At 63.1% G+C, this 111,968-nt stretch carries 97 protein-coding genes, 10 pseudogenes and 1 other annotated feature (2 of these 108 cut by a window edge); of the genes and pseudogenes, 46 read left to right on the forward strand and 61 right to left on the reverse strand.

Translation table 11 applies throughout. The annotated features are described in order from the left end of the window. Positions 1–24: the 3' portion of a sorbosone dehydrogenase family protein gene (locus tag N5C18_RS06925; RefSeq protein WP_279944138.1), read on the forward strand. Its footprint begins 1,287 nt before the window's first position; 24 of the gene's 1,311 nt are visible here — the last part of the coding sequence; its start codon lies beyond the left edge, outside the window; the stop codon is at positions 22–24. Positions 25–162: 138 nt separating this feature from the next. Here N5C18_RS06925 and N5C18_RS06930 read toward each other — a convergent pair whose 3' ends face one another. Beyond that, positions 163–825 (reverse strand): exopolysaccharide biosynthesis protein, encoded by a 663-nt coding sequence (locus N5C18_RS06930; protein WP_164087597.1) that lies wholly within the window; start codon positions 823–825, stop codon positions 163–165. A 149-nt stretch (positions 826–974) separates the two neighbouring features. Here N5C18_RS06930 and yidA point away from each other — a divergent pair, with 149 nt between their 5' ends. Next, the gene (yidA, locus tag N5C18_RS06935; RefSeq protein WP_279944139.1) at positions 975–1,808 is read left to right on the forward strand and encodes a sugar-phosphatase; all 834 of its coding nucleotides are present in this window, start codon (positions 975–977) and stop codon (positions 1,806–1,808) included. Between the two features lie 336 nt (positions 1,809–2,144). Then, positions 2,145–4,463: a TonB-dependent receptor gene (locus N5C18_RS06940; RefSeq protein ID WP_279944140.1), complete on the forward strand. Its 2,319-nt coding sequence runs from the start codon at positions 2,145–2,147 to the stop codon at positions 4,461–4,463. A gap of 268 nt (positions 4,464–4,731) precedes the next feature. Here the strand turns inward: N5C18_RS06940 and N5C18_RS06945 are convergent. Continuing rightward, positions 4,732–5,328: pseudogene (locus tag N5C18_RS06945) on the reverse strand (ATP-binding protein); the annotation flags it as partial. A 40-nt stretch (positions 5,329–5,368) separates the two neighbouring features. Between N5C18_RS06945 and N5C18_RS06950 the strand changes: the two are divergent. The 3 genes from N5C18_RS06950 to N5C18_RS06960 are packed head-to-tail and all read left to right on the forward strand — an operon-like array spanning position 5,369 to position 9,914. Beyond that, the gene (locus tag N5C18_RS06950) at positions 5,369–6,490 is read left to right on the forward strand and encodes a tyrosine-type recombinase/integrase (protein ID WP_053451501.1); all 1,122 of its coding nucleotides are present in this window, start codon (positions 5,369–5,371) and stop codon (positions 6,488–6,490) included. Next, positions 6,487–8,109, forward strand: coding sequence for a hypothetical protein (locus N5C18_RS06955; RefSeq protein WP_053451502.1), 1,623 nt, complete (start codon positions 6,487–6,489; stop codon positions 8,107–8,109). Before N5C18_RS06950 ends, N5C18_RS06955 begins: the two co-directional genes overlap by 4 nt. Positions 8,110–8,111: 2 nt before the next feature. After that, entirely contained in the window at positions 8,112–9,914 is a 1,803-nt protein-coding gene (locus N5C18_RS06960) for a hypothetical protein (RefSeq protein ID WP_032964222.1), read from the forward strand. A 1,216-nt stretch (positions 9,915–11,130) separates the two neighbouring features. Here the strand turns inward: N5C18_RS06960 and N5C18_RS06965 are convergent. Together N5C18_RS06965 and N5C18_RS06970 are read right to left on the reverse strand one after the other, a co-directional pair. Beyond that, positions 11,131–12,465 (reverse strand): amidohydrolase family protein, encoded by a 1,335-nt coding sequence (locus N5C18_RS06965; RefSeq protein WP_279944142.1) that lies wholly within the window; start codon positions 12,463–12,465, stop codon positions 11,131–11,133. Between the two features lie 275 nt (positions 12,466–12,740). After that, positions 12,741–13,205 carry a carbohydrate porin gene (locus tag N5C18_RS06970; RefSeq protein WP_345782059.1) on the reverse strand — a complete coding sequence of 155 codons (465 nt, stop codon included), beginning with the start codon at positions 13,203–13,205 and terminating at the stop codon, positions 12,741–12,743. 306 nt (positions 13,206–13,511) lie between these two features. Here N5C18_RS06970 and N5C18_RS06975 point away from each other — a divergent pair, with 306 nt between their 5' ends. After that, on the forward strand, positions 13,512–13,796 hold the full coding sequence (locus N5C18_RS06975) for a helix-turn-helix transcriptional regulator (RefSeq protein WP_077684463.1): 285 nt from the start codon (positions 13,512–13,514) through the stop codon (positions 13,794–13,796). Between the two features lie 307 nt (positions 13,797–14,103). On the opposite strand, the gene N5C18_RS06980 is transcribed toward N5C18_RS06975, so the two are convergent. Continuing rightward, positions 14,104–14,610 carry an NIF family HAD-type phosphatase gene (locus tag N5C18_RS06980; RefSeq protein WP_194434212.1) on the reverse strand — a complete coding sequence of 169 codons (507 nt, stop codon included), beginning with the start codon at positions 14,608–14,610 and terminating at the stop codon, positions 14,104–14,106. Positions 14,611–15,009: 399 nt separating this feature from the next. Between N5C18_RS06980 and N5C18_RS06985 the strand changes: the two genes are divergently transcribed. Further along, complete coding sequence (locus N5C18_RS06985; RefSeq protein ID WP_053451504.1) at positions 15,010–16,038, forward strand: hypothetical protein; 1,029 nt, start codon at positions 15,010–15,012, stop codon at positions 16,036–16,038. A 114-nt stretch (positions 16,039–16,152) separates the two neighbouring features. Here N5C18_RS06985 and N5C18_RS06990 read toward each other — a convergent pair whose 3' ends face one another. The 4 genes and pseudogenes from N5C18_RS06990 to N5C18_RS07005 form a co-directional block, all read right to left on the reverse strand. Further along, on the reverse strand, positions 16,153–18,321 hold the full coding sequence (locus N5C18_RS06990) for an AAA family ATPase (protein WP_279944144.1): 2,169 nt from the start codon (positions 18,319–18,321) through the stop codon (positions 16,153–16,155). Between the two features lie 803 nt (positions 18,322–19,124). Further along, positions 19,125–19,853, reverse strand: a complete 729-nt coding sequence (locus N5C18_RS06995) for a hypothetical protein (RefSeq protein ID WP_279944145.1) — start codon at positions 19,851–19,853, stop codon at positions 19,125–19,127. A 196-nt stretch (positions 19,854–20,049) separates the two neighbouring features. Next, complete coding sequence (locus tag N5C18_RS07000; protein WP_257471807.1) at positions 20,050–20,829, reverse strand: hypothetical protein; 780 nt, start codon at positions 20,827–20,829, stop codon at positions 20,050–20,052. A 385-nt stretch (positions 20,830–21,214) separates the two neighbouring features. Further along, positions 21,215–21,331: pseudogene (locus N5C18_RS07005) on the reverse strand (antibiotic biosynthesis monooxygenase); the annotation flags it as partial. A 21-nt stretch (positions 21,332–21,352) separates the two neighbouring features. On the opposite strand from N5C18_RS07005, the gene N5C18_RS07010 reads away from it, so the two are divergent. Together N5C18_RS07010 and N5C18_RS07015 are read left to right on the forward strand one after the other, a co-directional pair. Continuing rightward, positions 21,353–21,889 (forward strand): substrate binding domain-containing protein, encoded by a 537-nt coding sequence (locus N5C18_RS07010; RefSeq protein WP_231910988.1) that lies wholly within the window; start codon positions 21,353–21,355, stop codon positions 21,887–21,889. A gap of 130 nt (positions 21,890–22,019) precedes the next feature. Next, a pseudogene (locus N5C18_RS07015) lies at positions 22,020–23,182 on the forward strand (IS3 family transposase). Further along, positions 22,247–22,363 (forward strand) — a sequence feature (AL1L pseudoknot). Its footprint overlaps the pseudogene before it by 117 nt. Positions 23,183–23,437: 255 nt before the next feature. On the opposite strand, the gene N5C18_RS07020 reads toward N5C18_RS07015, so the two are convergent. Beyond that, positions 23,438–23,740, reverse strand: a complete 303-nt coding sequence (locus N5C18_RS07020) for an antibiotic biosynthesis monooxygenase (RefSeq protein WP_024957965.1) — start codon at positions 23,738–23,740, stop codon at positions 23,438–23,440. Between the two features lie 114 nt (positions 23,741–23,854). On the opposite strand from N5C18_RS07020, the gene N5C18_RS07025 reads away from it, so the two are divergent. The 3 genes and pseudogenes from N5C18_RS07025 to N5C18_RS07035 form a co-directional block, all read left to right on the forward strand. Further along, positions 23,855–24,817, forward strand: coding sequence for a helix-turn-helix domain-containing protein (locus N5C18_RS07025; RefSeq protein ID WP_049460453.1), 963 nt, complete (start codon positions 23,855–23,857; stop codon positions 24,815–24,817). A gap of 210 nt (positions 24,818–25,027) precedes the next feature. Next, positions 25,028–26,092: an alkene reductase gene (locus N5C18_RS07030; RefSeq protein ID WP_024957963.1), complete on the forward strand. Its 1,065-nt coding sequence runs from the start codon at positions 25,028–25,030 to the stop codon at positions 26,090–26,092. 199 nt (positions 26,093–26,291) lie between these two features. Continuing rightward, positions 26,292–26,893: pseudogene (locus N5C18_RS07035) on the forward strand (DNA-binding domain-containing protein); the annotation flags it as partial. Positions 26,894–26,973: 80 nt separating this feature from the next. Here the strand turns inward: N5C18_RS07035 and N5C18_RS07040 are convergent. The 10 genes and pseudogenes from N5C18_RS07040 to N5C18_RS07085 all read right to left on the reverse strand — a co-directional run bounded on the left by N5C18_RS07040 (position 26,974) and on the right by N5C18_RS07085 (position 37,476). Beyond that, on the reverse strand, positions 26,974–29,625 hold the full coding sequence (locus N5C18_RS07040; RefSeq protein ID WP_024957962.1) for an excinuclease ABC subunit UvrA: 2,652 nt from the start codon (positions 29,623–29,625) through the stop codon (positions 26,974–26,976). Positions 29,626–29,650: 25 nt separating this feature from the next. Continuing rightward, complete coding sequence (gene nhaA / locus N5C18_RS07045; protein ID WP_321187947.1) at positions 29,651–31,603, reverse strand: Na+/H+ antiporter NhaA; 1,953 nt, start codon at positions 31,601–31,603, stop codon at positions 29,651–29,653. Next, positions 31,572–32,884: pseudogene (locus tag N5C18_RS22780) on the reverse strand (replication-associated recombination protein A). The gene nhaA and the pseudogene N5C18_RS22780 overlap by 32 nt, the downstream one beginning before the upstream one ends. A 161-nt stretch (positions 32,885–33,045) precedes the next feature. Further along, a pseudogene (locus N5C18_RS07055) lies at positions 33,046–33,570 on the reverse strand (DUF3422 family protein); the annotation flags it as partial. A gap of 181 nt (positions 33,571–33,751) precedes the next feature. Next, positions 33,752–34,150, reverse strand: a complete 399-nt coding sequence (locus N5C18_RS07060; protein WP_024957960.1) for a VOC family protein — start codon at positions 34,148–34,150, stop codon at positions 33,752–33,754. 43 nt (positions 34,151–34,193) lie between these two features. Then, positions 34,194–35,303: an S-(hydroxymethyl)glutathione dehydrogenase/class III alcohol dehydrogenase gene (locus N5C18_RS07065; RefSeq protein WP_024957959.1), complete on the reverse strand. Its 1,110-nt coding sequence runs from the start codon at positions 35,301–35,303 to the stop codon at positions 34,194–34,196. 59 nt (positions 35,304–35,362) lie between these two features. Next, positions 35,363–35,635 (reverse strand): metal-sensing transcriptional repressor, encoded by a 273-nt coding sequence (locus tag N5C18_RS07070; protein ID WP_050426966.1) that lies wholly within the window; start codon positions 35,633–35,635, stop codon positions 35,363–35,365. Then, on the reverse strand, positions 35,572–36,462 hold the full coding sequence (locus N5C18_RS07075) for a carbon-nitrogen hydrolase family protein (RefSeq protein ID WP_024957958.1): 891 nt from the start codon (positions 36,460–36,462) through the stop codon (positions 35,572–35,574). The genes N5C18_RS07070 and N5C18_RS07075 overlap by 64 nt, the downstream gene beginning before the upstream one ends. Beyond that, entirely contained in the window at positions 36,459–37,067 is a 609-nt protein-coding gene (locus N5C18_RS07080) for a GNAT family N-acetyltransferase (protein ID WP_024957957.1), read from the reverse strand. The genes N5C18_RS07075 and N5C18_RS07080 overlap by 4 nt, the downstream gene beginning before the upstream one ends. A gap of 1 nt (position 37,068) precedes the next feature. Then, on the reverse strand, positions 37,069–37,476 hold the full coding sequence (locus N5C18_RS07085) for a ketosteroid isomerase-related protein (protein WP_024957956.1): 408 nt from the start codon (positions 37,474–37,476) through the stop codon (positions 37,069–37,071). Positions 37,477–37,630: 154 nt separating this feature from the next. Between N5C18_RS07085 and N5C18_RS07090 the strand changes: the two genes are divergently transcribed. Next, on the forward strand, positions 37,631–38,536 hold the full coding sequence (locus N5C18_RS07090; RefSeq protein WP_024957955.1) for a LysR family transcriptional regulator: 906 nt from the start codon (positions 37,631–37,633) through the stop codon (positions 38,534–38,536). A gap of 96 nt (positions 38,537–38,632) precedes the next feature. Here the strand turns inward: N5C18_RS07090 and N5C18_RS07095 are convergent, their stop codons facing one another. After that, the gene (locus N5C18_RS07095) at positions 38,633–39,262 is read right to left on the reverse strand and encodes an IS30 family transposase (protein WP_024957954.1); all 630 of its coding nucleotides are present in this window, start codon (positions 39,260–39,262) and stop codon (positions 38,633–38,635) included. Positions 39,263–39,430: 168 nt separating this feature from the next. Here N5C18_RS07095 and N5C18_RS07100 point away from each other — a divergent pair, with 168 nt between their 5' ends. Beyond that, a complete protein-coding gene (locus N5C18_RS07100) occupies positions 39,431–40,174 on the forward strand; it encodes an SDR family oxidoreductase (RefSeq protein ID WP_033835953.1) in 744 nt (247 codons plus the stop codon). Between the two features lie 160 nt (positions 40,175–40,334). Here N5C18_RS07100 and N5C18_RS07105 read toward each other — a convergent pair. Next, positions 40,335–40,499: pseudogene (locus N5C18_RS07105) on the reverse strand (LysR family transcriptional regulator); the annotation flags it as partial. A 144-nt stretch (positions 40,500–40,643) separates the two neighbouring features. Here N5C18_RS07105 and N5C18_RS07110 point away from each other — a divergent pair. The 3 genes from N5C18_RS07110 (at position 40,644) to N5C18_RS07120 (ending at position 44,174) form a co-directional block, all read left to right on the forward strand. After that, positions 40,644–41,633 carry a zinc-dependent alcohol dehydrogenase family protein gene (locus N5C18_RS07110; RefSeq protein WP_279944146.1) on the forward strand — a complete coding sequence of 330 codons (990 nt, stop codon included), beginning with the start codon at positions 40,644–40,646 and terminating at the stop codon, positions 41,631–41,633. A gap of 417 nt (positions 41,634–42,050) precedes the next feature. Next, positions 42,051–43,529 carry a SulP family inorganic anion transporter gene (locus N5C18_RS07115; protein WP_257470757.1) on the forward strand — a complete coding sequence of 493 codons (1,479 nt, stop codon included), beginning with the start codon at positions 42,051–42,053 and terminating at the stop codon, positions 43,527–43,529. Positions 43,530–43,640: 111 nt separating this feature from the next. Further along, positions 43,641–44,174, forward strand: coding sequence for an arsenate reductase ArsC (locus N5C18_RS07120; protein WP_072167338.1), 534 nt, complete (start codon positions 43,641–43,643; stop codon positions 44,172–44,174). On the opposite strand, the gene N5C18_RS07125 is transcribed toward N5C18_RS07120, so the two are convergent. Genes N5C18_RS07125 through N5C18_RS07140 form a run of 4 tightly spaced genes read right to left on the reverse strand, consistent with a single transcriptional unit; the run spans position 44,135 to position 47,164 of the window. After that, complete coding sequence (locus tag N5C18_RS07125; protein ID WP_033834879.1) at positions 44,135–45,220, reverse strand: ArsO family NAD(P)H-dependent flavin-containing monooxygenase; 1,086 nt, start codon at positions 45,218–45,220, stop codon at positions 44,135–44,137. The two genes, N5C18_RS07120 and N5C18_RS07125, sit on opposite strands and share 40 nt — an antisense overlap. A gap of 33 nt (positions 45,221–45,253) precedes the next feature. Continuing rightward, the gene (gene arsB, locus N5C18_RS07130; RefSeq protein WP_033834878.1) at positions 45,254–46,312 is read right to left on the reverse strand and encodes an ACR3 family arsenite efflux transporter; all 1,059 of its coding nucleotides are present in this window, start codon (positions 46,310–46,312) and stop codon (positions 45,254–45,256) included. Between the two features lie 20 nt (positions 46,313–46,332). Then, the gene (locus tag N5C18_RS07135; protein ID WP_279944147.1) at positions 46,333–46,824 is read right to left on the reverse strand and encodes an arsenate reductase ArsC; all 492 of its coding nucleotides are present in this window, start codon (positions 46,822–46,824) and stop codon (positions 46,333–46,335) included. A 25-nt stretch (positions 46,825–46,849) separates the two neighbouring features. Then, positions 46,850–47,164: a metalloregulator ArsR/SmtB family transcription factor gene (locus tag N5C18_RS07140; RefSeq protein WP_024957946.1), complete on the reverse strand. Its 315-nt coding sequence runs from the start codon at positions 47,162–47,164 to the stop codon at positions 46,850–46,852. Between the two features lie 39 nt (positions 47,165–47,203). Between N5C18_RS07140 and arsH the strand changes: the two genes are divergently transcribed. From arsH to chrA, 3 genes and pseudogenes are all read left to right on the forward strand, one after another. Next, entirely contained in the window at positions 47,204–47,944 is a 741-nt protein-coding gene (gene arsH / locus N5C18_RS07145) for an arsenical resistance protein ArsH (protein WP_024957945.1), read from the forward strand. After that, positions 47,941–48,358 (forward strand): annotated as a pseudogene (arsC, locus tag N5C18_RS07150) (arsenate reductase (glutaredoxin)). Before arsH ends, arsC begins: the two are co-directional and overlap by 4 nt. A gap of 54 nt (positions 48,359–48,412) precedes the next feature. Further along, complete coding sequence (chrA, locus tag N5C18_RS07155; protein ID WP_024957944.1) at positions 48,413–49,615, forward strand: chromate efflux transporter; 1,203 nt, start codon at positions 48,413–48,415, stop codon at positions 49,613–49,615. 118 nt (positions 49,616–49,733) lie between these two features. Here chrA and N5C18_RS07160 read toward each other — a convergent pair whose 3' ends face one another. From N5C18_RS07160 to N5C18_RS07170, 3 genes are all read right to left on the reverse strand, one after another. Next, positions 49,734–50,906, reverse strand: coding sequence for a serine hydrolase domain-containing protein (locus N5C18_RS07160; RefSeq protein ID WP_257470758.1), 1,173 nt, complete (start codon positions 50,904–50,906; stop codon positions 49,734–49,736). Positions 50,907–51,075: 169 nt separating this feature from the next. Beyond that, positions 51,076–52,191, reverse strand: coding sequence for a serine hydrolase domain-containing protein (locus N5C18_RS07165; RefSeq protein ID WP_050426964.1), 1,116 nt, complete (start codon positions 52,189–52,191; stop codon positions 51,076–51,078). 513 nt (positions 52,192–52,704) lie between these two features. Continuing rightward, positions 52,705–53,073 carry an H-NS histone family protein gene (locus tag N5C18_RS07170; protein WP_049461414.1) on the reverse strand — a complete coding sequence of 123 codons (369 nt, stop codon included), beginning with the start codon at positions 53,071–53,073 and terminating at the stop codon, positions 52,705–52,707. 298 nt (positions 53,074–53,371) lie between these two features. Here N5C18_RS07170 and N5C18_RS07175 point away from each other — a divergent pair, with 298 nt between their 5' ends. From N5C18_RS07175 to N5C18_RS07185, 3 genes are all read left to right on the forward strand, one after another. Then, positions 53,372–54,469, forward strand: a complete 1,098-nt coding sequence (locus N5C18_RS07175) for a hypothetical protein (protein WP_033834877.1) — start codon at positions 53,372–53,374, stop codon at positions 54,467–54,469. 51 nt (positions 54,470–54,520) lie between these two features. Beyond that, positions 54,521–56,500, forward strand: coding sequence for a choline BCCT transporter BetT (gene betT / locus N5C18_RS07180; RefSeq protein ID WP_033834876.1), 1,980 nt, complete (start codon positions 54,521–54,523; stop codon positions 56,498–56,500). Between the two features lie 122 nt (positions 56,501–56,622). Further along, positions 56,623–57,894, forward strand: a complete 1,272-nt coding sequence (locus N5C18_RS07185) for a DUF2254 domain-containing protein (protein WP_024957939.1) — start codon at positions 56,623–56,625, stop codon at positions 57,892–57,894. A 39-nt stretch (positions 57,895–57,933) separates the two neighbouring features. Here N5C18_RS07185 and N5C18_RS07190 read toward each other — a convergent pair whose 3' ends face one another. The 5 genes from N5C18_RS07190 to N5C18_RS07210 are packed head-to-tail and all read right to left on the reverse strand — an operon-like array spanning position 57,934 to position 60,987. Then, a complete protein-coding gene (locus tag N5C18_RS07190; RefSeq protein WP_257470766.1) occupies positions 57,934–58,728 on the reverse strand; it encodes a sulfite exporter TauE/SafE family protein in 795 nt (264 codons plus the stop codon). 18 nt (positions 58,729–58,746) lie between these two features. After that, complete coding sequence (locus N5C18_RS07195) at positions 58,747–59,184, reverse strand: TIGR01244 family sulfur transferase (protein ID WP_033834874.1); 438 nt, start codon at positions 59,182–59,184, stop codon at positions 58,747–58,749. Further along, positions 59,181–59,612 carry a DUF6691 family protein gene (locus N5C18_RS07200; protein WP_033834873.1) on the reverse strand — a complete coding sequence of 144 codons (432 nt, stop codon included), beginning with the start codon at positions 59,610–59,612 and terminating at the stop codon, positions 59,181–59,183. Before N5C18_RS07200 ends, N5C18_RS07195 begins: the two co-directional genes overlap by 4 nt. Then, entirely contained in the window at positions 59,609–60,049 is a 441-nt protein-coding gene (locus tag N5C18_RS07205; RefSeq protein WP_033834872.1) for a membrane protein, read from the reverse strand. Before N5C18_RS07205 ends, N5C18_RS07200 begins: the two co-directional genes overlap by 4 nt. Continuing rightward, complete coding sequence (locus N5C18_RS07210; protein ID WP_223224754.1) at positions 60,046–60,987, reverse strand: MBL fold metallo-hydrolase; 942 nt, start codon at positions 60,985–60,987, stop codon at positions 60,046–60,048. The genes N5C18_RS07205 and N5C18_RS07210 overlap by 4 nt, the downstream gene beginning before the upstream one ends. Positions 60,988–61,159: 172 nt before the next feature. On the opposite strand from N5C18_RS07210, the gene N5C18_RS07215 reads away from it, so the two are divergent. Next, on the forward strand, positions 61,160–61,453 hold the full coding sequence (locus N5C18_RS07215) for a metalloregulator ArsR/SmtB family transcription factor (protein ID WP_024957933.1): 294 nt from the start codon (positions 61,160–61,162) through the stop codon (positions 61,451–61,453). A gap of 263 nt (positions 61,454–61,716) precedes the next feature. Here the strand turns inward: N5C18_RS07215 and N5C18_RS07220 are convergent. After that, a pseudogene (locus tag N5C18_RS07220) lies at positions 61,717–62,622 on the reverse strand (YifB family Mg chelatase-like AAA ATPase); the annotation flags it as partial. Between the two features lie 271 nt (positions 62,623–62,893). Here N5C18_RS07220 and N5C18_RS07225 point away from each other — a divergent pair. Beyond that, positions 62,894–64,105: a substrate-binding domain-containing protein gene (locus N5C18_RS07225; protein WP_279944516.1), complete on the forward strand. Its 1,212-nt coding sequence runs from the start codon at positions 62,894–62,896 to the stop codon at positions 64,103–64,105. Between the two features lie 121 nt (positions 64,106–64,226). Here N5C18_RS07225 and N5C18_RS07230 read toward each other — a convergent pair whose 3' ends face one another. The 6 genes from N5C18_RS07230 to N5C18_RS07255 all read right to left on the reverse strand — a co-directional run bounded on the left by N5C18_RS07230 (position 64,227) and on the right by N5C18_RS07255 (position 70,851). Continuing rightward, complete coding sequence (locus N5C18_RS07230) at positions 64,227–64,583, reverse strand: hypothetical protein (RefSeq protein WP_049456475.1); 357 nt, start codon at positions 64,581–64,583, stop codon at positions 64,227–64,229. 472 nt (positions 64,584–65,055) lie between these two features. Further along, positions 65,056–65,916, reverse strand: a complete 861-nt coding sequence (locus N5C18_RS07235) for an OST-HTH/LOTUS domain-containing protein (protein WP_180878868.1) — start codon at positions 65,914–65,916, stop codon at positions 65,056–65,058. A gap of 278 nt (positions 65,917–66,194) precedes the next feature. Next, positions 66,195–68,345 (reverse strand): peptidase domain-containing ABC transporter, encoded by a 2,151-nt coding sequence (locus tag N5C18_RS07240; RefSeq protein ID WP_279944150.1) that lies wholly within the window; start codon positions 68,343–68,345, stop codon positions 66,195–66,197. 2 nt (positions 68,346–68,347) lie between these two features. Further along, positions 68,348–69,598: an HlyD family efflux transporter periplasmic adaptor subunit gene (locus N5C18_RS07245; RefSeq protein WP_180878870.1), complete on the reverse strand. Its 1,251-nt coding sequence runs from the start codon at positions 69,596–69,598 to the stop codon at positions 68,348–68,350. Positions 69,599–69,667: 69 nt separating this feature from the next. Continuing rightward, complete coding sequence (locus N5C18_RS07250; RefSeq protein ID WP_279944151.1) at positions 69,668–70,156, reverse strand: hypothetical protein; 489 nt, start codon at positions 70,154–70,156, stop codon at positions 69,668–69,670. Positions 70,157–70,185: 29 nt separating this feature from the next. Then, positions 70,186–70,851, reverse strand: a complete 666-nt coding sequence (locus N5C18_RS07255) for a hypothetical protein (RefSeq protein WP_180878872.1) — start codon at positions 70,849–70,851, stop codon at positions 70,186–70,188. Positions 70,852–71,489: 638 nt separating this feature from the next. On the opposite strand from N5C18_RS07255, the gene N5C18_RS07260 reads away from it, so the two are divergent. Beyond that, positions 71,490–71,846 carry a CPCC family cysteine-rich protein gene (locus tag N5C18_RS07260; protein WP_279944152.1) on the forward strand — a complete coding sequence of 119 codons (357 nt, stop codon included), beginning with the start codon at positions 71,490–71,492 and terminating at the stop codon, positions 71,844–71,846. A 120-nt stretch (positions 71,847–71,966) separates the two neighbouring features. On the opposite strand, the gene arr is transcribed toward N5C18_RS07260, so the two are convergent. Beyond that, positions 71,967–72,401 (reverse strand): NAD(+)--rifampin ADP-ribosyltransferase, encoded by a 435-nt coding sequence (gene arr, locus N5C18_RS07265; protein ID WP_279944153.1) that lies wholly within the window; start codon positions 72,399–72,401, stop codon positions 71,967–71,969. A 126-nt stretch (positions 72,402–72,527) separates the two neighbouring features. After that, positions 72,528–72,779 carry an accessory factor UbiK family protein gene (locus N5C18_RS07270; protein ID WP_053451027.1) on the reverse strand — a complete coding sequence of 84 codons (252 nt, stop codon included), beginning with the start codon at positions 72,777–72,779 and terminating at the stop codon, positions 72,528–72,530. A 153-nt stretch (positions 72,780–72,932) separates the two neighbouring features. Here N5C18_RS07270 and N5C18_RS07275 point away from each other — a divergent pair, with 153 nt between their 5' ends. Beyond that, entirely contained in the window at positions 72,933–73,271 is a 339-nt protein-coding gene (locus N5C18_RS07275; protein ID WP_005411374.1) for a P-II family nitrogen regulator, read from the forward strand. Between the two features lie 145 nt (positions 73,272–73,416). On the opposite strand, the gene N5C18_RS07280 is transcribed toward N5C18_RS07275, so the two are convergent. Next, positions 73,417–74,076 carry an RIO1 family regulatory kinase/ATPase gene (locus N5C18_RS07280; RefSeq protein WP_164242815.1) on the reverse strand — a complete coding sequence of 220 codons (660 nt, stop codon included), beginning with the start codon at positions 74,074–74,076 and terminating at the stop codon, positions 73,417–73,419. A gap of 435 nt (positions 74,077–74,511) precedes the next feature. Here N5C18_RS07280 and N5C18_RS07285 point away from each other — a divergent pair, with 435 nt between their 5' ends. Continuing rightward, positions 74,512–75,417 carry an aspartyl/asparaginyl beta-hydroxylase domain-containing protein gene (locus N5C18_RS07285; RefSeq protein ID WP_040009311.1) on the forward strand — a complete coding sequence of 302 codons (906 nt, stop codon included), beginning with the start codon at positions 74,512–74,514 and terminating at the stop codon, positions 75,415–75,417. 123 nt (positions 75,418–75,540) lie between these two features. On the opposite strand, the gene speE is transcribed toward N5C18_RS07285, so the two are convergent. Next, the gene (gene speE / locus N5C18_RS07290; RefSeq protein WP_053511749.1) at positions 75,541–76,395 is read right to left on the reverse strand and encodes a polyamine aminopropyltransferase; all 855 of its coding nucleotides are present in this window, start codon (positions 76,393–76,395) and stop codon (positions 75,541–75,543) included. Between the two features lie 191 nt (positions 76,396–76,586). Here speE and speA point away from each other — a divergent pair, with 191 nt between their 5' ends. Together speA and N5C18_RS07300 are read left to right on the forward strand one after the other, a co-directional pair. Then, positions 76,587–78,476, forward strand: a complete 1,890-nt coding sequence (speA, locus tag N5C18_RS07295) for an arginine decarboxylase (RefSeq protein WP_133935788.1) — start codon at positions 76,587–76,589, stop codon at positions 78,474–78,476. A gap of 43 nt (positions 78,477–78,519) precedes the next feature. Beyond that, the gene (locus N5C18_RS07300) at positions 78,520–78,840 is read left to right on the forward strand and encodes a DUF6122 family protein (RefSeq protein WP_006474656.1); all 321 of its coding nucleotides are present in this window, start codon (positions 78,520–78,522) and stop codon (positions 78,838–78,840) included. A 59-nt stretch (positions 78,841–78,899) separates the two neighbouring features. On the opposite strand, the gene N5C18_RS07305 is transcribed toward N5C18_RS07300, so the two are convergent. From N5C18_RS07305 to N5C18_RS07315, 3 genes are read right to left on the reverse strand one after another with little or no spacing between them, the layout of a single operon-like run. Beyond that, positions 78,900–80,228 (reverse strand): ATP-binding protein, encoded by a 1,329-nt coding sequence (locus N5C18_RS07305; protein WP_279944155.1) that lies wholly within the window; start codon positions 80,226–80,228, stop codon positions 78,900–78,902. Beyond that, entirely contained in the window at positions 80,225–80,884 is a 660-nt protein-coding gene (locus tag N5C18_RS07310; protein ID WP_053451024.1) for a response regulator transcription factor, read from the reverse strand. Before N5C18_RS07310 ends, N5C18_RS07305 begins: the two co-directional genes overlap by 4 nt. Beyond that, positions 80,884–81,174: a PepSY domain-containing protein gene (locus N5C18_RS07315; protein ID WP_008267113.1), complete on the reverse strand. Its 291-nt coding sequence runs from the start codon at positions 81,172–81,174 to the stop codon at positions 80,884–80,886. Before N5C18_RS07315 ends, N5C18_RS07310 begins: the two co-directional genes overlap by 1 nt. 143 nt (positions 81,175–81,317) lie before the next feature. Here N5C18_RS07315 and N5C18_RS07320 point away from each other — a divergent pair, with 143 nt between their 5' ends. Continuing rightward, positions 81,318–81,752 carry a PepSY domain-containing protein gene (locus N5C18_RS07320; RefSeq protein ID WP_274511267.1) on the forward strand — a complete coding sequence of 145 codons (435 nt, stop codon included), beginning with the start codon at positions 81,318–81,320 and terminating at the stop codon, positions 81,750–81,752. Positions 81,753–81,879: 127 nt separating this feature from the next. Here N5C18_RS07320 and N5C18_RS07325 read toward each other — a convergent pair whose 3' ends face one another. The 3 genes from N5C18_RS07325 to N5C18_RS07335 all read right to left on the reverse strand — a co-directional run bounded on the left by N5C18_RS07325 (position 81,880) and on the right by N5C18_RS07335 (position 84,280). Next, positions 81,880–82,359 carry a hypothetical protein gene (locus tag N5C18_RS07325; protein WP_053451023.1) on the reverse strand — a complete coding sequence of 160 codons (480 nt, stop codon included), beginning with the start codon at positions 82,357–82,359 and terminating at the stop codon, positions 81,880–81,882. 202 nt (positions 82,360–82,561) lie between these two features. Continuing rightward, positions 82,562–83,773: an FAD-dependent oxidoreductase gene (locus N5C18_RS07330; RefSeq protein ID WP_279944156.1), complete on the reverse strand. Its 1,212-nt coding sequence runs from the start codon at positions 83,771–83,773 to the stop codon at positions 82,562–82,564. 12 nt (positions 83,774–83,785) lie between these two features. Then, complete coding sequence (locus tag N5C18_RS07335) at positions 83,786–84,280, reverse strand: lipocalin family protein (RefSeq protein WP_049457567.1); 495 nt, start codon at positions 84,278–84,280, stop codon at positions 83,786–83,788. Positions 84,281–84,462: 182 nt separating this feature from the next. Here N5C18_RS07335 and N5C18_RS07340 point away from each other — a divergent pair, with 182 nt between their 5' ends. Further along, the gene (locus tag N5C18_RS07340; protein WP_006474562.1) at positions 84,463–84,711 is read left to right on the forward strand and encodes a hypothetical protein; all 249 of its coding nucleotides are present in this window, start codon (positions 84,463–84,465) and stop codon (positions 84,709–84,711) included. 307 nt (positions 84,712–85,018) lie between these two features. Next, positions 85,019–87,448, forward strand: coding sequence for a DUF3772 domain-containing protein (locus N5C18_RS07345; RefSeq protein ID WP_279944157.1), 2,430 nt, complete (start codon positions 85,019–85,021; stop codon positions 87,446–87,448). 521 nt (positions 87,449–87,969) lie between these two features. Here the strand turns inward: N5C18_RS07345 and N5C18_RS07350 are convergent. Then, on the reverse strand, positions 87,970–90,075 hold the full coding sequence (locus N5C18_RS07350; RefSeq protein ID WP_279944158.1) for a phosphoglycerol transferase I: 2,106 nt from the start codon (positions 90,073–90,075) through the stop codon (positions 87,970–87,972). Between the two features lie 244 nt (positions 90,076–90,319). Continuing rightward, positions 90,320–91,975 (reverse strand): annotated as a pseudogene (locus N5C18_RS07355) (AarF/UbiB family protein); the annotation flags it as partial. Positions 91,976–92,173: 198 nt separating this feature from the next. Here N5C18_RS07355 and N5C18_RS07360 point away from each other — a divergent pair. Beyond that, positions 92,174–93,100, forward strand: a complete 927-nt coding sequence (locus N5C18_RS07360; RefSeq protein WP_279944159.1) for a DUF808 domain-containing protein — start codon at positions 92,174–92,176, stop codon at positions 93,098–93,100. Between the two features lie 105 nt (positions 93,101–93,205). Here N5C18_RS07360 and N5C18_RS07365 read toward each other — a convergent pair whose 3' ends face one another. Beyond that, positions 93,206–94,744: a GGDEF domain-containing protein gene (locus tag N5C18_RS07365; protein ID WP_053511997.1), complete on the reverse strand. Its 1,539-nt coding sequence runs from the start codon at positions 94,742–94,744 to the stop codon at positions 93,206–93,208. 105 nt (positions 94,745–94,849) lie between these two features. Between N5C18_RS07365 and N5C18_RS07370 the strand changes: the two genes are divergently transcribed. The 3 genes from N5C18_RS07370 (at position 94,850) to N5C18_RS07380 (ending at position 96,928) form a co-directional block, all read left to right on the forward strand. Beyond that, positions 94,850–95,485 carry an NAD-dependent dehydratase gene (locus tag N5C18_RS07370; RefSeq protein WP_164241300.1) on the forward strand — a complete coding sequence of 212 codons (636 nt, stop codon included), beginning with the start codon at positions 94,850–94,852 and terminating at the stop codon, positions 95,483–95,485. Continuing rightward, on the forward strand, positions 95,485–96,192 hold the full coding sequence (locus tag N5C18_RS07375) for a YafY family protein (protein ID WP_053511995.1): 708 nt from the start codon (positions 95,485–95,487) through the stop codon (positions 96,190–96,192). Before N5C18_RS07370 ends, N5C18_RS07375 begins: the two co-directional genes overlap by 1 nt. Before the next feature lie 349 nt (positions 96,193–96,541). Further along, complete coding sequence (locus tag N5C18_RS07380; RefSeq protein WP_279944160.1) at positions 96,542–96,928, forward strand: VOC family protein; 387 nt, start codon at positions 96,542–96,544, stop codon at positions 96,926–96,928. Between the two features lie 122 nt (positions 96,929–97,050). Here N5C18_RS07380 and N5C18_RS07385 read toward each other — a convergent pair whose 3' ends face one another. Genes N5C18_RS07385 through pdhA form a run of 4 tightly spaced genes read right to left on the reverse strand, consistent with a single transcriptional unit; the run spans position 97,051 to position 100,933 of the window. Next, complete coding sequence (locus tag N5C18_RS07385; RefSeq protein ID WP_053451013.1) at positions 97,051–98,439, reverse strand: dihydrolipoamide acetyltransferase family protein; 1,389 nt, start codon at positions 98,437–98,439, stop codon at positions 97,051–97,053. Beyond that, on the reverse strand, positions 98,436–98,789 hold the full coding sequence (locus N5C18_RS07390) for an SH3 domain-containing protein (RefSeq protein ID WP_279944161.1): 354 nt from the start codon (positions 98,787–98,789) through the stop codon (positions 98,436–98,438). Before N5C18_RS07390 ends, N5C18_RS07385 begins: the two co-directional genes overlap by 4 nt. A 1-nt stretch (position 98,790) precedes the next feature. Further along, the gene (locus N5C18_RS07395) at positions 98,791–99,858 is read right to left on the reverse strand and encodes an alpha-ketoacid dehydrogenase subunit beta (RefSeq protein WP_006474353.1); all 1,068 of its coding nucleotides are present in this window, start codon (positions 99,856–99,858) and stop codon (positions 98,791–98,793) included. Next, the gene (gene pdhA / locus N5C18_RS07400) at positions 99,851–100,933 is read right to left on the reverse strand and encodes a pyruvate dehydrogenase (acetyl-transferring) E1 component subunit alpha (RefSeq protein WP_180878892.1); all 1,083 of its coding nucleotides are present in this window, start codon (positions 100,931–100,933) and stop codon (positions 99,851–99,853) included. The genes N5C18_RS07395 and pdhA overlap by 8 nt, the downstream gene beginning before the upstream one ends. A gap of 335 nt (positions 100,934–101,268) precedes the next feature. Here pdhA and N5C18_RS07405 point away from each other — a divergent pair, with 335 nt between their 5' ends. The 4 genes from N5C18_RS07405 (at position 101,269) to N5C18_RS07420 (ending at position 105,750) form a co-directional block, all read left to right on the forward strand. Further along, on the forward strand, positions 101,269–102,144 hold the full coding sequence (locus N5C18_RS07405; RefSeq protein WP_008265566.1) for a tryptophan 2,3-dioxygenase family protein: 876 nt from the start codon (positions 101,269–101,271) through the stop codon (positions 102,142–102,144). Between the two features lie 180 nt (positions 102,145–102,324). Continuing rightward, positions 102,325–103,824 carry a peptide MFS transporter gene (locus N5C18_RS07410; protein ID WP_164241295.1) on the forward strand — a complete coding sequence of 500 codons (1,500 nt, stop codon included), beginning with the start codon at positions 102,325–102,327 and terminating at the stop codon, positions 103,822–103,824. Positions 103,825–103,843: 19 nt separating this feature from the next. Further along, the gene (locus tag N5C18_RS07415) at positions 103,844–104,443 is read left to right on the forward strand and encodes a thioredoxin family protein (protein ID WP_279944162.1); all 600 of its coding nucleotides are present in this window, start codon (positions 103,844–103,846) and stop codon (positions 104,441–104,443) included. 167 nt (positions 104,444–104,610) lie between these two features. Beyond that, a complete protein-coding gene (locus tag N5C18_RS07420; RefSeq protein WP_279944163.1) occupies positions 104,611–105,750 on the forward strand; it encodes a hypothetical protein in 1,140 nt (379 codons plus the stop codon). Positions 105,751–105,759: 9 nt separating this feature from the next. On the opposite strand, the gene N5C18_RS07425 is transcribed toward N5C18_RS07420, so the two are convergent. Both N5C18_RS07425 and N5C18_RS07430 read right to left on the reverse strand, forming a co-directional pair. Next, positions 105,760–106,815, reverse strand: coding sequence for a PDDEXK nuclease domain-containing protein (locus tag N5C18_RS07425; RefSeq protein ID WP_279944164.1), 1,056 nt, complete (start codon positions 106,813–106,815; stop codon positions 105,760–105,762). 377 nt (positions 106,816–107,192) lie between these two features. Then, positions 107,193–107,684 (reverse strand): MarR family winged helix-turn-helix transcriptional regulator, encoded by a 492-nt coding sequence (locus N5C18_RS07430; RefSeq protein ID WP_053451008.1) that lies wholly within the window; start codon positions 107,682–107,684, stop codon positions 107,193–107,195. A 129-nt stretch (positions 107,685–107,813) separates the two neighbouring features. Here N5C18_RS07430 and hppD point away from each other — a divergent pair, with 129 nt between their 5' ends. Both hppD and hmgA read left to right on the forward strand, forming a co-directional pair. Next, positions 107,814–108,926, forward strand: coding sequence for a 4-hydroxyphenylpyruvate dioxygenase (gene hppD / locus N5C18_RS07435; protein WP_008264994.1), 1,113 nt, complete (start codon positions 107,814–107,816; stop codon positions 108,924–108,926). 85 nt (positions 108,927–109,011) lie between these two features. Further along, entirely contained in the window at positions 109,012–110,319 is a 1,308-nt protein-coding gene (hmgA, locus tag N5C18_RS07440; RefSeq protein ID WP_274511257.1) for a homogentisate 1,2-dioxygenase, read from the forward strand. Positions 110,320–110,399: 80 nt separating this feature from the next. On the opposite strand, the gene N5C18_RS07445 is transcribed toward hmgA, so the two are convergent. Next, positions 110,400–110,960, reverse strand: coding sequence for a hypothetical protein (locus N5C18_RS07445; protein ID WP_053451006.1), 561 nt, complete (start codon positions 110,958–110,960; stop codon positions 110,400–110,402). Positions 110,961–111,085: 125 nt separating this feature from the next. Between N5C18_RS07445 and N5C18_RS07450 the strand changes: the two genes are divergently transcribed. Together N5C18_RS07450 and N5C18_RS07455 are read left to right on the forward strand one after the other, a co-directional pair. After that, positions 111,086–111,742, forward strand: coding sequence for a hypothetical protein (locus tag N5C18_RS07450; protein ID WP_053451005.1), 657 nt, complete (start codon positions 111,086–111,088; stop codon positions 111,740–111,742). 73 nt (positions 111,743–111,815) lie between these two features. Then, positions 111,816–111,968, forward strand: partial view of a sodium:calcium antiporter gene (locus N5C18_RS07455; RefSeq protein WP_279944165.1) — the start only. Its footprint extends 807 nt past the window's final position; 153 of the gene's 960 nt are visible here — the first part of the coding sequence; it begins with the start codon at positions 111,816–111,818; its stop codon lies beyond the right edge, outside the window.

Consider the following 111,968-nt stretch of genomic DNA (forward strand, 5'->3'; position numbering starts at 1 on the left):
GTGTGGCGGGTGTCAGCCAAGTAGCCTTGTAGAGTCGAGCTTGCTCGACTGCTTTGGATCTGGCCCTTGTAGAGTCGAGCTTGCTCGACTGCTGTTGGAAGGTGCAGTCGAGCATGGCTCGACTCTACAAAAAGCCGGAATCAGCCGAGCATGGGCTCGGCTCTACAGTTCCGACGGCCCGCTGCGCAACCCGCTGAACACCGATTCGGCAGCAAACCCCACGCCACCCAGCAGCACGCCGAAGTACACCACCGTGGCCACCACGAAGGCGTAGCCGGCCGCCACCGCCGCGCCATCACGCTGGATGAAGCCGATCGCAAACGACATCAGCGCCAGCGCCGGCAGCGTGTTGCTGAACGGAATCGGCCCGGCCGGCGCCATCAGCAGCAGGGTCGCGAACACCAGCATCAGGTTGTTCAGGCGCATCATCTTCTTCGAGCGCACCATCACCGCCAGCCGCATCGGCCGCGACAACCGCTCCATGCGGTGCACCCACTTCAGCGCTCGGCCCAGGTTGGCCTTCAGCTTGTCGGTGGCGATCTCGCGGCGCGCCAGCTTCTGCGGCACCCACAATGGGCGGTTGCGCACCCGGCTCAGGCCGATCAGCAGGATCGAGGCACCGAACACCGTGCTCAGACCGGGAATCGACACTGGAATGATGAAGATGGCCGAGAGCAGGATCACGATCAGCAGCAGGCCCTCATCGCCCAGCGCGCTGAGCAGGGTGCCGACGCTGACCTGTTCGCCGGGCAGCTCGTCGATCATCTGCTCGATCTGCTGGGCCAGCGGCGCGCTGTCGTTGGTTTCGGGGGCACGGTAGGTCATGCGTCGCAAGGTTCTCCAGGGAAGGGCGGTCAATGGGCCGTCCTGCGGTGGGGGACGCACAGGGTCCTGCAGTATCCCGGCCAACGTGGGCAAAGAGGTGAACCGGGCATGAGGGGGTAAACTGGCGTGCCCCGCACGAGTTGAACGCAATGGACATGGGCCGCCGGCAATCGACCATCGAACTGGTCGCCATCGACATGGATGGCACCCTGCTGGACCCCGTCCACACGCTTACCGCGCGGGCCAGGCAGGCCATCGCGCAGGCGCGCGCGCTGGGCGTGCACATCGTGCTGACCAGTGGCCGCCCGGTTCCCGGCCTGGCACCGTTCCTGCACGAGCTGGGCATCACCGGTGACGACGACTACTGCATCGCCTGCAACGGCGGCCTGGTGCAGCGCATCGGCACGCGCGAAACCGTGGTCGAGTATCCGCTCAGCTTCGACGACTTCCTGTTCTGCGAGCAGGTGGCCCGCGACCTGGGCGTGCACTTCCAGGCCCTGGACAGCCAGCGCATGTACACGCCCAACCAGGACATCAGCTACTACACCGTGGCCGACTCGCATCTTTCGCGGATGCCGCTGTCGTATCGCCGCGTGCAGGACATGGACCCGTCGATGTCCTTCATCAAGCTGATGATGATCGACGCGCCGGACGTGCTGGATGCCGCCATCGCACGCCTGCCTGCCGAACTGACCGAGCGCTTCGCGGTGCTGAAGAGCGCGCCGTTCTTCCTGGAGGTGTTCGACCATCGCGCCGGCAAGGGGCCAAGCCTGCAGAAGCTGGCCGAGCACCTGGGCATCGACCGCGCCAACGTGATGGCCATAGGTGACCAGGAGAACGACCTGACCATGCTGCAGTACGCCGGCACCAGCGTGGCGATGGGCAACGCCATCGATGCGGTGAAGGCCGTGGCGCGGTTTGAAACCACCAGCAACGCCGACGAAGGCGTCGCGCGCGCGATCGAGCATTTCGTACTGCAGTAACCGCGCGGCCATCCGCCCTGGTAGGTGCCAACCTTGGTTGGCACACATGAAGGGCACGCACCGACCTATACCCACGTATAACCCACCCATCCCCACCGCCATTGCCGCTGTACCACGGCGCAATGGCGGATGCGGCAGTGCGATGCAAGAATTTCGCACGTCGAAATCACCCCACCGAATCCCGCGGCAGATGATCGCTTTCGTCTGCTGACCGGCGCGCACCGCGCGGTCATCCCCTCAACGCAATCGCATCGCCAGCCAGGGCACCGACACACCGGTGCTGCAACGCGCTGGGCGTGCGCCTGCGCCGCTCTCTCCCTGCACCTGGATCTGCCCATGAACACCCCACCCACGACGCACCTCGCCCTGGCCATCATCGCGGCCATCACCGCACCTGCGTATGCCGCCGAATCGGCCGACACCGCGCACGACACGCCCACCACCTTGAACGCCCTGCAGGTCATCGCCACGCCGCGCGGTGCGGCCGTTGCGCCCACCCAGGTGGTCGGCCCCAACCGCTACATCATCAAGGCCGAAGACCTCGACGCCATGGTCACCGGCAACAACGGCCTGGCCATGCTGAAGCAGGTACCCGGCGCCAGCTACACCGCCACCGACGGCCTGGGCCTGGACATCTCGGCCACCAGCCTGTTCGTGCGCGGCTTCCGCATGAATGAAATGGGCATCACCTTCGAAGGCGTGCCGCTGAACGACAACGGCTTCCTCTCGCTCACCGGCACCAGCGTGGTGAATGTGGGCGTGCCCGATGGCATCGGCGCGATCACGGTCAGCCCCGGTGGCGCACCGGTCAGTGTGTTCTCCAGCAGCGTCAATGGCGGCAGCCTGGAATACCGCCTGCGCGAGCTGCAGGAAACACCCAGCCTGCGTGTGAAGCAGGGCGTGGGCAGCAACAGCACAGTGGTCACCACTGTGTCCGGGCAGAGCGGCCAGCTCGGCGAGCACGGCCCGAAAGTGTTGGTCGACCTGCAACGCGTGTCGGCCGACAAGTACCAGGGCGAGGGCACCCAGAACTTCCTGCGCGGCGATCTGAAGCTGCGGCAGGACGTGGCCTGGGGTGACTTCACCGTGTTCCTGTCCGACAGCAAGGCCAAGGTCTGGGGCTACAACAACATCTCCTTCGACATGATCCGCAAGCTGGGCTGGAAGGCCGATATCTTCTATCCAGATTATGCGTGGGCGTGGTACGTGGCTTCGCCGGAAAACGCAGACAAATCCTGTGGCGCCTACACCTGCGGTGAGCTGTCCGAACTGATCCCGTACGACACCGGCCAGACCACCCGCGACCGCGTGTCCTCGATCAACCACCGGTTCCAGATCACCCCGGCGCTGAGTGGCAACGTGCAGCTGTACAACGCCAACAGCCATACCCAGGCCACGCTCACCGACCCGACCGTGCCATCGCCCAACGGTGCACCGTTCTCCGAGCAGGTGCAGACGCCGCGCGTGAATCGGCTGGGCGGCATGCTCAACCTGCAGTTCGAGACCGGCGCGCATACCTTCACCGCCGGCGTCTGGCAGGAGAAGAGCAAGGCCGCGGCCAAGACCGAGTGGTACCAGCAGCCGCTGCTGGGCGAGGGCCCGCCGCTGAAGGCCACCGGTCCGTTCGATGTGTATGGCCCGGCGTTCAAGACCGACAACGCATCGAGCTGGGTAACCCGCTCGCGCCAGTTTTACCTGCAGGACGACATCGTGTTGAACGACACGCTGAAGCTGGGTGTCGGCTTCAAGGCCGTGGACTTCCGCACCAGCGGTGGCGGCCTGGGTGATGCCAAGGACCGGCCGGTGAACGGCACGCTGCGCGCGAAGAGCAACTTCCTGCCGCATGTCTCGCTGTTCTGGAGCCCGACCGAATCCACCGATGCCTTCATCGATCTGGCCAACACCATGAACGGCTACCGCGTGGCCCAGCGCGGCAACATCGGCTACACCGCCTCGGCGTGGACGATCACCGACCAGGAAGAGTTCGACCGCGTAGCGGGCACGCTGCGCCCGGAGAAGAACTGGAACCTGACCCTCGGTGCCTCGCATCGTTTCGACCGGCTGACGATTACCGGCGATGTGTTCTACAACGACATCCGCAACCGCCTGCTGTCGGCCGCCATCGGCACCCAGTTCGCGCAGATCAACACCGTGCGGCTGATGCCGAAGATGCACGTGATCGGCGCCGACCTCGGCATCACCGCCGACCTGACCGACCACCTGCAGTTCTACCAAGGCGTGGCCGTGGCCCGTTCGTACTACGACAGCGATTTCGTGGTGGGCGACACGGTGTACCCGATCAAGGGCAACGCGCAGCCGGGCTACCCACAGATTTCGCTGGTCAGCGACCTGTCCGCGCACTTCGGCGACTGGCGCTTCGGTGCCACCAGCACCTCGTACCTGCGCCAGCCCTTCACCTACGAGAACGACATCCGCGTGCCGACGTTCTGGCAGGTCAACACCTATGCCGCCTACCGCTTCGGTGCGGACAGCGCCGTGCCCGGCCTGGAGCTGCGGCTGGACGTGAGCAACCTGTTCAACCGCCACAACATCGGCACCGCCACCATCGCCGGCTCATCGTTCTCGGGGGATTACCAGACCCTGCAGCGCAGCGCGCCCCGGCAGCTGATGTTCAGTACCTCGATGACGTTCTGAGGCAACAAGGAGTTTCGGGGTCAGATCCCTTTGCACCGCAAAGGGCTCTGACCCCCAAAATCCGCCGGACTACCATGAACCTCTTGGCGCCCTCGCACCCTTCGCTGCCATGACCTGCTCTGGCATTGATCTATCCGCTGCCATGACCCGCTCTTGGTAGAGTCGACTGCTAGTCGACTGCTCTTCGCATCTGCCTCGCAGGAGACCGCGCTTCGCGCGCGAGTCGACTAACAGTCGACTCTACCAACGACCACTCCGAACGGTGCTTCTAGGGCTTTCCCCGGTCCAACTGCCGGTACCCGATCGCTTCAGAAAGATGCGCGGTCTGGATCGCTTCACAACCCGCCAGATCCGCAATCGTGCGCGCCACCCGCAGGATTCGATGCATCGCCCGTGCCGAAAGCTGCAGGCGCTCGATGGCCTGCTCCAGCACATCCTGATCGGCTTCGCTCAGTCTCGTGCACGCCCGCAGTGCCGCCGGTGGCAGATGGGCATTCAGCCCGCCACGCGCCTGTTGCCGGGCATGCGCGGCTTCCACCCGCTCACGCACCGATGCGCTGGGTTCCCCCAGCGGCGTGCTCTCCCGCAGCTCTACAGCGTCCATCCTGGCCACACTGATATGCAGGTCGATGCGGTCCAGCAGCGGCCCTGACACCCGCGCGCGATAGCGGGTGATGCGCTCATCCGTGCACAGGCAGCGGTTGCTGCGGTCACCGGCCCAGCCACACGGGCAGGGGTTCATCGCGGCCACCAGCTGAAAGCGCGCCGGATACTGCACGCTACGCGCCGCGCGCGCGATACGGATATGCCCGGATTCCAACGGCTCACGTAGCGTCTCCAGTGCGCTGCGGTTCCATTCCGGCATTAGGGTAGCATGGTACATGTAAACCCCCGAGGAGTGCTCAATGCATCTGCTGCGGACTTCAGAGATCCCGCTTACCGAGCTGAACAAGCTCATTCCGGCTTCTGCGGCGCTTGAAGAGACTCCCCTCCCGAGACTCGAGCCCCGCTTCCCCCTTCTGGTTTCTGAAGAAGGGCAGCTTCATTGGGGGGCCTTTGCGTTTCTCCTGGACACATTTCGAATCGACTCCACCCGTAGCAGGGAGAAGACGCTCTCCACTTACGCCGAAGGGCTGAAGAGCTGGCTGGAATTCGTCGAATGCAACGGAGGCGACTGGACGAGGCCGACTGCATTGCTGCTCAGCGAGTACCGTCGCTTCTTGTCCACGGCACCGAATCGAAAGAGAAGACTAGCTAGCGAAACGATCAACCTACGGACGACCACCGTTCGAGAGTTCTACAAGTTTCTGGAGCATTGGGACGGTGAGGGCCTGGCAGACTCAGGCGGGTCCTGGGAGACGGAGCCGATCAAACAGTTCCTCGCTCGAACTAGTCGGCTGCGGCGGGCAAAGGCTTACAAGAGAAAAGTGCGTGCCATGAGTCCGGAGGAGACTTCGCTCATGGCGGCAACCCTGAAAATGCCTTACTCACTGATGTTCCTTTGGACTCTCGGGACGGGCGCTCGTCGCACCACCGTTGCAGATCTCGATCTCACACAGCTTCCAAAGAACGCACTGAATGTCAACTACATCGAGACTCGGACGAAGGGCGGAAAAGTCATCAATCTGGTGGTGACCTCCCGCTTGGCACAACGAACACTCGATTACTGCCAGACAAGTAGGAACAAGGCAGCTGCGAACTCCACTGAGAAAACAAGCCGGGTCTTTCTGAACTCGAGAGGCAGGCCGGTCACATCGAAGTCCTACTACCAAGCCTTCAGGCGAGCTGCGAAAGTGCTTGGCCTGAACGTGACACCGCACATGTCGCGACATACCTTCGCCGCGCATATGAAGAGTCGTCTCGAGGAGATGGAGAGGCGAGGTGCAAACATCAACTCGATCAAGGTCATTCAGCATCTTCTTGCGCACAACAGTGCAGAGACAACCGAGCTTTACTTGGCCTCCGTCAGCTCCATAGATTCAGGCACGCTTAGGGCAATCCTTGAGACAGAGGAGGCATTGGGATGAGTGGCGTCTCGGAGGCCGTCTTCGCCGGCGATGCGCCTGGCGACCCAGTCAACATCTATGACTTCTCCCGGCTAGGCCTTCCCCGCAAGCCCACTCACGCGTTGCTGAATGCCTTCACCGGCGTGACCTCTACTTACAGGGTGCAGAGTCGAAAGCAAGCATGGGGCTCAATCCGAAAGTTCGCAAACTTTCTGACCGAGCTGGACGGCGACCCGTGGAAGAATATGAGGTCCTCTACGATCTCGCAGAGATACGCGGAGTGGCTTAAGGCGAAGCTCTTGCTAAAGACTGGGGGAAGCCATTTTAACCTGCTTCGACAGATATATGCTTGGCTCGCCACTAACGACACCGAGAACTCGGTGACATGGATGAACATATACTTCCCCCGAGGTCAGTTCCAGAGGGAAGAGGAGTGTTCTCGAGAAAACATCCTTTCCGAAGAGGAGATGCGTGGCATTCTCATCGCTTCAAAGAAGGGGATCGATGAGGTAAGGGCGCGTACAAGGGTGATGGCGTCATTGGCAAATGGAGCTGATGTGCAATGCCTTACAGCCAAGGATAGAGCTGACCTAGATGGCATGCGTCGAGGGATGGCCCAAGGCGTACTCGGAAAGATAAATCTCTGTGCGGCGGGCTTTACGCCATACAGCGTAAAGTACCGGCCTCTAAAGAGGTACCTATTTCTAGAGATCTGCGACTACATCCCATACCTGCTGTACATAGCAATCGAAACGGGCGGGAATCCTGGGGGTTTGATGGCCTTATGCGTTGATTGCATCAGTGATCATGCCGTCGACCCATTAAAGAAAGAATTCACCTGGGATAAATTCAGGGCGACTGAGCAGAGCTCGGCTTCAGTCAGTACCGAAGGTGCGTACGCCATCCCAAAATTGATCGGCGAGGTAGTCGAATTCACTTCGGTACTTCGTATCGCTGCGGGTGCTCGTGCGGACACGGTCTTCCTTAGTTTGTGTCGTGGCAGCATAGGTCGCGTGTCGATTCAGTCATGGCACAACGAACTGGCGCTGTTCATAGACCGGCATGGCCTACCCGACTTCAATTTTGTTGACTTGAGGTTGTCCGGCGCGAGGCTCCTTGGGAATCGAGGCGAGAAGATTGAGCGAGTCCAATCCGAGCTTCAGCACAAGAATTCCAAGACCACCGGCCTCTATATTAGGTCGCCTGAGCGCAAGGGGGCCGCACAAGCGAAATTGTTGGGATTTATGGGGAAGGTAGTCCAGTCCGCAAAAGCGGTGGGCTTGCATCCAAGAAACTACGAGACTACCCAGGGTTACGACTGCACCGACGCGCTCTCAGGTGAAGCGCCCGCATCCAAGAAGGGTCAGAAGTGCCTGGATTTCCTTTACTGCGCCTTCTGCCCCAATAGCGTAGCTGTGCTGGATAGTCCGCGGCACGTTGCACGCATGATTGCTGCTCAACGGGAACTTGACGAAATCAAGAGACTGGCGGTGACCTCTCGTGACGTGGCTGCCAGGTACAAGCACGCGTACGAGAATTCGCACGAAATCCTGTCTGCGTTGCTTGGCAGGGTTACGAAAGTGGTTCTTCGTGAAGCAGAGAAGCTCTCCGTATCTGTCCCTGTTATTGGTCTGGAGTAGCCATGAAATCCTTGCGCCAAGCCACGCCGCCGGTCAGCGAATTGTCTCTCGACGGTCTCGGTATCAACTTCGAGGATGATGAGTGGTTCCTCAGACGAAACGTTATCGACGGGATTGTGGAGACGCGAAGGCTCGATTTCTCGTGCATCCCTGATGGCTGGAAAGTGCCGATAAAGATCTATTTGGCACTTGCTATGCTTGGTAGGCTGGAACGATCGACACGCTATGCTCTTGTCCTCTACGAACGATTTATCGTCCTTAGAAGCTTTGCCGTTTGGTGTTATGAGGAAGGCGTGGATTCGCCAAGCGATCTGAGTCCCGAGCTCATTTGCCCATGGACCGATGCTAGTCGCGCAGTCGGCCGTGTGGAGGCGGGTGCTACTCGGATGCGGGCCAAATTCATCTGTGTCGAGGATTTTCTACTCAACGTGGGAGATGTGTCTGCAGTAGTGCGCGCAGAGATGGTCCGCGTAGGAAAAAGGATGTCGAAGGAGGCATCAGTTGCAGCTAAGAAAAGAAAGGTGGATGACGACCTGAGTGAGCAGGAATGTCTCATGCTCTTGGCAGATGCAATCAAGCTAATAGAGGAAGATGGGCCCACAATAGAAGCCTTCATGGGTGAGGTAATGGCGATAGAGGCTGGGAGGCTGTGCTCAGCAGGCCGAAGGATGAACTCCTTCTACATCGCTAAGCGATCTTTGCCCTTCAATGGTTTCAGGTCAAAAGCTCTAGCTAAGTTGGATCCAAGAGTTGGCTATGGCGAGCAAATAATGCTGAAGATCGCTGAGGGAGCGGCGATCTTCATTATATCTTTGCTCAGTTCCATGAGGCCATCCGAATCTCGTCGGCTCACGACTGCAAGCGTAAAGCCATCCAATGCGCTCGGTATGCCGGCGGGTGCAGAGACCTCCGATTTGATCGAAGGGGTTCTGAGCAAATCTGGTAGGCCGCATGAATGGGTCGCAGCGCCAGCAGTCTCTGACGCAATTGCATTCTTGGAGCGATTGGGGCGCCCGATTCGTGATCATGTCGGGACCGCCGCGCTCTTCGTGCTGAATATGTATAGAGGACGCGGACCGGCTGAAGCTCGAGATGATCAGCGTGGTGCTAGAGTCGATGGCTATGTTGCACTCCGCAGGAGCATGAGAGCATTCGCTGAGGCTAGTATTCCTGGGCTTGATTCTGAGAAATTGAACTTTCGACCATTACGCCGATTCATGGCGCGCTTCATTGCGCGGCGCGACCGCTCGAGTTTGGGTGCTCTGGCATATCAGTACGGACACTTGGAAGCCAGGATCACTGACACCTACTATGTTGGTCTGGATCGTGATCTCTCAACTTTGCTTGAGGAGGAGAACGCAAATGAGGTAGTGAGCGCTATGGATGATTTGATTAGTGCTGAGCACGTCTATACGAACTTGCCTACACCTGTTATCGCGGAAAGCATTTCACGGATGAACGGGGTCTTGGAGCGAGCATCGACAAATCTTGAAGTGATGAGGATGCTGGGTGCCGGTGTGGTACTCGGTCCTTGCGACTGGGGCTATTGCTTCTATCGCGAGGCGCGAAGTCGCTGTGACGGCGATGCGAATGGCCCAAATCCCGGCAAGCGCACTCCTTCCACATGTGCTGGTTGTCTCAACTTTACGGCTACAGCCAAGCACGCCCCTTGGTGGGAGTTGCGAAGGCAAGATCTGATCAGTTTCCTCAAGCTGAGGGGAATTCCCGAGCAGTCTCGTCGCATTGCTGAAGAGCGCCTGGCTTCGACGGAGCTGATCCTGAAGAAAATAGGGAGTAGCCTCTGATGCGCCAGATAGTTCTAGCCGAGACTGAGGCGCAGATTGCTCGCTGGAGGGCGGGTGGCCCTAAGCCTACGGTGGTCTCCATCGCTTCCGCATGCGGTATCAGTAGACAAGCTTTCTATAAATCACACAGAGTGGCCTTGGGCAAGCTCAATGATGCGGTATCTGCGCAGGATGCTCCGAGCGCCCGGGCGGCTGATGCTCTGAAGCTGGAGATGTTGAGAGTCAGATATGAATCTGAGAAGGCGAAAGTGAAGGTACTTACAACGCTGTGTGGGGAGCTGGCCTGCGAGCTGACAGATGTTCGCGAGAAGCTCGCGCAGGAGCGTGCGCGTAGTGACAGGCTCAAGCGGCGTACCGACAAAGGACCGAAGCTAGTTCGATAGTTGGATCCTCATCGGTAGTCGTGTCGCTAACGTCACGACCCCGCGTGCTAGCGCCAACTTGCTGGCGTGACTGGTTGGCCCATCAAAGGCCAGCTGATGTAAGTAAGGACGAAGCCGGCACATCCAGAGCCGTTGCAATCCGGATGATCGTGGAGAGCCGGCAGTCCTTCTTGCCTTGCTCGATATGGCCAAGCTGCGTCCGATGCATACCGAGTTGAGCTGCAAACTCTTCCTGGGAGACGCCCAGCGCCAGCCTGCCCTCCTTAATGGCAGTCCCTAGAGCTTGCTGGGGCGGTGGCGCTTTCACGCCCTAAGCTTTCGTCGTGCAGTACTTTTGGTCTACAGTACTTACGGTAGCGTCCGGCCGGCACTGGTGATCGAGGCCTTGGCGCTGGTGACTGTCCCGTAACCTGCTGGGGTGCTGAAATGAGCTTCTTCTTGGTGGATTCAGACTCAGAGTTCACGTTGGAGCTCTCCCTAACCAAAGAGTCGGAGCTCGACCTACGTCGTCAGCTCGAGAAGCTCCAGCAGGGAGGCCATTCAGGTGCGATCTCGAGGCAACTGGCTGCCGAATTCTCGCGCCTGGTGCCGGAGCTATTGGACTGGGACATAAAGCGGCCAACCAAAGCCCAGATCGCCTATGCAAGATCAATCTGCTATCGATTGAGAATCGAGCTGCCATTGGAGGCCATGGAGTCAAGGCAGGCCATGCACCTATTCATTTCCTCTCGCGGGGCGTGTTCCCACCAATCTCTCGAGCCCTCTATTGGGGATAGCACTTAGCACTACTAGCTGGGACGTGGATGTCCTCGAAGGCTATCAATCGCGTTCCGCTACCCTTGACGTAAGAGCACGCGCAGATCCTTCCGCATCCTGGGTCGATCTACATCGACCAAGTCGCCATCGATCTTGACTACCCGTCCGCCGATTATCACTGTGTCAACGTCGCTTGGGTGTGACGAGTGGACCAGCAAGGCTGAAGGGTCTCCGCCGCCAAAGCCTGCGAGATTCAACGAGTCCAAGCGGATGATCTGCAGGTCAGCGCGCTTACCCACGGACAGTGTGCCAATTTCGCTTGCCATACCGACGACCTCTGCGCCGCCTATCGTTGCCAATTCAAGCAAGGACCGCGCATCCGGTGCCGTTTCGCTACGTGCCCCGCCACTCCAAGTAAGGGATGCAAGTCTCATGGTGGCGAACATCTCCGCGCTGCCAGCTAGCGAATTACCATCGATGCCGAGCCCTTGCTTACTGACGAGTGCGAACTGATCAAAGCGGGTTAACCCGTATCCAACGCGCTGTTCGCTGATAGGCGTCACGGCCAGGCTGCTGCCAGCTGCCTCTAGAACTCTGAGTTGTTCCGCGCTGGCATCCGGGGCATGAACCACGGTCAGGTTTGGATATAGGTACTCACGCTCAATGAGTGCATCAAGCATTGGGCCAGGTTCGCCACTCACATGCACCTGGATAGGCAGTCCCAGCTCATTTGCTGTATCGAACTCTTGCTGACGCATGGCCCAGTTGCGAGCATCGGTACGATTACGTGGTAGCCGCCACGCCAAGCCGACGCCCACTTGGGCACTCTTGTCCAGCCTAGAGGCAATAGAGCGAAGTTGATCGAGATTCATCGGGTGCTTCGTGGTCTTATCTGGTCCCCCGTAGTACAGCGTCCCACGAATTCCAGATCGCTGAAGTGCGCGCAATCCCGCCTCCCCATGCGCGGGGCCAATAACGTTGTCGAAAAAGTCTGCCGTGGTGGTGATTCCGCTGCTGATCAGCTCCAGTGCACCAAGATGCATTGCGGTTTCGACATCATGTGGTGTCATTGATCCTGCAAGCTTCGAGCTCACAGGAAAGAACTGACCTTCCTTGTTCCGGAACTGACCACGCATTGTCGTGACGTAAAGATGGGAGTGGGTGTCAACGAATCCCGGCAACACGATCGCACCCTTTGCTTGGATGCGCCTAGCGGTGCCCGCCTTGAGGCCTCTGCCGATGGCAACAATGCGTCCTCCCTTTATCAGAACGTCAGTCTGTTCTAGATCGCCGACGCCGGGATCCATCGTCATCACATATCCGCCTTCCACCAGAATGTCCTCGGCGTATGACGTCGAAACGGCAGTCAGAAAGACGGAGCTGGCAAGAATGGTCGCGCTAGTAAGCCGCATGCGTACGTCCTCAGGAAGTCGTGGATGACTAGATTGGCTGCGGTCGCTTTTTGAGCATTATTGCCATAAGGAATCTCATGCCAGCTCACACGAGCTTCATATGGGAGGCTCTGTCGCCGCCCAAATGAAGTAGAGAACTTGAGGGGGAACTAGCAAGCGATACGGGCACTACCGTCAGACACGTTTTTGGTTCTGAAGTAAGCTACTTACGCCGAAAGGCGTGCAGAACCGATGGCGCGCAAGCGGATGATCACCTACCTACGCTTCTAGCGGCCTCAGAACGATACGGACGTACGGGCACCGATGATGACGACATCTCCACGGTCTCCGTTGCCGCCGGGCCTTTTGATCCACTGGAGATCTGGGCTGAATGACAGGTGCAGCCCGAGTTTCACTCGGTAGTAGAACTCCGCCGCGAACTCATCGTTGCCTGGCCGGACGCCAGATCCGTAGACTTCCCGCAAGCGGCGGTCTGCTGAAACCCGGCTGTTCAGATGGCTGGTTGCGATGGATAGGCCTAGCTCGTCATCCGGCCGTGTGACGAAGCCTGAGAGCGACGCGCCAATAGCAATCGTGCGGTCAACGGTGCTCGTTCTCCGGTCAACCACTGTGCCATTGAGGTACAGGCTCAACCGTCTCTGATAGCCCTCATGGGATAGGTGGACGTCGTGCACCGCGCTGAGGCGCCCGGAAGCTGTGCTATCGATGATCTTAGACGCCTCAGAAATAGCGTCCAGCACTAAATGGCACGTAGCCCGACCTCCTCAGGAGCACCGGCTCCGAGGCGCTAGCGCTAGAGAAGAACTCGGCCGCCGCATGGTCATGGCGGCCGCCCGCTTGCCCTCGGGAGGACATGATGGTCGCTACAGTGCGAGCATTAGTCGGAACCGCTAAGCTGGCTGCCCTTATCCGAGTGTAACAATGGGGCGCTGCCTTGCTTTCATTGCCATTTTTACGGGGCACGGAGAGGCTGGGATTGCGCAGCATTCCGCGCACAACCTGTGAAGAGAGGCCCTAATGAGCACTTTTGCGCGCAAATGAGTCACATGCCAGTCCAGTCTCCTGAAGAGATTGCGGAAGCCCTGGGAAAGCGGTTGAGGGCGCGTCGCCTTCTCTCCAACGTGTCCCAGGCAGCGTTGGCCGATAAAGCCGGGATCTCTCGCAGAGCATTGGTGCAGCTTGAGAGTGGGCAAGGATCAACGGTTCACACGCTGATCTCTGTCCTCAAGGCATTGGGATTAGAACAGCACCTGACCACGCTAGTACCAGTGCCCACCGTTAGTCCAATGGCCATGCTGAAGGCTAAGCGATTGCGCAGCCGGGCGAGCTAGAGGTTGGAGCGGCCTTGGGTCGGCGCCTGCGCTGCACGAGTAACAATTCCCCGACATTGGCTGATTACTTGAGGCTCGAACCAGTTGCAAGGTCCTTGTGGTCATAGCGCTCCAGGTGGTCGATAGCACACCGAACTTCGGCCGACCTGGCGCTTCATTCAGTACGCGATTTCGGCGACAGAAAGAGCCGTAGTGTATGGAAGGACATGCCGGGACGGCTTGCGCCCAGTATAGCGTCGGCCGTTCATAGGGTTGAGGGCCGAACGCCGCCATGGCGGTCGCGGATAGCTGCAGGGCCGACGCATGTTCAATGCGGCTCTGTTCGGCGAGTTTCGTTGCTCGCGCTGATAAGCTCGCTGATTCGTGCGCGAATAAGGCGCGAGGCTACCTCTAGTCCGTCATCGTCTGGCGGATAAGGAGACCCGAAGAGTGGAATCTCAACCCAGAGATGTTCTTGTCCGGGATGGACGTACGGACCATGGTCATCGAGTAGCAGCGCATTGCCAAGGTATGGGGAGACGTAGCGCAGGTCCTTGGTTTTTCCCGACCAATCAATGTATTGAAGCCCAGAGAACCAAGCAGGGACGCTGCCTTCTTTCGCTAAGAGAGTTCCAATTGCTTGCGCACGATCTTTCGGCACGGTGGTAAAAAGGACAAGACTGTCAAAATTTGAACGCATTTCGTCCAGAAAGCTACGCAAACCTGGTCGGGGGATCTGGCTGATGGCATTGGATATGAGAGTTCCCTCAAGATCCAATGCGAGTATGGTCGGCCGCACGGGAAGTTCCGTCTTACAAATGGTCACAGCGCACATTGCGCGCATCGAGCGGCCTTGTCCACATCGTGAGCCTCCTGGTACGCCCGGCAGAATGGCGCGTGAGCGCACGGGCACGCGTAAGTGTCCAATTGCCTCTAGATGCCGAGTCTATTGGCCAGTTCAGATGCATCCGCGCAATGCCAAGCTAGTGCGCCGAATGGATTCAAGGCCGTCGGATGACCGCTTGGCGCGAGGGGGGCACACCCCCAGTTCCCGTATGACCTGCTGCTTGCGGCCCTTCGTCAACTCCCCAGTGAGCAGGAGGAAGCAACTCGAGTCTGAGTGGAGCGCTCGCCTGCCTAGGTAGCAGGGTAAATCATGCACGGGATTGTAACGGACAGATTAGATCGTAACCGCTCTGTGATACTGTCAGATTACTTTGTTACATACGGTTGTATGAACGACCTCCAGGCTGCTGCCCACTACCTCCAGAACTTACTACCCGACATGGTCGCGGAGTTCGAGCCCAGGCCTAGTTCCAAGGCGCGCTTCTTGCCCCACTCTCTCAACAGCATGTTCCGCCTAGCCGAGATTGATCTGCTGGGCCTGCGGGTGCTGCTGGCCAAGGTCCCGACACAGGCGGAACCCACGCCACCTTCTCGGCTGATCGCACAGGTGCACCTGCTGGCTGAAAAGGCCGGCTTGAGGGTCGTTCTCGTGCTCTCGGGCGTGTCGCCATACACTCGCTCCAGGCTCATCGAGTCTCGTGTGGATTTCGTTGTGCCTGGCAGCCAGCTGTTCGCTCCGAGTTTCCTGATGAGCCTGCGCGAGCGCGATTCGTCTCCACCGGTGCCCCTATCCGTTGGGAAGCACCTGAGCCACCCAGCGCAAGCAGTTCTGATCGCCGCTCTACTGCGGCCCGATTTTGAGGAGCGCGGCATCCCTGGGAGCGTCCCGTGGGTGCCGCTCGAACTTGCGCGCGAGGCAGGCTATTCGCGAATGACCGCCTCGCGGGTAGCCCGCGAACTGGTGGCGGCTAACTTGGTCAGCGCCCGGCGCAAGGGACGGGAGACGAGCCTGCGGTTCCTGCAAACGCGACGGTCCTTGTGGGAGGCGGCGCTGCGGCGGCTGCGCTCGCCGGTGCTGCGCACAACCGGCATCGGCAAGGGTGGCTTGGCCATGCTGCCGGCCGATGATTGTCGTGCTGCAGGGGAAACCGGTCTGTCCGTGTTCACCGAACTGGCAGCGCCAGCGCGGCCGGTCGCGGCGATTCCGCGAGACTACTTCCGTGGGCATCCGGAACCAGAATGGTTCCCCGTGGCCGGCGAGGGCTACGCAGATGTGCAGCATTGGGCCTATTCCACCCGCTTGGGCGGCGCGGGCGCCGCCGTGGACCGGTTGTCGCTGTACTTGTCCCTGCAGGGACAGGGCGACCCGAGACTGGACGGCGCGCTGCGGGACCTGCTCGATGAGGTCTTCGCTTGATCGCCGGCGCGCCGGAGTTTGGCCAGTGGTTTGCGAAACTCCGGGACTAGTTCGTGGTCATCGGCGGCGGTGCGCTGGTCGCCGTAATGCAGGAAGCACAGCTGTCCTCCGCCGCTAGACCAATGCGGCGACTTCCGTGTAGACGCGGCGAAGATGCTGATCGGACATGTCCAAGATTGGCTCATACATGAAAGAGTTCAGATGAATGTTCTCCGGCGTCATCAGTAGGACGCGCTGAATGACGCCAATGTTGGGAAGTTCGGCAGGAAAGTCGTTCCGATAGCGCTTCAGTAGCGCCTGAGTCTGGTTGGTTGTGATCGCAGCCAGCCAAGCTGAATCGTTGATCCTCCCCGCCATGAATCGCTCTGCTTGCAGGCGCGTAGCAATCGCCAGCACAACCTTATTCTCGAAGTTGATTCCATCCGGGGCCTGCAGACAAGTAGCGACTTCAACGCCTAGAATATCGATGAGTCGCTCTCCAGGGTTGCCAGACTGTCCGTTGATGCCAAAGAGCCTGGAGTAGATGCCATCAAGATCCGCCACGGTGATCTGATCTGTACCGGCCTTCCAGTGAAGCAGGGACGTGAGGAGAAGATAGTCTGGATCTTGTTCGTCCTTCATGTACTCAATCAGGTTGCGCATGAAGGGAATACAGCAGATTTTCTTGCGGTTATCGGTGAAAAATGCGGGTTTCCACACATTGATGAAGACGTTACGCACGCCCTGGGCAGCCTCCAGACTTATCCCAGTGGCTGTCTTTGACACCATGAAGCAGTTCTTCCGATGAACGAGACGACGGCTCTCGATGGTCCGATAGAAATCAAAGTTGTGGGTCAAGATGAGCAGTTTGAAATTCTGGCCTTCAGCCAAGTCGGAAAGGTACTGGATGATGGCGTACTTGTTCTTGTAGTCAAAAGAGTCGGCGATGTCGTCAACAACTAGGAGTGTCTGCTTGCCTGCCGAGCCGCGTACCTCAATGTCAAACAACATAGTCAATACGTGAAACGCTCTTCTTTCTCCAGTACTTAACGTCTGTAGAAGCGTGTCTCGTTCGACTTGTGCTTGATCACCCCCCTCCTTGAAGACAAAGCCCAGGCGCGGTGCTGTCTCCGTTCCCAAAACAACTTGAACCTTGTTGGCCACCTCGAGATGGAACGGGACGATGAAGCGGCTATTGAAGATATCAATCACACCCTGCCATTGTGTGTGCTCTTGGCCGGCCTGCGCCTCAATCTTGGCTGAGCGAACCGCAGCGTTCTCGATCTTGTTGATGAGGTCAGTGTATAGATCGTGATTCGCCTTCAGATAGGACAGCCAGAGCTTCTTGTTCAGGGCCGCTGGATCGGCCAGCTCGGGCAGCAGTTCCTCGTGCCCCTGCATGTACGCCTCAAACTCGCGAACCTGCGCGTTCTTCTGGATCTGCTTTTCAAGCTCTTCGTACTTCCTCCGAAGAGCAGCATCCTCAGAGATTTTGGCGCGCTCTGCATCAACAAGAGCTTGGAGCTCTGTCTCGGATTTGATCTCCTTCTCTTCGTCTCCGCTGAGTCGAACGGTATGATTTGCCTTAAAGAAGCCACTGATCTTCAGCTCCTTGGCGACGTTGGTAGCCGCGTAATAGTTGAAGCCTCCCTTCTTGAAGTACTTCGACGCGGCGAGCAACTCGTTGTACTTCTTCGTGTACTCGTTGATCGCCGTGCGGAAATCACCTTGGCCCAAGAATGCCACGACTTTCTCATCGTTTAGCACGTCGTAGGGGACATCCTTGAAGTCTGGCTTCAAGTCCTTTGACAGCTCATCCTTAAGCTCAACCAAAGCAGTGTTGAAATCTCCGTCTGCAGGCGCAAACGTTGACAGAATCTCGCGCTCCACAGAGCGCCTGGTTTTCGAGGTGGTCTTGATCGCCATGACAAGTGCTGCTCGCGCAGCGGTGATTCCAGTGTGCAGCGCTTCATACTCCTCACGAAGTGTGGCATTCACCAAGAGCGTAGCGGTGGCGTTTCCATTGCTGGCGAAATCCTCAAATGGCCTAAGCACGAGTACATCGCTAGCAACGAGGTCGGCATTGTTCTCATCGCTGACCACGCGGACCGTCGCGCGGTTCGGGAAAATTCTGTCGCGCGATGGGTTTCCATTGGCGATGTCCTGAAGGGTGCATGCCAAAGAGCTCTTCATCGAGCCGTTTGGTGCGTAGATGGCGATAGCTGCCGTGCCGGCGAAGTCCAGCACGACGTCCAACTTGCGGATTCCGTAGCAGTTCTCCAGTTGGAGCTTGAGCTTTTCCATTCTCTCTCTCTCCTAATTTTTAGTTCGAGCTTCCTAGGTCATTCTTTGCGGTTCGAAGCCAGATTTCCCCGAGTCAGAGTGGCAAGATCCAAGACGTCGGCCGGGGGATATTGTGGAACATCAGTTTGGCCTAGATGCCAGCGTATCCTGTAATTTGGCAGTGCAGCTCGGCGTGGGGCTGCACCGCCAGTCGGGTTCGGCCAGATCGGCTAGAGCCAACTGAGACCGATCAGCTGTCACATTGCACGGGCCGTACGGATGGCTCGGAAAGCTGATGCGGTCACTTAGGCCTGGACTTCCGGCCGGGGGGGCCTCTGAGAGGTCGCCACCCTTCGCCGATGGAATCTCGCTGATGGACCTCAATCTATAGTAGGCGTAGAGGTGCACCAAGCGGCGGAGACCCGCGACAGGTGCCGGTAGAGACTTGTAGCACCGTCGCTATCAGCCCTGCCTTAAGCTAGGTGCGGGTAGCAGGAGCACGCGAGTAACCCGGTACCGATCACCGCGCCAGCCAATCGTGTTGTAGGGATCGGGAAGCCACCGTTGCTTGGCACCGAAGGTAGTTTCCTTCGTGAAGGACGCCTACACCCGCCTATGTTGCTGATCGAAGAGGATTGTCACTGCTAGATGGAGAGCTGAGTCCCCGGAAAAATCTGCTTAGATTCTACTGCAGAGTGTCGAGAACACCTCAATTTGTGCACCTTTGGATAGTCGAGGTCCAGTCTTGGCCGGAAGCGGACACTGCGCCAGTGGTCGATTTCCTGCCACCAGAAAGATGACGTTGCGGATGAACTCTCACGGGTCTAGATCCGCATATTTAGTCCCATCGGATACAACGTGGAAGTCTTGATCAGTTGCCTTTCGATCATTTTGGCTGAGGCCTCAGGGATCCCATAAGCCGAGATGTCGTGCACACAGATCACGTTCTGGCCCTGCATCCCCCGCATAGCCTCGTGAAAGCGGCGGTTCGAGTTCTTTTCCAGCGCTTCTTCAACGTGCTCCATGTATCTTTGCTGCCACGAGCGCCGAGATCGGCCGACATAGCTCATGCCTTTGATCGTCTCGTAGCCGATACGGCTTTTGGTGAAAACAAACGCCTTAACTTGCTCTTCTGCGGTTCCACTCCTTTTAATTCTCTCAAGCTCTTCTTGAGTGAACAGTGGCCGTTTGTAGGTATGCCGATAGACGATGTGATCACCGGTAGGTGTGTACTCCGTCGAGCAGTAAAGCAGGGGCACGCACACCAGTGTGCTGCCTCCGAACAAGCGATGTTTGCTTTCAGCGAAAAAACTTACCCCGCTCATATGACCGGGCTCCAGCATCAAAGTAAAAATCGAAGACCCGGTGTCCACGTCGTGATGGCCGACAAGCCGGATACCCGTGTGCGGGACACCTGTGGTCGCTGAATCACGAAGTTCGCCTTTGAGGACATTCACGCCTTGGTACCGCATGACCGCGTCCATGGCGACATCCACGTCGAAATGGGGGGCGAAGAAGAGCCGCAGAGCGTCAGGGTTGAGAAAGCTCGACATGTGCGAGTGAGAAGGTTACTGAGGTGAATCAAGTATGCCTGTTGCCAAATAGTATCTGTAGTATGCCTTGTCGAAAATACGTGCCTCCGAACCGAGACACTCTGAAGTGCTCAATTAACGTCCAATCATGTGACGTCACATGAATCGGAATGCGTACGAAGCGGATCCCGCCTCAGCGAACCATGGAAGCAAGGTTCTATTCGGAGTGCGGCGGATGACTCCTTGTCGTATGCACGCCAGAAGCCTTTTGTGTCGATTCCGCAACTTCCGGTAGCGCGGGCAACCAGTCTCTGTACTGATCGAACGCTTCCTTGAAATTTGCCCTGTTCTCTTCTGCCTCGATTCCGTAGATGCTGAAGAGTGCAATGGTTCCTACTGGAACACCCTTGGGAGCTCGGCCGGCTTTACGCATGTTCTCTTCGTGGAGCACGGCACGCAGCGACTCTTTGTGATCAGTCCGCAGGTAGTTCGCCAAGTTCGAGATCTCTTGGTAGACCTTGCCTGCGTAATCGAATGCTTCGCCTGTCGTTGGAATCTCGCCTTTGTGGAGCGCCGCGTACCGGGCAGTAGCCAGTTTCTTGTCGAACTCGTAGGGCTTTCCGGTCGCAGCAAGATAGAGAAACAAGAAAGCACCGAACTGCCGCTCAGACTGCGAGGCCGCCTCCTTCCACGAAGCCTCGAAGTTGCCCGGATCAACACCGCTGGACCGGGCGAAGACACGGATCGCAAGCTCGAAAAGTCGCTCGCGCGACGCAGCCAGGCATGCGACAGCTTGAAGCGTCTGATCATGGATCAATGCGTCTGCGGCAGCGGTCAGCAGCGTTTCGAACTTTGGGTTCTGGACGATGGAGAATGCTGCGTGGCCGAGCGGACATGTGGCCTCGACCGTGTGTCCATCGTAGTAGTCGCCTACAAACAGGTACGGTTGGACGCTGCCCGACTTGGTGCACTCAACGCACTGCAACAACGATTTCATCCAGGAATCTACCTCGTAGCAGAACTGATCGACACTAATTTGGGTGATCGAATCGCGTGAGCGTGCTTAGTCCAGTACACCGGCCCGGCCGATCTCGATCAGCTCGTCCGCGTCCGCTCAGTCGGCATGATGATGCCATACGATTGCTTGGAGTTCCCCCTAGAGTCTGCTTCTGGCGGAAAGCGGACATGGGCCCAGACCGACCGTAAGGGAAGGTGGCAATGTCCGCTACCGACCCAAAGCGGACGATGTGTCGTGCGCCTCTGCAATTCTGTCGAGCCGCCCATCGAAGGGGTGGTTTTATTTGCACTGGCCCCTGTTTTCGAGCCAGCAGCCATTGAAACCGCCCGAAGGCGGTTTCGGCTGTCTACGCCTGCCGAGTCGCCTAGCCGGGCAGCTTTGCCGCAAGCACCTCTACCTTCTCGATGGTCGGCGGCTCGGAGAATAATTCCCCGGCCTTTGCCATCAAGGCCGCCGCAACCTTGCCGGAGAGATGGGCTTTGCCAAACGTCTTCCCGACATCATGTTGGATGTGCGCTTGTCTGATCGCATCAGCAATGCGGTCGACGACAAGATCGATGTCGGGGTCAGGGTCGGGTTCATGCGCGACAGTCGTTTCGTCGCGCGCAAGGCTGCCGATATGCGCCTTACAATCGTTGCAGCTCCGCGTCTGACCAAGAAGGTGGGAACACCGGATGGAGTCGATGAACTGGCCGGTTCTCCGGTGACAGCGGCCATCGACATCAATACCGGGCGACCGTGGTCCTGGCACTTCAGTGCAGGACGCCAGTGGACGCCTGTGTCGCCAGCCTTCATCGCGGACAACGCCGACATGGAAATGGGCGCCGCATTGGCCGGAATTGCGTTTGCTCAATTGGCGGACTACATGGCGGCCCCCTATATCGCCAGTGGAAAACTGGTGCGGGTTCTGCAGAAGGAAGAGCCCCCGGCTTGGGGCTTGTATGTCTATCGGCCTCAGCGCGCCCCTGTGCCAGCGAGAGTCCGGGTCGTGTTCGATGAATTGCAGACAGCTATTGGGTCGTTGCCGGCTTTGCCTTAGGGAAGGTCTGAACAAGTCACTCGTTTGACTGTATGAATCGCCCCGGCTTCCCCGGAGGCTCCATCACTTGAGAGGATGGAGCCATGAGAAAGTCGAAGTTTCCCCCGAGGTACAGGAGCGGGCCGTCCGGATGGTGCTGGAGCACCAGAAGGACCACGACTCGCAGTGGGCCGCGATCGGTTCGATCAGCGGCAAGATCGGCTGCACGGCCGAGACCCTTCGTCGTTGGGTTCGGCAGGCCGAGCGTGACCAAGGCATGCGTGCCGGGCCGACGACGTCGGATCTGGAGCGATTGAAGCAGCTCGAACGCGAGAACCGCGAACTGCGCCAGGCGAACGAGATCCTGCGCAAGGCGTCGGCGTATTTTGCCCAGGCGGAGCTCGACCGCCGCACCAAGTGATGCGCTCGTTCGTCGACGAGCACCGCGACGTCTACGGAGTCGAGCCGATCTGCCGCGTTCTGCAGATCGCTCCGTCGTCGTACCGGGAGCATGCTGCGCGGCGCCGGGACACGCTCCGGGCGTCGCCGCGCGTCCGGCGTGACCTTGCGCTCATGCCGGAGATTCAGCGTGTCTGGACGAAGAACCACGAGGTCTACGGGGCCGACAAGGCGTGGCGCCAGATGAACCGCGAGGCGATTGAGGTGGCGCGATGCACGGTCGAACGCTTGATGCGAAAACTCGGGATTGCCGGGGTTGTGCGCGGAAAGTCGGTTCGGACGACGCATCCGGATCCGGCCCGACCCTGTCCGCTGGACCTGGTGCATCGCACGTTCAAAGCGGACCGTCCGGACCAACTGTGGGTCAGCGACTACACCTTTGTTTCGACTTGGCAGGGATTCGCCTACGTCGCCTTCATCATCGACGTCTACGCACGGCGAATCGTCGGCTGGAAGCTGTCGTCGAGCCAACAGACCCAATTCGTGCTCGATGCGCTCGAACAGGCGCTTCACGCGCGGCGTCCGGGCGACGCGCTGGTGCATCACAGCGACCGCGGATCGCAATATGTGTCGATTCGCTACACCGAGCGCCTGGCCGAAGCCGGCATCGAGCCGTCTGTCGGAAGCGTCGGAGACAGCTACGACAACGCGCTGGCCGAAACGATCAATGGGTTGTAAAAGGCCGAGGTCGTGCATCGTCGTTCCTGGCGCAGTCGCGAAGAGCTGGAACTGGCCACGCTGCGCTGGGTGGATTGGTACAACCACCGGCGACTACTCGGATCGATCGGCTACATCCTACCCGCCGAAGCCGAAGCGAACTACTATCAACAGCGACAGCACGTCACGGAGACGTGACTCACGCCAACGAGCCTCCGGGAATCCCGGGGCGATTCAGGCTTACGCTACACCGGGTCCAAGGAACTGCGGTCAAGACAGGAGGGCCTCCGCGCTGGGAAGAACTCCCAGGCGTATCGTGCGCACAGCTACCATACGAAAGTCCCACCCGAGGCTATTGAGAAACTCATTCGTCATCACACGAGTGAGGGGTCGCACGTAGGGCTGTGTGACCCCCATCCTGCAGCGTGAGCTGATTGGGTCAAGGCCGAGTTGTCATGCAGGCAGTTTGGCTGCAAGCAGTTCGACCTTCTCGATATTGGGCGGAGAACTGAGCAAGGTCACGGCGTTGGCCATCAAGGCCGCGGCGATCTGGCCGTTCAGATGCGCCTGGCGACCTGCCTCATCGGCAAAGGCATCGAACACACCAAACGTCGAAGGGCCAAACTTCAATGCGAACCAGGCCGTGGTGCCGGACTCGGCGTTGGCGAGCGGCAGTGCGCTGGCCAGGAAGTCGGCAAGCGCAGCCTCCTGGCCGGGTTTGGCTTCGAGGCGAACAAACAGAGCGAGCTTGGTCATGATGTATTCCTTTGGGTAAATGGGTTAGGTGAATGGATCAACGAGCCTGCAATCTAAATCCTCATAACAACCATCTCTATAGGCAATAATGACAACTTTGATATCATTGTTGCCATGAAACTCCACATCCTTGTTTGTGATGGCGTGTTTGATCTGGGGCTTGCGGCGCTCACTGACACAGTGGGCTTGGCCAATGCGATGGCGGGCTCGCTGCCACAGGCTCCCGCGCACATAGAGCTCACGCTGGTGGGCGTGCGGCGTCGCATCCGAACTGCGCAAGGCTTGACGGTCCCCGTGGTCACTGCGCGTGGTATGCCGGAACCAGACGTCGTGCTTGTGCCCGCGTTTGGTGACAAGATGCCTGACACGCTCTCGGCTCGGCTCACACGCCCCGACGTGCCCGACGCGGTCGCGGCGCTACAGCAGTGGTCCACCGCTGGCGCGCACCTAGGTGCCGCTTGCTCCGGTAGTTTCTTGCTTGCAGAGAGTGGCCTGCTTGATGGGCATCGTGCGACGACGTCATGGTGGCTGGGGCCGATGTTTCGGCAGCGCTATCCGAACGTCACGCTGGACGAGTCACGCATGATCGTGAACTCGACACGCTTCACCACCGCGGGTGCCGCTTTGGCCCACGTCGACCTGGCCTTGCGCATCATCCGGGAGCGCAGTCCGGCGCTGGCGGCCCTGGTGGCACGCTATCTGCTGGTCGAGACACGCAGTTCGCAAGCCGAGTTCGTGATACCCGACCACCTTGCGCATGCCGACCCGATGGTGGAGCGCTTCGAGTGCTGGGCCAGACGTCGGCTCGCGAAGGGGTTCTCGCTCGCCGAGGCGGCCAGCGCCGCGGGCACAAGCGAGCGTACCTTGGCGCGGCGGCTGCAAAGCGTTTTGGGCAAGACACCGCTGTCGTATTTCCAGGACCTGCGCGTGGAACATGCCGTGCATCTCCTGCGCACCGGAAACGCGAGCGTCGACCAGGTCGCCGCACAGGTCGGGTACTCGGATGGGGTGACCCTGCGGGCCCTGTTGCGCCGTAAGCTGGGCCGGGGTGTCAGGGAGTTGCGACGCGGTGGATGACCAGAGGCGTTTGGTGTATGTACGGCTGGAGACCGCCGGGAAACTGTCCGAAGCAAAGGCCTACCCACTTGCGTCTACTACATCGTGCGTTGGGTGCGAAAGCACCAGCCGTGCCAAAATAGTTTTCAGTGACCTTTCAAAGGTCAGAGTATTGGGAATACTGTTAGCTTTACCACTGTTTTCTGTTCACTAATCTGGGTTTTCATCCACATGCTATTCAATCCACTTCAAGTAGGTTCTCTCAACCTGCCCAACCGCATCCTTCTGGCACCACTGACACGCGCCCGTGCCGACGCTGGCCACATGCCCAACGCGCTGATGGCCGAGTACTACAGCCAGCGAGCCACCGGCGGCCTGCTGATTTCCGAATGCACCATGGTGGCGCCCGGTACATCGGCCTTCGTCAATGAGCCTGGCATCTACAACGACGCGCAGATTGCAGCCTGGAGGCAGGTGACCGACGCGGTGCACGCCAAGGGCGGACGCATCTTCATGCAGATCTGGCACGCTGGCCGCGCAGCCTACCCTGGCGCTGCCGATGGCGCCCCCATTGTCTCCAGCAGCGCCACCGCTATTGAGGGTGAGATCCACACGCCCCAAGGCAAGGTGCCGCACGCGGTGCCCCGCCCCCTGGCCGTCGAAGAGATTCCCGGCATCGTGGCTGCGTTTGCTCAAGGCGCACGCAACGCCATTTCCGCCGGCTTTGATGGTGTGGAAGTACACGGCGCCAACGGCTACCTGATTGACCAGTTTCTGCGCGACACGCCCAACCAGCGCACCGATGCTTACGGCGGATCGCCGGAAAACCGTGCACGTTTGCTGTTCGAGGTACTCACTGCCGTGACCCAGGCGATCGGTTCCGAACGTGTGGGTCTGCGCCTGTCGCCCCTCAACAGCTTCAACAGCATGAAAGACAGCGACCCGCTGGCCTTCATCGGCTTCGTGGCCGATAGGCTCAATGCCTTCAAGCTAGCCTACCTGCACGTGATGCGCGCCGATTTCTTCGGCGTGCAGAAGGCCGATGTCATGCCCGTAGCGCGTGAAAAGTACAAGGGTGTGTTGGTGGGCAATATGGGTTACAGCGCTGATGAGGCAGAGGCAGCTATTGCCGAAGGTAAGCTTGACGCTGTGGCCTTTGGCACCGCCTTCCTGGCTAACCCGGACCTGCCCGCACGCATCAGGGCCAAGGCACCGCTGAACGCGCCTGACTCCAACACGTTCTACGCAGGTGGCGCCAAGGGCTATACAGACTATCCGACACTGCAGGTCGCGTAAGTCACCGCCCCAGAAGACCGAAGAAACGAGCCACTTTATACCCAAGGCTCTGCCCTTCGATCTTGCGAAGCTGTGAATCGATGGCGTCTACCGAGTGTTGTGCGCCATCACGATCTTTAATTGATAAGTTGCCTCGGTTTGCTTCGCCGCCCGCCGAACTCGTACATCGTCTCCGGCTCAGGTAGTGCCGAGGCCGATTTGGGAGGGCGACAGCACCACCATCGTTTCACCGCCCGCAGCCCAGCCCGTGCCCGACGTCATGGAGGATTTGCTCGCGATGGTGGGCTTGGGTGATTCGGCCGGCGTTGGCCAGGATGCCGAGGAGTTCCTCCACACCCCCGCGCCAGCAACAGCCGCGACGTCCATTCCATCGCCTGCACCCGCGCCTACGCCTGGGCCATCGGCAACGAAGCCATCCGGGGAACAGTTCATGGTTTGGCTGAAGCAGGGAATCGCCTCACGACGGTTCATCATCAACGACGCGAAGGTACTCGTGCATACGGTGAATGACACGGCCTGCCTGGTCAGCCCGGGTGTGTTCCACACGCTATGCGCAGGAGCATCCCGAAGTGGCCGCACTCGCCAAGCAGGAGAATCAACAGGATTGGCAGTGGGTGCAGAAGAGCTTCGAGAAGCTGCAGCTACATCGAAAGCAGCCCAGGACTGAACACTTGGACCTGTGAAGTCACGGGCCCGAGGAAGTCCCGCCGACTGCATGGCTACCTCCTCGAAGATGGGTCCTTGGCACTCGCCGAAATACCGCCCAACAACCCCCATCTTGCTCTGACTCAGGAAGGATGACGCGATTCGGGCATTGATCGCCACCGTCGTGTGGCGACGATCAAGTCCCCGCGAAAATTGGCAACATTTGGCGAACTGAGCTACTCGGCCCGCGCCAACTCCTGTGCAAGGAACGGAGCGGTTCTGCTGCCAGACGTTCGGGCCACCTGCTGAAGGGAGCCCGCCACCACGATGCTGCCGCCGGCAGCGCCTGCACCAGGCCCCACGTCGATCACCCAATCGGCCTGGGCCACCGCGCGCATATCGTGTTCGATCATCACTACGGTATTGCCGGCATCGACCAGGCGCTGCAACTGTACCAGCAGCCGGTCGGCGTCCGACGCATGCAGCCCGGTAGTCGGCTCGTCGAGCACGTACAGGCTTCGGCCGCGCTGGCTGCGCTGAAGCTCGGTCGCCAGCTTGATACGCTGCGCCTCGCCACCGGAAAGCTCGGTGGCCGGTTGCCCCAGGCGCAGGTAGCCCAGTCCGATATCGCGCAGCAGTTGCAGTGGCCTTGCCACAGCGTCTTCACCCGCGAAGAATTCGCTGGCTTCGTCCACGGTCATCTGCAGCACCTCGGCGATGTTGCGCCCGTTCCATTGCACCTTCAGCGTGGCCTCGTTGTAGCGTGCGCCATGGCACGTCGGGCACGGCGCGTACACGCTGGGCATGAACAGCAGTTCCACGCTGACGAAGCCCTCGCCCTCGCAGGTCTCGCAGCGCCCCTTGGCGACGTTGAACGAGAAGCGCCCGGCGTCATAGCGGCGGCGTCGCGCATCGGGCGTGGCAGCGAACAGCTTGCGCACATGGTCGAACAGGCCGGTGTAGGTGGCCAGGTTCGACCGCGGCGTGCGCCCGATCGGTTTCTGGTCCACCTGCACCATTCGCTGTATGGCGTCCACGTCGCCTGCCAGACGACCGCCAGTCGCTTCGATCACTGTCGGCCCTTCGCTGGTGGCGGTTTCGGCCGCATCGTCTTCCGGCTCGTGGCCCAGGTGCAGCAGCACCAGCTCCGGCAGGGCCTGCGCGACGAGGCTGGACTTGCCCGAGCCGGAGATGCCGGTGACGGCCGTCAGCACGCCCAGCGGAATGCGCGCATTCACGCCATGCAGGTTGTGGCGGTGAATGTCCTGCAGCTCCAGCCAGCCGGTCGCTTCGCGTGCCCGGCTTCCCGGCGCGGGGATCTCATCGAACAGGTAGCGTGCAGTACGCGATTCGGCAATCTTGCGCAGGCCATCCGGCTCGCCGCTGTAGAGCACGCGGCCGCCACGCTCGCCGGCATCCGGCCCGACATCCACGAGCCATTGTGCACGGCGCATCAGGTCCAAGTCGTGCTCCACCACGAACACCGAGTTGCCGGCCTCGCGCAGACGGTCGAGCGCGTCGTACAGGGCTTGGCTGTCGGAGGGGTGCAGGCCCGCCGAGGGTTCGTCGAGTACGTACACGACACCGAACAGCATGGAACTCAATTGCGTCGCCAGCCGCAGGCGCTGCAACTCGCCGGCTGAAAGCGTCGGCGTGGCTCGGTCCAGCGTCAGGTAACCCAAACCCAGCCCACGCAGTTGACGCAGGCGCGCCATCACGCCACCGGCCAGGCGCTGCGCGGCGAGGCGCTTTTCTTCCGATAGCGCCGAGGTGCGGCGCACGTCGGGCGATACCGCATGGACGGCGCGGCCGGAGGCCGCGCGTTCGGCACGGTCGCGTCGGGTCGCTTCCTTGTCCGTAGCCGCCCCCGCTGCATGGGCGCGGAAATCGCCCTGGGCGATGGGTTCGAGCAAGGCCGCCAACTGGTCCAGCGGCACCTGCATGAACTCGCCGATGTCCACGCCGGCGAACGTGACCGACAGCGCCTCGGGCTTGAGCCGCTTGCCGTGGCAGGTGGGGCACGGTTTGCCCTCCATGAACCGGGACACGCGCTTTCTCATCAGCGCGCTCTGGGTGTTGGCAAAGGTCTGCAGCACATACCGTCGGGCGCCGGTGAAGGTGCCCATGTAGCTCGGCTCCATCTTGCGCTTGAGCGCGGCGCGGGTCTCGGCCGGCGTGAGGCCGGCGTACACCGGCACCGTCGGTGTTTCCTCGGTGAACAGAATCCAGTCGCGATCCTTCTTCGGCAGGTCCTTCCACGGTCGGTCAACGTCGTAGCCCATGCTGACCAGGATGTCGCGCAGGTTCTGGCCTTGCCAGGCGGGGGGCCAGGAGGCGATCGCCCGCTCGCGGATGCTCAGGGAGGGGTCGGGCACCATGTTCGCCTCGGTCACCTCGTACACATGGCCCAGGCCGTGGCAGGTCGGGCACGCTCCCTGCGGCGTGTTGGGCGAAAAATCCTCGGCGTACAGCATCGGCTGGTTGGCCGGATAGGCGCCGGCACGCGAATACATCATCCGCACCAGGCTGGACAGGGTGGTGACACTGCCCACGGAGGAACGCGCGTTGCTGGAGCCTCGCTGCTGCTGCAGCGCCACCGCCGGCGGCAGGCCGTCGATCGCATCGACGTCCGGCACGCCGGCCTGGTCGATCAGTCGCCGCGCATAGGGAGCCACCGACTCGAAGTAGCGCCGCTGGGCCTCGGCATAGATGGTGCCAAAGGCCAGCGAGGACTTGCCGGAGCCGGAGACACCCGAGAACACCACCAGCGCGTTACGCGGGATGGAGACGTCCACCTCCTTGAGGTTGTTCTCGCGCGCGCCACGCACCTGCACGAGGCCGCTGGCCGCAGCGGCACAAGAGGATTCACCGAAAGAATTGTTTGGCATGTTCTTGACTTGTAGTTCGTCCCGCTCAGGACGGGACTTCCTGAGTTCGGGTGCCGCGGCGGCTGGCTTCCAGTGCTGCGGTGACAGAGCGGGCGTCGTAGCTGCCGCGCAGGCGGCGACCCTCGACGAAGAACGTCGGCGTGGCGTGCGCACCGCTGGCGACCGCACTGGCGAGGTCGCGCTCGACACGCTCGATCACCGCAGGGCTGTCGAGATCGGCGATGAACCGATCGACGTCGAGCCCAAGCTCTGCGGCGTAGCCGATCAGATCCTCGCGCTCCAGCGCGTGCTGACGGGTGAACACGAAGTCCAGCCACGGCCAGAACATCCCCTGGTTCGCCGCTGCCTCGGACGCACGCGCGGCAATCGGCCCGTGCGGGTGGTGCGGAAGATGGCGCACCACATACCGCAGGTCGTCACCGAAGTGGGCGCGAAGATCGTCCCACGAACCGGTGGCGTGCGCACAGTACTCGCACTCGAAGTCCACGTACTCGACGAGTGTGAGCTGCGCGTCCTCCGGCCCGCGGATGTGATCGATCTCCGGATCGACCGGCGGCTCAAGCACCATCGGCAGGTCCGCGGTCTTCTCACCCCACCGCTGGGCGGCGACCTTGAAGATGAGCCACCCGAGCAACGTGGCGAACACCATCGACACGAGCACGCCGACCGTCGCCTGGCGGCCCAGGTCCGAGGTCGTGCCGAACGCGAGCCCGATGATCAGCAGCGACACGGTAAAGCCGATCCCGGACAGCGCCGCCCCACCGAACACGCTCCCCACCCCGACGCCCTCGGGCAGCCGGCCCAGGCCGAGACGGATGGCGACGAGCGTGGTGAGCCCGATGCCCAGGAGCTTGCCGAGCACGAGCCCTGCGATGATGCCCCACGTGACTGGCGAGCCAAAGGCCTCGGCGAGCAGCCCGCCACGCAGGTCCACCCCGGCGTTCGCCAAGGCGAACACCGGCACGATCAGCAGCGCCGTCGGCAGCCGCAGGAACTCGTGCAGCCGCTCGTTCACCGAGATACCCCGGGACAGCCCGTAGTCCACCGCGCGGGCCGATGCGGCACTCGGAGACTGCCAGAAGTCACGGAACAACTGTCTTGCCGCAACGACCCCGTGACGTTGCGTCGCATAGGCGGGGATCAGCAGCCCCGCGGCCATCCCGGCGAGGGAGGCATGGATGCCGGAATACACGGTTGCGAGCCACAGCACGATCACGATCAGCACATACGGCATTGCCCGCCACTGGCGGGTGCGCCCCAGCAACCACAACCCGACGAGACTGGCAAGGGCGATCAACAACGGGACGACGCGGATCTCCTCGCTATAGACGATGCCGATGATGGACACGGCGAGGAAGTCATCGACCACGGTCAGGGTGAGCAGGAACACACGCAATTGACCAGACAGCCGCGGACCGACGATCGCCAGGGTGCCCAGCATGAACGCCGTATCGGTGCCGACCACCGCCCCCCACCCGTGCAGGCCCTGACCTCCGGCCAGCCCCACGAGCAGGACGTACACCAGCGCGGGAAGCACAACACCCGCGACCCCCGCGATCAGGGCGAGACGGGCACGGCTGGGGTCCCTGAGCGACCCGTGGGCGAATTCCTGACGCACCTCCAGGCCGATCAGGAAGAAGAAGATGACCATCAGGCCATCGTTGACCCAGTGATGCAGGTCCATGTGCAGGCCCAGCGGCCCAAAGTTGAACCCGACGTCCAGGTGCCACAACCCGAAATAGGCATCGGATAGCGGCGAGTTCGCCCACGCCAGCGCCACAACCGTGACGATCACCAGCAGCACCGCCGCCCCAGACTCCGTGCGTAGATAGCGGGCAACTCGACTCCGTCTGATATTCGCAGAGGATTCACCGAGAGAAGCGTCTGGCATATTCTTATCCTGTAGTTCGTGAGGTAGCAATGGGCCGATTTCGGGGGGATGTCGGTCAAGCGTCCGGGCTTGGCGGCGTCGCGTCATCGAGCGAGCGCAGCCAAGCAAGCCTTTCTCCCAGCCTTCGCTCGACGCCCTGTCCGTTGGCTGGTACCAGCCCGGCCGCGCCACGCCCTCGGGAAAATAGGTTTGCCCAGCGGCATAGCCGTTGGGCTCATCATGCGCGTAGCGGTAGCCTTCGCGATAGCCCATCTGCTTCATCAGCTTCGTCGGCGCATTGCGAAGATGGAGTGGCACTGGCTGGGAACCGCTGCGCTTGACGAATGCCTTGGCCTGATCCCAGGCCGCATAGGCGGCATTCGACTTGGGGGTCAGTGCGAGGTAAGTCACCGCCTGGGCCAGCGGTATCTCACCTTCGGGTGAGCCCAGCCTGTCGTAGGCCAGCGCGGCATTGAGTGCCAGTTGCAGCGCCTGCGGGTCGGCATTGCCGATGTCTTCGCTGGCCATCACCACCATGCGGCGGGTCACCTGGCTTACGTCGCCGCTGCCGTCGAGGATGCGGGCCAGCCAATACAGGGCCGCATCGGGGTCGGAGCCCCGTAGCGACTTGTGGAAGGCTGAGAGCTGCCAGTAGAACTCGTCACCGCCCTTGTCGAACCTGCGCAGCGATGGACTGGTGGACAGCCTGGCAAACTCGCCATCGACCACGGTCTTGCCAGCGCCCGACGCCGCATTCGTCACCTGCTCAAGCAGATTGAGGAAGCGCCTGCCATCGCCATCGGCAAAGCCCTTGAGCAGGTCAAGCGCGTCCGCGTCCAGCGTGACGCCCTAGAGATGCGGCAGTGCGCGTTCGTAGAGCTGGTTCAGTTCGTCGCTGGACAGCGGTTCGAGGGTATAGACCTGTGCGCGCGAGAGCAGTGCGGAATTGACCGCCAACCCCGGATGCTCGGTCGTCCCCCCCACCAGGGTCAGGAGACCGGACTCGACATGGGGCAGCAGGGCATCCTGCTGCGCCTTGTTGAAGCGATGGATCTCATCGACGAAAAGCACCGTCGATCGACCATGGTTGTCCAGTTCAGCCTGGGCCTCGTCGATGGCTTGCCGGATGTCCTTCACCCCGGCCAGCACGGCCGAGATGGCGATGAATCGGCTGTTGGTCGCACTGGCGGCCAGGCGCCCCAGGGTGGTCTTGCCCACGCCTGGCGGCCCCCAGAGGATGAACGAGTGCAACTTGCCCGCCTCGAACGCGAGACGCAGCGGCTTGCCGGGGCCGAGCAAGTGCCGTTGCCCAACGAATTCATCCAGCGCCTTGGGCCGCAGGAGTTCGGCCAAGGGAGGCTTGGGCTTTGTCGTGAATAGATCGGCCAAGTTCCTCACCCTGGCATTTGTGATAGTTGACGTTCCGATAACGTTGGCACCTCAATCCAGGGAGCCGGATTTGTCCAACGCCGTGGGCTCTTTGTCGGCAATCGCAAGCATGATGATGCGAGAGCCGCGGTAGCCGATGCTGTGGTTCCATACCCAGCTCAAAGCGACGCTGAGCCGTTCTCCACCAGCGAGTAGCACAGGCTGGCAGGATCGAAGCGATCGACCTCCTTCTCCGTTTCCTGCGTCCACGGAAGAAGTCTCAAACGGATGCCGGATACGACCGGGCCGGGAGGAACAAATCCATGCTTGAACGGATTTTCGCCGCACGGCTCTCCCGTCTCGGAATCCAGCGAAGCGCACCAGAGATACGTCGAGAACTCGGTGTGCTTTTCGCAGTGCAGGTCTCCTTCATCCCATGTCACGCCGTGAAGCGGCGTAGCATGGTCGGGTTCGGCAACGCCGAAGCGATGGGACAACTCGCTCATCGCCATCTGATCCCTGGCCTGGTCGCCTTCGGTCATGAAAGCGAGCTGCAATATGCCGCGGGGGGCCTGAATCAACAGATGCGGGCGCGCGTGCACTTCACCCGCGGCGGCAGCACGATCGGTATAGGCCGGCATGCCGTACACGGTGGCGGTCGCAGTGGGGTGTACGGTCGTCGTATTGATGTTGGCCGGCTCTTTCACAACGACCTCATTTCTTCTTGGTGAAAAAACACGCTTCAAAGCAAATGCCCGCAGCCATGCGTTTGGCACATGGCTGCGGGCCATCTTCATGAGCGGGCACCGCTCTACACGGTCCGTCCAATAGGCTGGCCGTCTAGAGGCTTGTGCTGGCCTTTTCAGAACGCCCTCAGCTTCCGGGCTTTCAGACGAAGGTGTACGCGCAGACCTTGTTGCCCGCCGGATCACGCAGGTAGGCCGCATAGGCACCCGGCAGGTGGCCACGCGGGCCGGGCTGGCCCTCGTCGGTACCGCCTGCGGCAAGGCCGGCGGCGTGGAAGGCGTCCACTTCGGCGGGAGTGGCGGCCGCAAAGCCGACCGTCACGCCGTTGCTGGAAGACGCTTCACCATTGCCCGGACGGGCGATGATGAAAGCCGGCTTTTCGCGACCGAAAAGCACCCATCCGTTGCCGAAAGGACCGAGGTTCTTGATGCCGAGAGCACCCAGAGCGGCGTCATAGAACGCGGTCGACTCCTGGAGGTCGGCGGCGCCGACGAAGACGTGCGAGAAGATGCCGTCGCCGGAAATGACAGGATTGGACATGGTTGATTTCCTTGGTGGCTGATGTTGAATGGATAGTGGGTGATCAGTAGTGGATCACCGTGCGAATCGACTTGCCTTCATGCATCAGGTCGAAGGCCTTGTTGATGTCGTCCAGGCCCATGGTGTGGGTGACGAACGGGGCGAGATCGATCTCGCCTTTCATTGCGTCTTCCACCATGCCGGGAAGCTGAGTGCGGCCCTTGACCCCACCGAACGCCGAACCCTTCCAGGTGCGACCGGTGACCAACTGGAACGGGCGGGTCGAAATTTCCTTGCCAGCACCAGCCACGCCGATGACGATCGACTGGCCCCAGCCGCGGTGGGCAGCTTCCAGAGCCGAACGCATCACGTCGACGTTGCCGATGCACTCGAAGGTGTGATCGACACCCCAGCCGGTCATCTCGATCAGAACCTCGTGAATCGGCTTGTCGAAGTCCTTCGGGTTGAGACATTCGGTCGCGCCGAAGGTACGAGCCAGTTCGAACTTCGCCGGATTGGTATCGATGGCGATGATGCGCCCCGCTTTGGCCTGGCGTGCACCTTGAATCGCAGCCAGACCGATGCCGCCGAGGCCGAAGATGGCCACCGAGTCGCCGGGCTGTACCTTGGCCGTGTTGTGCACGGCACCGATGCCGGTGGTCACGCCGCAGCCCAGCAGGCAGACGTGCTCGTGGTTGGCGTCCGGGTTGATCTTGGCCAGCGAGACTTCGGCGACGACCGTGTATTCGCTGAAGGTCGAGCAGCCCATGTAGTGGTAAACCGGCTGACCGTTGTACGAGAAGCGAGTCGTACCATCGGGCATCAGCCCCTTGCCCTGGGTTGCGCGAACCGCGACACACAGGTTGGTCTTGCCGGACTTGCAGAACAGGCACTCGCCGCATTCGGCGGTGTAGAGCGGAATGACGTGATCGCCAGGCTTCACGCTGGTCACACCTTCACCCACCTCCACGACGATACCCGCACCTTCATGACCCAGCACGACCGGGAAGATACCTTCGGGGTCCTCGCCCGACAGGGTGAAGGCGTCGGTATGGCAAACGCCGGTATTCGTGATCTTGATGAGCACCTCGCCCTTGCGTGGTGGCTCGACGTCGATCTCGACGATTTCCAGCGGCTTTCCTGGCCCGAAGGCTACTGCTGCACGTGATTTCATGATGTCGCTTCCTTTACTGCCTAACTGAATTTGCCCTCATCGAGGGCACCCTGGTGCCTCTATCGCAGATAGGAGCGGACGATAGAGATGGTCTCGTCAATGGACTTGTTCTGCGAATCGCTCCTGATTTCGCTACTGGGAAATTCTTCCCGCAGATAGCTCTCCAGAACGGTTTCCATCCATCCGTTGACTGCTCCACGAACGGCCGCAAGCTGCTGAGCAGCTGCAGGGCATTGCGCACCTGCATCAAGCGCTTGCTCAAGAGTCGCTAGGCGACCTGATGACCCGAGTGGCGAGCTTTCCGCAGTGCAGGCAACATCTGTCCGTCCCAGTCACGATCGACCGCAACCTGGGCCTGTTCTTGGTTTCGTTCCAGTGCCTCAACGTCAAGATCACTGATCGCCCATGTCTGCGTGCCGCAAGTAGTCGCGAGAATGCCGTCCTCGGGGAATCCACGATCCATGGGTGCATAGATCGTGGCCTCGCCAGTGTTCGTGTCCAGCGCCGGACTCCAGTCAGCGGCTCCCGTCGTCACGGCCTGTGCGACGAACATCCGGTTCTCCAGTGCCCGCGCCATGCAGCCCACACGAACCCGGGTTGCACCTGCCCTCGTGTCCGTACAGCTCGGGACCAACAGCAGGCGTGCACCCGCCTCTCGCTGGGCTCGCACGGGCAATGGAAACTCACTGTCGTAGCAAACAGCGATGCCGGCACGCACGCCATTCAGGTCGAACACCTTGAGTTCGTCGCCCCCCTCGATGACGCCAGTGTCTTTCTCGAACCCCGTCAACTGCAATTTGTCCTGGTAATCACGCGTGCCGTCCGGCGCAAACCACCACGCGCGGTTGCGATAGCGATCCGGTCCAACCCGGGTCAAGAACGTACCAGCCTGAATGGTCATGCGCAGCTCGCGCGCCAGGTCGGTGTACAGGTCCAGCCACGCAGGCTGCAAGGCCTGCAGCGCGGCCAGCGAGGCGTTGAAATCCTGGCGGATGCCAGGCTCGAACATCGCAGCCAGTTCGAGGGACAGATATTCGGGCAACACGGCCAGTTCCGCTCCGGCACGGCTCGCCTCCTCCAGAACCTGCCGCTGCCGCGCTGCGAATGCCTCGAAGTCCGTGGGCTGACCCACGGCGTATTTCGCAACTGCTACTTTCATTTCGCGTTCTCCAGGGGGCGCAGCCACATCGTGAGCGTCTGCTCGGTTTCGCTCGGCTCACCCACCTGTTTCCAGGGCAGCGTAACCTTCATGTCCGACTGCCGCACGTAGCCACGACGGGTCCAGAAGGGATCATTACTGCGGTAGTTGGAAGGACGCCGGGGATCGTCGTCTGCTCGATCCACCGACGCGAACGATGTCCACTGCATGCCCCCCAACGAACGGGCATGCGCTTCGCGTTCGTCAAAGAAGCGATGGCCCAGGCCAAGGCCCCGGAAGGCCGGAAGCAGGACTGATTCGCCGCAGTAAAACACTGTCTCCATCGGGATTCCTCGATCGGCGAACGGCACGTGGAAGGCCGGCTCCGCATCGCCGAGCGGCAATCCCGTGGACGCACCCACGACCACGTCATCAGCGAGCGCGAGTACCAGCAGGCTGTCTGCCGAACGGGCGTACATAGCGAGGTAGTGCTTCTCGTATTCGGTGTCGCCCTCGTACAGGTAAGGAAAGCTGCGGAAGACGCTCGCCCGCAGGCCTGCCACGGCATCGAACCATTCGGCAATGTCCGGACCACGACGAACCAGCACCTGCACGTCGCTGGTCATCTCAGGCGTCCCCTCCAACCTGTGCGATCCAGTCGCCGAGGTTGTAGTAGTTGGTGACACGAGCGATCTTGCCATCGCGGATGTCGAAGAACGCGCCACCCGGCAGCACGTAACGCTGGCCCTTGGCTTCCGGCAGCCCGTCGTCCGTCACTTTGTATTCGCCATGCACCACGTACTCCGCGCCTGCGCGCAGGCCGTCGGCGCTGACCATCACCACGATCCCGCGCAGTTGCTCGCCATAGCAGCGGTCCATGCGCTGCAGGAAGGCGCGGAAGGCTTCGCGACCGACCTCACGAGCGCCCTGGTTCAAGTCGTGCGCGACGTCATCGGTCAACATGGACAGCATGGCCTCGCGGTCGCCGCGGTTGAAGGCGTCGTAGTAGGCAGTGATGAGAGTGGCAGCGTTCATTCGCGTTCCTTATTGGGTTGTTCGGAGCGGAGCATTCCGGGGTGCTGTTAGTCTGGGCAACCGCTCCCCGCTTGTATATGGAATTGTTTCGATTTTATAATTTCACAATCTGGAACAATCAACGAGCAGCAGAACCGGCCATGAGGCGTGCGTCATGAACAAGGAAATGGAACTACTGCGTATCTTTCGGGTGGCGGCCGAAAGCAGCAGTTTTCGCGATGCGGCCGCCCGGCTGGGGACTTCTCCGCAAGGTGTAACCCGTGCCATCCAGCAACTGGAGCAACACTACGGCGAGGTGTTGTTTCATCGAAGCACGCGCCAGGTGCGCATCACCGCCTTCGGCGAAGGGCTGCTAGACCGAGTGCGCCCCGCATTGGAGCAGTTCGAGGATCTGTGGCGAACGCCTGGCTCCGACCAGCAGGCCTCTCTGTCCGGTACGGTTCGCATCACCGCACCGCACAGCCTGGGCACCAGAGCGGTGCTACCGGCACTGGAGCGCGTGGCCGAGCGTCATCCGGGCATCACGCTGGATGTGCGCCTGTCCGATCGCATCAGCAATACGGTTGACGAAGGGATTGACGTCGGGATCAGGGTCGGATTCATGCGCGATAGCCGCTTCGTCGCACGCAAGGCCGCCGACATGCGACTCCCCATCGTTGCCGCTCCGCGCCTGATCAAGAAAGTGGGCGTACCTGCAAAAATCGATGCGCTAAGCAGCCTGCCAGTTACCGTGGCCTTGGATATCAATACCGGCCGTCCCTGGCCTTGGCACTTCAAGGCGGGACGCCAGTGGACACCTACCGCACCCACTCTCGTCGCCGACAATGCCGACATGGAAATGGGAGCGGCGCTGGCCGGGATCGCGTTCGCGCAACTGGCGGACTACATGGCCGCCCCCTACATTGCCAGCGGGAAGCTCGTGCAAGTGCTGGAGAACGAAGAACCTCCGGCATGGGGGTTGTACGTCTATCGGCCTCAGCGTGGCCCAATTCCGGGAAGGGTTCGAGCGGTATTTGATGAAATGCTGGTCGCCGTTGGATCGTTGCCAGCTTTGCCCTGACGCGTCGCAAGACTCTGTAGGGCACACACCTTGAAAAGCGGGGCACTGAAGCTCGGTGGCTCACCCCTCCGGTTGAATGGTAATCCCCCGGCGAATTCAACGTTGAAGTGCAATGTGGTTGGGGTTGAAGAATACCTCGCTTGGGGTTAGGTAGCCGAGCCTCTTTCTGGGCCTGTCGTTGAGACGATCCTCGGCGGCTTGTAGCTCTTCCATGGTGATGGTCGAGAAGTCGCGGCTGCGCGGGAAATACTGTGGCAGCAGGCCGTTGAGGTTCTCGTTGCAGCCGCGTTGCCACGGGCTGTGCGGATCGGCGAAGTAGATCGCAGCCTTGAGTGATCTCTCCAGCCTGCGGTCCTCGGCGAACTCGCTGCCTCGATCGAAGGTGATGGTGTGGATGTAGTCGGCCAGCCGATCCATGCGGCACTCGATGGCTTGCGAGACGGCATCGGCGGTGCCGTCCGGACTCCAGGTCAGGCGCACGAAGCCGCTTCGCCGCTCGACCAATGTGATCACCGCGCCCGTGCCGCGTGCGGGACGCACCGAGTCGCCTTCCCAGTCGCCAATGCGGCTTCGCTCGGCGACTTCAGGCGGTCGAGCCTGAATCGGCTTGCGGTCGGCGAAGCGGCCCGTGCGGCGCTGGCCGTAACCGCGACGCCGCTTCGGTTGCCGCAAGTGCGAGTGCAAGCCGAGCTCGCGTGCATACCGGTAGACCGTCGTGTGGCTCACCTTGCCGGCTTTGAGCGGTTAAGCATGTTGCCCTCCTATTTGTTCCATATTCAGGAATAGCTTAATCCAATAATTTCCATTTATTGAGATCAATCATGGGGCTAAGATTTGTTCACTGCCAGGTTAATCAGCCATGGCGAAATACAAACCCGCCGATGAGGTTCTCACATGAGCAATAACATTTCTGGAAAAGTTGTCGTTATCACCGGCGCCAGCAGTGGCTTGGGTGAAGCGACTGCACGCCACCTTGCTGCGCTTGGCGCGCGCGTAGTGCTGGCCGCACGCCGCAAAGATAAACTCGACGCATTGGTGACTGAGCTGACCAATGCAGGTGGTCAGGCAATCGCGTATCAGACCGATGTCACCTCTCAGGAAGAAGTCAAAGCGCTCATTCAAGGTACCGTGGACACCTACGGGCGCATTGATGTACTGGTCAACAATGCCGGGCTGATGGCGATTGCACCGCTCAGTGATGCTCGCACTGACGAGTGGGATCGCATGATCGACATCAACATCAAGGGGCTGCTGTACGGAGTCGCGGCTGCATTGCCGGTCTTCCAGAAACAAAACAGTGGCCACTTCATCAACATCGCATCGGTTGCAGGCCTGAAGGTATTCAGCCCTGGCGGCACGGTGTACAGCGGCACCAAGTTTGCTGTACGGGCCATTTCCGAAGGACTGCGTCACGAAGTCGGTGGCAGCATTCGCACCACGACTATCGAACCGGGTGCTGTGGACTCCGAGTTGAAATTCGGCAGCACCCACCAACAGAGCCGCGATTTCGTGGTGGACTTCTACAAGCATGCAATTCCCGCTCAATCCGTCGCTCGGGCTATCGCCTTCGCAATTGAGCAGCCTGCTGAAGTGGATATTAACGAGATCGTTCTGCGCCCAACGGTGCAGGAATTCTAATGAGCTTAGGGCCTGCCGCTTCGGCGTCAGGCCCCGCTTATATCGAGTGAAAAGCTGTGTGAATCGCCCCCTGGTTCTGTAGTTACCAGATAACCGCGTTTGGCCGGTTTGAGTTTGTTGCATCAGATGGGTGTCGGCCAATAGCCGCCATTGTGTTCCCGGTGAGGCTTTGCCTGCGCGTAGTCCGATGCAGCAAGGAAACCCCCAGGTGTTGTTCGAGCATTTTTACCTGCTTTCCCACCAACTGAGGGGATAGGTTGAGGTCATCCGCAGCAGGGCTGAATGATCCCAGCTCTGACGAACGTAGCCATCTGGGTCGGGCGATCCATTAAAAACTCTCTGTTTCAAATATTACGTCATAGTAGGCCTTTATCCGCTACCAACCAATGATTACATTTTATTCACTCTTCGATTAGCCGCAGACCTTTCCTGCGCACTTCGAAGCCCATTCAAAAACGAGGTATCCGCAATGGCACGCATTGTCAGAATCCATGAATACGGTGACGCCAGTGTTCTGAAGCTGGAAAATTTGGACGTATCGGCACCGGCGGCAAACGAGGTGCAGATTGGCGTCAAAGCGATTGGCTTGAACCGAGCCGAGGTGATGTTTCGCAATCACGCATACCTACAGGAAGCCGAGTTCCCTAGCCGCCTGGGCTACGAGGCCGCAGGCATCGTGGTTGCAGTGGGTAGCGCAGTAACCGGGATCAAGGTGGGTGATGCAGTCGCTCTCATCCCGCCTCTGGACATCGCCCGTTGGGGCACCTACGGAGAGCTGGCCAATGTACCTGCTCATCTGGTGGTGAAGAGCCCCGAGAGGTTGTCCTTTGAAGAGGCTGCTGCGTCCTGGATGCAGTACGTCACCGCCTGGGGTGCACTCATCGAGCAGGCCAAACTCGGGCAACACGACTTTGTCCTTGTCACCGCGGCATCAAGCAGTGTCGGTCTGGCTGCCTTCCAGATAGCACGCATGGTCGGCGCCACACCAATTGCAATCACGCGAACCCGTGCGAAGAAACAGGCCCTTCTGGATGCTGGTGCCGCGTATGTGATCGTGAGTGACGAAGAGGATATCGTCGAGCGCGTGATGGAGATAACGGCCGGACAAGGCGCCCGCGTTGTGTTCGACCCGGTTGGCGGGCGGTCCTTCGAGCCCCTCACGCAGAGCATGGCCCGAGGTGGCATTCTGCTGGTATACGGTGCACTCAGCTCGGAACCGACGCCATTCCCGCTGTTTACCGTGCTGGGCAAAAGCCTAACCCTCAAGGGCTATCTCTATGCAGAAATTGTGGCCGACCCAGGAGTCCTTGAACGTGCCAAGGCGTTTATTCTGCAGGGGCTGGAGTCTGGAGCACTGAGCCCGATAATCGCCAAGACCTTCCCTCTGAGTGACATCCAGGAAGCCCATCGTTTCCTTGAGGCCAATCAGCAGATTGGAAAGATCGTGGTGACAGTCTAATCGCCATTTCTGGGGCTGAGAGCAGAATCTTTCGGCCCCAGTTCAACCCGTCCAACTGACCGCTTTTGGCCGATAGCGGACATAGGCCCCGCGGCGAATGTCCACCTCTTCTTTGGCGATTCGGTCAGAGCTCAATTCAATCTGATCAACTGCCTACCAGCTTGTCGACTTCGCCTGCGAAATGATCTTGGGATCTGGGAAGCTACCCTTGAGAATGCACCGATGCGACCGCGATGCCGGCCGGATTTCCCCTCAGGCGCTATGCAAGTCTACAATATACCGTCAAGTACCCAACGGATCGGCTAGCGATGACTCCACCCTGACGCTTGATTGAAGAAGCGACCCAGACACATAGGTCTGGAAGGGTGCCTGTTTCTTTCGTTTGGCGCGCACGGCTGTGCGCGGAGATCATTTTCTATGTCTGCAATTTATCCCCTGCGCCAGCAATGGCTCGGTAACATCCGTGGTGACCTGCTGTCGGGCATTGTCGTTGCGCTAGCCCTGATTCCTGAGGCAATCGCGTTTTCCATCATCGCCGGCGTCGACCCAAGGGTAGGTTTGTATGCCTCGTTCTGCATCGCCGTCATCACCGCCATCGCCGGTGGCCGCCCTGGCATGATCTCGGCTGCGACCGGCGCCATGGCGTTGGTGATGGTCACGCTGGTGCGCGAGCACGGCATTCAGTATCTGTTTGCCGCCACCATCCTGGCCGGCGTCCTGCAGATGCTGGCCGGCGCCCTGCGGTTGGGCTCGCTGATGCGCTTTGTGTCGCGCTCGGTGGTGACCGGATTTGTGAATGCACTGGCGATTCTCATTTTCATGGCGCAGCTTCCCGAGCTCATCGGCATGCCGTGGATGGTGTATGCGATCTGTGCTGTGGGTCTGGCAATCATCTACCTGCTGCCGCTGCTGACCAAAGCCGTTCCTTCGGCATTGGTGGCGATCGTGGTTCTCACGGCCGCTTCCATGTATTTCGGCTTCCAGGTACGCACCGTAGGCGACATGGGGGCGCTGCCTGACAGCCTGCCGTCGTTCCTGATTCCGGATGTGCCATTCACCTGGGAAACACTCCAGATCCTGCTGCCGGTTTCGGCGACTTTGGCGGTCGTTGGCTTGTTGGAATCGCTGATGACCGCGCAGATCGTCGAAGACATGACCGATACCCCGAGCCAGAAGAATCGCGAATGTGCGGGCCAAGGCTTGGCTAACACCGTAACGGGCTTCTTTGGGGGCATGGCAGGCTGTGCAATGATCGGCCAGTCGGTGATCAACATCACTTCCGGTGGCCGGGGCCGTCTCTCGTGCCTTGTGGCCGGCGTGGTTTTGCTCCTTCTGGTTGTTTATGGGTCAAACCTGGTGAGTCAGATTCCAATGGCCGCACTGGTCGCAGTGATGATCATGGTCAGCATCGGCACCTTCAGCTGGCGCTCGCTGCGCGAGCTGGCCATTCATCCCAAGAGCTCTTCGGTCGTGATGATTGGCACGGTCATCGTGACCGTGGCTACCCACGACCTCGCCAAAGGCGTGTTGACAGGCGTGATCCTGTCGGCGGTGTTCTTCACCCGCAAGGTCGGCAAGATGCTGATCATCGACGACACCCAGGTCGAGACCGACTCGCGCGTCTACGTTGTGAAGGGGCAGGTGTTCTTTGTGTCTTCTGGACAGTTCGTGAGTAGCTTCAACTATCTGGATGTCCCCAAGGAGGTCATCATCGATCTGAAGGACGCCCACTTCTGGGACGTGACCGCCGTTGATGCGCTCGACCGGGTAGTGATGAAGCTGCGCGAGCACGGCGCGACCGTTGAGGTGTTCGGTCTCAACGATGCAAGTGAGACCTTGGTAGACCGCTTGGGAAAGCATCGTACGCCAGGCGCCACACGGTCGTCGGGTCATTGAACAGATGAGCGAAGCGGGCACCGAGGGGTGCCCGCTTCCTTTTCGGCAGTCATCGAGTTGACATATGGCAAGGCAATACTTCGATTATTCTAGATAAATGGTTGCGATGACATGCGTCCCCTGAATGTTCTGTTCCTTTGCACAGGCAACTCGGCGCGCAGCATTCTTGCCGAAGCACTGGCCAGCCATTTAGGGCGCGAACGTATCCGCGCTTACAGTGCGGGCAGTCATCCCAAGGGCGTAGTTCATCCGGTGGCCCTGCAGGTGCTCTCGGAGATTGGCTTCGACGTTGCCGGACTGTCGAGCAAGCCGTGGGATGCATTCGCAGGTCCGGAAGCACCGCAGATGGATCTCATCGTAACGGTGTGCGATCGTGCCGCGGGTGAAGCGTGTCCCGTGTGGCCGGGCCACCCGGCTACCGCCCACTGGGGCATCCCCGACCCGGCCGCAGTGCAGGGCAGTGCTGATCAGGTCCATAAGGCGTTCCTGAGCACGCTTCACCAGCTCCAGCACCGTCTCGGATTGCTGTTGGCGCTTAAGCCTGAAGCGCTGGACCGCATGGCCCTGCAATCGCAGGTGCGGGCGCTGGGCAATGGCGCCGAGGCTCACGCGCCAGATAACACCGGAGAAGCCTCCCCGATGTAGTCGCTGATCTGCCTTACTGCCTCGCGCGCGTATCGGGTCACCCCGATCAGCGTGGCCGATGCTGCGCCATTCCAGTCGCCATAGCCGAGCAGCCAAACCGATGGCGCTGCGACCGACCGAACCTGGGTGTCATCCACGTCGATCCGACCACGAGCGTTGACAATGCCCAGTCCTTCCAGGTGCGACAATACCGGCCGGAAGCCGGTGCACCAGATCACCGCGTCGAAGTTGCGTTCGCTGCCATCTGCCCACTGCATGCCGGTGGCGGTGAAACGGACGGGTGGCGGCATGGAGACCAGTACACCGCGGCGCCGTGCGTCCACCACCGGCGGCACCATCACGATGTCGCCAAAACCATCCCGCTGAATATCCGGCTCACGTCCTTCCTGCTGAGCCCTCCACTTCTCGGTTGCGCGTGCGAACAGAACGCGCCCGTCGACATCGTCGGCCAGGAAGGCTGGCGCCCGCTGGGTGATCCACGTGGTCTTGGCCACCTTGGAGACCTCGGCCAGAATCTGTGCGCCTGAGTTGCCGCTGCCGATGATGGCCACGCGCATTCCGGCGAAGGGTTCGGGATGGCTGTAGTGGGCCGAGTGCAGCTGCACGCCGCCGAAAGCGTCCAGACCTTCATATCCGGGCGTGCAGGGATGCCGCCACGTACCCGTGGCGCTGATCACTGCACGTGTCTGCCACTGCCGGCCGTCATCTGCTTCCACCCGCAGCCGGCTCCCCGAGCGGCTGATGCGTTTCACCTGCACGGGACGGATGACGGGCAGCGCATACTTATGCTCGTAGCGCGCGAGGTAGTCGAGCACTTCCGCCTGCGACGGGCACGGTTCCCGGGTAGCAGGCATCGGCCAACCGGGAATCGAGCTCCAGCCCGCCGGCGAGAACAGATGCAGGGATTTCCACGCATGCTGCCACGCCCCGCCAGGTGACGTTTCGGCATCAAGAATCACATAGGACAGCCCGCTGCGACGCAGGAAGTAGCCAGCCGAAAGACCCGCCTGGCCACCTCCGATCACCACGACATCGACGCTGTCCATCGGGACTTCCTCATGCTGCAGCACCTAGGCGATTCAGCGGCTCCGTGCATCGGCAGGAAAGTAGCTTTTGCCCAGGCGCAGGGCGACGTGGACCAGCAGAATCAGCACGGGCACTTCCACCAGCGGGCCGATAACAGCCGCGAAGGCTACCGGGGAAGCCAGCCCGAACGCCGCGATCGCCACGGCGATGGCCAGTTCGAAGTTGTTGCCTGCTGCGGTGAACGCGATCGCGGTGGTGCGGGGGTAGTCTTTGGCGATCAGCTTGCCCATGAAGAAACTGATGACGAACTGGATGATGAAGTACAACGTCAGCGGGATCGCGATGCGTACCGCGTCCATCGGAATCCTCAGCACATCGCCTCCCTTCAGGCTGAACATCGCCACGATGGTAAACAGCAGTGCGGCGAGGGTTACCGGGCTGATGGCGGGCAGGAACGTCTCTTCATACCATTGCACGCCCTTGCGCGCCTTCAACCATCGGCGGGTGAGGAAGCCCGCCAGGAACGGGATACCAAGGTAGATCAGAACAGCCTCGGCGATGGTCCAGAAACTGACATCGATGACGCTGCCCTGCAGACCGAACACCGGCGGCAACCAGGACAGGAAGAACCACGCATAGACGCTGAACAGCGCAATCTGGAAGATCGAGTTGAATGCCACCAGCCCGGCGACGTACTGGCCGTCACCGCGGGCAAGCTGATTCCAGACCAGCACCATGGCGATGCACCGTGCCAGCCCGATCAGGACCAGGCCGGTCATGTACTCGGGGTAATCGCGCAGGAACAGCACGGCCAGGCCGAACATCAGGAACGGACCGACGATCCAGTTCTGCAGCAGCGAGAGCATCAGTACCCGTTTGTCGGCGAAGACCCGCGGCAGTTCCTCGTACTTCACCTTGGCCAGCGGCGGATACATCATCAGGATCAGACCAATCGCGATCGGGATGTTGGTCGACCCTATGGAGAGGCTGTTCAACGCGCTGGGTACACCTTCGAACAACGCCCCCATGCCGACGCCGAGCGCCATGGCGGCGAAGATCCAGAGCGTGAGATACCGGTCCAGGAAGGACAGGCGGGAGGTATCAGTGGTCATGGGGATTTCCGGAAAGACGGTCAGTTGATCTGTGCGATCGGGTCGAGCCGGGCCTTGAGGGCCTCGCTGTCATCCCAGACGCTGTCTGAGATCTCCAGAAACGCCTTCAGGCGCGCCTTGATGATCTGGTGCGCGCGATCGAACGCTTCGGCTTTCTGTCCGTCCGAGCCTTCAACGCCGGCCGGATCGAACAGGCCCCAGTGCACCCGTACAAAGTCGCCGAACACTACCGGGCATGCCTCGGCCGCCGCGCTGTCGCAGACGGTGACGATCAGATCCATCGGCGCGGCATCCGCTTCGGCGAACTCGTCCCACGACTTGCTGCGAAGGCCGTCCACCGGGAAACCCTCGCGCTGCAACTGAGCAATGGCTAACGGGTTGACGCGGCCGGCCGGCTGGCTGCCGGCGCTGAAGGACTCGTAGCGGCCTTGGCCCCACTTTTTCAGGGTCGATTCGGCCAACACGCTGCGAGCGGAATTACCGGTACACAAGAACAGGACGCGACGGGTCATCTGAGCGATCTCTAAGGTGGGTTGGTCAGCAGCCAACGGGTCGTTCGCAGGCCTGTTCGTCGGCACAACAGTTCTCCGTGAGATAGGCCACCAATGCGGTCATCGCCTCGAACTCGGCCCGGTAGCAGATCGTCCGACCATGTTGCTCGGCGCTGATCAGGCCCGCAGCCAACAGTTCCTTCAGGTGGAAGGAGAGCGTGGCACCAGGCAAGCAGAGCGTCTGGGCAATGTCACCGGCCAGCTTGCCGCCGCTGCCGGCCTGTACAAGCAGGCGGAAGATCGACAGGCGGGTGGCGTGGCCCAAGGCAGCAAGAGCGTGGGTTGCAGCGTTATGTTCCATGATTCTAGAATAATAGAATCGATTCCGTAGGACAACCCCGTGCAGCAGATCCCCAACTTGGTCCCAGGTGCCTTGGACATCCCGACGGCCACCAAGCTCAACGACCCGGCCGCGCAGCCGCACCGCCCGCGCATCCTGATCCTGTACGGGTCGCTGCGACCTCAGTCGTTCAGTCGCAAGCTGGCGCTGGAGGCGCAGCGGCTGCTGGAACAGCTCGGGGCGGAAACCCGCCTGTTCGATCCACATGAGCTGCCGATGCTTGACTCGGTGCCAGCCACCCACCCAAAGGTGCAGGAGCTGCGCCAGGCCTCGCTGTGGTCGGAGGGACACGTGTGGGTCAGCCCGGAACGCCATGGCACCCTTACCGCGGTATTCAAGAACCAGATCGACTGGCTGCCACTGGAAGAGGGCAGCGTGCGCCCCACCCAAGGCCGCACGCTGGCCGTGATGCAGGTCTGCGGCGGTTCGCAGTCGTTCAACGTCGTCAACGCGCTGCGTGTGCTCGGCCGGTGGATGCGGATGGTGACGATCCCCAACCAGTCCTCGGTCGCCAAGGCCTGGCAGGAGTTCGACGACGAAGGTCGAATGAAACCCTCGGCGTACTACGATCGCGTGGTGGACGTCATGGAGGAACTGGTCAAGTTCACCCTGCTGGTACGTGGGCGCACCGACTACCTGGTGGACCGTTACAGCGAGCGCAAGGGGGCCATCGAGGCGGCGGCGCTCGCGGCCGCTGCAGGGGTGGTGGAAACTGTTTTGAACGAGGAGGAAAGTGCGTGAACGCGGTCATCTACCACAACCCCAAGTGCGGCACCTCGCGCAACACCCTGGCGATGATCCGCTTCGCCGGGATCGAGCCGGAAGTGATCGACTACCTGGCCCACCCGCCCAGCCGCGCGCGCCTGGTCGACCTCATCAGGGCCGCGGGCTTGAGCGTGCGCGACGCCCTCCGGCAGAAGGGCACTCCTTATGACGAGCTGGCACTGGGCGATGCGGCACTGAGCGACGACGCGCTGCTTGATGCCATGCTGGCGCACCCAATACTCATCAATCGTCCTTTCGTGCAAACCGATAATGGCACGCGCCTGTGCCGCCCTTCCGAACTGGTGCTGGATCCTGCCGAAGCTTCCCGGACCATTCCGGAAGGAAGATGGAGAGTTGGTGGCCGAGCACAGGGGAAGCCCGGCGACCTAGTCTGGGTGCTGGGCCGGGCTGGCCGCCTTTGAGAACAACCGGAGATCCTGCCCCATGCCGACGCTCCATCCCGCAAAAAGCGAAAGTGCGTGGCGTGTCTTCCTGGTGTTCCTACGACTGGGACTGACCTCGTTCGGCGGCCCGATCGCCCATCTGAGCTACTTCCGCCTCGAGTTTGTCGAGCGCCGCCGGTGGCTGACGGACCGTAGCTACTCGGATCTGGTGGCCTTGTGCCAGTTACTGCCAGGCCCAGCCAGCAGCCAGGTTGGGATGGCGCTGGGCTTGGCTCGCGCCGGCTGGCTTGGCCTGCTGGCCGCCTGGGCAGGTTTTACCCTGCCATCGGCCGTACTGATGATCCTGTTCGGATTTGGCGTTGCTCGATACCAAGGCATCCTCGAATCCGGTTGGCTGCATGGCCTGAAGATCGTTGCAGTTGCCGTGGTGGCGCAGGCTGTATGGGGAATGGCCCGGACCCTATGCCCGGACCGCCTGCGGGCAGGGATGGCGCTTGTCGCCGCCGTATTGACGCTAGCACTGCCCTCGGTCTTCGGCCAGATGGTGGTGATCATCTGCAGCGGCCTGCTCGGTCGCTGGGCGCTGAAAATCGAGCCTGCCCAGGGCCAGTTCGCTTGCAGCTATCCCGTCTCGCGAAGAACGGGCTCGGTAGCGCTGATGCTGTTGGTGCTGCCGCTTGTTCTGCTGCCTGTGTGGGTGGTGGCTAGTGGCTCCCCGTTGGCTGTGCTGTTGGAGGGGACGTACCGTGCTGGTGCCTTGGTCTTTGGCGGCGGCCATGTCGTACTGCCGTTGCTGCAGACCGCGGTTGTCCAAAGCGGCACGGTGACCACTGCGGATCTGCTCGCTGGGTACGGTGCGGCGCAGGCGGTGCCAGGCCCTCTCTTCACTTTCGCGGCGTACTTGGGAGCCCTGGCCAAGGGGCCGCTGGGTGGCTGGCTTGGAGGCCTTGTGCTGTTGGCAGTCATTTTCCTGCCAGCCTTTCTTGTGCTCGTGGGGGCGCTGCCGTTCTGGGAGGCCCTGCGCCACCGAAAGGCTTTGCAAGCTTCGATTGCTGGCGTCAACACCGGGGTGGTCGGGATTCTGCTGGCTGCGTTGTACAACCCGGTGTGGACGAGTGCGATCCATGACCGATGGGATGCCGCGATGGCGCTGGTTGCGTTCGGGCTACTGGCCCTCGCGCGTACACCGCCGATCTTGGTTGTGTTGCTGGCTGCCATGACGACCTGGGCCCTGCCACGGTAACGCCGCCAGGTCAATCAGGCGCGCCTCTGCAGCACAATATAACGTCTGCTTCTGGCCAGCAGCGGTCATTCACAATCCCTCGGTCAAGTCGAGTCGCAGGACGCGAACGTGACAGGCCCTAGCTAGAGATGTTATCTCGCGCGGCTATTCTCTCGACCAGTGTATTGATCGCCGCCTCCATGGCGTGGGCAGTCTTGTCGCCGCTCTGGTTGGTGATGACGAAAATGCCAAGGTCATACTTCGGCATGATGTAGATATAGCACTGCGAGCGGGGCACACCACCATGATGGGCATAGTAGGTGCCCTTCAAGCGGTCGCCGCCGACGATGTTCCAGAAATAGCCGATGCTGAACTCGGAATCGAATTCGACAAGAGTACGGTGTGATTCCGTCACGACGGGCCCACCGGCCAGCTGGAACTTGAGGAACTTCACCATTTCCGGAACGGTCGCCTTTACGTTCCCCGATGCTCCCCAAGGCAACTCCGGCATGGGCGAGGTCGGTACCGCGTTGTCACTGTGGTAGCCGACCGCAAGCCGGGGCGCCTCAGCATCGCCCAGCCTGATTCTGAGGTCCGCCATTGCCGCGGAATCGCGGAAGAATTCGCGTAACAGCGACTCATAGTCGCTCTTGTAAACCGTCTCCAGAATATGCGCCGCCAGTTGGGTTCCAGCACTGGAGTAGGCGTAATCCTTTCCGGGCACCTGGTGAATCTCGACGGCATGCAGGTCCCTGAAGAAATCCGCCTTGCCATAGCCGGCGTAAATGGCATTGAGTTCACGAGGCGTACGCTGATCGGTGAAGTCCGCGAGCACCGTGTTCGCGCGTTCCGGCAACATGTTCGGAAGACCGCTCGTATGCGACAGCAGGTGACGGATGCGGATGGGGTCGCCCTTGTACTGCAGGTTCGGATAATTGCCGTGCAGATACTTCCGGACATCGTCGTCCAGCCCCAGCCTGCGCTCCAGGACGGCATTGGCCATCAGGGTCCCTGCCATGGTCTTGCTCAACGAACCGATTTCGTAGAGGGTCGCGTCGGTCGGAGGGCTCAGCCTGCCGGCTTCCATGTTGCCGCGATGACGGACGAATTCCTGGCCCCGATATACGACTGCGATCGAGGTTGAGTGGAGCAACGGCTGCTGTATCAGTGTTGCGGCCACCTCATCGAGGTCCGCCCCGAGATCCTTTGCCGGCACATGCTCGCCCTTGCAGCCGGCAGCCAAGAACACGACGGACAATACGAAGTAGTTGAGCCACCGCCCCTTTCGAACAATCCTCGAAATCGCTTGCATGCGTCTGTGCTTGAAGGGTTTTGGCAAGAACTCTCAAGATAGCCGAACACCGAGGGCCGCACACCTGTCCCTGTTCTCGCGGCGGCCGCCCCTGGCGCCAGCCAGAAGGTGTGCGTGTGGACGTCCGCTTCGTGCCGAAAGCACACGTCGTCCCGGAGCTTCGTCGGCATCAATGGGTGGAGTCGTTCGCCCGCGACTGGTAGAACTCGCCGATGCGTCGAACAAACCGCTGCGGGTTCGCACCGGCAAGATTGGTCAGCACGATCACGGCCAAGTCTTCATCCGGGTAGACGACGAATGCCGCGCGGGCACCGCCAATGCCTGCGACCTGGCGCGGGCGATCAGCCTTCAAAACCGGCCAGCCTAAGGCCCAATCGCTTTTCGCCCCGCTGTTCAGTGGCTCTTGCTGCCACATGCGCTGGACATGTGCATCATCAATCAACTGGTCCTGCGACAGCGCAATGATCCAGCGCGACAGCTCTTCGGCCGTCGTCTGGATTCCGCCACCCGCCCACAGGCTGTAGGGCATTTCATAAATCCAATGCGACAGGCGCTCACCATCGTCCGGTGCCAGCGAGCCCCGCGGCGACCAGCTGTAGATCGTGGCGGCTCCGGCAACCAGGTCATAGCTGTCACCGAACGTGGTAGAGGGCATGCCCGCCACATCGAACTGTCGCTGCGTCACGAATCGCTCGTATGGTTGCCCGCTCAACTTGACGATGATCCGCGACAGCAGGCCGTAGTTGGTCTGGTTGTACGAGAACTGTTCGCCTGGCGATACCTCAAGAGGCCGAGCCTCGACCGCGCTCCATGCCTCCGGCTCCGTCGCACCGCCAAAGGCCCCCTGCGAGTCGATGATCTCCGGAAGGCCTGATGTATGCCCCAGCAGCTGCCGGATCCGCACCCCACGCCAGGTCGCGGGCACATCGTCCAAATAGCGTGACAAGGGGGCGTCCAGATCCACCCGTCCGTCCTGGACCAGTTGCATCATGGCTACGCCGGTGAACGACTTGGTGGCCGAGTTGATCGGGAACAGCGTCTTGCCGGTAACAGGCACCCGGTTCTCGACATTGGCGAACCCGTAGTTCTCCAGCAGCACTACTTTCCCGTTTTGCACCACTGCCAGCTGGAGGCCCGGAATCCGCTGCTTCTGCATGGCCTGCTGGATGAAGGCCCTGGCCTTGCTGTTGGCTTCCTTAAGAGAACCGGCCGCAAGCGCCTGGGCTGGAAGCCATGCCGACAGGGCAACGGTCAGCAAGGCGGTGCGCAAGAGTGCAGGCAGCATGGATTTCCCTGGGCCAGGTCGTCTGGAAAATGGATTGGCGAGTGCCGACGGAACCGATGCCGGCCGGCAACCCTAGGCCCAGGCACCCGGGCACGACAGTGCAAAGAGTCATGCTCACAATGGAGTTGGCTGAATGGTCCGGGGGAAGTTAGGTGAGCCCGCGCATCGGCGGCCCGCTCGGCATGGGGCTGATCGGGCTGCCTGACGCCCGGAGCGGTTGCACGCCACACGCATGGCCCGGGCAGCGTCGAATCCCCGCTAGGAATCGGATCCTGCCAGATCGGACGGCAGCTGTCGGCCAGAAGTGGATACTGCAATCATTGCTGCCTGAGCCCACTCTCCAAAGGCAAGGGGAGCGCCTGCTGTTCGCCCGCTGTCACATCAACTGCGACTAGCTGAAATCTTTGATCGCCTACCTGGCAGGGCATTCCGCGCACCAGCATCCTGTTCGATCTGATGACTAATGATTCTCAGGACTTGCTGCGGTACCGGTGTGCGGCTACCTCGCTATCACTACTTGATCAGGAAGTCATTCAGTGATTTTCCGCTTGCTACCAGCTCGGCTATCCATCGCGGTTGCCGCCCTCGACCGGACCACGTCTGGCCGCGCACTGCAGGATTGCGGTACTTGGGAGCGATCTTGGGCACTGTCGATTTGGCAGGCCTCCGATCACCTCGCTTCTTGGCGGTTTCGGAGGGCACGATCACTGAAGCGCCGTAGAGTTCCTCTATCGTGTATCCATGATCCTTGACGTACTTGTTGATCTTGGCGCGCATCGCTGTGGCCTTAGGGCGTGACAGCACTTTGGACTGCTGCTTCTCCGCCTGAGCAATCAGTGAGCGAAGTTCCTTGGCAGAAAGGCCGCTGATATCAATAGTCATGAATTCTTCCCCGATGTCGAGGCCCTAGCCTATTCTCAAATGACATTGCGTGTCACTCCATGTCCACTATGAGTCGCTCAATCTCAGGATCGACTACTAAGAAGTTTATCGTGTTAGCTACTCTCTCACTGCACATGATTTTCACGTGGCATATGGACCTGAGGACTAAAGATGCGCCGTGAGTGATTGCTGTGGTCCCGCCAAGAATTCTTTGAGATCGCCAGTTTGAGGCATTGGATGAATCGACGTTAGACTCAAGCGCTTTCCGTAGCAGATCAGGGAGGCAAGGCGCATAACCGTGAGATCAATTCCCTTCATTGTCGCTGCCGCGTTGGCGGGAACTTCGCTGGCTGCAGAGGCTTCTGAGGATAACCTCCATAGAGATCCTTACTTTGATCCAGGAGGCGCCGTCAGGTTCAACTATGGCTGGCTCGACTACGGGCCGACCAGCCGCCTGCAGCTTGAACTGCTGCGTGCAGACCTTGACGCTGGAACCGGACCGTTTTCCTTCTCTGCCCAATACCGCTGGTACGATGGCTTCGACGCCGTGCATCACGCCTACGCGGGCTGGCAGTTCTCCGATGCTACCCAGCTCAAGGCAGGTATCCAGCAAGTCCCGTTCGGGCTGCTCCCTACCGTTTCGCAGAGCTTCTGGTTCGGCTCCGGCTACTACTTGGGCATTGAGGATGATTACGATCCGGGCCTTGTAGTGATTCACCGCACCGGCAGCACGACCTGGCATCTCGGCTGGTTCTCCGGAGACGAATACGGGTCCGGGGCTCGCTATGATCGCTACTCCTTTGATGTCGCGCAGACCGAGGCGTTGCCGTATCGTGAGCGGCAACGACTGCATGCACGCGTGGAGCGCGCGCGCGCCTGGGGCGGCGGCGAGCTGTTGCTGGGCGCATCAGCGTTTGCTGGCAAGGTGCAGAACACTCAGACACGGCGTCACTACGGTCATCAGGGCGCGGCCCTCCACGCACAGTGGCAGCGCGATGGTTGGACCGCGCAGTTGCAGTGGGCGCGGTACCGGTATGCCGTGCCCGGAGATCGCATCGCAATGTCGGCGTTCCAATCCCCCTTCCAGGTTGCAGCGCAGGCGGATGTGCCAAGCGCCAACATCGCCTATTCGTTCGGCCAGAAGGGCTGGCTGGATGACATCACCTGCTATAACAACCTCAGCATGACCCGCCCGGTCGGGCACCGCGCGGGCCTTCGTGATTCGTGGCAGAACGTGACCGGTTGCAGCCTGCAGAAAGGCATCATGCTCACCTATGTCGACTGGATCGCTGGCCGCAACATGTGGTTTGCCGGTGGTGATGGTATCGGCATCGACGAGGGAGGTCCTTCCCGCTGGCATTCACGGCTGAACTTCAACATCGGCTTCTACTTCTGATCGGCCTCGCGCAAGCCAGAGGCTTCTTCACCCAACAACACGGAGGTATCCATGCAGAGCACGGCTCCGCAACATCCCCCCGTTCGCCAGCGGATCCTTCCGCAGGTGTTCATTCCCACGGCAGCCATCGTCATCGCGCTGCTGGCGCTTGCTGCCATCGCGCCCGATATAGCCACGCGGTGGTTCACCGCGGCCAAGTCATGGGCTGCCAATGATGCAGGCTGGTTCACCATCCTTGCGGTGGCCGGCTTCCTGGTCTTCGTCGTCGGCGTCGCCATCAGCAGTTACGGCCGCATCAAACTCGGCCCTGACCACAGTACGCCGGACTACAGCTACGGCTCCTGGTTCGCCATGTTGTTCGCTGCCGGCATGGGCATCGGTCTGATGTTCTTCGGCGTTGCCGAGCCCATCATGCACTACGCCACGCCGCCGGTCGGCTCGCCCGAGTCGGCCGCAGCTGCCCGCCAGGCCATGCGCATCACCTTCTTCCACTGGGGCATCCACGCATGGGCGATCTACGCAGTGGTAGCGCTGTCGCTGGCGTACTTTGCCTACCGGCACAATCTCCCGCTGCGTGTCCGATCCGCACTGTATCCGCTCATCGGCGATCGTATCCACGGCCCGTTGGGGCATGCTGTAGACACGTTCGCCGCGCTGGGTACCATCTTCGGCCTGGCCACCTCGCTGGGGCTGGGCGTCATGCAGATCAACGCCGGCCTGAACTACCTGTTCGGCCTGGAGGTCAGTACGCTCGTCCAGGTTGGCTTGATCACCGTCATCACACTGGTGGCGACCGGCTCGGTCGTGGCTGGCCTGGACAGCGGCGTACGCAGGCTGTCCGAGCTCAACATGATCCTGGCGGCAGCGTTGCTGGCCTTCGTGCTGGTCTGTGGACCCACCGTGCACCTGATGCAGGCACTGGTGCAGAACACCGGCATGTACGTTTCCCAGCTGTTCTCGATGACCTTCAACCTTTATGCCTACGAACCCACGGGTTGGCTGGGTGGCTGGACGCTGTTCTACTGGGGCTGGTGGATTGCCTGGTCGCCCTTCGTTGGCATGTTCATCGCGCGCATCTCACGTGGACGCACTGTCCGTGAGTTCGTGGTGGGGGTGTTGCTTGTGCCGCTTGGCTTCACATTCCTCTGGATGACCATCTACGGCAACACCGCGTTGCACATGGTGCGGGCGGAGGGCATCCAGCAGTTGGTGCAGGCGGTCTCAACCGACAGCTCGATGGCGCTCTTCGAGTTTCTGGAGCACCTGCCGCTGACCATGCTGACCTCTTCGCTGGCGGTCATCCTGGTTGCGCTGTTCTTCGTAACCTCAGCGGACTCCGGTGCCCTGGTAATCGACATGCTTACCTCGAAGGGTGAGCAGGAATCGCCGGTCTGGCAGCGGATCTTCTGGGCGCTGCTGGTCGGCGGCCTTGCGATTGCCCTGCTGGTGGCCGGCGGCTTGGAATCATTGCAGGCGGCCACCATTGCCAGTGCGTTGCCATTTACGATCGTCATGATCCTGATGTGCTGGGGACTGCTGAAGGCCATGCATCTGGATGCAACCAAGCGCTCGATCCTGCGCGAGGCACGTATCTTGCCGGGTACCAGCGAGGATTGGCGGGCGCGCCTGCGCCTGCTGGCGCACAATCCGTTGAAGATCGAGGTGACCGGCTTCATCGAGCAGCGTGTCATCCCAGCATTGGAAGAGGTTGCGGCTGAGCTGCGCAAGCAGGATCTGCCGGTCCAGGTCTCCAAGGGGGAGGATGGTCGTGCGTGGCTGCAGGTTGGCCATGGCGAGGAGATGGACTTCTTCTACTCGGTACGGCCCCAGCCCTATGAGCCGCCGACGTTCGCCCTGCAGGATCCCCGTCGGCCGGTCAGCGAGGGTACCCGTCATTACCGTGCGGAGGTCTATCTGCGGGAGGGCGGGCAGGACTACGACGTCATGGGATGGACCAAGGTTCAACTCATCCACGATGTGCTCGATCAATACGAGCGCCACCGTCAGTTCCTGGACAAGGTGCGCTCGTAGAATCTGCACACAGATGCCGCCCGGAGTAGCGGCATCTGCCTTGGGTCGGGCATGACCCTGCGTTGACGTGGCCTCGGCGCCCGGCCGTGCTATTGATGGTCGAACTTCCCAGGAAGTAGCCCATGCTCACCAGATTGAGGCTTGCAGCCAGCAAAGTTACAAAGCGGATGTGGTTCCGTTCGACCCTGTATGGCGCCCTAGGCATCATCACGGCGTTGGCGGGCGCGTTCCTGAAGTTCCTCATTCCCGTCGGCCTTGCCGCGCGGATCGGCGCAGATTCCGTCGGCAACATTCTTGGCATTCTTGCCGCGTCGATGCTGACGGTCACCACCTTCTCGCTGTCCACCATGGTCTCGGCCTACGGGTCCGCGTCCAGCAGCGCCACCCCGCGCGCGGCCCGCCTGCTGATCGAAGACACCCGGGCCCAAGGTGCGCTGGCCACCTTCATTGGTGCCTTCCTGTTCTCGATCGTGGGCCTCATCGCGCTCAGCACCGGCATCTACGGAGATAGCGGCCGGCTTGTACTGTTCGGGGCAACTATCGCGGTCATCATCGTCATCACAGTGACGTTGCTCCGGGCTATCGAGCAGTTCTCACGCTTTGGCCGCGTCGGCGAAACCATCGATCTGGTGGAGCGGGCGACCCAAGTGGCAATGAAGCGCCGCGCCGAGGAGCCTTCGCTCGGCGGAGCCAGTGCGGTTCGGGTAGGAGAGGGGGCGGTGCAGCTGGTCGGCGATCAGGTGGCCTACGTTGAACACGTGGATGTCGGGCGGATCAACGCCATTGCGCAGGAACATGATCTACGCGTTCATCTGCTCTGCCAGCCGGGTACGTTCGCAACCCCAACCCGTCCGTTGATAGCCATCGAGGGAAATCTACTTCCTGAAGTACAGAGTAAAGTGATCTCAGCCATTTCCTTTAGCGACGCGCGCTCCATCGAAAATGACCCACGGTTCGGGCTGGTCGTGCTTGCGGAAATTGCCCAGCGAGCCATGTCACCTGCGGTGAACGACCCTGGGACCTGCATCGACGTCATCGGGACATGTGTCAGGCTGCTCTGTGCATGGTCCAGCCACGGAGGGGACGCTGCGACAGGCGAGGTGCTGTATCCGCGCGTGCACGTGCAGTGTCTCGACGTACGCGACATGTTTGAGGACGCGTTCACTCCGATTGCCAGGGATGCCGCCGCGTCCCTGGAGGTCAGTATCCGGCTGCAGAAGGCCTTCGCAGCGTTGGCAGGGTCCTCGAATGAAGCGACAAGAGTCGCATCACAGGCGCATGCCCGCATCGCGTTGGAGCGCGGCCTATTGGCCATGGATTTCGAAGCTGATCGCGAGGCGCTTCGAGCCGTCGCATCTTATTTGACTCTGGAGGATGTGGACCACCGTTCGTAGTATCTTCCTATCAAAGCCTTTGAAGCGCTGCGCTGGCTATCAGTGCTCGGCTGTGGTCTGGAGCACATCCGGTGAGCTCACCTTCCACAGCATGTATGCGGCAGTAATGAAGATCAGTACTGCAAATACCGTGTTCAGAGCTCCACGATAGTTGGCCAGCTTCGTCGAAGTTGCTGCACCTGCAATACCGCCAGCCACGCCGGCAACGACGAAAACTGCCGCGAGCTTCCAGTTGACCAGACCTGTACGCGCGTAGTTCAGTGCGGTGGTCATGCCAAATGCGGCGACGGCGACGAGCGAGCTTCCGACTGCGGCGATCATCGGCATGCCCGTCGCGGCCACCAGTGCGGGCACGATGAGAAAGCCTCCGCCAATGCCAAAGAAGCCAGAAAGCCCGCCGGCGGTGGCGCCCAGCCCAATCAGCGCGGGCGCGTTGCCTCTGCCGAGCCGAGCGTCCGTGAGTCCAGGCGTGTTGCGCCTGCGAAGCATGGCGATGCCGACAACGATCATAGCCACAGCAAACAGCGCCAACAGGCTCCTGCCGTCGAACGCCTTGCCCAAGCTGGAACCCAGGTATGCGCCCGCGATCCCCGCCAGAGCGAAGACCGAGGCACAAGGCCATCGAACGTTCCCTCTACGGGCATGTATCACCAGATTCGACACCGCATTGACCGCTACTGCCAGGGCGCTGGTGCCGATAGCCACATGCGGATCTCCCACTCCGACCACGTAGAGCATCAGTGGTACCGCCAGGATGGATCCGCCCCCACCGACCACGCCCAGGACGAAGCCGACCAGGACGCCAGACAGGCCGCCCAGAACCAACTGCAGCAGAGATAGCGCTTCCATATGTCAGTCGCCGGACGCCGGGCCTTGCTGCAGCCGTGCTGCGATGGAAGAAAGGTCATAGCCTGCATCCGAAGCAACAGACAGGACGTGGTCAAACGCCGCTCCATTGTGAACGACTTCCGACAGCGCCCAAAGCATCGCAGCACGGGTGCCGGTTCTGCAGTACGCGGCAACAGGGCTTGGCAGCGCTTCGATCAACCTGGCAAAGGTATGCACCTGATCATCGGTAATGACGCCAGGCAGCGCAGGAAGATAGGCAAACTGCATGCCCGCCTGGTGGCAGGCGGCCTGCAGCGCATGGTGACTGGGCTGCTCCGGCTGTTCATCGTCGGGGCGGTTGCAGATCACGCTCGCAAAGCCCTGCTCCTTCAGGGCTTCAATGTCCTTTGGCAGGAGCTGGCCGGACACCTTGAGGCTGGCGGAGAGTGGCTTGAGGTTCATGGTTTTCCCGTAGTTGCAGTGGGGCGGTGAATGAGGCCATGCAGGAGCACGCCAGCGATCATTGCCGTGGCGAAGATGATCGCGAAGGGCTGGCCGGTTCCCAGCAACGCGATGGCTGGGCCGGGACATAGTCCGGCCAGACCCCAACCCAGGCCGAATATCGCCGCACCGATCACCAGGCGCCGATCGATGATGCGATGGGCGGGAATGTGCAGCGATACGGCAAGCAGCGGCGTTCTGCGGGCGCGTATCCACAGGTAGGCTGCGCCGGAAGGGATCAGTGCGCCCAGCATGACCAGCGCCAGGGAGGGGTCCCAGGCGTCGCTCACATCAAGGAAAGCAAGCACGCGGGCTGGGTTGGCCATATCGGATACGACCAGGCCCAATCCGAAGAGTGCGCCGCACAGGAACGCGGCTAGACGGATCATGCCGGGCCCCCGGTCGTAATCTGTACCAGGGTTGCCGTGGCCATGCCCACGAGCATGAACACGCAGGTCGCCACCACCGACCGCGGCGATGCCCGGCCCAGGCCGCAGACACCGTGCCCACTGGTACAGCCAGCCCCAAGGCGAGTTCCGTAACCCACCAGCAGTCCGGCGATCACCAGCACCACAGTTCCGTTTGCGGAGAGCGCCGGCAGGGGTATGGGTCGGGCCGCCAATGCCAAGCCTGACGCCAGGGCAAGTCCTGCCAGAAACAGGACTGCACCGCTGCGCCCGCCGTCACCCGTCATGCCCAGTGTCTTGGCAAGCAGTCCCGAGATGCCAGCAACGCGCCCGAGAAGGAGTAGATAGGCTCCGGCCGCTGTTCCGATCATGGCACCGCCAGCGAGCGGCCAATACCAGGCCAGGTGAGAGAGCGTCATAGCAGGTCCACCGGCAGCTTGAGATATCGCACGCCGTTTTCCTCGGGCTCGGGCAGATGGCCGGCGCACATGTTGACCTGCACTGACGGCAGGATCAGCCGTGGCATCGGAAGTGTGGCATCACGAGCCTCCCGCAGTTCCACAAACATGGCTTCGCTCACGCCCTCGTGCACATGCATGTTTGTTGCCCTTTCGGCACCGATGGTAGTTTCCCATGCGAAATGGTCCCGGCCGGTGGCTTTGTAGTCGTGGCACAGGAATACGCGGGCGGCGTCGGGCAGGAACAGCAGGCGCTGGATCGAGCGATACAACTGGCGCGCTGAGCCACCTGGGAAGTCGCATCGGGCAGTGCCGTAGTCCGGCATGAACAGCGTGTCGCCAGGAAATACGGCGTCGCCGATCACGTACGCCAGACAAGCGGGAGTATGGCCTGGCACGTGCAGCGACATCGCCTGCAGATTACCGATGCGGAAGGAGGCACCGTCGGCGAACAGGTGATCGAACTGGCTGCCATCCCGCTTGAATGCAGTACCGGCATTGAAGAGCTTGCCGAAGGTTTCCTGGACTGCGGTGATGTGTTCGCCAATAGCCAGCGCGCCTCCCACCTGCTCCTGCAGCCATGGAGCCGCGGACAGGTGGTCGGCATGCGCGTGGGTTTCCAGCAACCACTGCACCTGCAGGCGCTCGGCACGCACGTAGTCCACCAACGCCGATGCGGAGGAAGTGGACGTGCGGCCTGCGGCCATGTCGAAGTCCAGGACGCTGTCGATGATGGCGCACGCTGAAGAAGTTGGATCGCGTACGACGTGGCTGGCAGTGAACGTAGCAGGGTCAAAGAACGTCTTCACGGAAGGTGAGGGAAGCAGGCCGGCACGCGCATCGCTGACCAGGCGCACAGCCTGGTCCAAGGGGGCGTCTACCGCTACGGATGGGATCATGGCTGGCTCCAAGAGGCTTCGCGACCTGAGAATTACATAGTTACGTAATATCTGCAACTATTGAAATATGCTAGATTGGACGCGTGCCCGCATGGTCTTTGCATCACATCACCTGCCCAAGTTGCCCTTACCCGTGACCAGCCCCCCATTCAGCCCGTCAGACCTAGCCACGATGAAGGAGCGCGTGCCTGAAGTGGCCGAGTTGCTGCGCTTCATGGCCACCCCCTCGCGCCTGTTGCTGCTATGCCAGCTCGCACAAGGTGAAATGACGGTGGGCGGACTGGAGGAAGCCACCGGCATTCGACAGCCGGCGCTCTCCCAGCAACTGGCCGAACTCCGTCAACGAAAGCTCGTAGCGACCCGACGGGAATCGCGGTCGATCATCTACCGCATGGAAGACCCGCGCGTTGCAGCACTGCTGGGCGCGATGCATGGGATTTTCTGCGTGGACGATGCATCAACTTGACGTGATCTAAAGCGTCCTGGAAGGGGCGGGCTGGACTTCCTGACCCAGGGAATTTAGGCAACTGGCGTAGTCTGCCCCAAAACCCTTTGGCCACAGCGGGCCCGAGGTCTGCTGCGGCCTAGGGGTATTCATGAGGGAGGGGGTGGCTGTCTGCTTCTGGTCGGAAACGGACCCCGCACATGGTGACTATGTGAAACGCAGTGAGTACTCCCTCTTCCCGTCAGAAGCCGACGTGTTGTCAGTCAACTTGACGACCTAAGGACGAGTTCGTCCAGGAACAGCACCCCGTGGTGCGCCAGCGATATCTCGCCGGGGCAGGGTGGGTTGCCACCACCTACCAGCGCCGCCGCACTCGCACTGTGGTGTGGTGCCCGGAACGGCCGCTGCCGCCAGCGGCGCGGGTCCAGCCCTTCACCGCTCACCGAGGCAATCGCGGCCAGCTGCAGTGCTTCAGTCTCTTCGGTGTCAGGCAACAGACTGGGCAGGCGCGAGGCCAACAGCGTCTTGCCGCAGCCAGGGCTACCGATCAGCAACAGATGGTGCCCACCCGCAGCGGCGACCTCCAATGCACGCCGCGCATGCGCCTGCCCGCGCACGTCGGCCAGATCCGGCAGCGGCAATGGCGTGGTGTCCACGCGCTCCACGGGCGGCAACAGGCGCGGATTGCCCAACCCGGCGCAGCACTCCAGCAGCGTGCGCGCCACACGCACATCGGCGTGCTCGGCCAACGCAGCCTCGGCGGCATTGCCCGGCGGTACCACCAGAATGCGCCCGGCTTCAGCGGCCGCAATCGCCGCGGGCAGCGCACCGGCCACCGGCCGTAGCTCACCGGTCAGGCCCAGCTCGCCCAGGAACTCGTACTGAAGCAGCGCCTGCGGATCGACCTGGCCACTGGCCGCAAGAATGCCCAGCGCAATCGCCAGATCGTAGCGGCCCCCCTCCTTGGGCAGATCGGCAGGCGCAAGGTTCAAGGTGATGCGCCGTTGTGGAAAATCGAAGCGCGCACAGAGTAGCGCCGCGCGCACGCGCTCGCGTGATTCGCGCACGCTGGTTTCGGCCAGGCCCACGATCTGGGTGGCAGGCAGGCCGCCAGAGAGATGCACTTCCACCCGCACCAGCGGGGCATCGACCCCGGCGCGGGCGCGGCTGTGGACCAGCGCCAGGCTCATATGTGGTTTCCTGCGGAGGGGACGCTCGATGGTGCGGCAGGCACTTCGCAGGCAGCTATCGGGGAATGCTGGCGAAGCGGCTAGGAGGATTCCGGCAGCCCGCCTTCGAGAGTGGCCGCTCGCCATCCGGTTCCTCCACAGGTTTATTAAAGCCTCTGTCATTCTTTCAGACCAGGATCTACCTGACGCCATGGAAGGAGGCTCCTGGCGATCGCGCGCAATCAGCAGATGCCTCGTTTGCCCTTCAATGACGAAGCAAACCTCTCAGGAGATGCACATGTACGTGCCAAAGACTCTGGTGGCCTTGATCGCGGCCGCCGCACTCGCCCCTGTTGATTCGGCATCTGCGCAGGCCCTGGTGAAGGGAGGAGGCGCCTCAATGCCCGCGTCCCTGTACAAGGGAGCGACGGACAACATCCTGCCGGCAGAATTCAGCTATGTCGTGCTGGGTTCCGGCAATGGGAAGCGTGCGTTCCTCAACAATGAGCCCGCGCTGCTGCAGACGACCGGAACGGTCCATTACGCAGGCAGTGACGCGGTGCTGACCAGTACCGAGCTGGCGGCGTACAACAGCACCTACAATTCCTACGGGTCCGGCAACGCCTATGGGCCGCTGATACAGATCCCCGTTGCGCTGGCTCCGATCATTGTTCCGTTCAACAAGCCTGGTGGCGTGCTGGACCTGACGGTTTCCCAGCTCTGCGGAGTGTTCTCCGGCAGGATCACCCGCTGGGATCAACTGCCGGCTGGAGGTCGGACGGGGCAGATCACTGTCGTCTACCAGGCGGAGAGCAGCGGCAGCAGCGAGATCCTCACCCGTTTCCTCACCGCCGCCTGCCAAACGAGCGACGTCTCGGGCACAACGCTGAAATCCAGTGGCTGGGGTCTGGTGCCCTCGTTCTCGGTGCAGCCCACGTTCGCCAACCTGTTCGTTGGCAACACGGTACCGTCCAACTTCATGGCTGCGCCAGGGCCGGGGGACGTTGCGCTCTACAATGCGGTCCTGGTTGGAGACGGTCGGATTGGCTACACCGGGCCGGATGTCGTTGCAAACCTCAGCGATGCGACCAAGGTTGCAACCGTGAAGGGATACTCGCCTGCCGAAGTCAGCCTGCAGGCGACCATCGAAACCGTCTCGCCGCCGACCGGAGCGGCCGCCAATGATCCAGCCAACTGGGTGCCTGTGTTCGGCAACCCCTCGGCGGGTTATCCCATCGTTGGGCTCACGAACCTGATCATCGGCCAGTGCTACCAGAACCGGATGGTCGGCAACAGCCTGCGCAGTTTCCTGCTCACGCACTATGGAAGTGCCCAGGTCGGAGGGGTTGAGCAGGGTCGAAACGATGCTGCCGTTCGAAGCCACGGCTTCTACCCGTTGCCCAACAGTTGGCGAACTGCGATTCGCACGCGCTTCGCACTGGCTGGCAATGCGGCTGGCCTGAACAACCCGGCGGTCTGCAACGGCATCGGGCGTCCGCTCTAGTGAGCGTGCGGGACGTGGAAGGCGCAAGTACCGGCGGCCAGGTCGGCACTTGCTGTTCCGCGGCATGCCTCGCCCAAACAGATGGACGAGGCCTGGCAGTTGGGCGCTCGATCCGCCGCCTTCAATCCCTGGGTCGCATCCGCTCGTGGATGAAAGCAGTAAGTGCAATATCGGCCATCACCAGCCCCTCCATCACCCGGTCGCCCACGTACTGCTCGGGCTCGCCGTTCTGGCGCGTGCGCTCGGCCGCCAGCAGGATCTCCTGCACGATGCGCTGGCCGGTCGCCGCGCAGTCGGCGTCGGACAGCGCGATCTGCCGGCTGCGCAGCTGATGGCGCTCGGGCCAGGGCTGGCCGTCGGCCGCAGCGCCCGCGCCAATGGCGTGCAGGACGGCGATGAGGCTGGTGGGGTCCAGGGCAGGGCCGGGTGATGGCGGCTGCTGGATGGGGCGCGGGGGAGGGGAGTGCGGCTTGGTCATGGCAGGCTCCGTGCAGACAGGCGGAAGCCACCACCGATAAAGGTGGCGGACAGGGCGTGGCTCGAAAACCGGTGTGTGATGATCGCCGGCGGGCACAAGGCCCCCACGCCCCGCCCGCCATAGCCGGCAGACGGATTGCCAGCCGGCACCACGCAGGGTGATGCCGGCTGGCAAGCGCAAACTTCATCACAACAACGGGTTTTCGAGTCCCGACCACCGATGCACGGTGGCGGGGTAACGATTACCTGCTGTTGTGAGGAATGCCAAGGGGTGGGGGCCAATGCCGCCAAAACCCGAGACGTTTTTGGCATTGTCGCATAGCGTGGAAAGGGGCAAGAGCCTTGGCGCGTCAGGCGGAACGGCACTTCTGGGACGGAGTCGTCAGATCGTTCGGCCAGAGACGCAAGGCGCGGCAAATGCGACAGAACTTGGTAGGCGACGGCGTATGGCGGCTACCGCCAGCAGAGCCTGGTCAGCCCGTCGACTCAGGCCGCTCGCGAAACCACGCTCCCCGTTGGCCGTTGTGCGCGAAGTCGCGCAGCTCGAATTGACGGGAATCACGGATGACGTCCAGCCATTGGGCGCAGCCATACTTCCCGGGGGTTTGTTCCGGATGATGCTCTGCCATCCACAGAGCGGCTGTGTCCAGATTCACCCAACCGTCGATCGCCCGTTCTCGGAAGGCCTGTCTCAGCGCACTGACAATGCCGGCGATCGGCCAATGGATCTGCCCATCAGGCGCGATGCCGTTGACCAGAAAGTCATGGAACTCTGGGCTCTGCACCAGTTCAGCAAAGGCTGTTATGCCCTGCGCCATAACTGCGGCAAGCGTGCGCAGTTGTTCAAACTGCCGATCGATCTCGGTGCAAGCGTGCCTGAGCGCATCCTGGGCCTTGACGCATTCATCGATAGTCCGGATGTCGTACTGCTCGAAGAAGTGGTGAACGAGCGTATTCCTGAGGTTCACCAGCGCGCGTAGATCCGTTCGCAGGGCCGCATGGGATTCCCCTGGCAGATTGATCCCTATGTGCAGGCCAAAAGGGCTTGAATCATGGTCGAGACCTGATGGGACGTCGGGAACTTCGCCGCCTTCCTTCAGCATGCATTCGGTAGTCAGGCAACCCACCAAAGCGCCCATGGTCTTGCCGCCGATCTCAGTCCTGCGGTTGTTCAAGCTCTTTGGGAGTGTTTCCGGTGTACCCGACAACTTCTGAAAGGCCAGCATGGACTTCATCAGCTGCTCGCACTGCTGAAGGCGCAGAATGCAACGACCGACAAGCCGTTGCACTTCGTGCTGCGCACCGGCAATGTCATTCGGGTCGATTACGGACATGGCAAATCTGAGCATGGGTCTCGCCAACTGTACCGCTTCGGCGGAGAGAAGCGCAGGCCGGGCCGCGAGCCGGCGGAGGCTGTTGTCCGCTTCACTTCTAGGCGTGAGTGGAGCACCCAGCCATTCGCTCTCGGCGGCGCCGAATCCAGCGATGGTCCGCTGATCCTTCTCGTTGACAGAGAAGGGCGGATGTCAGCGCTTGGCCGAAGCGAACGTAGGGCTAGAGGGATTGCCACACTGTACCGCGACTGTGTACGCACGAGTACCAGACCCGAATCTCAGTAGGCGGCCGCCTTTGCCCTTCGGCTGACGGACCCATCTGGATGCACACGCAGCAGACAATCCGCAGCATCTATTGTCTCGAATCGATGTGCAATCTGAATGACAGTGAGTGACATCTGCCTGAGGTGAGCATTGATACTCTGCTCAGTTTCTGCATCCAGATGGCTGGTCGCTTCGTCTAGAAGGAGGGCTTGGGGCTGTTGGTAGAGCGCCCGGGCCAGCATGATTCGCTGGCGCTGTCCTCCTGACAAGGTCGATCCCATGTCACCAACCGATGTTCGATAGCCCATCGGCATTCTTGAAATGTCATCGTGAATGCAAGCGGCTTGGGCTGAGTGCTCGATCTGCTGCTGCTGAGCCCCTTCCTGGAACAGGGCGATGTTCTCAGCCAGACTCCCGTGGAAAAGCGCGTCATCCTGCATGACGCATCCAAACATGCGCCGGGCCTGGGTCGGACCAAGATGGCTCAAAGGAATGCCATTCAATAGGATTTCCCCACTGTTGACGGTCAGCAGTCCGACAAGGAGCTTGGCGATCGTGCTCTTGCCTGTACCCGACGCACCGGTGATAGCAGTCATCTGGCCCGCTGGGATAATGGCGCTGGCGTTGTTCAACACCCATGGCTGATTGTCTGCATATCTGAAGCAGACGTTGCGGAGCTCAACCTCAACGGGTTGAACGCGCGCGCTCAAAGGTGCAGCGGGCTCCTTCTCAACGGGTGCAAGAGCAATGTCAGCAACTCTTTCCGCATGTGAACCGAGCAACGCGAGTTGGATTGCGTACTCGGAAAGCGCACTCAGACGCGAGATGAACTGCTCTGAGTACGAGGCGTACGCAATCAGCATCCCGGCAGTGAACCGTCCCTCCATCACCAGTGATGCGCCGATTGCGAGAGCACCAAGCCTACCTACAGACAGCAGGACGCCACCCCAGGATGCGTAGGACAAGCTCGTACGCTGAACGGCAATGGATGCTGCGATTGCTGCTGCGCTTCGGTTCGCAAAGCGGGACGATTGCCAGCCAGTCTTCCCGAAAAGCTTCAAAGTCTGCGCACCGCGGATGGATTCAAGCAGCATGGACTGCCGGCGCGCGTCCTCGGTCAAGGAGGAAACCGTTGCGTGTTGCAGTCGCTTCACGTAGATGGCCCTGACGCCTACATAAGCCAGCGCTGTGAGGCTTGTAAATGCGCCTAGAAGTGGGCTGTAGACAAACAGCATGGCTCCTGTTGCAAGGGCCATGACACCATCTAGTATCCCAGCGACCAACTGCGTGCTTATGGCCTGCTGTATTGTGTTTAGTGACGTGAATCGCGATGTTATGTCACCCAGGCTGCGACTTTGGAAGTACTGGGTAGGTAGGCGCAGCAGCCTAGCGAACACGCCCGAGCTCCATCCAATATTGATCTGGCTGCTCAGCCAAACAATTGCCCAGGACCGCAGCCAACCCAGCAGCAGCTGAAGAAGGGCGAGAAGGCTCAGTCCCACTATGACAACCGGAAGAAGGGCACGGTCCCCATCGGCGAGTACACGGTCGATGACTATCTGGAAGCCTTGGGGTGAAGCGAGCGCCATGAGTTCCAACGCAACTGAAAGAAGCCCCAGGTTGACCAGCGCTGGTCGGAGACCAGAGATCGGCCCAATGAGTGACCTCAGACGAAGACTACTGCGCGCTTGAGCCTTCTTGAGATCGGGTCCCTTCAAGAGCTCGATTGCCACCCCTGTGAAGTGCCGGCCAAGCGCCGCCCAGGAGATCTCCACGCGGCCTTGGGATGGATCCAGAATCACGACTTTCCTCGCCTTCACCTTTTCCAGGACAACGAAGTGGTCCATGTTCCAATGCAGAACTGCGGGCAGTACGAGCTGATCCAGTTCATCTGGCTCAGCCCGAAGAGGGCGCGCCACAAGGCCTTTCCGCTCCGCAACATCGCTGATATCAGATACCGACATTCCTTGCGGATAGGATCCGGCGAATGCCCTGAGCTGTTCCAGAGAAAGCCGATGGCCATGGTGATCAAGTATCATGGCCAAGCAGGCCAGGCCGCACTCGTTGGCTTCACTCTGGTAGAAGATCTTGACCGGACGCTTCATCCATTGACGCAATAGATCGCCGGGTTTTGGGCTGACTGCTGTGGAGTTGGCGACTTGCATGATCAGTCCTGTATAGACGCTCGAAATGCGGTGATCGGCTCAAGTAGCCAAGCGATGATTGAGCGATCCTCCAACAGAAGCGCAGCTTCCAGCTGCATCCCGGGAACCAGCGCTCGCTGCTGGCCATCAGTCACGATCTGCTGCCTTTCCAACGACGCGATGGCTCTGTACATTGGCTGGGCTGGCGGCTGCTGGCCAAGCAGGGCTGACAGCTGTGCAGGTTGAGTCGGGGTTTCGGAAACCTGTTCGACAACCCCGTATTGAACCCCATATTTCTGATAGGGGAATGCCGCATAGTGCATGGCAACCTTGGTGCCTCGATGAACAAAGCCGATTGCCGTGCTGGGAATGAAAATTTCCGCTTTCAGCGTCGTAGGTGTCGGAATGAGAGAGGCAATAGGTTGCCCAGGCTCAACATAGTTCTCTGGCTGAACAAGAACGGAGCTGACTAGCGCGTCTGATTGAGCCCTCACCACCAGCTCAAGCTCGCTCTGATCCTGGGCGAGGCTGGTGCGTAATCTCGCTTGCTCTCGCCGAAGATCGTTCAACTTGAGTTCCGAATCGATCTCCAGACTCGTCAACTTGCGGCTTGTTTCGCGTTGCTGTTGAGAGATATCTTCAAGCTGCCGATGCAGGCCTGATGTCTGCGCCCGGGTATCCAGAAGCGCACTTTCGAGGTCCTGGACTTGATACTCAGCCACAAATCCATCCTTCAAAAGCGGACGCAGCTTCGTCAGTGTCCGCTGCTTCTGCTCAGCGGCCTGCTGCTGATAGCCAATCTGCTGACGAAGATCCGATGCCTGGGCGAGAAGAGATTTGACACGCTCCCTCAACTGATGCTGCTCACTGATCAGCGCTGCCTCGGTAGCTGCGACGCTCGCGTGGACCGAGGTGATTTGATTCTCAATGTTCTCCTCGACTCTGGCATGCACGGCACCCCCGCGGGTGTGCATTTCGCTGGATAGCCGCAGGATCGGATCTCCCTTTCGAACGTGTTGGTGCTCTCTGACGTACACCTCTGAGACGGTTGCAGATCGACGCGCTAGAATCCGGCTCTCGCCCGTATCAGTAACTAGATGACCAGATACCTGTTCCCGGCGAGCATAGTGGGCATGGAATGAGAGAACGAGTGCGGCCAAGCACAGTGCAGTGGCGCTAACACCAGCTGCGAAGTGAGCCTTTGGCGTTGAAACGATGACGGCGCCAAACTGGTCTGCATGAGCAGTCTCGGCTTCCTTGCGAAACAGTTCCATTGATCAGTTCTGCTGGGCGTGATGGCAGTGCCGGTTAGAGGGAGGGAGGTCGCCCCCCTCCCTTAAAGCCTAGCGACAGCTGATTCGATTGAAGATGCCTTGAGTCAGGGGGAACGGCTGCTCAATGCCATGTGACACGACTTCCGCGAGGTCCGGAACAAATAGAAACTGCGGGGCACTCTTGAGGTTCCTTAGATCTTCATTCACATGCAGGGACTGATCCCAACCGAAGATGGGCATGTCCCGAATGGCCCGGGGAGCATCCGGATCGGGCTGGTGCCATGACGGCTGCGTAAAGTCATCTACGTAGATAAGGGACGAGTACGAACCGCTGCCCTTGTCGGCGATGAACCAAGCCTTGAAGCCCCGGGATCGGTCTTCCAGAGTGACTCCAAGTGTGTTCCCTGTTCCAGGCATTGCTAGCGGCTGGATTCGAGCGTGCAGTGCAGGGTTGCCGGAGTAAACGTACTCCGCTACCGCGCTTCCACACTCCGCAGCTGAGGCGCCGGTCGACATCAGCACCCCTGCGAGTATGCAAGTGGCTAGCTTGGCTTTCATGGAATTTCTCCTGTGACTTCTGAGTGGGCTCAAGGCTGACGCTGCGGAGGGCCAACGATGACCGTACCGCCGGTGCCGCCGCTTGAACCCCCGCCACCTCCTCCAGAGTGGCCACCACTGCCGGCGCCTCCCGTACTTCCATCAGGCGGTGCCGTTGTTCCGGTGGAAACGCTGGTGAAGCCGAGCACCGTAACCTTGCCGTTGTAGTCGGAAACAACCGGAGACGACCATTGCGTGCTGTTGGGCCCGAGATGGTGCTTGATCTCCACGTAGTCGTCGATCAGAAGGGTAGTCGGAATCGTTCCGGCTTGGCGGCCCGCAGCCCATCGAGATTCGAAGTTGCGAATGTCGTCGTACATCGCTGCGATCTGATCGTTCGTGCTCGATCGATCGAGCGCTCCATGACCCAGATAGTCCCAAGTACTAGCGTCGTACTGGTACAGGCCTTGAACGTTGGAGTTGGTGGGATTGCTGGTCATCGAACCCAGGGAGCTTTCATAAAACGCCTGGTTGACTGCCATTCGAATCTCTGGAGCCAGCATGTTGTGCGCTTTCCCATAGTCCACGATCTGTCCCAGTGTCGCTGCCTGAGCGTCGGAAAGGCTGGCATTGAACTTGACTGTGTTGCCTGCCGGAGTTTTGTAGGTACGACCTCCGGAAACGCTTGCTTCTTCTTCCTTGCTAAGCGGACGCATGTTTGTATCTCAAAGGTTGGTTGAATGCCCGGGGGAGCGATGGCCAGCCGGTGTTGAGATTGGCGGCTCCCTGCGAGCTCGGGCCTTCGGTCCTTCTGAAGGTGCGACTCGGACAGCTCGGCGAGTGTAAAAGTTCGTCGAATAATCGATGTGCCAAGGTCGGCAAAGTCCTGTGTTGCATTGCAGATGCGTCAAGCTAGGCCGCGTGATGGCAAGGTTGCAGTGACGACGCGTGTCGGCCGGAGTCGGCGAGGGAAGCTCTCGTGGCGGCATCGATGCTCGACTGGCCGCGGGTTCGATCACGCAGATTCAACATCTGTCGCAAGTCTTCGCGCCCACCAACGCCATATGGTCAGTGCAGATCGGTTGATCGTGGCCGGCATGCGCTTTGGGGAGCTGGGGTTTGCTCGCATCCAGCGCATCGGTAGCGGTTATGCCCTCACCTACGCCGGATGAAGAAGGATTGATCGTTCTGAAGGCGGCGTCCGCTTCTGGCCGGAAGCGGACGTGCCGGCGCCAGACAACGCAATCAAGAATGCTAGAGTCCGCTCTCGAACCGAAGCGGACGTTCGCCTCCTTCAGACATGGGCGACACCCGAAGGTCCAGTGGTTCAGCTACCAGGTGTTCTTGGGTCTCAATGATCGATCTGCCTTGTCCATCGTGTGGCTTCCTGACCCTGGAGGACTGCTACGGATCATTTGCCATATGTCCGATCTGCGACTGCGAGGATGACGGAGTGCAGCTTGCCAACCCAACATCCGCCGGCGGAGCCAACGGCGAGTCTCTGGCGCAAGCCCAGCAGAATGCTGTTTCCAGGCTCCCTCTTGGCGTCCAGGTTGCAAGCGGCTTTCGCCGCGGAAACAGCTGGCGCCCCTTGTCCAGCGCGGAAATTGGGCGCTACGAAGCCTTGAGGGGAGGCAAACACTGGCACAGCAAGGCTGTCTCGCACGAGGGGGAGGCTTACTGGTCGAGCTTGGGCGTTCTCTCGTTCTAAGGCCACTTTGCGGTTCATCTCATGACGTTTACGCATGTCCGCTACTGGCCGAAAGCGGACATCGTTCGACGACCTGCTGCATTGATCTTCCGTCAGCCAAAGCACGGGTCTCTCCTTCCATCAGTTGATGATTTCCCCACTCCCCGAAGCAACAAACGCCTTCAACTGCCGAACGAACTCCGCGTCGTAGAGCTCCCACTCCACAATCTCCCCCGCAATCCGCAACGGCTGATCACTCCGATACGAACGCGTCGGGTTCCCGGGAAACTTCTTGTTGGTCACGTTCGGGTCGTCCTCGAACGGCCCGGTCGGCTCCACCACATACACGCGCGGTCGCCCCTCACCGCGAGCCATCTCCGCAGCCAGCCCGGCGCCCTTGGCAACCGTGGTGAAGTAGATGTGGTTCATCACCACACTGTCGCGATAGTTGGAGCGGAAGCCCGCGCTCAGCAGCTCGCCCACCGTGAGGTCAGCGCGGGTGCCGTGGTAGAACGGCCCGGCGACCTGGTCACAGGTGTCATGCGAAACGGGTGTCCATTCGGTGTCCTGTGCCATCAGCACTGCCCCTGCGTGTCCTGCCGGATCGACAGGCCGGCGAGTCTAGGGCGCCCGGTGGGCCTTGCGGCAAGGCCCCATCCGGGAAATAATCTGTAAACGGGAGGCGCGGTGCGCCTCCTTTTTTCATTCTGCGGCGCTGCGCCCTTCCAGTTCGCGCACGGCCGTTTCCAGCGCGTCCAGCTTCTCGCGGGTCTTCAGCAGCACGGCGCGCTGCACTTCGAACTCCTCGCGGGTGACTAGGTCGAGCTTGGCCAGGCCGGCCTGCAGCGCGCTCTTGAAGGTGGCCTGCAGTTCCTCGCGCGATTCGCGCAGGCCCGGCGGCACCAGGTCGCTGAGGCGACGGGCGAGGTCATCGATGTGGTTCAGGTCGATCATGGGGGCTCCGTGGGGGTGGGCCCGTGCATCCGGCGCGGGCAGGCCAATCGGCACAAGGATACTGCCGGCACCCGCTGCCCGGACAGGCCGCAGCGGCTTCGCACGGGCCGCGTTCAGGCGCTATCCTCCACGCCGGAAGACAGGAGATAGACGATGAAGATGGTCATGGCGGTGATCAAGCCGTTCAAGCTCGACGACGTGCGCGAAGCGCTGGCCGAGCGTGGGGTCACCGGGATCACGGTGACGGAAGTGAAGGGCTTTGGTCGCCAGAAGGGCCATACCGAGCTGTACCGTGGCGCGGAGTACGTGGTCGATTTCCTGCCGAAGGTGAAGCTGGAAGTGGCAGTGACCGATGACCAGGTGGAGGCGGTGGTTGAGGCCATCGTGAAGGCCGCCGGCACCGGCAAGATTGGTGACGGCAAGGTGTTCGTCTACGACCTGGGCAGTGTGGTGCGTATTCGTACCGGTGAGTTGGACGCGGACGCGTTGTAACCTGGTTTTGTGCGTATTCGGGCTGTAAAGCGGCTTTTGTAGAGTCGAGCTTGCTCGACTGAAGCGCAGAGCAGTCGAGCAAGCTCGACTCTACAAAGAGCGGTAGAGCGGTCGAGCAAGCTCGACCCCTACCAAAGAAAAGCATTCAGCGGCGCTTGGCCCACCTGTAGAACCGCTTCCAGCCCTGACGCACCGCCGCCACCCATCCCGGGTCGGCCACCAGCGCGGCCTGCGCGGCACTCGGCGCTTGTCCGGTCACGCGCTGGCGGATCTTCAGCAGGTTCTTCATGTCGCTGCGGCGCATCTGCCGGCTCAGCGGGCCGCGGCGCAGCCAGCGGGGTACGCGCCAGGCCGAGGTGAAGTCCAGCAGCACGGGCACGCCGCCGCTGACCACCACATTGGTGCCATGCAGGTCGTTGTGGGTGATGCCGGCCGCGTGCAGGCGGCTGAGCGCGTGCTGCAGTTGCTCGAACACGTCGTTGCCGACGGCCTGGGCGGTGCTGAGGGTCTGGCCGGGAATGAACTCCATGCCCAGTGCCAGGCCACCGAGGGTGCCAAGCAGGGCCGGTGCGTGTTTCCAGCCGCCGAGGCGCTGCAGCATGCGCGCTTCACGGCGAACCATCAGCCGGGCGATCAGTGAAACCGGGGTGCCGCGGTAGCGGGAGTAGTCCTTGATGACCGCTTCGCGCCCGTCCAGGCAGGTGCGGTAGACGTCGGGGGCGAGGAAGCGTTTGCCGCGCTTGAGCAGCAGCGGCGCCGCGGCGTCATCGCCGCAGGAGGAGGGGGGCAGTGCAGGGAGATACATGTCGGGGTCTCGGTCGACCCGGTGGGTGGCGCAAAGCGTCAAGCGAACCGGTGTTACAGGAAGTTACTAAGCTTTCGTTAATTTTAGTACTCGCCAGTTCGCTAATCGACGATTTGTCGGAGAAATGTCGGGGTCGTGGCTGGAACAGTTCGTCACATCAAATCGGACATTTCTGTCTCACTTCTGATGATGTTCTTTATGCATCAAGAGGTTGGGCGCGCTTTCGGCCCCTTCCACCGCGTTCAGCTGAACGCGGCGCACGTCCGGCTTGACCCCGGCGCACGGCCTGCCGACCATAAGCTGTTAACCCGCGGCATCGGCGGCCGCCCCCTCCGGCACGTCCCCGTCCCCTGCCGCGCTCCCCACCGGTGCTGGCCGCCAGGCCGTGCATCGCCCCGTTTCCCGTTCCGGCCGCGGCTGGAGGAAAGTGCTTTGATCATCAAAATCGTCATTGCAGCGCTGTTCGTGGCCTGCGTGCTGTACATCCACTTCCGTGGCAAGGTCCGCGCGCGCTGGTCGCGCCAGTTGCTGGACCACTCCAGTTTCATGGCCCCCATCAACGTGGTCATGTACATGTTCTCGAAGGTGCCGACCACACCGTTCCTGGACCCGGCCAAGGAGTTCCCGCAGCTGGAGCCGCTGCGCCAGAACTGGCAGATGATCCGCGACGAGGCACTGGCGCTGCGCGATGCGCAGAAGATCGCTGCCTCCAGCACGTTCAACGACGCCGGCTTCAACTCGTTCTTCCGTCGTGGCTGGAAGCGCTTCTACCTGAAGTGGTACGGCCCGTCGCACCCGTCGGCGAAGGCGATGTGCCCGAAGACCACGGCGTTGCTGGAGTCGCTGCCGGACGTGCGCGCGGCGATGTTCGCGCAGCTGCCGTCGGGCAGTGAACTGCGCCCGCACCGCGACCCGTTCGCCGGTTCGCTGCGCCTGCACCTGGGCCTGGCCACGCCCAACAACGACGGCTGCTACATCGAAGTGGACGGCATCAAGAAGAGCTGGCGCGATGGCGAGTGGATGATGTTCGACGAGACCTACATCCACCATGCGCACAACGAGACGCCGGATGATCGCGTGATCCTGTTCTGCGACATCGCCCGGCCGCTGCATTTCGGCCTGCCCGGCCTGTTCAACCGTGCGGTGGCGGCCACGCTGCTGGCCGGTGGTGCCTCGCCGAACCTGCCGGGTGACCCGACCGGTGGCGTCAACAAGGCGTTCGGCAGCGTGTACAAGGTGCGCCTGAAGGCCAAGGCACTGCGCGAGCGCAGCGTGGTGGCCTACCAGCTGATCAAGTGGGGCCTGGTGGTGGCGGTGATCGCCGGTATCTGGGCGCTTTGATCGTTGCATGAGGTTGCCGGCCAGCGGCCGGCACTACCGGAACATGAAAAAACCCGCGCTGTTGCCAGCGCGGGTTTTTCTTTTGCATTGGTAGGTGCCAACCTTGGTTGGCACGCTTTCCGATCAGTTCTTCAGCGCCGCCTGCACGAACGGCGGGGTCACCAGCACGCCGGTGTGCAGCGCGGCGGTGTAGTACAGGGTGTTGAAGGTCTTGGCGGCCGAGTCGGCCTGGCGGAAGTCGAAGCTGCTGTCGCCCTTGCGCGCCATGGTCACGCTCCACCAGCCGGTGGGGTAGCACGGCTGCGGGAACGGCAGGGTCTTGAACGAACCGAAGCCGGCCTTGCCCATCTCGGTGCGCATCTCGTTGATCAGGTCCAGCTGCATCAGCGGCGACTCGGACTGCTGCACCAGGATGCCGTCATCCTTCAGGGCCTTGAAGCAGCTCTCGTAGAAGGCCTTGTTGAACAGGCCCTCACCCGGGCCGACCGGGTCGGTCGAGTCCACGATCACCACGTCCACGCTGCCGGCCGGGCAGTTGGCCATGTAGGCCACGCCGTCGTCGAACAGCAGCTCGGCGCGGGCGTCGTCGTTGGAATCGCACAGTTCCGGGAAGTGCTTGCGCGCCATCACCGTGACCTGCTCGTCGATATCGCACTGGGTCACGCTCTCCACGCCGCTGTGCTTGAGCACTTCGCGCAGGGTGCCGCAGTCGCCGCCACCGATGATCACCACGCGCTTGGGCGCGGCGTGGGTGAACAGCACCGGGTGGCTGATCATCTCGTGGTAGAAGAAGTTGTCCTTGCTGGTCAGCATGATGGCCCCGTCGATGGTCATCAGGTTGCCCCAGTCGGTGGTCTGGAAGATCTCGATCTTCTGGAACGGCGACTGCACCTCGTCCAGCTTGCCGGTGATGCGGTAGCCGATGGCCGAGCCGGTGCGCTCGAAGTGTTCGATGTACCAGTTGTTGCTGTCAGTCATTGGAAAACAGTCCTGTTCGGAGGGGTGAAGCCGGGCTGGCGGGCGGGGCCGCGTGGCACAGATGCCACATCCGGACGGATCGGCCCGTTCAGGTTGGAACCTGTCACGGGCGCGGGCGCGCATGATAACGAACCTGTGGGCATATAGGCGTTATCATGCCCCCCCTTTTATTGCCAACAAGGCCGACTGAAATGACCGATTGGTCCCTCGACCAAGCCCGCAAGACCTACTCGATCCCGCATTGGGCGGACGGTTACTTCGACGTGGATCAGGCCGGGCACATGGTGGTGAGACCGACCGGGGCGGACGGCCCGGTGGTGTCGCTGCCCAAGGTGGTCGATGCGGCGCGTGCGGCCGGTGCCAAGCTGCCGCTGCTGGTGCGCTTCCCGGACATCCTCGGCCAGCGCCTGGGCAAGCTGCAGGCGGCCTTCGGCCAGGCCCAGCAGGACTGGGAATACAGTGGCGGCTACACCGCCGTGTACCCGATCAAGGTCAACCAGACCCGTGGCGTGGCCGGCACCCTGGCCAGCCACCATGGCGAGGGCTTCGGCCTGGAAGCGGGCAGCAAGCCCGAGCTGATGGCCGTGCTGGCGCTGTCGCGCCCGGGTGGCCTGATCGTCTGCAACGGTTACAAGGACCGCGAGTACATCCGCCTGGCCCTGATCGGCCGCAAGCTGGGCCTGCAGACTTTCATCGTCATCGAGAAGCCGTCCGAGCTGAAGCTGGTGCTGGAAGAGTCCAAGGCGCTGGACGTGAAGCCGGGCCTGGGCGTGCGCATGCGCCTGGCCTCGCTGGGCGCCGGCAAGTGGCAGAACAGCGGTGGCGACAAGGCCAAGTTCGGCCTGTCGCCGCGCCAGCTGCTGGACCTGTGGAAGTCGCTGCGTGACACCGAGTACGCCGACTGCCTGAACCTGCTGCACTTCCACATGGGCTCGCAGATCTCCAACGTGCGCGACATCGCCAACGGCATGCGCGAAGCCACCCGCTACTTCGTGGAGCTGTCGCGCCTGGGCGCGAAGATCACCCACGTCGACGTGGGCGGTGGCCTGGGCGTGGATTACGAAGGCACCCGTTCGCGCAGCTTCTGCTCGATCAACTACGGCCTGCATTCCTACGCCAGCAACATCGTGCAGCCGCTGGCCAATGCCTGCGAAGAGTTCGGCCTGACCCCGCCGCGCATCGTCACCGAGTGCGGCCGCGCGATGACCGCGCACCACGCGGTGCTGATCGCCAACGTGTCGGAAGTGGAAGAGGCGCAGGAAGGCCGCGTGCCGGACCAGCACGACGACGAGCCGGCGGCGATCCGCCACCTGCGCGAGATCCACGACGAGCTGGACGTGCGCCCGGCGGTGGAACTGTTCCAGGAAGCACAGCACTTCCACGCCGAAGGCCTGGCCAGCTACGCGCTGGGCCAGATTGACCTGCCGCAGCGTGCGCGCATCGACGATCTGTTCTACGCCATCGCCCACGGCGTGCGTGCGCGCCTGAGCTACGACGAGAAGAGCCACCGCCCGGTGCTGGATGAGTTGAACGAGCGCCTGGTCGACAAGTACTTCGTCAACTTCAGCGTGTTCGAGTCGATCCCGGACGTGTGGGCGATCGACCAGGTGTTCCCGATCGTGCCGATCGAGCGCCTGGACGAAACCCCGGACCGTCGCGGCATCATCGCCGACATGACCTGCGACTCGGACGGCATGGTGGAAACCTATGTCGAGAACGAGAGCCTGGACAGCTCGCTGCCGCTGCACAAGATGAAGCCGGGCGAGAGCTATCGCATCGGTTTCTTCATGGTCGGCGCCTACCAGGAAATCCTGGGCGACATCCACAACCTGTTCGGCGATACCGACGCGGTGGAAGTGCTGGCCGATGCCGATGGCTATGCCATCACCCAGCAGCGCCGTGGCGATACCACCGACGTGATGCTGGACTACGTGGGCTACCGCCTGGACGAACTGCGTGCCACCTACGCACAGCGCGTGGCCGAGGCCCAGCTGTCGCCGGAACGTGCGCAGGAACTGTCGGACGCGCTGGAAGCCGGCCTGACCGGTTACACCTACCTGTCCGACGAACCGCTGGTCTGACGTCGAAGGAAGCGCCGGGCATGGCCCGGCGCTACCGGCCCCGATGAGCGCGCGCGCGATCTTCCACCTGTTCCTGCATGCCGCCGTGCCAGCCCTGCTGGCATGGCTGTTCTGGCGCAAGCGCTTCGCCTCTGCGTGGCTGCTGATGCTGCTGGGCTGGATCATCGATCTGGACCACCTGCTGGCCGATCCGATCTACGCGCCGAACCGCTGCAGCATCGGCTTCCACCCGTTGCACACCGCGCCGGCCATCGCGGTCTATGCCGGTCTGTGCGTGCCGAAGAAGACGCGGTTGTTTGGCATCGGGTTGATGATCCACATCGTGCTGGACGCGATCGATTGCTGGTGGATGCACCACCGCTGATGGGTGACGCGCTGAGCCGAGCCCACGCCCGGCTGCGCCTGGGGCCGTCCGGCCCCGACCTAGTCAGCCGGCGCCAGCGGCAGTTCCAGCCGCGCGCGCAATCCGGGGTTCTCGTTCGACAGGCGCAGTGAGCCGCCGTGGCTGGCGGCGATGTCGGCTGCGATGGCCAGCCCCAGGCCGCTGCCTTCCACCCGCTCGTCCAGGCGTACGCCACGCTGCAACACACTCTCCAGCTTGGCCTCGTCCAGGCCGGGGCCGTCGTCGCGCACTTCAATGTGCAGCCGGTCCTGCTGGGCCAGGGCGCGCAGCCGCACATCGTGGCGGGCCCACTTGCCGGCGTTGTCCAGCAGGTTGCCCAGCATTTCTTCCAGATCGGTCACGGCACCGGCGAAGGCCAGCCCGGGGGCCACGTCCACCCGGAAGTGGATGCCGCGGCTGGCGTGCACGCGGGTCATCAGCCGGCACAGCGCTTCGGCGGCGGGGGCCACCTCGCTGCGCTGCCGGTGGTCCACCGCCAGGCCGGCGGCCAGATAGCGGTCGATGCTGGCGCGCATGCGCGCACCCTGTTCGTGCAGCGTACGCCGCCAGTCGCGGCCGTCGCCCTGTGTCTCGGCGGCCAGCACGCTCAGCGGCGTCTTCAGTGCATGGGCGAGGTCTTCCGCACTGCTGCGCGCACGCGCCACCATGCGCTGGTGGTGGTCGAGCAGGGCGTCCAGTTCATCGGCCAGCGGTGCGATTTCCAGATCAAGCTGGCGGCGGTCGATACGTTCGGCTTCGCCACGCCGGATGCGCTCAAGCTGCTGGCGCAGTCCGCGCAGCGGGCGCAGCCCGAAATGGACCTGGCTGGCCAGCACCGCCAGCCACGCGGCCACCAGCACCGCCAGCGCAATCGCGGTGCGTTGGCGGAACGCGGCAACATCGGCATCCAGTGCGCTGCGGTCGTTGGCCACCACGGCAACATAGGCCTGCGCCGCACGGGGCAGGCGCACCTGCTGCACGCGGGCACGCAGTGATTGCTGCATCGGCCCGGCCAGGTTGCGCTGGGTCGGTCCGTCGGCGGTGGCGGCCAGGGTCTGGTCCCACAGCGAGCGCGACTGCAGCAGCACCTTGCCCTGCTGGTCCGCGATCTGCCAGTACGCACCGGAGAACACCCGCTGGAAGCGGGCGTCGTTCGGTTCCTGGCGCAGGCGCAGCTGCCCTTCCGGGTCCACTTCGGCCTGCGCCAGCAGGGTCAGCATGTCCTGCTGCAGCTCGTGGTCGAGGCGGTCACGCGCGCTGCGCTTGAACAGCTCGCCCAGCAGGACGCTGGCCAGTACCGAGACCAGCACCAGGCCGATGCCGGCGACCAGCAGCAGCCGGCGGCGCAGCGAAGGCTGGCGCGCGCTCATGCCTCGGCCAGCCGCCAACCCTGGCCGCGCACGGTATGGATGAGGTCGGTGCCCAGCTTGCGGCGTACCCGCCCGAGCAGGACGTCCAGCGCGTTGGAATCGGGATCGTAGCCGCCTTCGAAAACCTGCTCGCCGAGGCGGTCGCGGCTGATCACGCTGCCGCTGTGGTGGATGAAGTAGCTCAACACGCGGAACTCCTGCGGACTCAGCGCCAGCGCCTGCCCATCCAGCTCGAAGCGCCCAGCATTGACGTCCAGCTGCAACGGGCCGCACTGCAGGCGCGGGCTGGCATGGCCATGGCTGCGGCGGATCAGCGCCCGCAGGCGCAGCACCAGTTCGTCGGCCTGGAAGGGCTTGGTGAGGTAGTCGTCGGCGCCGGCATCGAAGCCGGCCAGTTTGTCGTGCCAGCGCCCGCGTGCGGTCAGCACCAGCACCGGGAAGCTGCGGCCATTGCCACGCCAGCGCTCGATCACGCTCAGCCCGTCCAGGCCGGGCAGGCCCAGATCGACGATCGCGGCCTGCAGGTCCTCGACCTGGCCGATCTCCTCGGCCTGGCGCCCGTCGGCCACCGTGTGCACGACGTAGCCGGCCTGTTCCAGCAAAGGCACCAGCCGTTGAACCAGCGCCGCATCGTCTTCGGCCAGCAGGATACGCATCAGTCGTCCAGCTCCGTCTTCAGCAGCTTTCCATTGCGCGCATCATAATCCAGCTCCACCACCACGCCGTCGGTGCGCAGGATCTCCACCTCGTAGACACCGTCGTCCAGCTCCACTTCCAGCAGCTGGCCCGGATAGCGCCGGAGCGCATCACGCACCACGCCTTCCAGCGGCACATAGCGGCCCTGCTGCACGGCACGGCGTGCAACCTGCTGCGCCGGGTCCTGGGTCGGAGCGGCAGCGTTCGGGGCGCCGGCCAGGGCCAGCAGCAGGGCGAGGGTGGGGAGCATCGTGACTGCGCCAGGAAGGGGAACCGGCGCGAGTATGCCGATGGCGACTAACCGTTGCCTAACAGCCGCGGCTAAGGCGCTGTTAACCGGGGCATGCATCGTGGCGGTGCCGGGATGATCCGGCCACGAACAGGAGAACCCCCATGTTGAAGTCGTTCACTCTCGCCACCGTTGCTGCGCTGGCCATCGCACCGGCCGCGCAGGCCGCACCGCTGGGCATGGCCCAGGTCGAACAGACCCTGCGCAAGGCCGGCTATACCCAGATTCACGAGATCGAGCGCGATGACGGCCTGTGGGAAGCCGACGTGAGCCGTGCCGATGGCCGCTTCAGCGAGGTCTATGTGGATCCGAAGACCGGCGAGATCTTTGATGAACACAGCAGCCGCGCGATGTTGACCACCGAGCAGGTGCTGGCACGGGCGCAGGCGCATGGCCTGCGCGAGATCCATTCGCTGGAACGTGACGGCGCGACCTGGTCGCTGGAAGCGCGCAATGCCCGCAACCAGAAGGTGGAGGTGCGCCTGAGCGGCTATGACGGCCGCATCCTGCACAGCGAGCGCGATGGTTGGCTGGATTGACCTGCTGGTAGTGCCGGCCGCTGGCCGGCAACCCATGATCGTTTCCAACCCCGCGAGTCGCCGGCCAGCGGCCGGCGCTACCGTGCGACTACCAGCCGCGCATGGGCTCGGCTCTAGAGGGTCGGTGTTACCAGCCGTACGGCGGCGGGTAATCCCAGCCCGGGCCGCGGCCGTAGTAGCCGCCGTACGGGCCGAAGAAGCCCGGGCCCTTGCCTTCGCTCACGTGGATGTTGACGTTGACCCCGTGGGTCTTGCCCTCATCGGTGGTGTAGTTCTTGCTGAGGTTCAGCGTGGCGGCGTTGTAGTGGCTGTTGCCACCGTTCTTGGAATAGCCGATGCCGGTGGTGAAGCTGCCGGACACCTTGACCTTGTCGTCGGTCACGTCGGCGATCCTGGCGTCGTCGTGCACGCGCGGGCCGCTCTTGTCGCCGTAGTAGGTGCCGGGCGGGTCCTGCTGCAGGGCCGGGTCATTGAGGTAGCGCATCGGCGCCTGCGGCAGCGACAGGTCCAGGCCGGCCGCCTGCGGCGCGGTGGCGCCGGCAGCGGACTGGGCCAGCACGGTTCCCGGCAGGGCCAGGCACAGCAGCAGGGTCAGGGGGCGGATCATGACGGCGCTCCAGCGGACAGGTGGCCACGCAACACGCGGCGGTACAGGCCGACGCTAGCAGGGGTTGCTTGAATGATGCCTGTCGGCGGCCGCTTGCGGTAGATCCGGGCCTGCTCGATTGCGGCCTCTGTAGAGTCGAGCCATGCTCGACTGCTCATGCCGACAGCAGTCGAGCATGGCTCGACTCTACAAAAGGCGGGCGCTACGGCAACCGTTCAAAGCTGAACAGCCCTTCCAGCGCATGCCTGCGCCGCTCGATCCGGGCCCGCAGCAGCTGCGCGCCGATCATCGAGTAGGTGATGCCATTGCCGCCGTAGGCCATGGCGAAATGAACCCGGGGCCCCCACTGCGCATGCGGGCCGAAGAACGGCAGGCCATCGGCCGTTTCAGCGAAGGTGCCGGCCCAGGAGAAGGCAGGCACCGGATCCAGCCGTGGGAACCAATGCCGCAGCTGTTTCATCAGTTTATCGGCCTTGCGCTCTACGCGCCGGTCGCGGCGGGCGGGGATGTCGATGGCATCATCCAGCCCGCCCACCAGCAGGCGGCGGTCGCCGGTGGCACGCAGGTACAGGTAGGGGCGGGCGCTCTCCCACACCATGGTGTTGCGCAGCCGGCCCAGCACGTCGGCATCGATCGGATCGGTGATGAAGGCGTAGCTGCTGCGGTTGCGTGCGACCCGCTGTTCGAGCCAGCGCTGGTTGGCATAGCCCATGGCCAGCACCACGTGGCGGGCGTGGACCGAGGCGCCGTCCTCGGTCAGCGCACGCACGCCTCGCGGGCCCGGCGTGAGCGTGTGCAGCACGGTACGGTCATGCACGTGGCCGCCACGCCGGCGCACGCGCTGCAGCAGCGCATAGGTCAGCCGGTAGGGGTCGACCCGTGCCGCCTGGCGGGTCAGCAGCGCACCACCGGCGTCCACGTCGAAGCGTTCCCGCAGCGCCTCCGGGCCCAGCCAGCGCGCATCCAGGCCGATGCCCCGCCGCGCGGCACCCTCGGCCATCAGGCGTGGCACGTCGCGATGGCGGCTGGCCAGGTACAGGCTGTCCATGCGCTGGAAGTCCACGTCCTTCAGGCCGCGGGCCACCTCGCCCAGCGCCGGGATTGCCTCGGCACAGGCGAGGTAGGCCCGTGCGGCGGCGTCCTGCCCGTAGCGCTGGGCCAGCTCCAGCAGATGTGTGTCGATCTCGTACTGCAGCAGCGCGGTGCTGGCGGCGGTGCTGCCCCAGCCGATGTCGCGCTGTTCGATCACCGCCACATCGTGGCCATGGTGGGACAGCTCGTCGGCGATCAGCGCGCCGGTAATGCCGCCGCCGACCACCAGCACGTCGCAGCGCAGGTCCTGCTGCAACGGCGGGAAGGCGTGGATCAGGCCGTTGCGTACTGCCCACCACGGGTAGCCACTCTTCAGGTCCATGCGCGACGAAGCTCAGGCAGTGGGGTGGCCGGTGTGCGGGGTCTGGATCAGTTCGGACAGATCGAAGCCCTGCAGGCGAGCCGCCGCCAGATAATGGTCCTGCACGGTCGCGTCCAGGCGCGGCTCGCGCGCCAGCAGCCACAAGTACTTGCGATCCGGGCTGCCGACCAGCGACACGCTGTAGTCCGGCGCGATCTGGATCACCCAGTAGTCGCCCTTGGCGAACGGCAGCCAACGCAGGCCCTTGGGCAGGAAGCTCACTTCCAGGCGCGCGCTGTCGTTGTCGACGGCACAGGCCTCGCCGCTGGCCTCTTCGATCTCGCCGTCCATGCGGCAGCGGTTGGTGACGCCGACGTTGCCGTTGTCGAGCAGGGTGTAGTGCGCCGACACGTCGGTGCAGCCTTCGGGCTCGTGGCGCATCGGCAGGCGCGCGATCTCGTACCAGGTGCCCAGGTAGCGGGGCAGCTTGAGGTCGGCGACGGTCTTCAGCGGAGGGTGGTCGGTCATCGGCGGCGGTGGCAGGGGAGGGCCTCCACGATGCCGATGGCCTTGCCATGGGCGGGTGAAGCCGGGGCGATGGCCGTGTCCAGAACGTTCCGTCGCCCCGGCGGAGTGCGCGTTGTCATCGGCGTGGCGGTATCCTGCCGCCAGCGCCGTGTTTTCCTGATCCAACCGAGGTGGAGGTGCCGATGTACCAGGTGATCCTGTTGAAGAGTGAATCCGCGTTCGCGCGCGAACAGTGGCCGCAGGTCGATGATCTGGTCGACTACGAAGGCGTCAGCTACAGCCTGCGCGCCGGCCCGCGCCAGCCGTTGCCGACCGACCACGACTGGCACCCGGTGGCGGTGTATGCGCCCGACGAGATCACCGAGGAAGAGTTCCAGGACTGGTACGCGCTGCAGCAGCCGACGGTGGAAGAGTTGCGCCTGAAGTACTGACGCCGCTTGCGTGCTGGGAAAATTAACCGGGCGAATCGACCAGGTAGAGTCGACTGTTAGTCGACTATCGCGCGTAGCGCGGGCTTTGCACCGCGTCCAGCGAAGAGCAGTCGACTAACAATCGACTCTACCCGGTCGATTTGCCCAGCCACGATTCACCCGGCCCTCATCACCCTGCCGTGATCACCCAGCAGGCATCACCCGTCGAAGCTCACATCGTGGTTGGCACTCCTCCGCGCCACGCATCCGCCCTTTACCGCCTGTGCCGTATAGTCGCGCGCAGGCGCGGTGGTCCGCGCGAACCGGTGTGGCTGGCGTGTCTTCTTTCCTGCGATCGATCCGTGCACGGGGCCCCTGGCTGGCCCTGCTGCTGTGCAGCGTCTTCCTGCTGTCCGCGCCGGTGCTGGCACAGGACGAGGACCCCACGCCGAAGCAGCAGCTGGCGGATATCGACTCCAGCCTGAAGGAGATCGACCGCAAGCGTGGCGATGCGGAAGCCATCGAGACGCTGGCGATGCTGTCCGAGAATGCCTCGCAGGCACGGCGCGATGCCGAGGCGCTGGAGAAGTCGCTGCAGCCGCAGCTGGACCGCCTCAACGAACAGCTGGCGCAGCTGGGCACGCCTGCAGAAGGGGCCACCGAGCCGCCGGAGCTGGCGACGCAACGGCGCACCCTCAACAAGCAGCGCGACGGACTGGCCGCATCGGTGGCCCAGGCGAAGACCAGTGCGGTGCGCGCCCAGCAGTTGGCGACCGATATCGATCAGCAGCGCACCGCGCAACGCACCGAGGAGCTGGGGCAGAAGGTCGCCTCACCGCTGTCGCCTGCGCTGTGGAGCAAGGTGGCCGAGCGCCTGCCGATCGATATCGCACGGGTTGCGCCTTTGGCCGAGCAGGGACGCGATGCGTTCGTCGCCGGTATCCGCGCCAATGGCTGGGGCACGCCGTTGCTGGGCCTGGTGGCCGCGCTGGTGATGATGTTCCCGCTGCGGTTGTGGCTACGCCGCCTGGGGCGGCAGTTCGCTGCGTCCGACCGTGCACCCGATGGCCGCCTGCGCCGTTCCGGGCTGGCCATGTGGCTGTTGCTGGTGGGCACGCTGCTGCCCGGCTATGCGGTAGTGGTGTTCATCGCCTCGCTCAACGCCATCGGTGCGATTGCGCCGCGCCTGCAGAACGTGGCCGACGGCGTGCAGCAGGCCACCTTCGCCGCCGCGTTCATCGCTGCGCTCAGTGCCTGCCTGCTGGTGCCGTCGCGGCCCTCGTGGCGGCTGCTGAACCTGGATGACACCGCTGCGCTGAAGCTGCGCAAGTACGCCTGGGGCGCGGCCGCGCTGGCCTGGCTGAGCACGGTGCTGGTCGCCATCGACCGGGCCACGCGCACCAGCGATGTCACCACGGTGGCGCTGGACGGTGTGATCGCGCTGACTTACCTGGGCCTGATCATGGCCATGCTGGTGACGCTGGCACGCCTGCATCGGCGGCAGACCGCCGAGGCCGAAGCCAAACTGGAAGCGCAGGCCGAAGGTGTGGGCGCGAGCACGCCGGTGCGGCGCAGCAGCTGGCTGGTGCTGGCGCGCGTGGCGGGTAACATCGCGGTGGTGGCGGCCATTGTCGCGACGCTGCTGGGCTACGTGAATTTCGCCAAGTTCGTGAACCAGCAGCTGATCGGCGGCAGCATCGTGGTGCTGGCGGCGACGCTGCTGTTCAAGTTCGTTGATGACCTGAGCACCTGGATGCTCAATGCCGACAGCAAGGTCGGCCAGACCATCCTGCTCAGCACCGGCCTGAGCGTGTCGCGGCTGGAGCAGGCGGGCGTGCTGCTGTCGGCGGCGCTGCGCACGATTGTCGTGCTGCTTGCCCTGCTGGCGCTGGTGGCGCCGTTCGGCAACATCGGCGCAGTGGTGGAGCGGTTCTCGTCGCTGTTCACCACCGGCATTCCCTTGGGCGGAACCACCCTGAAGCCGATGCAGATCGTGCTGGCGGTTGTGGTGCTGCTGGCCGGCCTGGCGATCACCCAGCTGGTGCAGCGCTGGCTGACCGACACCTACCTGCCCAAGACCGAACTGGACCTGGGGGCACGCAACTCGGTCAGTACCGTCGCCCGTTACGTGGGCATCATCATCGCGGTGATCTGGGCGCTGTCGGCCATGGGCCTCCAGCTGAGCAAGCTGGCGTTGCTGGTCAGTGCGCTGTCGGTGGGTATCGGCTTCGGCCTGCAGGTGATCACCCAGAACTTCGTGTCCGGGCTGATCCTGCTGGCCGAGCGCCCGGTGAAGATCGGCGACTGGGTGAAGCTGGGTGATCAGGAAGGCGACATCCGCCGCATCAGCCTGCGCTCGACCGAAATCCAGGTGGGGGACAAGTCGACGTTGATCGTGCCCAACTCCGAGCTGGTCACCAAGACCGTGCGCAACATGACGATGGGCAACAACCAGGGCCGCATCCAGATCCAGTTCGCGGTGCCGCCCAGCACCGATGTCGGCAATCTGCGCCAGGCGCTGCTGGATGCGTACACCGCGCATACCAACGTGCTGAAGCAGCCGGCGCCGACGGTCTACATCGACAGCATTGCCGGTGGCCAGATCACGATGAACAGTTTCGCCTACGTGGCCAGTCCGCGGCAGGTTTATGCCACCCGCAGCGATCTGTACTTCAGCCTGTTGCAGATCCTGGCGGAGCGGAACATTCCGCTGTCGACCCCGACCGACATCTACATCACCCGCGATCCGCAGGAGTAGGGGTTTCTTTGCAGGGCTGCGCCCTGCACCCGCTACGGGCTAGAGCAAACGCAACAGCAACAGCAACAGCGTGCATTCCGTGGGATGGCGGGGTGGGTCCGGTTGCGGGGGACGCCGTAAACCCGTCCATGGGGGCTTGGCCGCGGCATCCATGCCGCGGACACCCCCGCAACCGGACCCACCCCGCCTTTGACAGATGGCCGCGATCTGTCGGAAATGCTCTTGGGGGTCAGATCCGTTTTCCGGAGGAAAACGGATCTGACCCCAGATTGATTTCGATATCTGAGAGACGTGTCGACCAAGGTCGACACCCACCGACAGCCGCAGGAATCTGTCAGAGGTGGGGCGGTGTCGGAGTGCGGGGTGTCAGCCGCATGGATGCGGCTGCCAAGCCTACAAGGACGTACTTGCGGCGTCCCCGCACTCCGACACCGCCCCGCCCAACCACGGAATGCCCCGCTGTTGCTGTTGCCTTTGCTCTGGCTCGTAGCGGGTGCAGGGCGCAGCCCTGCAAAGAAACCCTACCCCCGCGGGCGGCTGCGCGAGGGCACCAGTGCGAACGTGTCCACCGCCAGCTTCTCGGCATGGTTCAACCACGCACGGATCTCCAGGTCATCCACTTCGTGGTCCAGCCCGAACGACACGTTGATCTTGCCGTTGGCATCAGGCTGTACCCACTGCTGCGCCAATACCACCTTGCGTTGCGAGGACACCGCCTCGATCCAGAAACCGCGATCCGGGCGCGTGCTCGCCACCAGCTGCAGCATGTACTGGCCGGCGCGGGTACGGCGGCCCTTCTGGGTGATCATGTGCGCCTGGCGCACGCTTGGGCGCGGGCCCTGGAAGGCGTCCAGTGGTGCATCCACCGCGATGCCGCCGCGCAGGTCATTGTCACGGTAGAGCTTGATGCCGTTGTCGCGGTTGACCAGCAGGGCGCACCAGTCGCCGTCGGCCGAGCCGTCCTCGAACGCGGTGCAGCGGTCGACGTAGGCCAGGGTATTGTCCGGGTTCGCGTCATCGAACTGGCGCGAGGTGTTTTCCAGATACACCGACTTCAGGCCCCAGTCCTTGTCGTACTCCAGCAGCACCGGTGGCTGCACGTGCTGCAGGCCGACCACTACCTGGTCATCGCCATCGATCTTCAGTTCGCGGGTCGGTTCGCCCAGCCACAGTGAACGCGCGAAGGCGAGGTACTGCGGATAGTCCCGGCCACCCTCGCGGCGTGCGGCCACGCTGGCACTCGGTGCACGCTTTTCATCCAGCAGCGAACGGCCGAAGCCCATGGTCTGCAGCTTCGGGTCGAGCAGGCTGAGCAGGGTCGCGCCGGAATCGAGCGTCGAACCGTCCTCCACCGCCAGCTGGCGCGGTGCCACGCCGTCGCCGAGGAACAGCAGCAGGTTCTCGCGCTTCTGCTGGGTCAGGATATGGGTCAGATCGTTGGGCATCGCCAGGTGGTCGGAGGCGATCACGATCAGCGTGTCCTTGCCGTACGGGCTGGCCTGGATGCGCTGCACCAGCTGCGAGATCAGCCGGTCGCTGCACTTGAGCGCGTTGAGCATGTTGATGTTGCCGTACTGGCTCTGGTAGCGCTCGCCCTTGCACGACACCGGCAGGTGGCCGGCGGGATGATGGGTGTCCATCGTAAGCGTGGTCAGCATGAACGGTGAGCCCGCACGCGAGAGCTGTTCGAAGCGCTGGTAGGCGGTATCCAGCAGTACGTCGTCATGCACGCCCCAGGCCGAGTAGTGGATGCGGCCGATCTTCTTCTGCTGCTTGAACCACGCCAGGTCGTGCACTTCATCGAAGCCGTGGCTGGCCAGGAACTGGCCCTTGCCGGCGAACTGGCCGTTGGCGCCGCCCAGGTAATGATTGGTGTAGCCCTGCTGCTTCAGGTAGTCGCCCAGGCACACGGCCTTGGGCAGGAAGCTGCCCATGCGGTCCATGCTGTTCTCGTCGCCCTGCGAGGTGGTCAGCGGCACGCCGCACATCGACGACACCAGGCCGGCGATGGTCCAGCCGCTGCCCTCGGCCGAGGCCAGCCCACGCACGTCCAGCGACTCGGACGCCAGGCGGTTGAGGTTGGGCATCAGGCCCGGAAACACGTTCTCGTCCAGGTAGGTGCGCTCCAGGCTTTCGCCGTAGATCCAGACGATGTTGCGCGGGCGCTGCAATGGCTGCGTCGGCACCTGGTACTCGGGTGCGATGCGGGCGAAATCGACCGGGCGCAGCTGCTGATACAGGCGCTGGCCGTCGCGCGCCAGCGGGCTGATCATGATCGTGGCCACCCACACTGCCGCGAAGCCTGCAAACCAGGCAGCACCGTGGCCGGGCCGGCGCCAGCGCTTCACCCGCGTGGCAAACAGCGGCAGCAGCGAGACCAGCGCCAGCACGATGAAACCGGCGATGTAGCCCTTGAAGTCGGCGACGCCAGCGCCTTCCATGTCGGCGCCCAGGTGGTACAGGGTGGCGGCATTGAGCCCATCACCGGACAGCTTGTCGATCAACCACCACGCACTGAGTGCAAGCAGCAGCAGCGAGAACGCACCGGCCTTCCACCACACCCACTTGTCGGACGCGAGGAACAACCAGCACAGCAGCAACAACGACAGCAGCAGTATCCAGAGCATAGGCAGCTTCGGCAGTGACGGGGTGGTGGTGATGGACGTCGTACCGACGCGTGTCCATCCGACCGGCGCTGCCACAAGCACATCCACATGACAGGCCGATGACCCGATAGTGCATGCACGAACCTGACTGAAATGTTTGTTGAAATGACGCGCGCGCAATCACGCCCGGAAGGTAAAACGAGCGTGAAGGGCTTCGTTGGATTGCATTAAAAACCGCATGAATACGGCGGTTTCAGTGGATGCGCTAACGGTGGCCGCGTTCCTCGCGTGCCCGCGCGCGACGATCGAACAGCAGTGCGCTGGTCACGATGCCCAGTCCGAGCACCACGCCGATCAACAGCAGGATCAGCGCGATGAGCGGGTAGCCGAACAGGTGCCAGCCGGTGTCGATCTTCATCATCATCGCGGCGGCCATGATCAGCGCCGCGCTGATGATGCCGGCCGCCACGCGGTTGGCGATCTTCTGCAGGTTCTCCATCAACCGTGATTCTTCCAGCCCGGTCACCTTCATCTGCAGGCGGTTCTCGGCAAGCAGCGCCATGATGTCCGACAGCTTGCGTGGCCCATCGCGCAACAGCTGCTGCAGCTCCATCGCTTCGCTGGCGATGTTGGCCGCCGACAGCGACTTCTTCAGGCGCGCGCGCATCACGTGCTGCAGCTGGCGCTCGACGATGCGGCGGGTTTCCAGCTCGGGTGCCAGCAGCCGGCACACGGTCTCCAGGTTGAGCAGCGCCTTGCCCAGCAGGCTCAGCTCCGGCGGCGTGCGCAGGCCGCAGGCTGTGGCGATGCGCACCATGTCCAGCACCACGCGGCCCTCGGAGAAGCTGCCGCTGGCGGCGTAGCGCGCAATCAACTGGCCGGTCTCGCGCAGGTAGCGCTCCTCGTCGAACGCCTCCAGCCGGGTGCTGATGCTGATCAGGTCGTCGGCCACTTCTTCGCCGCGGCCATCCACGGCGGCGAACAGGATCTTCAGCAGCCGCTCGCGCAGGCGCGGCGGCATGTGCGCGACCATGCCCAGGTCGAAGATCGCCAGCCGCCCGTCGGGCATCACCCGCAGGTTGCCCGGGTGCGGATCGGCATGGATCTCGCCGTGCACGAAGATCTGGTCCAGGTAGCCACGGATCAGCGCCGCGGCCAGCGGGTCCATTGATTGCTCGGTGCGGCGCACATCGGGAATCGCGTCCACGCGCACGCCGGTAGCCAGTTCCATGGTCAGCACGCGCTGGCTGCTGTAATCCCACAGCGGTTGCGGAATCCACAGCCGGCGGAACGGCTTCAGGTGCCGGCCGAAGCGCGCCAGGTTCTCGGCCTCGGCGTGGTAGTCCAACTCCTGCATCAGGGTCTTGGCGAACTCGTTGAGCCAGTCGCGCAGGCGCACGCGGCGGCCCACCTGGGTCAGGTGGTCGGCGGCCAGCGCGAAGCTGCGCAGCGCCTCCAGGTCCGAACGCAGCTGCGCGGCCACCTCGGGCTTCTGTACCTTCACCGCCACCTGCCGGCCATCGTGCAGCACCGCGCGGTGCACCTGCGCGATCGATGCGCAGCCCAGCGGCTCGGGATCGAACGAAGCGAACAGCTTGTTCACCGGCGCACCCAGTTCCTGCTCGACGATGGCATGGATGCGCTCGACCGGGATCTCGGCCACCTTTTCCTGCATGCGCTCCAGCGCGGTGGCGAATTCCACCGGCACCATGTCCGGGCGGGTGGACAGCATCTGGCCCAGTTTGACGAAGGTCGGCCCCAGGGCTTCCAGGTCGCTGACGAACTGTTCCGGGTTGCCGTCGGCGGGGACGTCGGCCTGGTGGCTGGCGGCGTCCAGGTTCATGCCCGAGAACACCCCCGAATGGCGGTAGCGCATCAGCAGGCGCAGGATCTGGCTGCGCCGGTTCATGCCCTTGACCAGCGGGGGATTGCCATTGGCGGTGGGCGGATTGCTCAAGCGACACTCCCATGCGACAAAGTTGGTAGTGCCGGCCGCTGGCCGGCAATGTCCAGATTCCGCAGTGTCGCCGGGGGGCGGTAGGCACGCGGTGAATCCGACCGCTTCCGCAGCGGCCCCGGTATCGGTCAGAATCCGCTCATTCCCTCACTTGGACGCCCCATGGCCGGTGCCAGCCTGTTCGCCCTGCTCGACGATATCGCCTCCCTGCTTGACGATGTCTCGGTGCTGACCAAGGTGGCGGCGAAGAAGACCGCGGGTGTGCTGGGCGACGACCTGGCGCTGAACGCGCAGCAGGTGACCGGGGTCAACGCCAACCGCGAGCTGCCGGTGGTGTGGGCGGTGGCCAAGGGCTCGCTGGTCAACAAGGTGATCCTGGTGCCGGCCGCGCTGGCGATCAGTGCACTGGAGGCGTGGCTGCACAGCCGTGGCTGGAACGTGCCGCTGATCGTGCCGTTGATGATGATCGGTGGCGCCTTCCTGTGCTTTGAAGGCGTGGAGAAACTGGCACACCGCTTCCTGCACTCATCCGATGACGACGCCGAGCGCCAGGCCGAGCGGCGCAAGGCGCTGGCCGACGCACAGGTGGACATGGTGGCGTGGGAGAAGGACAAGGTGAAGGGCGCGATCCGCACCGACTTCATCCTCTCGGCCGAGATCATCGTGTTGACCCTGGGCGTGGTGGCCACCGCGACCTTCACCAACCAGCTGCTGACGCTGGCGGTGGTCGCACTGGCAATGACGATCTTCGTCTACGGACTGGTGGCGGGCATCGTCAAGCTCGATGACGTGGGCCTGTACCTGTCGCGCAAGGGCGGCGCAATTGCGGCGTTCGGTCGCGGCCTGGTCACCTCTGCACCGTGGCTGATGAAGTTCCTGTCGGTGGCCGGCACCATCGCCATGTTCCTGGTCGGCGGCGGCATCCTGGTGCACAACGTGCCGGCACTGCATCACGCGGTGCAGGCACTTGGCGGCGAGGGCCAGTGGGGCTGGCTGGTCAGTGCGGTCGGCAACATGGTGGTCGGCATCATCGCCGGTGCCATCGTGCTGGCTGCGGTGAGCGGCTTCCAGAAGCTGCGCGGGAAATAAGCGGCGACGGATTCCCCGATAGGGGCCGACCTTGGTCGACGCTTTGTTTCCCGCACGTGCCAACCAAGGTTGGCACCCACCGAAGCGGTTCACGGGCGCCGGGCGCTATCCCGCCTGCACCCGGTTCTTGCCCTGCCGCTTGGCCGCATACAACGCATCATCGGCGCGCCGCAGCAGCGCTTCGGCGTCGTCGCCGGGCTGCCATTGGGCCAACCCCGCACTGAAATGCACCGGCACGCGCCGGTCCTGCACCGTCAGCACGCGGTGCGCCAGCGAGCGCTGCAGGCGCTGCACGGTGGCCATGCTGTCGGCGCCCTGGGTTTCCGGCAGCACCAGCACGAACTCGTCGCCGCCCAGCCGCGCGATGCCATCGGTGGCACGCAGCAGCAGCTTGCACACGGCCACCAGGTGCTGCAGCAGCGCATCGCCACCGGCATGGCCGTGCGCGTCGTTGGTCTGGTGGAAGTCGTCCAGATCGATCACTGCCACGCCCAGCGGCGAGTTGTTGCGCGCAGCACGCGCCAGCTCGCGTTGCAGCAGTTCTTCCAGGCCACGGCGGTTCAGTGCCTGGGTGAGCGGGTCGATGCGGGCCAGATCGCCGGCCGCGCGCAGTTCCTGCTCCAGCTCGGCGATGCGCTGCTCGGCACGCTCTACTTCCTGCCGCGCGTTGGCCAGGTGGTCGCGCGCCTGCGCCGCTTGCTGCTGCACCTTGCCGGTGTCGCGCATCACGTCCTGCAGCAGCTGGTTGAGGTCGGCGATGCTGCGCGCTTCGCGCAGCTGCAACGCGTAGCTGCCGATGCGATCGTGGTACTCGCCGGTGCTGGCAGCCATGCCATCCATGCGCTCGATGAACTCGCCCATCAGCCCGCGCATCGCTGCCTTTGAATCGTCGATGCCCTGGCGCAGCAGGCCCTGCTTGTAGATCACTTCGCGCAGCTCGGCGCGGGTGCGCTCGACGGCTTCGGCCTCCAGCGGCCCGTCCAGCAGCTGGCGCACCGCAGCGATCTGGCCCTGCAGCCAGCTGCGGTCGTCCAGCAGTTCGCTCACGTTCTCCAGCAGCAGCGCGAACAGCTCCAGCAGCAGCGCCTGCTGCTCCTGCCAGCTCTCGGCGCGCACGCCGACCTGGTGGCCGAGTTCGCGCACGCCCTGTTCGATCGGCTCCAGTGCGGTGCCCGGCTGCCACTGGCGCAGGCGCATGGCCAGCGCCTGCGCCTGTTCGCGCAGGTCCGGGTCGTGCTGCAGCAGCGCCACCACCGCGCCGCCCAGCAGCAGCCGCAGCTGCTCGGACAAGCGCAGGCTTTCGGGCTGCCCATCCGGTGAATGCTGCTCGATGGTGCGGATGTACTTGTCGATCAACTGCCGCATCGCGCGCCCGTAGCGCGGCCAATCGGCACTGGCCTGCGCCGATTGCAGGCGGTCGCCCATGTCACCGAGTTCGCCGGGCAGGGTGGCCATGCCGTTGGCGAACGCGGCCAGCAGCGGTTCCGGCGCATCGGCGCCGGCAAACAGCTGCTGCAGGGCCACGCCACCGCCGCCCTGCAGCACCACGCGGTCACCCAGCCCGTCATCCACCACCGCGCGCACGCGTGCCGGCGGCCCAAGGGCAGTACCGGGGGCGGGGCGGTGGTCGGGCTGGTCCGTCATGGAGCAAATCCTGGGGCTGGCAGGGACTGGTTCCAGCATATCGGCGCGGCCGCCGACGGCTTGAACGGCTAGGATGGGCGACAGGATGCCGCAGTGGAGGTAGTGATGCGCGTGATGCTGCTGGGGGCGACCGGCCTGGTCGGCGGGCTGGCCCTGCCGATGCTGCTGGACGACCCGCGCTGCCGCGCCGTGGTCGCCCCTTCCCGGCGGGCGCTGACCCTGGCCCACCCGAAGCTGTACGCCCCGCTGCTGCAGTTCGACGCCCTGCCGGAGGCGCCCGACTGGGCGCAGGTGGATGCGGTGATCTGCGCGCTGGGCAGCACGATGGCCCAGGCGGGCAGCCGTGAGGCCTTCCATCGCATCGACCATGACTACCCGCTCGCGTTTGCGCAGCTGGCACGCGGCCAGGGTGCGCGCGCCTTCGTACTGAATTCGGCAGCGGGGGCCAACGCGGGCTCCGCGATCTTCTACAACCGTGTGAAGGGGGAACTGGAGCGCGACCTGCGCGCGCTCGGGTTTGCTTCGCTCACCCTGGTGCGGCCCGGCCTGATTGGCGGGCAGCGGCAGCAGGTGCGCCGTGGCGAGCGCTTCGCCCTGCGGGTGCTGGGCGTGTTGGGGCCGGTGTTGCCGCGGGCGTGGCGGATCAATCCGGCCGAACGGATTGCCAGGGCGCTGGTGGATGCCGCCCTGGCGCCGCCGCCGGGCGAGCATGTGGTGGCATCCAGCGCACTGGTCGGCTGATGTCGCGTGCGCTGCGCCTGACCCAGCTGTTGCAGCTGCTGCGCCGCCATCGGCGGCCGGTGGCCGGGCAGACGTTGGCCGACGCGCTGGGCATCAGCCTGCGCACGCTGTACCGCGATATCGAGACCCTGCGCGAGCAGGGTGCCGACCTGCGCGGGGAAGCCGGCATCGGCTACCAGCTGGCGCCGAGCGATACCCTGCCGCCGATGACCCTGCCACCGGCCGAGATCGACGCGCTGGTGCTGGGCCTGCGCTGGGTCGCGGCCCGTACCGAACCCGCGTTGGCCGAGGCTGCACGCGATGCCCTGGTGCGTATCGCCCATGTGTTGCCCGCAGCACGGCGCGAGGCATTGCGTGACAGTGGCCTGCGCGTTGGCCCTTCGCGAACGACGGCCAAGGTGCCCGCCGCGCGCCTGCAGGCCGTGCGCGAGGCGGTCAGTGCGCAGCAGCGCCTCAGGTTCGGTTATGAGGATGCGCATGGCCAGCGCAGCGAACGCATCGTCTGGCCGTTCGCGCTGGCTTACTTCGATGAAGTGCCGATGCTGGCGGCCTGGTGCGAGAGCCGCGAGGACTTCCGCCATTTCCGCCTGGACCGCATCCGCCAGGTGCGCGCGCTGGAGGACCGCTACCTCGTGCCGCGCGCCACCCTGCTGCGGCGCTGGCAGAAGGCGCAGGGCATCACCCCGGACTGGCTGGACCGCTCGTAGCGTCGAGCTTGCTCGACTGCTTCTGTGCTTCGCTTCCAGCTTCGGGGGGAGGGCGGCCTTCGCTCTTCGCTCTTGGTAGAGGTCGAGCTTGCTCGACCGCCCTTGATCTTCGCGAACAGCCGTCGAGCAAGCTCGACATCTACCAGAGCAACGGCAACAGCAGTCTTTCGCGCTTCGTTTCCTGCTCTCTGGGGGGAGGGCGGCCTTCGCTCTTTGCTCCCGGTAGAGGTCGAGCTTGCTCGACCGCCTTTGATCTTCGCGAACGGCCGTCGAACAAGCTCGACGCTACTGACAGAATCTGTCAGCAGGCCGGTACCAACATGAAGCCTCCCAACAACGGAGCTTCCCCATGTTCACGCCCAGCACCCTGCTGCAGTACGTGCGCGACGTCGCCGCCAGCGCCAGTTTCTACAGCGGAATTCTCGGCAAACCGCCGGTCGAGCAGTCGCCCGGTTTCGCCCTGTTCCTGCTCGGCGATGGCACCGCACTCGGCCTGTGGCAGCGCGATGACGTGCAGCCCCCCGTGTCTGCGCAGGCCGGTGCCGCCGAACTGGCGATGGTGGTGGCCAACCCGGAAGCCGTGCAGCAGATGCACGATGCATGGCGCGCGCTCGACGTGCAGATCCTGCAGGCGCCGGTGACATTGGAATTCGGCCACACCTTCGTCGGCGCCGACCCCGATGGCCACCGCCTGCGTGTCTACAGCCGCGCCGAGGGGTTGGTCGCGCGCGATTGATCGCCCGCATTGTGTAGATCCACGCCATGCGTGGATGGGGCACAAAAAAACGCCGGGCAGTGCCCGGCGTTTTTCCAGATCGTGTGCCAACCAAGGTTGGCACCCACCGGTCAGGTGGCCGATCAGCTGGCCAGTGCCAGGTCGTCCATCATCGCGCGCAGGAAGCGGGCCGCTTCACCACCGGTGGCCGCGCGGTGGTCGAAGGTCACCGACAGCGGGATCACCTTGTGCGCTTCCACGCCGCCCATCACCGGAGTCATCTGGTGGCGGGCACGGCCGGCACCGACGATGGCCACGCACGGCGGCACCACGACCGGGGTCGCGTAGCGGCCGGCGAACATGCCGAAGTTGGACAGCGAGATGGTGTAGCCGCTCAGTTCCGAGGCGGCGATCGAACGCGATTCCACCTGCTCGCGCAGGCGGTTGACGCCTTCGCGGATGCCGCGTGCATCGAGCATGTCGGCATTGCGCAGCGCCGGCACGAACAGGCCGTCGTCGGTGTCCACGGCAATGCCGATGTCCACCTGCGCGTGCAGGGTGCGGGTCAGCGCTTCACCGTCGAACCAGGCGTTCATCGCCGGCACCTTCTGCGCGGCCACCACGATCGAGCGCACCAGGCGCGCGGTGACGTCGTTGCCCGGCAGCCAGGCGTGGATGTCCGCGTCGTCGTTCAGCGTGGTCGGCACGACCTTGCTGTGCGCATCGGCCATCACGCGGGCCATGTTGCGGCGCACGCCCTTCAGCGGTTCGGGCTGGCCCTTGGCGACCACGCCCGGCGGCTGGGTGCGCATCGGCTTGCCGGCGGCGGACAGCGGGGTGCGCGCTTCGCTCTGCACCGGGGCCGACACCTGCGCCGGGGCCGGCGCGGCATAGGCAGCCGCGGCAACCGGTGCCGGCGCGGCGCCGAGTTTGGCACTGCCATTGGCGGCGGCCTGCTTGACGTCGGCCATGGTCACCGCGCCATCGGCGCCGGTGGCACGCACGCGGGACAGGTCCACGCCCAGCTTGCGCGCGGTGGCACGCACGGCCGGAACGGCCTTGACGCCACCGACGGCCAGCGCCTGCTCGGCGTGCACGGCGTTGGAGCTCTGCATCGCACCGACCACGGTACCGGCGTCATCACGCTCGGCGGCGGCGGGCTTGGCGGCTTCGGTGGCCACCGGTGCGGCAGCGGCCGGCAGCGGCGGCGGCGTCGGTGCGGCGGCAGGCGCGGCGTGGCCGTGGCTGTGGCCGGTGTCCTGGCCATCGGCACGCTGCGGCAGGTTCGGGTCCAGCTCGAAGCTGGCCAGCACCGAACCGGTCGGGATGATGTCGCCGGCGGCGCCGGACAGCTTCAGCACCTTGCCGGAGAACGGCGAGGGCACTTCGACGACGGCCTTGGCGGTCTCCATCGAGACCAGCGGCTCGTCCAGCTTGATCACATCGCCTTCCTTGACGAACCACTCGACGATGGTGGCGTCCGGCAGGCCTTCGCCCAGGTCGGGCAGGTTGAAGTTCTTGGTCTGGCTCATGTGCAGTTCTCTTCCAGCAGTTCCAGTTCGCGGGCCGGCAGCCAGCCCGTCGCGCCATTGGCGCGCTCGGACCACCACCACCCACCGTGTTCGTGATGAAGCTTCACCATCTCGCCGCTTTCCACATCCAGCTCGCGGGCGTCGTAGTCGCACAGCGCTTCGGCGCGACCCTCGTCCAGCAGCTGCAGCCACGCGACGGGCGCCCATCCAGCGCGCCCATCGTTGGTGCGTACCCAGGCAAACGCCGGCCATTCCTCGTCACGAACGCCTACTTCGACGATCTGGCCGGTGCGGAACCGGAGCGGGTTGGGATACTGGCTGCGGTAAGCCCCCAGAAGGCGGGCCCGCATGTCAGCCGGCCGCCACCGCGCGCTTGGCCGCAGCCACGATCCGCTCAACGCTCGGCAGGTACTTCATTTCCAGGCGGAACAGCGGAATGTGGGTGTCGTAGCCAGTGACGCGCTCGACCGGAGCCAGCAGGTCGTAGATCGATTCCTCGGCCAGGCGCGCGGCGATCTCGGCGCCGAAGCCTGCGGTCTTCGGGGCCTCCTGCACGATCACGCAGCGGCCGGTCTTGGCCACCGACTCGGCAATGGTGGCGAAGTCCAGCGGACGCAGCGTGGCCACGTCGATCACTTCGGCGCTGATGCCTTCGCCGGCCAGCTTGTCGGCCGCTTCCAGCGCTTCCTTCACCTGCGCGCCCCAGGTCACCAGGGTCACGTCGGTGCCGTCGCGCAGCACGAAGCAGACGTCCAGCGGCAAGGCTTCGCCGTCGTTGACGACCACTTCCTTGTACTGGCGGTAGATGCGCTTGGGTTCCATGTAGATCACCGGATCCGGTTCGCGGATCGCGGCCAGCAGCAGGCCGTAGGCACGCTGCGGCGACGACGGCAGCACCACGCGCAGGCCCGGCACGTTGGTGAAGATCGCCTCGTTGGCTTCGCTGTGGTGTTCCGGTGCGCGGATACCACCGCCCCACGGCACGCGCAGCACCATCGGGCAGTGCAGGCGGCCACGGGTGCGATAGCGCAGGCGGGCGGCGTGGCAGACGATATGGTCGACCATCGGGTACATGAACCCGTCGAACTGGGCTTCGGCCACCGGCTTCATGCCCTGTGCGGCCAGGCCGATGGTCAGGCCGGCGATTGTGGTTTCATCCAGCGGGGTGTCGAGGATGCGCTCGGAGCCGAAGCGCTGCTGCAGGCCGGCGGTGGCACGGAACACGCCGCCGTTGACGCCCACGTCCTCGCCCAGCACCAGCACCGACGGGTCGTGCTCAAGCTCCCAGGCCAGTGCCTGGGTGATGGCTTCGATCAGGGTGATGGGGGTGGTGGTCATGCTCTGTTCTCCGCGCGCGACGGCGGCGCTGTCGGCGGCGTTGGTGTGCGCGCCGGGCGCGCCGTTCTTGATCTCATCCATGGCGCTGCTCCAGGGCGATCGCCTGGGCACGCTGGGCCAGCAGGTCCTGCGGCGGATCGGCGTAGAGGAAATCGAACATCGCCTCGACCGGCTGCACCGGCGTATTGAGGTACAGGTTCACTTCCTCGTCCACGCGCGTGCCGCACTCGGCGACCCAAGCGGCTTCTTCTTCCTCGCTCCAGACGCCGGCGTTGATCAGGTACTTGCGCAGGCGCAGCATCGGCTCGCGCTGCCAGGCATCCTTCACCTCGGCATCGTCGCGGTAGCGGCGCGCGTCATCGGCGGTGGTGTGGTCGGACAGGCGATAGGTCATCAGTTCCAGCACGGTGCCACCGTCGCCGGCCAGCGCACGTTCGCGCGCCTGCTCCATGGCCGCCAGCACTGCAATCAAGTCGTTGCCGTCCACCTGCAGGCAATGCAGGCCGCCGGCCAGGCCCTTCTGCGCCAGCGTCTCGGCACCGGTCTGGGCCGAACGCGGAACCGAGATGGCCCAGCCGTTGTTGACGATGCACAGGATCAGCGGCAGCTTGTAGGCGCCGGCCGAATTCAGTGCCGCGTAGAAGTCGGTCTTGGAACTGCCGCCGTCGCCGCACACGGCCACCGCGATCTGCGGTTCCTTGTTGAGCTTGAACTTCAGCGCGGCACCCGCAGCGTGCAGGCACTGGGTGGAGATCGGCACGCAGAACGGGAAGTCCTTGGCCGCGTTGCCGCCGTAGTCGTTGCCGCGCTCGTCGCCGCCCCAGTACATCAGCACGTCGTGCGGACGCACGCCACGCATGAACATCGCGCCATACTCGCGGTACGAAGGCGCGAACACGTCGTCCTTCTGCATCGCGGCACCGATGCCCACGTGCGCGGCTTCATGGCCCAGGCAGGCGGCGTAGGTGCCGAGCTTGCCGGTGCGCTGCAGCGCGATGGATTTGCTGTCGAACGTACGTACGAACAGCATCTGCTTGAACAGCGGTACCAGGACCTTGGGGTCGCGCAGCGACGCGGGCAGGTCATCGCGGACGAGCTTGCCGTCCGCGTCCAGGTACTGCAGGTATTCGATCTTGAATTCAGCGGCAACCGTCATTGCGTACTGCACCTTCGACAGAGAAGTTACAAATGATATGAATCGCCATGTTAAGGAACGCGTACGGAATAGCCTTCCTGCGCCGCAACACGGCGATGCCCTGTTTTACCCCTGCCGGCGGGTGGGGGGCCAATAACAACAACGTATTCAGTCGTTGCTGCAAAGCATCAGAATACGCCTCTGGCTGACTGGCTGCGCAACGGCCTGATCGGTTCCACGCGCAGCCCCGGCATCGGCCGATGCTCCACGGCCAACCGCACGGCCCGGTATGGACCCGGCGGCTGCCAGCGCGGCGGCAACGCGCTACCCTTGCCGCCCCCGATCTGGTCCCGCCCATGTCCGTCGACAACAACCAACGCGATCTCGAAGCCGGCATCCACACCGATCTGCAGGGGCGCCTGACCTATGGCGGCTACCTGCGGCTGGACCAGCTGCTCAGCGCGCAGCAGCCGCTGTCCAGCCCGCCGCACCACGACGAGATGCTCTTCATCATCCAGCACCAGACCTCGGAGCTGTGGCTGAAGCTGCTCGGCCACGAGCTGCGCGCGGCGATCGGCTTCCTGCAGCGCGATGAAGTCTGGCAGTGCCGCAAGGTGCTGGCGCGCAGCAAGCAGGTGCTGCGCCAGCTTACCGAGCAGTGGTCGGTGCTGGAAACGCTGACCCCGTCCGAGTACATGGGTTTCCGCGACGTGCTGGGCCCGTCCTCGGGCTTCCAGTCGCTGCAGTATCGCTACATCGAGTTCCTGCTGGGCAACAAGAACGCGCAGATGCTGCAGGTGTTCGAGCACGACCCGGCCGGGCAGGCGCAGCTGCGCACCGTGCTGGAGGCGCCGAGCCTGTACGAGGAATTCCTGAAGTACCTGGCCCGCTTCGGGCATGCCGTGCCGGCGGTGTACGAAACCCACGACTGGACCCAGCCGCACGTGGCCGACGACGCACTGCAGCCGGTGTTCGAGCGCATCTACCAGGACACCGACCGCTACTGGCGCGAGTACTCGCTGTGCGAGGACCTGGTGGACCTGGAGACCGCCTTCCAGCTGTGGCGATTCCGTCACATGCGTACGGTGATGCGGGTGATCGGCTTCAAGCGCGGCACCGGCGGCTCGTCCGGGGTGGGCTTCCTGGCCAAGGCGCTGGAGCTGACCTTCTTCCCCGAGTTGTTCCAGGTACGCACCAGCCTGCAGGCGGCGCCCCCGGCCGCATTGGGCTGATCCCCATTCAGCTTGAATCCCGGCCGGCGGCTGGATCGTTTCAGATGCAAGTTCAGCGAGCAGGCGGTGACCTGCCTCAAACGGCGTGTATTTGACGTGAACGCCAGAAGTCGGTGATCCTCGCGCGTTGCTCCACTGCACATCGGACGTGCTCGTCATCCACCGAACCAGGAAACCCGCATGAGCGTAAACGCCACTGCGAACACCCCAGAGCCGGCCCTGCCGGACTTCAAGACCACGCTGGGCCATCCGCGCCCGCTGTGGATGCTGTTCATGACCGAGTTCTGGGAACGCTTTGCGTTCTACGGCATCCGCTGGGCCTTGGTGCTGTACATCGTCTCCCAGTTCTACAACGGCAACGCTGCCGGTGAAGGCGACGCCAGCCGCATCTACGGTGCCTACCTGGCCCTGGTGTACGCCGCGGCGATCTTCGGTGGCTACGTGGCCGACCGGGTACTGGGCTACCAGCGCTCGATCCTGACCGGCGCGATCATCATGGCCGCCGGCCTGTTCATGATCTCGCTGCCGCAGGAGCACATCTTCAAGCTCGGCCTGGCCACCATCATCGTTGGCAACGGCCTGTTCAAGCCGAACATCTCGACCATGGTCGGCAAGCTGTATGGCCTGAAGGACGAGCGTCGCGATTCGGGCTTCACCATCTTCTACATGGGTATCAACATCGGCGCGATGATCGCCCCGGTGCTGACCGAGTACCTGGCCCGCAAGGTCTTCGGTACCTCGGAAATGCCGTCGTACAAGGTCGTGTTCATCGCCTCGGGCGTGGGCATGCTGATCTCGCTGGTGTGGTTCTACATCGGCCGCGCCGGCCTGAAGGGCATCGGTGCACCGCCGGCCGGCGCTGAAGGTTTCGGCCGCATCATCATGGTGCTGGTCGGTGCCGTGGTCGCGATCCCGGTGGCCTACTTCCTGCTGGCCACCGGCGCCACCGCGCTGGCCTGGATCCTGGGCGCGATGTTCACCGCGCTGGCCGTGCTGCTGCTGGTTGAGGGCATCCGCGAGGGCAAGGTGCAGCGCGACCGCGTGATCGCCATGCTGATCATCTTCGCCTTCAACGTGATGTTCTGGATGTTCTTCGAACAGGCCGGCAGCTCGTTCACCTTCCTGGCCGAGAACATCGTCAACCGCCAGATGGGTGACTGGACCTTCCCGACGGCCTGGTTCCAGTCGGTCAACTCGGTGGCCATCATCACCCTGGCGCCGATCATCGCCTGGATCTGGGTGGCCCTGGGTCGCGCCAATCCGTCGATTCCGCGCAAGTTCGGCCTCGGCCTGCTGTTCAATGGCGCCGCCTTCGCCCTGCTGATGTATGCGCTGTCGCAGATGGTCGTGGACGGCAAGATCCCGTTCTGGACCCTGTTCATGGTCTACGTCATCCAGTCCGTGGGTGAGCTGTGCCTGTCGCCGATCGGCCTGTCGATGGTGACCAAGCTGGCTCCGGTGCGCCTGGTCGGCTTCGGCATGGGTGGCTGGTTCCTGTCCACCGGCATCGGCAACAACCTGTCGGGCATCTTCGCCGGTGTGGTCAGTGGTGAAGGCGGCATGACGGTCGAGTCGGCCCTGAAGGGGTATACCTTCGGGTTCTGGGCCCTGATCGGCTCCGGCGTGGTGCTGTTCCTGATCGCGCCGCTGATCAACAAGCTGATGCACGGCGTCAAGTGATGAAGAGAGGGTAGCTGGCATGCGTATGAAGCTCGGTGGTGCAGTGGTGGTGGTCTGTGCGGCGCTGATCGGCGCCTGTTCCCAACCGCAACCGCCTGCCGCCGCCGAGCCGACGCAGCCGCTGGATACCCGGCCCACCGAGCCACCGGTCGCTGACCCCAGCGAACCGGTGGCCTCGGGCAACACCCCGGTGGCGGCGGACATCGCCGCCATCGCCGGGCTCGGCGCGCAGTTCGACCCGGCCCGAGACCCCGCCGACGATCTGGCCACCGCCAAGGTGGAAGCCCAGCGCGGCAAGAAGCGCATCCTGCTCGAGGTCGGCAACGCGGCCTGCGATCGCTGCCAGGCGCTGGACGAGCTGGTGGAAGGCAACGGCGACCTGCGCCGCTTCCGCGACGCCCACTACGTGTGGGTGAAGGTCAACGCCAGCGACGAACAGCCCAACACTGCCTTCCTCGCCCAGTTCCCGGAAATGGAGCGCGACTACCCGCACCTGCTGGTGCTGGACGCCGACGGCAGCCTGCTGGTGTCGCAGGCCACCGGCGAGCTGCGCCGGGGCGAAGCGTTCCAGCCTGTGCGTGTGAGCGCCTTCCTCAAGCAATGGGTCTCTGACCGGTAGTGCCGGCCGCTGGCCGGCAAACGCGGTGGGTGCCGGCCTTGAAGGCGTGGACCTACTGTGGGTGCGGTCACATTCCCTGAATCGCTGACTCAATTTCACGGCGTGGCCGCCGTTACCGGCAAGGACTTCAGTCGACGCTCCGTCGACGCAACCTACCGGAACGCCCCATGCACAGCGACCACGCCGAACGATTGCCCGAAGCTGCCAGCGAACTGGCCGACGCTGGGGCAGGCGACGGCGTGACCCTGCCGCCGCAGGAGGCTTTGCTGGATGACGCCGGCATCGGCGAAGACACCGTCGAACTGGCACCCCCGCGCCACCGCCTGCCGCAGATCGCGCTGCCCGACAACGTGGTGCTCAAGGGCGCGGTGCAGAAGCTGGTCGAACAGAAATCGCGACTCGACGCGCTGGCTGCCGAGGGCCAGCTGGCCGGGTTGCTGCCGCCGGAATGGCAGGGCCATGGCGTGCGCGCGATCGAAGTGTCCACCTTCATCCAGGGCGTGCTGCCGTTCCTGCAGCCGGGCGAGCGGGGCGAGACCGCCCCGGCGCGGCTGCCGGTGCGCCACGTGCTGGGCGATGACAGCCGCTGGGGGCTGGATGATGTGTCCGAACCGAAGTCACTGGCCTGGTACCTGGCCAGTGACGAGCGCGCCACCGCCGGCAGCAAGGACGTGGCCGAGGCCTACCTGGTGGGAGCGCTGGGCCTGGCGTGGATGCAGGAAGGGCGCAGCCGCCCCGGCTTCCTGCGTGCGATGGGCCAGGACAGCCTGGCGGCGCGGGTGACCATGCTGGGCTACCCGCCGGCCAACGAGCTGGCGCTGTACAGCGTCACGGCGCACGGCCAGCCGCAGATCTGGTGCGTGCATGGCCGACGCCGCATGCGCCCGCTGGTGGCGCCGTGGCTGAGCGTGCCGCTGCTGACCGCCTACGGCGTGCCGGCACCGGTCGCGTGGCCGACCAGCTTCCCGCCGGTGGAGGCGGTTGCCGAACTGCTGGCCACCGCCCGGCTCGGCCGCGCGCTGCCCGAAGTGGATCTGGGCAAGGTGGTGGCGAAGATCGCCGAAGACGCCGCATCCGAAGCCTGGCAGCCGGTCAGCCTGCTGCAGCTCAACACCTGGTCGCCGCGCTGGCACTTCTTCCTGGGTACCTTCGTCGGCTTGCCGTCACTGCTGCTGGTGGCCGCGGCGCTGGCACTGCCGGGGGCGGTAGAAGCGGCCACCGTCGCCGCCTCGCTCGGCTTCGCCGGCGGCGCCATCGCGGCGTTGGCAGTGCCGTGGATACACGCGCGGCGCAAGCACCTGAGCTGAGGCATGCGTCTACCGGGGGCTTGGGGGCGCGGTCTGAAGCTGTTGCCGGGCCCGCTCCATGGCGGTCTGCAATCTTTGCTTGAGGACCTCACGAGAGGGCAGAGTGGTCAGGTATTCCGCAACATGGATGCCCGAGCGGTCCAGCTCCAGCAATTCGATCTGGCCGGCTTTCTTCCCTGTGCAGAGGATGATGCCCAACGGCTCCTGCTCGCCGTCCTCACGTTCGTAGCGGTCCAGCCATCGAAGATAGAGTTCCATCTGCCCCTTGTAGGCGGGCTTGAACTCGCCGATCTTCAGTTCGATGGCGATCAGCCTGCGTAGGCGCCGGTTGTAGAACAGAAGGTCCAGGTGGAAGTCATCGCCGTCGATCTGGATGCGTTTCTGGCGGGCGACGAAACTGAAGCCCGTGCCAAGTTCGAGCAGGAAACCCTGCATCTCGCGAAGGATCGCGCTTTCAAGGTCCTGCTCGTCCCAGCTGTCCTTCAGACCAAGAAAATCCAGTACGTAGGGATCACGCAGTACCAGCCCCGGAGACAGCGGCTGGTTGCTGCGCAGTGCCGCCAACTCATCGGCGATGGTCTGCTCGGGTTGGCTGGATAGCGCTGTGCGCTCATACAGCATCGAATCGATGCGCTGGCGCAACGTGCGTACACTCCAGCCCTCGGTGGCGGCCATCTGCGCATAGAAGTCACGCTTGAGCGGATCCGCCAGTGGGATCAGCGCGATGAAGTGGGTCCAGCTCAATTGTCGTATCAGCGATACGACAATCTGCTCGTCTGCAAATGCGGTTGAGAACTGCACCATCCTGCGCAGGCTCTTCTCACCGAAGGATGTGCCGAATTCGGCAGACAGCGCCTTGGCGATCCGGATGAAGGCAAGCTCTCCGTAGCGCGCGCGTTGCCCAGCCATCTGGTCCACATGGATGCGACGCCCGATTCGCCAGTACAACAGAGTGAGCTCGGCGTTGATGGTCCTGTGCATACTGCTGCGCGCCGTGCAGATCAGCTCTCTGAGATCAGCCAGCAATTCCTGGCCATGCGGCAGCGTTGAACACGTGTCATCCATGAGGGAGCCCGTGCGATGTGGATCCGTGGCCGGGCTGATACCCGTTGAACGCCTACCGTCAGGCCGCACACACAGACAGTCCAATAGGAGAACTCACTGGATCAGCCGGTTTCGATACACCAGCCTCGCGGAAACGGGCCGTATCGGGCCAATGCGGAAATGCTGGCGGGCGAGGGCGACACTTCAGGACGGGATCTGCGGGAAGTGAATACGTTCGACGGCCTCGTTCGCAGTCGGCCCACCGCCCGCTAGAGAGTGGGTCCCGTCAGATCAAAGGGGGAGGACGACAATCGCCCAGCCACTGTTCTGCTACCGGTCAGGGCCGGCACCCGTGACTTGGGGCCCAAAACGACTTGATCCCCTCCGCCCCTTTTTGCTCACACCCCTTCGCCCATCCGCTCCAGGCCGTCGCCGGCCAGGCGCAGGATCAGCTTCTCCAGCACCTGCTCTTCCTCGTCGCTCAGTACCGACATCAGCTTGCGGGTGATCTCGATCACCATCGGCGCAATGGTTTCGTACACCTCGAAGCCGGCCGCCGACAGTGCCAGCACCGAGCGACGACGATCATCGCCATGGGTCTCGCGCTTGATGAAGCCACGCTCCAGCAGGCGGGCCACGGCGCGGCTGACTGCCACCTTGTCCATCGCCGTGCGGTCAGAGACCTCGCTGGCCGACGAGCCCGGGTACAGCGCCAGGATGGTGATGACCCGCCACTCGGGAATCGCCAGGCCGTAACGATCGCCGTATAGCTTGGCGATGTTGCCACTGACCCGGTTGGACAGCACGCTCAGCCGGTAGGGCAGGAACTGTTCCAGGTCGAGCAGGACGTGCGAGGCACGCAGGCGGGTCGAGGCGGGTTCGGGGCTCATGTTGCGGTGCACCTTGCTGGTGGTTTCAAGTGTAACTATAAGGGGTAGGTCCAGACCCTGCATTCTCGCCGGGTCCCTACCTGCCCGCACCTGGTTTGTACCGATGCGGTACCGATTCGGAGCCACGCCATGAATACCGCAGTCCCGACCGCCTCGCACCCCAACCCCGGCATGCAGGTCACCACCTTCGAGAACCCGATGGGCATCGACGGCTTCGAGTTCGTCGAATTCGCCGCCCCGGCCGGCCGTGGCCAGGAGCTGCACGAGTACTTCCGGAAGATGGGCTTCAGCGCGGTGCTCAAGCACAAGCAGCGTCCGATTACCGTCTATCGCCAGGGCGACGTCAACTTCCTGGTCAATGAAGACCCCGATTCGTTCGCTGCCGACTTCGCCGAAAAGCATGGTCCGTGCGCCTGCGGCTTCGCCATCCGCTTCAAGAAGCCGGGCCAGGAGGTCTACCAGACCGCGTTGGGCAACGGCGCCGAAGCCATCGCCTTCAAGCCGGACAGCAAGGCCGTCAACGCGCCGGTCATCAAGGGCATCGGCGACTGTATGCTGTACCTGGTCGACCGCTATGGCAGCGCCGGCAGCATCTTCGACGGCGACTACGAGCAGATCGCCGGCACCGACCTGCACCCGGTCGGCTTCGGCCTGACCTTCATCGACCACCTGACCCACAACCTGTACTTCGGCAACATGCAGCAGTGGTCGGACTACTACGAGCGCCTGTTCAACTTCCGCGAGATCCGCTACTTCGACATCAAGGGCCTGAAGACCGGCCTGGTGTCCAAGGCGATGACCGCGCCGGACGGCATCGTGCGCATCCCGCTGAACGAATCGTCCGACCCGAAGAGCCAGATCAATGAATACCTGGACGCGTACAAGGGCGAGGGCATCCAGCACATCGCCTGCTTCACCGAGAACATCTACGAAACCGTCGAAGCGATGCGCGCGCAGGGCGTGGACTTCCTCGACACGCCGGAGACCTACTTCGACGTGATCGACCAGCGCGTGCCGAACCACGGTGAAGACGTCGCGCGCCTGGCGAAGAACAAGATCCTGATCGACGCCGATCCGGAAACCCACCAGCGCAAGCTGCTGCAGATCTTCACCCAGAACTGCATCGGCCCGATCTTCTTCGAGATCATCCAGCGCAAGGGCAACGAAGGCTTCGGCGAAGGCAACTTCACCGCGCTGTTCGAGAGCATCGAGCGCGACCAGATCCGCCGCGGCGTGCTGTAAGGTCTGCAGGCAATGTCGGCCTCCCGCCGGCATTGCCTGTCCACATGGTAGTGCCGGCCGCTGGCCGGCAATCTCTGGAGTTTCCATGTCCACCGCCCTCACCGCCCGCGGCTACCAGTCCGGTTTCGGCAACGAATTCGCCACCGAGGCCGTGGCCGGTGCACTGCCGGTCGGGCAGAACTCGCCGCAGAAGGTGGCCCACGGCCTGTACGCCGAACAGCTGACCGGCACCGCGTTTACCGCGCCGCGCGGCAGCAATCGCCGCAGCTGGCTGTACCGGATACGCCCGGCGGTCACCCACGGCGAGTTCACCCCGTTCGCGCAGTCGCAGCTGCAGTGTGATTTCGGCGCACAGCCGGCCTCGCCGAACCAGCTGCGCTGGAGCCCGCTGCCGTTGCCGGAGCTGCCGACCGACTTCGTCGAAGGCCTGTACACCATGGGTGGCAACGGTTCGCCCGATGCGCACGCGGGTGTGGGCATCCATCTGTACGCGGCCAACCGCGACATGGTCGGCCGCTATTTCTACGACGCCGATGGCGAGCTGCTGATCGTGCCCCAGCTGGGCGCGCTGCGCCTGCTGACCGAGATGGGCGTGATCGAGATCGAGCCGCAGCAGATCGCGGTGATCCCGCGTGGCGTGCGCTTCCGGGTGGAACTGCCCGACGGCCCGAGCCGCGGCTACATCTGCGAGAACTACGGCGCGCTGCTGAAGCTGCCCGACCTCGGCCCGATCGGCTCCAACGGCCTGGCCAACCCACGCGACTTCGAGACCCCGCATGCGGCATTCGAGGACGTGGACGGTGACTTCGAGCTGATCGCCAAGTTCGAAGGCCGCCTGTGGCGCGCACCGATCGACCATTCGCCGCTGGACGTGGTGGCCTGGCACGGCAACTACGCGCCGTACCGCTACGATCTGCGCCGCTTCAACACCATCGGCTCGATCAGTTACGACCACCCGGACCCGTCGATCTTCCTGGTGCTGCATTCGCCCAGCGACACACCGGGCACCAGCAACATGGACTTCGCGATCTTCCCGCCGCGCTGGCTGGTGGCACAGAACACGTTCCGCCCGCCGTGGTTCCACCGCAACATCGCCAGCGAGTTCATGGGCCTGGTGCATGGTGCCTACGACGCCAAGGCCGAAGGCTTCGTGCCGGGCGGGGCGTCGCTGCACAACTGCATGAGCGGCCACGGCCCGGATGCACCGACCTTCGACAAGGCCTCCAATGCCGATCTGTCGAAGGCGGACGTGATCAAGGACACCATGGCCTTCATGTTCGAGACCCGCGCGGTGATCCGGCCGACCGCGCAGGCGCTGGCCGCCGGCCATCGCCAGGGCGATTACCAGCAGTGCTGGAACGGCCTGCGCAACAATTTCCGGCCGTCCCGCTAGCTTGGTGGGTGCCGACCTTGGTCGGCATGGATCCTGACCGCATCCACGCCATGCGTGGATGATTCCCGCCGGAACTGCGCTTACGCGGCTTCGGCGAAGGCGTCGCAATGCTCCAGCGGCAGTGCCTCCAGCAGGCGCTGCCGCACGCGCTGGCAATAGCCGTCCGAGGTCAGGCCGGGCAGCATCTGCATCGCCGACTGCAGCCGCTGCAGCACTTCGTCTTCCGCACGCGCCTGCTGCAGGTCGCGGAACAGCGCCGCCGCCTGCGGGTGGCGCTGCATTTCCAGGATGCCCAGTACATAGATGCGCGCGGCCACCAGCGAGCGGCGGCGTTCGACCGGCGCGGTGGGCGCTGGTGCGGGCGCCCTGGCCGTGACGGGCGTCGGGGCCGGTGGCGCAGCGGGTCGTGCGGCCGGTGCGGCGGGCGCCGGCAGCGGTGCTGTGGTCGGCCCGGTGTCCAGGTAACCGCTCTGCACCAGCTGGATCACCATGGCGGGCGCTTCCTGGCCGAGCAGGTCGGTCAGCTCGGCGACAGTGCGCTGGCCGTCGCACAGGATCAGCAGCCGGCGCTGGCGCATGTCCAGCGGCGCGCGGTGGGCCTGCAGCGCGGTTCGGGCGAGATCGGTCTTGCGCGGTTGCATGGAAGGGACTGGCGAGTCGGTGCAGGCCGAGCCTGAACGAAGGCGATGAAACCGCGATGACAATGCAGCGCCTGCACGCGCATTGCGCTAGCGTGCAGCCACCTTCGTGCCAGGGAACCGCACTGATGAAGCACCTTCCGATTGCTGGTCTGATGCTCCTTTCGCTTACCGCCTGCAACGGTGGCTCCGACAAACAGGGCGCCGCGGGCAGCGGCAGTGACACGCCGGCGGAAACCGCTTCGGCAACCGGGCCGGCACAGTCGGCGGATCCGGATCTGGCCGCCCGCCCCGCCAATGACCTCCGGGCTGACAGCCCAGCGCGCCTGGACGGCTTCGCAGGCGCCAAGCTGGGCGCCAGCATCGCCGAGGTCCGCACGGGATTTGGAACGCCGCTGCAGGGGCTCGGCACCGATGCGGCCGGCAAGCCGCTGCCGGCCGACGACAGCAACGATGGCTGCTACTTCCTGCGTCCGCAGGACGCCGAGGATCCGCGCCTGATGATCGAAGGCCGCAAGCTGGTGCGCTATGACGTGCGCAGCGCCGCGATCATCGCACCGGGCGGCGGCAAGGTCGGCATGACCCTGGGCGAGCTGCAGGTGCTGTACCCCGAGCGCGCCGATGTCGGCCCTGACAAGTACGACGAGAAGGCCCAGCACCTGCGTGTGCGCCCGGCGCAGGAAGGCGATGCGGTGATCGACTTCGCGCTGGGTGCCGACGGCAAGGTCGGCGCATGGCGGGTCGGCAAGACTCCGCAGGTCGATTACGTGGAAGGCTGTGGCTGATCCTTGATCCACGGCCCAGCCACGCGCGCGGGGCCAGCGTAGAATCGCGCCACGACCGCTGGGGGAGTGCTCGATGATCGCCATTGCCATTGCCTGGTTCCTGCTCGGCCTGCTGCTGCTGGCGCTGGGCGGGGACTCCATCGTCAAGGCCGTGTCCGGCCTGGCCCAGCGCTTCGGCGCCAGCCCGTTCACCGCCGGCCTGCTGCTGCTTGGGGTGACCACCTCG

The sequence above is a fragment of the Stenotrophomonas sp. GD03930 genome, from assembly GCF_029839665.1.
Classification (GTDB): Bacteria; Pseudomonadota; Gammaproteobacteria; order Xanthomonadales; family Xanthomonadaceae; genus Stenotrophomonas; species Stenotrophomonas forensis.

What these genes read in the sequence shown, in the direction of transcription:
- hmgA (WP_274511257.1), top strand. Translation starts at nt 109,012, where the DNA reads ATGTCCACCGCCCTCACCGCCCGCGGCTACCAGTCCGGTTTCGGCAAC.
- N5C18_RS07315 (WP_008267113.1), bottom strand. Translation starts at nt 81,174, where the DNA reads ATGCTCCCCACCCTCGCCCTGCTGCTGGCCCTGGCCGGCGCCCCGAAC.
- N5C18_RS07205 (WP_033834872.1), bottom strand. Translation starts at nt 60,049, where the DNA reads ATGACGCTCTCTCACCTGGCCTGGTATTGGCCGCTCGCTGGCGGTGCC.
- N5C18_RS07395 (WP_006474353.1), bottom strand. Translation starts at nt 99,858, where the DNA reads ATGGATGAGATCAAGAACGGCGCGCCCGGCGCGCACACCAACGCCGCC.
- chrA (WP_024957944.1), top strand. Translation starts at nt 48,413, where the DNA reads ATGCCGACGCTCCATCCCGCAAAAAGCGAAAGTGCGTGGCGTGTCTTC.
- N5C18_RS07245 (WP_180878870.1), bottom strand. Translation starts at nt 69,598, where the DNA reads ATGGAACTGTTTCGCAAGGAAGCCGAGACTGCTCATGCAGACCAGTTT.
- N5C18_RS07370 (WP_164241300.1), top strand. Translation starts at nt 94,850, where the DNA reads ATGCGCGTGATGCTGCTGGGGGCGACCGGCCTGGTCGGCGGGCTGGCC.
- N5C18_RS07125 (WP_033834879.1), bottom strand. Translation starts at nt 45,220, where the DNA reads ATGGACAGCGTCGATGTCGTGGTGATCGGAGGTGGCCAGGCGGGTCTT.
- N5C18_RS07200 (WP_033834873.1), bottom strand. Translation starts at nt 59,612, where the DNA reads ATGATCCGTCTAGCCGCGTTCCTGTGCGGCGCACTCTTCGGATTGGGC.
- N5C18_RS07420 (WP_279944163.1), top strand. Translation starts at nt 104,611, where the DNA reads ATGCACAGCGACCACGCCGAACGATTGCCCGAAGCTGCCAGCGAACTG.
- N5C18_RS07275 (WP_005411374.1), top strand. Translation starts at nt 72,933, where the DNA reads ATGAAGATGGTCATGGCGGTGATCAAGCCGTTCAAGCTCGACGACGTG.
- N5C18_RS07060 (WP_024957960.1), bottom strand. Translation starts at nt 34,150, where the DNA reads ATGTCCAATCCTGTCATTTCCGGCGACGGCATCTTCTCGCACGTCTTC.
- N5C18_RS07410 (WP_164241295.1), top strand. Translation starts at nt 102,325, where the DNA reads ATGAGCGTAAACGCCACTGCGAACACCCCAGAGCCGGCCCTGCCGGAC.
- N5C18_RS07280 (WP_164242815.1), bottom strand. Translation starts at nt 74,076, where the DNA reads ATGTATCTCCCTGCACTGCCCCCCTCCTCCTGCGGCGATGACGCCGCG.
- N5C18_RS07000 (WP_257471807.1), bottom strand. Translation starts at nt 20,829, where the DNA reads ATGAAATCGTTGTTGCAGTGCGTTGAGTGCACCAAGTCGGGCAGCGTC.
- N5C18_RS07360 (WP_279944159.1), top strand. Translation starts at nt 92,174, where the DNA reads ATGGCCGGTGCCAGCCTGTTCGCCCTGCTCGACGATATCGCCTCCCTG.
- N5C18_RS07365 (WP_053511997.1), bottom strand. Translation starts at nt 94,744, where the DNA reads ATGACGGACCAGCCCGACCACCGCCCCGCCCCCGGTACTGCCCTTGGG.
- N5C18_RS07030 (WP_024957963.1), top strand. Translation starts at nt 25,028, where the DNA reads ATGCTATTCAATCCACTTCAAGTAGGTTCTCTCAACCTGCCCAACCGC.
- N5C18_RS07080 (WP_024957957.1), bottom strand. Translation starts at nt 37,067, where the DNA reads ATGACCAGCGACGTGCAGGTGCTGGTTCGTCGTGGTCCGGACATTGCC.
- N5C18_RS07215 (WP_024957933.1), top strand. Translation starts at nt 61,160, where the DNA reads ATGAAGGAGCGCGTGCCTGAAGTGGCCGAGTTGCTGCGCTTCATGGCC.
- N5C18_RS07100 (WP_033835953.1), top strand. Translation starts at nt 39,431, where the DNA reads ATGAGCAATAACATTTCTGGAAAAGTTGTCGTTATCACCGGCGCCAGC.
- N5C18_RS06975 (WP_077684463.1), top strand. Translation starts at nt 13,512, where the DNA reads ATGCCAGTCCAGTCTCCTGAAGAGATTGCGGAAGCCCTGGGAAAGCGG.
- N5C18_RS07075 (WP_024957958.1), bottom strand. Translation starts at nt 36,462, where the DNA reads ATGAAAGTAGCAGTTGCGAAATACGCCGTGGGTCAGCCCACGGACTTC.
- N5C18_RS06950 (WP_053451501.1), top strand. Translation starts at nt 5,369, where the DNA reads ATGCATCTGCTGCGGACTTCAGAGATCCCGCTTACCGAGCTGAACAAG.
- N5C18_RS07120 (WP_072167338.1), top strand. Translation starts at nt 43,641, where the DNA reads ATGCGTCCCCTGAATGTTCTGTTCCTTTGCACAGGCAACTCGGCGCGC.
- betT (WP_033834876.1), top strand. Translation starts at nt 54,521, where the DNA reads ATGCAGAGCACGGCTCCGCAACATCCCCCCGTTCGCCAGCGGATCCTT.
- hppD (WP_008264994.1), top strand. Translation starts at nt 107,814, where the DNA reads ATGAATACCGCAGTCCCGACCGCCTCGCACCCCAACCCCGGCATGCAG.
- N5C18_RS06955 (WP_053451502.1), top strand. Translation starts at nt 6,487, where the DNA reads ATGAGTGGCGTCTCGGAGGCCGTCTTCGCCGGCGATGCGCCTGGCGAC.
- N5C18_RS07405 (WP_008265566.1), top strand. Translation starts at nt 101,269, where the DNA reads ATGTCCGTCGACAACAACCAACGCGATCTCGAAGCCGGCATCCACACC.
- N5C18_RS07090 (WP_024957955.1), top strand. Translation starts at nt 37,631, where the DNA reads ATGAACAAGGAAATGGAACTACTGCGTATCTTTCGGGTGGCGGCCGAA.
- N5C18_RS06965 (WP_279944142.1), bottom strand. Translation starts at nt 12,465, where the DNA reads ATGCGGCTTACTAGCGCGACCATTCTTGCCAGCTCCGTCTTTCTGACT.
- N5C18_RS07325 (WP_053451023.1), bottom strand. Translation starts at nt 82,359, where the DNA reads ATGATCCGCCCCCTGACCCTGCTGCTGTGCCTGGCCCTGCCGGGAACC.
- N5C18_RS07300 (WP_006474656.1), top strand. Translation starts at nt 78,520, where the DNA reads ATGAGCGCGCGCGCGATCTTCCACCTGTTCCTGCATGCCGCCGTGCCA.
- N5C18_RS06980 (WP_194434212.1), bottom strand. Translation starts at nt 14,610, where the DNA reads ATGTGCGCTGTGACCATTTGTAAGACGGAACTTCCCGTGCGGCCGACC.
- N5C18_RS07170 (WP_049461414.1), bottom strand. Translation starts at nt 53,073, where the DNA reads ATGACTATTGATATCAGCGGCCTTTCTGCCAAGGAACTTCGCTCACTG.
- speE (WP_053511749.1), bottom strand. Translation starts at nt 76,395, where the DNA reads ATGACTGACAGCAACAACTGGTACATCGAACACTTCGAGCGCACCGGC.
- N5C18_RS07110 (WP_279944146.1), top strand. Translation starts at nt 40,644, where the DNA reads ATGGCACGCATTGTCAGAATCCATGAATACGGTGACGCCAGTGTTCTG.
- arr (WP_279944153.1), bottom strand. Translation starts at nt 72,401, where the DNA reads ATGGCACAGGACACCGAATGGACACCCGTTTCGCATGACACCTGTGAC.
- N5C18_RS07415 (WP_279944162.1), top strand. Translation starts at nt 103,844, where the DNA reads ATGCGTATGAAGCTCGGTGGTGCAGTGGTGGTGGTCTGTGCGGCGCTG.
- N5C18_RS07195 (WP_033834874.1), bottom strand. Translation starts at nt 59,184, where the DNA reads ATGAACCTCAAGCCACTCTCCGCCAGCCTCAAGGTGTCCGGCCAGCTC.
- N5C18_RS07270 (WP_053451027.1), bottom strand. Translation starts at nt 72,779, where the DNA reads ATGATCGACCTGAACCACATCGATGACCTCGCCCGTCGCCTCAGCGAC.
- N5C18_RS07185 (WP_024957939.1), top strand. Translation starts at nt 56,623, where the DNA reads ATGCTCACCAGATTGAGGCTTGCAGCCAGCAAAGTTACAAAGCGGATG.
- N5C18_RS07225 (WP_279944516.1), top strand. Translation starts at nt 62,894, where the DNA reads ATGCACATGTACGTGCCAAAGACTCTGGTGGCCTTGATCGCGGCCGCC.
- N5C18_RS07115 (WP_257470757.1), top strand. Translation starts at nt 42,051, where the DNA reads ATGTCTGCAATTTATCCCCTGCGCCAGCAATGGCTCGGTAACATCCGT.
- N5C18_RS07335 (WP_049457567.1), bottom strand. Translation starts at nt 84,280, where the DNA reads ATGACCGACCACCCTCCGCTGAAGACCGTCGCCGACCTCAAGCTGCCC.
- N5C18_RS07140 (WP_024957946.1), bottom strand. Translation starts at nt 47,164, where the DNA reads ATGGAACATAACGCTGCAACCCACGCTCTTGCTGCCTTGGGCCACGCC.
- N5C18_RS07085 (WP_024957956.1), bottom strand. Translation starts at nt 37,476, where the DNA reads ATGAACGCTGCCACTCTCATCACTGCCTACTACGACGCCTTCAACCGC.
- N5C18_RS07390 (WP_279944161.1), bottom strand. Translation starts at nt 98,789, where the DNA reads ATGCGGGCCCGCCTTCTGGGGGCTTACCGCAGCCAGTATCCCAACCCG.
- N5C18_RS06930 (WP_164087597.1), bottom strand. Translation starts at nt 825, where the DNA reads ATGACCTACCGTGCCCCCGAAACCAACGACAGCGCGCCGCTGGCCCAG.
- N5C18_RS06985 (WP_053451504.1), top strand. Translation starts at nt 15,010, where the DNA reads ATGAACGACCTCCAGGCTGCTGCCCACTACCTCCAGAACTTACTACCC.
- N5C18_RS07305 (WP_279944155.1), bottom strand. Translation starts at nt 80,228, where the DNA reads ATGAGCGCGCGCCAGCCTTCGCTGCGCCGCCGGCTGCTGCTGGTCGCC.
- pdhA (WP_180878892.1), bottom strand. Translation starts at nt 100,933, where the DNA reads ATGACGGTTGCCGCTGAATTCAAGATCGAATACCTGCAGTACCTGGAC.
- N5C18_RS06940 (WP_279944140.1), top strand. Translation starts at nt 2,145, where the DNA reads ATGAACACCCCACCCACGACGCACCTCGCCCTGGCCATCATCGCGGCC.
- N5C18_RS07135 (WP_279944147.1), bottom strand. Translation starts at nt 46,824, where the DNA reads ATGACCCGTCGCGTCCTGTTCTTGTGTACCGGTAATTCCGCTCGCAGC.
- N5C18_RS07255 (WP_180878872.1), bottom strand. Translation starts at nt 70,851, where the DNA reads ATGCGTCCGCTTAGCAAGGAAGAAGAAGCAAGCGTTTCCGGAGGTCGT.
- N5C18_RS07380 (WP_279944160.1), top strand. Translation starts at nt 96,542, where the DNA reads ATGTTCACGCCCAGCACCCTGCTGCAGTACGTGCGCGACGTCGCCGCC.
- arsB (WP_033834878.1), bottom strand. Translation starts at nt 46,312, where the DNA reads ATGACCACTGATACCTCCCGCCTGTCCTTCCTGGACCGGTATCTCACG.
- N5C18_RS07240 (WP_279944150.1), bottom strand. Translation starts at nt 68,345, where the DNA reads ATGCAAGTCGCCAACTCCACAGCAGTCAGCCCAAAACCCGGCGATCTA.
- N5C18_RS07235 (WP_180878868.1), bottom strand. Translation starts at nt 65,916, where the DNA reads ATGTCCGTAATCGACCCGAATGACATTGCCGGTGCGCAGCACGAAGTG.
- N5C18_RS07310 (WP_053451024.1), bottom strand. Translation starts at nt 80,884, where the DNA reads ATGCGTATCCTGCTGGCCGAAGACGATGCGGCGCTGGTTCAACGGCTG.
- N5C18_RS07165 (WP_050426964.1), bottom strand. Translation starts at nt 52,191, where the DNA reads ATGCTGCCTGCACTCTTGCGCACCGCCTTGCTGACCGTTGCCCTGTCG.
- N5C18_RS07250 (WP_279944151.1), bottom strand. Translation starts at nt 70,156, where the DNA reads ATGAAAGCCAAGCTAGCCACTTGCATACTCGCAGGGGTGCTGATGTCG.
- N5C18_RS07350 (WP_279944158.1), bottom strand. Translation starts at nt 90,075, where the DNA reads ATGCTCTGGATACTGCTGCTGTCGTTGTTGCTGCTGTGCTGGTTGTTC.
- N5C18_RS07160 (WP_257470758.1), bottom strand. Translation starts at nt 50,906, where the DNA reads ATGCAAGCGATTTCGAGGATTGTTCGAAAGGGGCGGTGGCTCAACTAC.
- N5C18_RS07320 (WP_274511267.1), top strand. Translation starts at nt 81,318, where the DNA reads ATGTTGAAGTCGTTCACTCTCGCCACCGTTGCTGCGCTGGCCATCGCA.
- N5C18_RS07450 (WP_053451005.1), top strand. Translation starts at nt 111,086, where the DNA reads ATGAAGCACCTTCCGATTGCTGGTCTGATGCTCCTTTCGCTTACCGCC.
- N5C18_RS07025 (WP_049460453.1), top strand. Translation starts at nt 23,855, where the DNA reads ATGAAACTCCACATCCTTGTTTGTGATGGCGTGTTTGATCTGGGGCTT.
- speA (WP_133935788.1), top strand. Translation starts at nt 76,587, where the DNA reads ATGACCGATTGGTCCCTCGACCAAGCCCGCAAGACCTACTCGATCCCG.
- N5C18_RS07010 (WP_231910988.1), top strand. Translation starts at nt 21,353, where the DNA reads ATGTTGGATGTGCGCTTGTCTGATCGCATCAGCAATGCGGTCGACGAC.
- N5C18_RS07020 (WP_024957965.1), bottom strand. Translation starts at nt 23,740, where the DNA reads ATGACCAAGCTCGCTCTGTTTGTTCGCCTCGAAGCCAAACCCGGCCAG.
- N5C18_RS07040 (WP_024957962.1), bottom strand. Translation starts at nt 29,625, where the DNA reads ATGCCAAACAATTCTTTCGGTGAATCCTCTTGTGCCGCTGCGGCCAGC.
- N5C18_RS07375 (WP_053511995.1), top strand. Translation starts at nt 95,485, where the DNA reads ATGTCGCGTGCGCTGCGCCTGACCCAGCTGTTGCAGCTGCTGCGCCGC.
- N5C18_RS07425 (WP_279944164.1), bottom strand. Translation starts at nt 106,815, where the DNA reads ATGGATGACACGTGTTCAACGCTGCCGCATGGCCAGGAATTGCTGGCT.
- N5C18_RS07260 (WP_279944152.1), top strand. Translation starts at nt 71,490, where the DNA reads ATGATCGATCTGCCTTGTCCATCGTGTGGCTTCCTGACCCTGGAGGAC.
- nhaA (WP_321187947.1), bottom strand. Translation starts at nt 31,603, where the DNA reads ATGACGCGACGCCGCCAAGCCCGGACGCTTGACCGACATCCCCCCGAA.
- N5C18_RS07445 (WP_053451006.1), bottom strand. Translation starts at nt 110,960, where the DNA reads ATGCAACCGCGCAAGACCGATCTCGCCCGAACCGCGCTGCAGGCCCAC.
- N5C18_RS07430 (WP_053451008.1), bottom strand. Translation starts at nt 107,684, where the DNA reads ATGAGCCCCGAACCCGCCTCGACCCGCCTGCGTGCCTCGCACGTCCTG.
- N5C18_RS07210 (WP_223224754.1), bottom strand. Translation starts at nt 60,987, where the DNA reads ATGATCCCATCCGTAGCGGTAGACGCCCCCTTGGACCAGGCTGTGCGC.
- N5C18_RS06990 (WP_279944144.1), bottom strand. Translation starts at nt 18,321, where the DNA reads ATGGAAAAGCTCAAGCTCCAACTGGAGAACTGCTACGGAATCCGCAAG.
- N5C18_RS07230 (WP_049456475.1), bottom strand. Translation starts at nt 64,583, where the DNA reads ATGACCAAGCCGCACTCCCCTCCCCCGCGCCCCATCCAGCAGCCGCCA.
- N5C18_RS07340 (WP_006474562.1), top strand. Translation starts at nt 84,463, where the DNA reads ATGTACCAGGTGATCCTGTTGAAGAGTGAATCCGCGTTCGCGCGCGAA.
- N5C18_RS07065 (WP_024957959.1), bottom strand. Translation starts at nt 35,303, where the DNA reads ATGAAATCACGTGCAGCAGTAGCCTTCGGGCCAGGAAAGCCGCTGGAA.
- N5C18_RS07330 (WP_279944156.1), bottom strand. Translation starts at nt 83,773, where the DNA reads ATGGACCTGAAGAGTGGCTACCCGTGGTGGGCAGTACGCAACGGCCTG.
- N5C18_RS06960 (WP_032964222.1), top strand. Translation starts at nt 8,112, where the DNA reads ATGAAATCCTTGCGCCAAGCCACGCCGCCGGTCAGCGAATTGTCTCTC.
- yidA (WP_279944139.1), top strand. Translation starts at nt 975, where the DNA reads ATGGACATGGGCCGCCGGCAATCGACCATCGAACTGGTCGCCATCGAC.
- N5C18_RS06995 (WP_279944145.1), bottom strand. Translation starts at nt 19,853, where the DNA reads ATGTCGAGCTTTCTCAACCCTGACGCTCTGCGGCTCTTCTTCGCCCCC.
- N5C18_RS07385 (WP_053451013.1), bottom strand. Translation starts at nt 98,439, where the DNA reads ATGAGCCAGACCAAGAACTTCAACCTGCCCGACCTGGGCGAAGGCCTG.